This window comes from Nocardia sp. NPDC059240 (genome assembly GCF_042753865.1).
In the GTDB taxonomy this organism is placed as follows: Bacteria; Actinomycetota; Actinomycetes; order Mycobacteriales; family Mycobacteriaceae; genus Nocardia.
The window spans coordinates 55306-168991 of sequence record NZ_JBHZAC010000004.1; the positions used below are offsets into that span (position 1 = coordinate 55306).

Below are 113686 nucleotides of genomic sequence, written 5' to 3' on the forward strand. Positions count from 1 at the left end.
ATGACGAACGACGGTTGGCTTGCGCTGTGAGAGATCGTAAACCGTGTTCGGACGGCGCTCGCCACGGGTCCTACTCTGTGTCGTAATTGGGAGTCGCGAGGCACCGTTGTAGGCTGCCCGGCATGCCGGTGCGCGAGTCCGCTTCCACCCGAAACACGTTCGCCTCCACCTTTTCCTCTTTGCGCGGTTTGCGCAGTGTGGGATTGGTCTCGGTGGCGTTGCTGACGACGGTGGGCCTAGCCGCGGGATGCAGCAAGACCGATGACAACTCGGCGAATATCGTTCGCACCACCACGAATATCGCGGGTGCGGCCGTGGTCGGGATCGAACGCGACACCAGCAAGGCGTGCCCGCTGCCGTCGAGCCCCGACGCCGCCGCGGGAACGAAGTCGGTCACGCACGCGTCGGGCACCTCCGAGGTTCCGGCCGATCCCAAGCGCATCGTGGTGTTGTCTACCGCCGCGCTGGACGCCACCTGCGCACTGGGCCTGTGGGAGCGCGTGGTCGGCACGACCACGCTCGCCGGGACCACACCGCAGCCCGCCTACCTGGGCACCGGCGTCCTCACGATTCCCGCGGTCGGCCTGGCCGACAGCCCCGATCCCGCGAAAATCGCTGAGCTGAAACCGGATCTGATCATCGGCCCCGCCGCCGACGGCAACCAGTACGACGTGTTGAAGGGCATCGCCCCGACCGTCCTGGTGGGTGACGAGAACGGCTGGCAGGCGACCTTCAGCGGTTTCGCCGAGGCGATGGACCGCAAGACTGCGGGCACCCAGGCCCTGGCCGACTACCGCACCGCCGCCAAGGACGCGGGCACCGCCGCGAACGCCGCCCTCACCCAGGCCTCGGTAATCCGCTTCGACGCCAACGACATTGCGGTCCAGGGCGGCAACACCTTCGCCGCCCAGGTCCTCGGCGACGCGGGCGTCCAACGCCCCGCCCCCCAGCGCGGCGACTCCTTCACCGTGACCACCCTCGCCACCGAGTCCGACCGCAACAAGCTGGAGGGCGATCTCATCTTCCTCATGTTCAACGGCCCCGACGGTCTGAAGTACGGCAAGTCCGTCATGCAGAGCGACGACTGGAAGAAGCTCGCCGCAGTCAGCGACCGCCGCGAATTCGCCGTCGAGGACTCCGTCTGGCACGGCAGCGGCATCACCGCCGCCCGCGCCCTCCTCGACGACATGCGCTCCAACCTCAACGGCTTCGTCACCGACTGACGAGAGCTCGAAAAGACTGACGAAGGCCCGAAAAGCAAACGGCCCCGCGCGAATTCGCCCGGGGCCGTTCGTCTGTCAGGAGCTCAGAACTCCCAGTCCTCGTCTTCGGTGTTGACGGCCTTGCCGATCACGTAGCTCGAGCCGGAGCCGGAGAAGAAGTCGTGGTTCTCGTCGGCGTTCGGGGAGAGGGCCGAGAGGATGGCGGGGTTGACATCGCACTCGTCCTTGGGGAACAGGCCCTCGTAGCCGAGGTTCATCAGGGCCTTGTTCGCGTTGTAGCGCAAGAACTTCTTGACGTCCTCGGTCAGGCCGACCTCGTCGTAGAGGTCCTGGGTGTATTCGACCTCGTTCTCGTAGAGCTCGAAGAGCAACTCGAAGGTGTAGGCCTTGAGTTCTTCGCGCTCGGCCTCGGAGACGAGTTCGAGGCCCTTCTGGTACTTGTAGCCGATGTAGTAGCCGTGCACGGCCTCGTCGCGGATGATCAGGCGGATCATGTCGGCGGTGTTGGTGAGCTTGGCCCGCGAGGACCAGTGCATGGGCAGGTAGAAGCCGGAGTAGAAGAGGAACGACTCCAGCAGGGTGGAGGCCACCTTGCGCTTGAGCGGGTCCTCGCCGTTGTAGTACTCGAGCACGATCTCGGCCTTGCGCTGCAGGTTCCGGTTCTCCTCGGACCAGCGGAAGGCTTCGTCGATCTCGCGGGTGGAGCACAGCGTGGAGAAGATGGAGCTGTAGCTCTTGGCGTGCACCGACTCCATGAAGGCGATGTTGGTCATCACCGCTTCTTCGTGCGGGGTGATCGCGTCCGGGATCAGGCTGACCGCGCCGACCGTGCCCTGGATGGTGTCGAGCAGGGTGAGGCCGGTGAAGACTCGCATGGTGAGTTGCTTCTCATTGGCGGTCAACGTGTTCCAGGATGGGATGTCATTGGAGACCGGCACCTTTTCCGGCAACCAGAAGTTGCCGGTGAGCCGATCCCAGACCTCGGCGTCCTTCTCGTCCTGTACGCGGTTCCAATTGATCGCGGTTACTCGATCGATCAGCTTCACACCCGCTCACACACCCTTCTCAGCTCGCCTGGCCCTGCGGAGTCTTCCTGCCCTGAACACTACTACTGGTGGACGACAACCCCGCGCAGCACAACACCTTGTGTCTTCAAGGTGTCCTGCGAGAATGCGAAAAGGCTCTGGGCACGTACGCCACCGACTGCAGAAAATTACAGCCGTGCAATCCGTCACAGCGAGCCGGGGTGGGCGAGCCGCGCACCGGACCAGGTTTGCCGATCAGATGCCGACGCTCGCCGAAAAGTCCTCGACCGGGAGGGTGGTTCCGTGAGAAGGTCGGGAGGCGCTGGCGGCGAAGGGGATTGCCGCTCGATCATTTTTCGATCATTTTCCGCAAAGGCCATCTCCGGAACCGTTGGGCAGCCGTCCGGTATGCCCTACTCTCTGCCTCTGTGCGTGTTTTGGTGCTAGAGGACGACTACCAGCTCTGCCGCGAGGTAACCGATGGGTTGCGCTCGGCCGGGTTCGCGGTGGACCTCGCCCAGAGCATCGCCGACGCGGATTTCAAGATCTCCATCAATCGCTACGACTGCCTGGTGGTGGATCGCGGCCTGCCCGATGGTGACGGCCTGGACCTGGTCGCCGGGGTGCGCGGCTCCGGCCACACGGTGCCCGCGCTCATGCTCACCGGCCGCGACGGCCTGCACGACCGGCTGGCCGGATTCGAGTCCGGCGCCGACGACTATCTGACCAAACCCTTCGCGCTCCCGGAGCTGGTGATGCGGGTGCGGGCACTGTGCCGTCGCCGCGAGCAGCCGACCAGTTCCCGGATCGCGGTGGCGGACATCGATATCGACCTGATGCGACGGCGGGTCACCCGCGGCGGCATCATGCTGGCGTTGACGCCCAAGGAGTTCGCGGTCCTGGAACTCATGGCCACCCGCCGCGGCAGCGTGGTCACCCGCACCGATCTCATCGAATGCTGCTGGGACGAAATGGCCGAGCCCGCCTCGAATGTGGTGGACGCGGTGGTCGCCAAGCTGCGCCGCAAGCTGGGCGAGCCCAGCGTGATCGAGACCGTGCGCGGTACCGGGTTCCTCATCGCCGGGGTGCTGTCGTGAGCTCGCACCGCTCCCCCGTGGTGGCCCGGATGAATCGGGCCCGCTGGTTGATGACCGCGCTGGCAACCGTCATCACCGCGGCGGCCGTGCTGATCTTCGGCTATGTCGCCGCCTCCGTCGACGCGCATGCGCGCGAGACCCGCGCCAACGATCAGGTCGAGCGGGTGTCGGGCGGACTGGCCCGCGCCATCCAGCACGACGACAAGCAGACCCTGGACCTGTCCACCGTCATCGACGACGAACTGGCCAAGGGGTCCACGGCCGTGGTGGTGGAGGTCCGCAAGCCGGGCGAGTCCTGGAAGCAGGCACACACCTACCAGCGTTCCTACATGCCCGATGATGCCCAGATCGCCACGCTCGCAACACAAATCGAGGACGGCGCGGACGGGATCCTCTATCAGGGCCACCGTTACGGCGGGACCGATATCACCGGCCGCTCGGTGACGGTGTCGGGCACCCCGGTGTTCTGGAGCGATTGGGACACCATCGTCGTCATCCTGGCCGGCACCGAATCCATGGCCGATCCGGGCGCGCATCGAACCCTGGTGTGGGAGTTGACGATCGGCGGCGCGCTGCTGGTGCTGCTGTCGGCCGCCGCCACCTTCCTACTGTCGGGCCGCACCCAGCGGCAGGCCTTACGCCTGCTCGACGAGCACGAGCAGTTCCTGGGCGATGCCGCACACGAATTGCGTACGCCGCTCACCACTTTGAAGCTGCTCACCGAATCCCGGCCCAAGCCCGACGAGGTGCAGCAGACGCTCGCGGAGGCCCGCCGCCTGGCGGATCGCATGGCACGCTTGGTGACCGGGCTGCTGGCGCGCGCCCGCATGCAGTCCGGCATCGCCGAACCCGAGCGCACGCTGCTGCGCCTGGATCAGCTCGCCGAGGCGGTGGCCGAGGAGGCCGGGGATCCACGCCTGGTGGTGACCGCGCATCCGAGCGTGGTGGTGGGCGATCCGCAACTGCTGAGCCTGGCGATCCGGAACATGCTGGAGAACGGGCTGACCCACGGTGCCGTCAATCGCGCGGCACCCGTGGAGGTGCATGTCGCGGAGGGCCGCGTCAGCATTCGAGACCACGGGCCCGGCGTGGACCCGGTGATGTCGGCCAGTCCGTTCAATCGCGGGGCGGCCGGGCGCACCGGACGTAACGGCATCGGGCTGGCGCTGGTGGCGTGGGTGGCGGAGGCGCACGGCGGCAATGCCTCCATCGAGCCCGCGGCCGGCGGCGGCACCATCGCCACGCTGTGGCTGCCGCCCGCCGACATCACGGTGGGCAATCCGGTCGACGCGCGACGCTGAGTCCCGCACGATGGGTCCATGGAGGCTGTCGGATCGGGACTGGAATCACTGACGCTGGTGCGGCACGGCGAGAGCGTCGTCAATGCCGCCCCGTACACCGGGAGCGACGAGTTCATCACGGGCATAAGTGATTCCGAGGTGCCGCTGACCGAGCGTGGTGCCGCGCAGGCGGCGGCCGTCGGTCCGCGCCTGGCCACCCTGGAGCCGGATTTCGACCTGGTGCTGTGTTCCCCCTACCTGCGCACGCGCGAGACCGCACGGCTGGCGCTGAGCGGCCTGGAAATGCCGGTGCCACGGTTCGACGAGCGGCTCCGTGATCGCGAGACCGGTGTCTTGTTCGGGCTCACCGCATTCGGCATCGAGCGCCGGCTTCCGGACGAGCACCTCCGGTTGCAGCGGGTCGGCCGTTTCTATCATCGGCCCGCCGGTGGCGAGTCCTGGCCGGATGTCGCCTTGCGCCTGCGTGCCGTGCTGCGGGAGCTACAGGGCCACGTCCTGATCTTCACCCATGACATCGCGATCGTGCTTACCCGCTACATCTTCGGCGAAATAGACGAGGCCGATATCCGGGCGCAGACCGGCGCAGAGGTTGGCAATGCGTCGATAAGCCGTTGGGAGCGTGGCGATTCCGGAATGGTGTCCTCCGTTTACAACGACACGAGTCACTTGCCCTGAACGAGCCACCAGCCCCCCAAAGTCGTCCGATGAATAACAATGCAACGTTTCGGACGTCGGCAACCGTCGGGGCGGAGCCGAATTAGAGCCATCGAGGGCGCCTCGAAGCGTCAAGCCCCCAGGACGAAACCCTCAATTCGAGGCCGTCATCAGCAACATTCACCACGATCCCTACCGGTCGCTCGACCTGTGACCTCATCGGACCGCGATTCGTTGCAGCACACTATGTTTACGCGCTGTTCACCTGGACTGCTTGACTATTGGCAGATTCGGACAGACTCGAGTTGACGGCGGAATTGCCGTGTGGGAGTTTGCATCGAACTCCCGTGTGCTCGGCTCGGCGTGGCCACGGTTCTCGGAGAAAGTAGTCGGCTTTGCGTCTTCGTCTGCGGCAGGAAAAGCCCGGGGACAGAATGGATTCGGATACCGCGCAGACGCGGCGGGGTGGCGTCGGCATGGGTGGAATCCTGCGCGCGCGAACCATCCGAGGGCAGCTGTCCCGAATCCTCGCGTTCGCCTTGACCTTGGTCATCGTTCTGCTCGCGGCCACCGTCGATCGCGCCTTCACCGACTATCGCGAGGCCGACAACACCACGCGCGCAGTGTCACTCGCGCTGAATGTGCAGGACCTGACCGACCAGCTGCAGCGCGAGCTCGGACTCAGCAACGGTCTGCTCGGCGGCGACGGCGCGCTGGCGCAGCCGTTGCTGGCGCAGCGTCACAGTGTCGATTCGACGCTCGGCACGGTCAAGGCCGCCGCCGACTCGAACGCGCCGGGCGCGGATCAGGTGCGCGCGGCGCTGGGGCAGCTGAACCTGCTGTCCAACACCCGGACCCAGATCGATACCCGCCGCATCAGCCGGCCGGTGGTGCTGCAGTTCTACAACGACGCCGTCGGCAAGCTCAACCGCTTGACCCTCGGCCTCGACCAGGCCAACGACCCGGAGCTGCAGCGCGGCCTGCAGGCCTTCTACGCGCTCGGCGCGGCCAAGGAACAGTTCGACAAGGAGCGCGGCTTCCTCAACGGTGTGTTCGTGATCGGCCACTTCTCCGGCGGCGAGTACGGGCAGTTCACCGAGATCCGCGCCGCCAAACAGGCCGCGCTGCAATCCTTCTCGCGCTACTCCGACAAGGACCGGCAGGCCGATCTGGACGAGGCGATGCGCGGCGACGCCGCCACCGCCGCCGACCAGGCCGAGAGTGTCGCACTCGCCTCCGGTGACGGCCCACTGGTGCGCCCGGTGGATCCGGCGAACTGGTGGCTGCGCATGACCGGCGTCATCGACGCGCAGCGCACCGTGCAGAAGGCGGTCGGCAATGCCATTCAGGCGCGCGCGGATTCGCTGCGCGGCAGCGCCGAGACCCAGCTGATCGCCTTCCTGGTGGGCGCGGCGATCGCCATCATCGCCATGATCGCGCTGGTGCTGGCCTCGGTGCGGGCGCTGGTGCGCCCGCTGGCCGCGCTGGCGAACGAGGCCGACGAGGTGGCCTCGCACCGGCTGCCCGAGGTCATCGACGCGTGGTCGCAGGCCGCCGACACCCACCCGGACGCCCCGCCACCGGTGCGGACGCCGGCGGGGGCGAGCACCGAGATCGCGGCCGTGGCAGACGCTTTGGACCGCGTGCAGACCACCGCCTTCGAACTCGCCTCGCAGCAGGCGCTGGTGCGGCACAACACCACCGAGTCCATGGGCAACCTGGCGCGGCGCAATCAGAACCTGGTGCACCGGCAGCTCGCGCTGATCAGCGAGTTCGAGCGCGAGGAGCTCGACCCGCAGGGCCTGGCCAACCTGTTCGAGCTCGATCATCTGGCGACCCGCATGCGCCGTAATGCCGAGAGCCTGCTGGTGCTGGTCGGTGAGAGCAGCCCGCGCCGGTTGTCGCGGCCGATCGCCCTGGTCAACGTGATTCGCGCGGGCATGTCCGAGGTGGACGACTACCGTCGCGTGGTGCTGCGCCGGGTCGAGGACGTGATGATCGCCGGGTCGGTGGCCAGCGAGCTGTCGCACATGATCGCCGAATTGATCGAGAACGGGCTGGCCTTCTCGCCGCCCGATCTGGAGGTCGAGGTGTACGGCCGCCGGGGACCGCAGGGGTATCTGCTGGCCGTGGTCGATCACGGCGTCGGCATGTCGGCCGAGCAGCTCGAACGCTCGAACGCCAAACTGCGCGGGGAAGAGGACTTCATCGTCGCGCCGACGCGCTACCTGGGGCACTACGTGGTCGGCCGCCTCGCGCAACGGCTCGGCGTCCAGGTGGAGCTGAACACCTCGCCGGTCAGCGGAATCGTCGCGCGGCTGACGCTGCCCGCGGAAATGCTTGCCGCGAACCAGGATCAGCATCCCGAGACGGTGCAGGCGCTGATCACCGGCACCATGGTGGCCCCGGTGTGGGGCGCGGATTCGGAGTCCACCCCGGCCGCCGCGGTGGAGCCGCCACGCGCGTCCGCCGCGCCGACTCCGGCGCTCACCACGAGCTACGCCTCCGCCGCGCCCGCGCTGCACGCTCCCCAACCGGAGATCGTGGCCCAGCCGCAGTACACCACCCAGTCGCACCCCGTGACCCAGCCGCAGTACACCACCCGGTCGCACCCGGTGACTCAGCCGGAGGTTGCGCCCCCGGCGCAATTCGCGCGCCCGGCGGAAGTGGCGGCCACGCCGACGGTCGCATCCCTGCCGCGGGTGCCGGCCGGATCGGACGCCGCGGGCCCCGCCACCGGCGCCGCGCCTGTCGTGCGCACTACCCGCAATGGACTTGTCAAGCGAGACAAGCGATCTCGCACCGAGACCCCCGGACCGCAGTCCTACCCCGAGACCGGGCGCACCCAGCGCCCGGAATCCGGCGCGGCGGCGGACCGGTCCCCCGAGGAAACCCGGACCATGCTGTCGTCCTTCCGCGCCGGTCACGAGCGCGGCGCCACGATCGCCCCGTCCGTGCCGAACGCAGAGGAGAACTGGTGAGCACCCAGCTGCCGAGCGCCACCCCGCACACCTTCAACTGGATGCTGGCGAATTTCGTGCGAGACACCGCGGGGGTGCGGGACACCGTCGCGGTGTCCTCGGACGGACTGCTCATCGCGATGTCCGACGGTCTGGATCGGGCGGGCGCGGATCGGCTCGCCGCCATGGTGTCCGGGCTCGCCAGCATTTCGCGCAGCGCCTCGCGCAGTTACTCCTTCGACGGCCTGAAGCTGATCATGATCGAGATGAAGCGCGGCTTCCTGCTCGTCTCGACCATGGGCACCGGCAGCTTCCTCGGCGTGATCGCCGACGGCAATTGCGATGTGGGCCTGGTCGGCTACGAGATCTCCGTGCTGGCCGAGCGCGCCGGTTCGCTGCTGGACCCGGCGTTGATCTCCCAGCTGCGAGAGAACATGCGCCGATGAGACCTTCCGACTTCACCGCCGGCGCGGATCCCGACGACGCGCACAACGATTTCGTGCGTCCGTTCGTCGTCACCGGTGGCCGCACCACGCCCGTGATCGACGGGCTGCGCATCGAAACCCTGGTGCAGGCACCGCCGTCGGCGCTGTCGGCCCCCTTGCAGCTCGAGCAGCGCGCGGTCGTGCAGCTGTGTCAGCGGCCCTGCTCGATCGCGGAAATCGGCGCCCTGCTGCATATTCCGGTCGGCCTGGCCAAGGTGATCGTGAGTGATCTCGCCGCCGCCGGGTTCCTCGCCGTGCGCGAGGCTCCCGAGTTGTCCTTCGCTGCGATCGAGAGGATCAGGGATCTTGTTCGGGCACTCTGACACCCGCGCCGTACCCGCTGCTCCGCAGTCCGCCCCGATCCTGCCGTCGTCGGTGAAGATCGTGGTCAGCGGCGGATTCGGCGTCGGCAAAACGACTTTCATCGGCGCCATCTCCGAGATCGAGCCGCTGGCGACCGAGGCCGCCATGACCGAGGCCTCGGTGAACATCGACGATCCCGGCCGTCGCGACCAGAAGACGCAGACCACGGTGGCGCTGGACTTCGGCCGCATCACCCTGGACCGCTCGCTGATCCTGTACCTGTTCGGCACCCCCGGTCAGGACCGGTTCGTCTTCCTGTGGGACGACCTGGTCGACGGCGCGCTCGGCGCGGTGCTGGTGGTCGACACCAGCCGGATCGACGACTGCTTCCCGGTGCTGGACTACTTCGAGGACCGCAACACCCCGTTCGTGGTGGTGGTCAACCGTTTCGAGAACGAGACGCAATTCGATCTCGACGAGGTGCGCGAGGCGCTGGAACTCGACGACGGCATTCCGCTGCTGGACTGCGATGCGCGAGACCGGGAATCGGTGAAGAACGTCCTCGTGGCACTGCTGGAGCAGGTGCTTTTCCACTTCGTCACGGTGTGAAGGAGACTCGCCCGTTGTTCACCACCCGTCCCACCCTGCAGGGCACCTTCGGCATGGTGTCGAGCACCCACTGGCTGGCCTCGGCGACCGCGATGGCGGTGCTCGAGAGCGGGGGCAATGCCTTCGACGCCGCCGTCGCGGCGGGCTTCGTGCTGCATGTGGTGGAGCCGCACCTCAACGGTCCCGCCGGTGAGGTGCCGATCATCCTCGCGCCGGCGGGCCGCGCGCCGCAGGTGCTGTGCGGTCAGGGGCCCGCGCCCGCGGGCGCGACGATCGAGCACTACCGGGGACTGGGACTGGAGCTGGTACCGGGCACCGGTCCGCTGGCCGCGGCGGTACCCGGTGCGTTCGACGCCTGGATGCTGCTGCTGCGTGATCACGGCACCAAGCGGCTGTCCGAGATCCTTTCCTACGCCATCGGTTACGCCGAGCACGGGCATCCCGTGGTCGAGAATGTCGGGCGGACCGTCGCGGAGGTCGCGGAGCTTTTCGAGTCCGAATGGACCTCCTCGGCGGCGCTGTACCTGACCGGTGGCCGCCCGCCCGCGCCGGGCACGCTGCTGCGTAATCCGGCGCTGGCCGCGACCTGGCGGCGCGTGCTCGCCGAGGCCGAGGCGGCCGGGGCGGACCGCGAGACGCAGATCGAGGCGGCGCGTCGGGTGTGGCGGGAAGGCTTCATCGCCGAGGCGCTGGCGGCTGCCGCCGCACGACCCGCCATGGACACCTCCGGCGCACGTCACGCGGGCACGCTCGACGGTGGCGATCTCGCGAAATTCGAGGCCACGTACGAGGATCCGGCGACCTACACCTGGAACGGGTGGACCATCGCCAAGCCCGGGCTGTGGAGTCAGGGACCGGCGTTCCTGCAGCAGCTGGCGCTGCTGTCGGAGCTACCGGAGTACGGCACCGCCGAGTACTACCACGTGCTCATCGAGGGCTCGAAGCTCGCCATGGCCGATCGCGAAGCCTGGTACGGCGACAATCCGCAGGTCTCGCTCGAGGCGCTGCTGTCGCCGGAGTACAACGCGCAACGCCGGACATTGATCGGGCCGCACGCGTCGGCGGAGCTGCGTCCGGGCAGCCCGCAGGGGCAGACGCCGCGACTGAGCGCGTACGCGTCGAATTCCGTTGCCGTGGTGCCGAGTTCGCTCGGCGCGGGCGAGCCGACCGTGGGCTCCAGCGGTGCGACCAAGGGCGACACCTGTCACCTCGATGTCGTGGACCGCTGGGGCAATATGGTCGCCGCCACGCCCAGCGGCGGCTGGTTGCAGTCCAATCCCGTGGTGCCGGAACTAGGATTCCCGCTCGGCACCCGATTGCAGATGGCCTGGCTGGAGCCGGATCTGCCGAATTCCCTGACCCCGGGCCGTCGTCCGCGCACCACCTTGAGCCCGTCGCTGGCGCTGCGGGACGGGGTCGCCGTCATGGCGTTCGGCACGCCCGGCGGCGATCAGCAGGATCAGTGGAGTCCGCACTTCCTGCTCGCGGTGGCCCTGCGCGAGCAGGTGCGTGGCGGCCTCGATCTGCAGGGTGCGATCGACGCGCCGAACTGGCATCAGGAGAGCTTCCCCGGCTCGTTCTATCCGCGAACCATGAATCCCGGTGCGGTGGTGGTGGAATCGCGGATCGGCACCGACGTGATCGGCGAGCTCGAACGCCGCGGACACCGGGTGACGGTCGGCGGGGCCTGGTCGGAAGGCCGGTTGTGCGCGGTGGCGCGCGATCCGGAGACCGGGCTGCTGTCGGCCGGTGCGAATCCGCGCGGCATGCAGGGTTACGCCGCCGGTCGATGATCGAACATCTCATGAGAATGACCTTCCCTTTTCGTCCTCGGATCTCGAAGTAGGTTGTCGCCCATGCTCGTTCGCCTCTCCAAGCTGCTGGGGCTCACCGCGGTGGCCGTCGTGCTGGCCTCCTGCGCGTCGCCCCATGAATCCACTCGAAACGGTACGCACGCCGACGATTTCGGCACCCCCGTGGGAACGCAATCGGTGAAGTCCGGTGGCGATCTCGTCATGGGCCTGTCGTCCGAACCCGACCGGCTGGACCCGACCACGTCCAGTTCGCTGTTCACCCGGTACGTGATGAGCTCGATCTGCGAGAAGCTCTACGACAACGATTCGGCCGGAAACCTGGTGCCACAGTTGGCGACCGCGCTGCCGACCGTCTCACCGGACGGACTGACGGTCACCATTCCGGTGCGCACGGGCATCAAGTTCGCCGACGGCACCGCCTTCGACGCCGCCGCCGTGCAGACCAGCCTGCAGCGGCACCTCACCGCGAAGACCTCGCAGCGCACCAGCGAGATGGGCCCGATCGCCGCGATCGACGCCAATGGCCCCGGTGAGGTGGTGCTGCACTTCAAGACGCCGTTCGCGCCCATCACCGCCGCGCTCGCCGACCGGGCGGGCATGATCATGTCCCCGGCCGAACTCGCCAAGGCCGGAGACAATTTCGGCGACAGTCCGGTCTGCGTGGGTCCGTTCAAGTTCGCGAAGCGGGTGCCGCAGACCTCGATCGTGGTCGAGCGCGATCCGAACTACTACGACGCCGCGCACGTGCACTTCGACTCCATCACCTACCGGATCATGGTGGACGCCAATATCCGTGCGGCGAACCTGCGTTCGGGCGATATCCAGGTCGCGGACTACATCTCACCGCAGGACGTCGACGAGCTGTCCAAGAATGCGCAGTTGCGCCTGCTGCAGACGCGCTCGCTCGGCTACATGGGTCTCTACCTGAACGTCGGAAATGTGGACGGCGCGGGTAAGCCGGCCAAGCCGATCGACACCCCGCTGGCCAAGGATCCCCGTGTCCGCCAGGCGCTCTCGCTGAGCATCGACCGCAATGCGATGGTCAATACCGTGTTCAACGGCTGGTACGAGGGCACCTGCTCGCCGATCGTGCCGGGCAGCGCCTTCGCCACGCCCGCTGGAACCGACTGTGCCGCTTATGATCCGGCGCGCTCCAAGCAGTTGCTCACCGAAGCGGGTGTGCAGATGCCGTACCACGTGAAGTTGCAGGTGCAGAACAGCCAGGACCGCATGCGGTACGCGCAGGCGCTGCAGGCCGAGATTGCCGAGGGCGGTTTCGCACTCGATATCGTCCCGACCGAGTACGCCACGCTGCTCGACGCGCAGAAGAGCGGTGCCTACGAGGCGATCCTGCTGGGCTGGTCGGGTCGCCTGGACCCGGACGGCACCATCTCGCGGTTCGTGACCACCGGATCCAGCGGTAACTACAGCGGTTACAGCTCGCCGCAGGTGGATGACCTGCTCGGGCAGGCTGCCCGCACAGGCGACACCGCCAAGCGCGCGGACCTGTATGCGCAAGCGGTGCAAATCATCCAGAAGGACAACCCCTACCTCTACACCTACCGTGAGCGGCTGCTGACCATGCACACCACCAAGGTGACCGGCATCGAGATGTACCCGGACGGTGTGGTGCGCCTGGGCAAGGCCGCGTTCCTCGCAGGCAACGGCTGAGATGCGTCACCGTCTGCTCCGCTTCCTCACGCTCGGCGTCGTAGCCCTCGCGGTGGCCTCCTGCTCGCACGCGCAGCAGGCGGCCGAGATCACCACGCACGCCGATGATTACGGCACGCCCGTGGGTGATCAGAAGATCCGCGAGGGCGGTGACCTGGTGATGGGCCTGTCCAACGATCCCGACAAGCTGGACCCGACCACCTCCAGCTCGCTGTACATGCGCTACGTCATGAGCACCATCTGCGAGAAGCTCTACGACAACGACTCCTCCGGAAACCTGGTGCCGCAGCTGGCGACGGACCTGCCCAAGTTCTCCGAGGACGGTCTGACGGTGACGATTCCGGTGCGCACCGGCATCAAGTTCGCCGACGGCACCGCGTTCAACCCGGCCGCGGTGGAGACCAGCCTGAAACGGCACCTCACCATGGAGGGGTCGCAGCGCACCGGTGAGATGGGTCCGATCACCAGCATCGACACCGACGGCGACTCCCAGGTGGTGATCCACTACAGCACGCCGTTCGCGCCGATCACCGCCGCGCTCGCCGACCGCGCCGGAATGATCATGTCGCCCGCCGCCTTGAAGGAGCAGGGCAAGGACTTCGGTGATCATCCGGTGTGCGTGGGCCCGTTCAAGTTCGCGCAGCGGGTGGCGCAGACCTCCATCACCGTCGAGCGCGATCCGAACTACTACGACGCGCAGAACGTGCACTTCGACTCCATCACCTACCGCATCATGGCCGACGCCAAGTCGCGTGCGGCCGCGCTGCGCTCCGGTGACATCCAGGCCGCCGACACCATGTCGCCGACCGATGTCGACGTGCTGAACACGGATCCGCGTCTGCACCTGCTGGTTTCGGGGTCCTTCGGTTTCCAGGGCTTCTACCTCAACACCGGCAATGTGGACGGCGCGGGTAAGCCGGTGAAGCCGATCGATACTCCGCTGGCCAAGGATGCCCGTGTGCGGCAGGCCATTTCGCTGAGCATCGATCGACAGGGCCTGGTGGACAAGGTTTTCAAGGGCTGGTACGAGCCCGCGTGCACGCCGATCGCGCCGCGCACCTCGTATGCGACGCAGGCCGACACCTCCTGCCCGGTGTACGACCCGACGCGGGCGCGCAAACTGCTCGCCGACGCGGGCGTGCAGCTGCCGTATCCGATCACCATGCAGGTGATGAATGTCGCCGACCAACTCCAGTACGCGCAGGAACTGCAAACCCAGCTCGCCGCGGGCGGTTTCGATCTGCGGATCGTGCCGACCGAGTACTCGGCGATGCTGGCGGCGCAGAAGAACGGCAGCTACGAGGCGCTGCTGCTGGGCTGGTCGGGGCGACTCGACCCGGACGGCAATATCTCCCGCTTCCTCACCACCGGATCCAGCGGCAACTACAGCGGCTACAGCTCCCCCGCGCTGGACGACGTGCTGGCCTGGGCCGCGCACACCACCAGCCCGGGCCGCCGCGGCGCGCTCTACGAGCAGGCGACGCGCTTCATCCAGCGCGAGAACCCGTACATCTACACCTACCGATTGCGGAACCTGACCGTGCACTCCACCCGGGTGACCGGCATCGAGGTGTACGCCGACGGCACCGTGCGGCTCGGCAAGGCCGCGTTCGTGGCGGATCGGAACGGCTGAGAACCCATGGTGCGGTATGTATTCCAGCGGCTGTGGCAATCCGCCCTGACGCTGCTGCTGGTCTCGATGGTGGTGTTCGCGGGGGTGCGGGCGCTACCCGGCGATCCGGCCACCGTGATGGCCGGTGAACAGGCCGACCCGGCCGCCATCGCCGCGGTGCGCGCCGAGCTCGGGCTCGATCGCGCGCTGCCGGTGCAGTATCTGGAATTCGTGAAGCACGCGGCGACCGGCGACCTCGGGCGGTCCATCCGCACCGGCACCCCGGTACGGCACCTGATCGGCGCGACCCTGCCGGTCACCCTGCAATTGGCGTTGTACGCCATGGTGATCGCGGTGCTGCTCGGGGTGACCGGCGGCGTGATCGCGGCGGTGTACCGGGGGCGCTGGCCGGAGTGGCTGGTCAACGGAATCTCGCTGGTCGGGTTGTCGGTGCCCACCTTCTGGCTGGGGCTGCTCGCCGTGCTCTATCTCGCGGTGGGGCTGGGCTTGTTCCCGGCCTCGGGATACGTGTCGCCGTTCGAGCATCCGCTGCGCGGGCTCTACTACCTCACGCTGCCTGCGGTGATCCTGGGCGTCACTCACGCGGCCGCGTTGCAGCGGCAGACCAGATCCTCGATGGTCGAGACGCTGTCGGCCGACTTCGTGCGGACCGCAAGAGCCAAGGGCCTCGGTCCGGGCGCGGTGATCCTGCGATATGCGTTGCGCAACAGCCTGATCGTCGTCACCACGGTGATCGGGCTGCAGCTCGGGCTGCTGATCGCCGGCACGGTGGTCACCGAACGCATCTTCGGGCTGCCCGGCATCGGGAAGCTGACCCTGGACTCGGTCTTCACCCGTGACTACCCGGTGATCCAGGCGGTCGTGCTGGTGGTGGCCACGTCCTACATCGTGATCAACCTGCTGGTCGACGTGCTGTACACGGTGATCGACCCGCGGGTGCGAGTGTCCGGGAGGGCGCAGTGACGGTATCGGAGAACGAACCGCTCGCCCCGGACACCGCACCGCCGGGACCCACCGCCGCCGTCCGCGCTCGGGTACTGCGGCGGGTGTGGGCCAACCCGTTGGGCAAGGTCGGCGTGGTGCTGCTGCTGATCGTCATCACGGCAGGCGTTTTCGCGCCGGTGCTCGCCCCGCACCCGCCCGCCGAGGTGCACTTCTCCATGCCGTTCCAGAATCCCGGCACGGTCGGATTCGCCTTGGGCACCGACGATCTGGGCCGCGACATCCTCTCCCGCGTGCTCTACGGCACCCGGGCCTCGCTCGCGGTGGGCGCGCTGGCGGTGCTGTGCGCGGTGGGCGTCGGGGTGCCGATGGGCCTGCTGGCCGGGTACTGGCGGTGGCTGGACACGGTGCTGTCGCGGGTGACGGATGTGCTGTTGGCCTTCCCGTTCGTGATGATCGCGGTCGGGCTGACCGCGATCTACGGTGGCGGTCTCACCCAGGCCGCGATCGCGCTGGGCATCGCGCAGGTGCCGGTGATGATGCGGGTGGTGCGCGCGGAGACGTTGCGGCTCAAGGAAACCGACTTCGTGAGCGCGGCGCGTGCCATGCACGCCGGACCGGTGCGCATTCTCGGTGAGCACATCCTGCCCAACGCGCTCGCGCCGATCATCGTGCAGGCCACCGTGATCATGCCGACCGCGGTGCTCGGCGAGGCGATCCTGTCGTTCCTCGGGCTCGGCATCAAACCGCCCGCACCCAGCCTGGGCATCATGCTGTCGGACGCGCAACAGTATCTGATGCGCACGGCGTGGCCGGGCATCTTCCCGGGCGTCGCGCTGCTGCTGATCTGCCTGGGCTTCAACCTGTTCGGCGACGCGCTGCGCGACGCCCTCGATCCGAAGACGAGCCGCTGAAGGAGCTGCAATGACCGAATCGCTGGTGGAGATCAGCGATCTGCGGGTGGCCTTCGGCGAGGTGACCGCGCTGCACGGCGTGGACCTGGTGATCGCACCCGGGGAACGGATCGCACTGGTCGGGGCCTCGGGCTCCGGGAAATCGACACTCGCGCAGGCGATCATCGGACTGCTGCCCGGGGCCGGGCAGGTGCGCGGCGGCAGCATCCGTTGGCGCGGCGAGGATCTCGCGCACGCGTCGGAGAAGCGGTTGCGCGAGCTGCGCGGCCGCGAGATCGGTTTCGTGCCACAGGATCCGATGTCCAACCTGAACCCGGTCACCCGGGTCGGGCAGCAGGTCGCGGAAACCCTGGTGGCGCACGGCCTTTACCCGCGCCGGGCGGCCGCGACGCGGGCGATCGAGCTGCTGGAGGAGGCCGGACTGCCGGATCCGGCGCGGCGGGCACGGCAGTATCCGCACGAACTCTCCGGCGGTATGCGCCAGCGCGTGCTGATCGCCATCGGCCTGTCGTGCCGGCCCGACCTGCTGATCGCCGACGAGCCGACCTCCGCGCTGGATGTGACCGTGCAGCGCCAGATCCTCGATCACCTGGACAAACTCACCCGGGAACTGGGCACGACCCTGCTGCTGGTGACCCACGATCTGGGACTGGCCGCCGAGCGGGCCGACCGGGTGCTGGTGATGTCCGACGGCCGGATCGTCGAATCGGGGCCCGCCCAGGAGGTGCTGACCGACCCGCGAGAGGAGTACACGCGGCGACTGGTGGCCGCCGCGCCCGCGCGGATCGTGGCGCTGCCGACCCTGACCGAGACCGCCACTGTCATCAAGGATTCCGAGACGCAAGCCGCCGATCACGCTCCGGTGCTGGAGGTTTCGCATCTCGCCAAGGAGTACCGCGGCCGCGGCCGCGGCGGGAATCTGCGGGCCGTCGACGACGTGTCGTTCACCATCGGCCGCGGCCGGACCACCGCCATCGTCGGCGAATCCGGTTCGGGCAAAACCACTACGGCCCGCATGGTGCTGGGCCTGATCCCCGCCACCTCCGGCACCGTGCGATTGGACGGAGCCGAGGTGATGGGCCTGCGCGGTGCCCGGCTGCGGGTGGCGCGGCGGGCCATGCAGCCCGTGTTCCAGGACCCCTATTCCTCACTCGACCCGATGTGGACGGTCGAACGTCTCATCGCCGAACCGTTGCGCGCCTTCGGAACCCACGACCGGTCCGCCCGCCGGACCCGCGTCGCCGAACTCCTCGACCAGGTCGCGCTCCCCGCCACCGTGACCGACCGCTACCCCCACGAACTGTCCGGCGGCCAGCGCCAACGCGTCGCCATCGCCCGCGCCCTCGCCATCGAACCGCGCCTGGTGGTCTGCGACGAACCCGTCTCGGCCCTGGATGTCCTTGTCCAGAAACAGATCCTGACCCTCCTGTCCTCCCTGCAGGAACGCCTCGGCATCAGCTACCTGTTCATCTCCCACGACCTGGCGGTAGTCCACGCCCTGGCCCACGATGTGATCGTGATGCGCAACGGCAAGGTCGTCGAACAGGGCCCCGCCGCGCGGGTTCTCACCGCCCCGGCCGATCCCTACACCCAAGGCCTGTTGGATGCGATCCCCGGCACGGGCATCGACAGCGCTTCGGTGATCAGCTAGCCGACCTGCCACTCCGCGCCCTCGGGCCAGTCGGTACCGGCCGGTGGCTGCGGGTCGTACTGGATGCCACGGCGCACCCAGCGGGCCCGCTCGTCACCGGCGAGGCGTTGCACCAGGTACAGGGCCATGTCGGTACCGGCGGAGACCCCCGACGAGGTGATGATGTCCCCGGCATCGACATAACGGGCGTCGCGGCGGACCTCGATGCTCGGATCCAGGTCGGCCAGCACATCCAGCGAGCGCCAGTGGGTGGTGGCCGGGCGATCCTGCAACAGGCCGGCCGCGGCGAGCACCAGCGCGCCGGTGCAGACGCTGGTGATCAGCGGCACCCGATCGCGTTGCGCGCGAACCCAATCCAGGATCAGGTCATCCTTCACCATCGGGCGAGTGCCCTGTCCACCCGGGAATACAAGAACATCCATGGCGGGCGCGGAGTCGAACGAGTGGTCCGGTGTCACTTTCAGGCCCTTCGCGCACTCCACGATCGACCCGGTCGGCGAGAGGGTGAACACCTCCCAGCCGTCCTCGGGAAGCATGCGGGTCCAGAAGGCCAGTACCTCCCACGGGCCCGCGAAGTCGAGTTCCTCGACTCCGTCGAACAACAGCATCCCGATCCTGCGCACGGTTTCGGTCATGCTCCGATGATTCCACCCGGCAACGTTTCACTGTCATACCGGGCCCACCTGGCGCATGTGAGAAGTCACAAGTTCGCCGGAAGGGCATTACTGTGCTTCACAGGAGGAGATCAACCGGCCGCTCTAATTTGCGGCATGAGTTAGCGTTTCAGGTCCCGGACGGGGCACAACCCGGGGGTTGAAGGGAGTCACGGATGTCCGTGGAAATTCCGACCCGGACGGGACTCACGGTCTCGGGTAGCCCGATATCCTCACCACTCAAGGATGTGCGCGGGATCGCGCAGCACATGGTCGGGCACTTCGTCGAGACGGTCGCCCCGTGCGGGACGCTGCCCGGCGACGCGATTCACGGCGACGTCACCGCCATCACCCGCATGTGCCTGGAACTGGCCGTCGGCATGCTGGACGGGCGCGATATCCCGCAGCAGACCAAACGATTGGAGGAGGCCGCCGCGCAATGGGCGCGCGAGGGCATTCCCATCGACACCATTCATCACGCCATCCACGAGGGCTTCAAGATCGGGTCCGAACTGGTGATGGCCAATGCCATGTCGCGGCACATCCGCCACGAGGGCGAGGACGGCGACGCCACCCTGGTGATCGCCGCCGCCGATATGGACAACATCATGGGCGGGGCCAAGCTCGTGGTGGAACTGCTGGACCGGATGACCTCCGCGGTGGCCATGGCCTACGTGCGGGAACTCCGCGCCGTGGTGAGCGAACACCACACCGCCGTACACACCCTCACCTCCGCGCTGCTGGGCGGGCACAGCACCTCCACCATGGCCCGGGAATGCGGCATCGAGATCGCCGAGCGGTATCACGTACTGGCGCTGGCGATTCCGGACCATCCCGAGGAGCACTCCCCCACCGTGGACGGCGCGGTGGTGGCGCGACGCAAGCTGCGGCGGGTACAGGCCGAGCTGGCCACCCGGTATCCGGACGCGGTGCTGTCGCTGCTGAGCGTGGACGGCGGCACGCTGCTGGTGCCGTGCACCGCGCTGGACGACGAACAGCTCGACGAACTGGTCGAACAGCTCTCGCGGGCCGCCCGGGTGCCGATCACCGCGACCCTGGTCTCCGCTGTGCCGCAACAGATTCCGAACGCGTCCGAGCAGGCCCACGAACTCCTCGACATCGTGCACCGACTACGGCTGGTGCGCGGACTGTTCCGGTTCGACGAACTGGCACTGGAGTATCAGCTGACCCGGCCGGGTCCGGGACGCGATCACCTCGGGTCGCTGCTGGATCCGCTCGACGAGCACACCGAACTGCTCGAGACCCTGCAATCGCACATCAGCAACAACCTCAACCGGCAGCGCACGGCCCGAATGCTGCACGTGCACACCAATACCGTGGACTACCGGCTCAAGCGGATCGGACAGCTGACCGGCTTCGATCCCGCGCAGGCGTCGGGGCTGTGGTACCTGCGGTCCGCGCTGGTGGCGCGGACCTATCAGGCCGGGTGATCGAAAGTGGGACGCCGCCTCGGCAACTGGAGGGAATGACCCTCAGCAGTTGCTGGGCGCCGCCTCACCGCGCATGCGGGCGTCGAGCCAGGACAGCACCGACGGGAGACCGAGCACCGCGGCGGTGAGATGATCGGGCACCGGCTCCTTCTCGCTCCACACGGTCGCGCCCGCGGCGCAGTAGCGGTGAATGGTGTCGTTCACGGCGTCGATTGGGATCAGGCCGTCGATGGGCGAATGCCATTCGAAGACCGGCATATTCGGGACGCCGGAGTACAGCTCGAGGCTGTTCTCCTCCACCACCTGGCGGGCCGTCGGGTCATCGGTCATCACCGTCGTCCTGGCCACGTCCTGCGCGCCCTGACCCGCGCCGGCGGCCAGAATGTCGTTGGTGCAGCTGTTGACCAGCTTGTCGCGCATGGCCAGACCACGATCGTTGAGCTGGTCGGTGAGCGGGAAACGGTCCGGGTATTCACGTTCCAGACCCAACCCGGCGGCCAGCGCCAGCCCGAAGGCCGGATGCCGGTTCATGCCCAGCGCCTCCAGCATGCTGATCAGGTTCATCGGCACACCGCCCATGGCCGCGCCCGCGATGTGCAGGTCCGGGGCGTAGGACTGCGCCAGCGCGGCAGCCCACGCGGTGGCCATGCCGCCGCCGGAGTAGCCGGCCATGGCGACCGGGCTGTGCTCGATCTTCAGATCGGCGACATGCTGCACGGCGCGAATACCGTCGAGGGTGATCTGGCCGCCGAGTTTGGCCGCACCATAGGCGAATCGGGGTCCGAGATGATCGGGCAGGGTGAGGCTCCAGCCGCGCTGCAACAGCACGTTCCAGGCCGGGGCCTCACGGACCATGAGGTTGGGGTCGGTGGTGTAGAGCACCCGCGAGACCGCGCACTGCGCGCCCAGGCCGTTGATGATCTGCTGCAGCGACAGCAGCGGGGCGTCCGGGCGGCGGTTGTGCGGGGACAGCACCGTGGTGGTGGCCGCGATGGGCTGCCCCTCGGAACTGGTGGAGCGGAACTTGATCAGCGTGACATCGGTGTCGGGGAAGCTCGCGAGCGCGGGCATGGCACGCGTCGCGAGGACGTCGCCGGGTTGCCGGTCGGCGAGATCGGCGGGCGCCGCATAGAAGGGGTCCGGGTCGGGCGAGGGCATTTGTGGCTGTGCGGCAGCCGATCCCGTCGCGGCGGCCAGCAAGAGAGCGCCGATCACCGCCAGGGGCACGCGAATCCTCATGCGGGGCAGCGTAGGAAGTCGGCTCCGGCCAGGCCAGGGGGTTGGGCGAACCTTCCGAATAGTCACAATCGAGGCCTTGATCGTTTGTGAGGACATGATCGATTCGAGATGCGAATGTTTCTGTTCCGACGGGTAACAACAAAACTCGCGCGGCGCTTGTGACATATCCAAGCCGGAACCGGAACACGTTCCCATACAGGGTGTTCCGGTTAGTTTCGGACTCAGAGTCGCGCGGCCGCCACAGGCGTCGGTTGCGCGCCTCTCCGGACTACTCGAGGAGCAGCACATGGCCGGCGGCACCGAAGGCAAGGTCTTGTTCGACAGCCTGGGGGAGGCGCTCACTCACCGGGTCACCGTCTACCTCGGCGGACCGGACGACGGAGCCGAACTCACCATGGAGTACGCGGCCACTTGGAAGGAGGCATCCGCCTTCACCGTCGCCGCGGTCCACGCCGGACTCGCCGTGACGGTCGACGGGCGCATCCGGCCAGGACTGCGCCGACTACCGCGCTACGGGTTCCGGCACTGAGACAGCTCCGGCACTGAAAGAAGCTTTACCGCAATGACTTCCGGGCAGTGAATCACTGCCCGAAGGCGGTGGCGAGAGTATCCCAGGCCGGGCCCAGCTGGGACGAGAAGTCCTCCCAGGCATGAATGCCGGTGGGCTCGTAATGCACGGTGGCGGGAATTCCCAAGTCGCTCAGACGTTTCGCGAAATGCTCGGTGCAGATCCGGGCTCCGGCCTCCAAAACCACACCGCCACCCGCGGATTGCATGGCGGCGATCAGATCCGAGGCCCGCATCACCTCGGCCAGATCGGGACCACCGGGAATACCGGAGGCAGCCGAGAGGTAGATGACGGTGCCGCGCAAGGCTTCCGCGCCCACCGTGCTGTCGTGCGAGATCCATTCCAGGGTGCCCGGCGGGCCCCACATCCGCACCACGTTCCCGCCGCGCGAGGCCACCGTCAGGGCGGTCACCGCGCTCCCGGGACCGTCGATGGTGGAATAGCAACCGCTCAAACCCGCGACGGCCCGATAGAAGCCCGGGTGCCGGTGGGCGAGCATCATCGCGCCCTGCGCACCCATCGAGACGCCCGCGACCGCGCGCTGACCGTCCGAGTGCAGATACGGTTCGATGATGCCGGGCAATTCGCCGGTCAGAAAGGTCTCCCAGCGGTTCCAGCCCAGGGCGGCGTCCGGGTGATCCCAGTCGGTGTACATGCTGCCGGTAGCCCCGGCGGGCAGCACCACATCGACCGGCTTGTCGGCGAAGAAGTCGGCGGCGTGCCCCTTGGTCAGCCAGTCCGAGACGCCCTCGGCGTCCACACCGTCCAGCAGATACAGCGTCGGCCGGGGGCCGGAGCCGGAACCGTGCAGCACATCCAGGCCGACGGTGCGGCCCATGGCGGCCGAATCGACCTGCACCCGCTCCCAATGCGGGCCGACGTGCTCGGAATCCACGACTCCGCTGTGCGCCGGGGCCGCGGCCGCCTGCCCCGGCAGGCCCGCGAGGAGGATCAGCGCGGCCGCGACCACCACGGTCCGCCAGATTCCGCTGTCCGACAAGGTAACTCCTCACGCGAGCCGGATATCCGAAGAACCCGCCGAGCGGTTGCGAGGTATCGCTCGACGGGTCTTCATCCGATGGGAGTGCAGGTTCGTCTGCACCGGCAGTTACATGAATCAAGCGGGAGTCCTCGACGTGCGGGGGCAGGAGAGGACTCGGACACACCTCCAAAGCGTTTGTCCCAGTGCGGTTTTCCGGTTTCGGCATCGTCCGCGCAATTCCCTGGATCCGATATCCGAACCACCGCGAGCGTAACCAGGCCCGGGGGTCGATCGGCAGGGTGCGAAGCAGCTTCTGGAGAGTTCACAATCCTGGGCGGCCGGTGCGTGGGACCCGCCACAGCAGCGTATTCCCCCGGCCGGTTGCCCTGCCGTCAATCCCCCGAAACGCCAAGTCAACCAGCCGTTTTCATTTCGAAATCACGTTGACCAGCACATTGCCGGGCCGCTAGGTTCATATTGAAAAGTTTGGTCTAGACCATAAAGGTGGAGTCGCGTGCAGTCGATGGGGTATGTCGTCCTGGCCATCTCGGTCTTCATGCACGCGGGCTGGAACGTCGCCCTCGGCCGGCTCCGCCGCAGCGACCGCCCCCTCTCCTCCACCGCCGACATGCTCATCGCCGGCGCCCTGCTCTTCCTCCCCCTTGCCCTCGCCACCTGGCACTTCGAGCTCTACGCTCTCCCTTTCGCCGCCGCCTCGATCTGCTTCTCCACCCTCTATTTCGCCCTCCTCGAACGCGCCTACGCCACCGCCCCGGTCGGCGAGGTCTACCCCGTAGTCCGCGGCAGCTCCCCCGTCCTGGTCGTCACCGCCACCGCCATCCTCGGCACCACCATCGGCTGGACCCGCTGGCTCGGCGTCGCCTTCATCGCCCTCGGCGTAGCCATGATCGCCCTCTCCCGCACCCACCACGCGACCCCCGGCATTACCGGCGGCCGACGCTCAGTTTTGTGGGGCCTCACAATCGGCTGCTGCGTAGCCTCCTACACACTCTTCGACGGCATAGCCATCCACCACGCCTCCCCCATGCCCTACCTCGTCACCGTCATGGGCGGCGCCGGCCTAGCCCTCAAAGCCCGAGACCTCACCCGCCCCACCCCCTCTCCCGCCCTAACCCTCCGAGCCCTCCCCCTCACCCTCGCAGGCGGCACCGCCATGCTCGGAGCCTTCGGCCTAACCCTCATAGCCATGACCCAACTCCCCCTCGCGGTAGTAGCCAGCGTCCGAGAATCCAGCATCGTGGTCGGCGCCCTCCTCAGCCGATTCCTCCTCTCCGAACGCATCTCCCCCCAAGGCGCCCTCGGCATAGCCAGCGTCCTCACCGGCACAGTAGTAATAGGCCTCCCCGCCTGACGCCCGCCCACCCCACACCGTCGCCTTCCAGCCCGGGACCAACACTTCGTCGTAGGCACCGGATCGCGACCTGGCCATCAGCCGCTCCAGCGCCGCGTCACGCCGGTCCTGTTCCGACATCGCCACCTCCGAAGGGACATAGCTGTTGGCTGAAATATGCTCCAGCCGCGTCGGATAGGCAACGAAGCTAGCGCTCGATCCAGTCGAGGGTTTGGCCGTGGGGGCCGGTGTAGGCGACGGGAGTGCCGTCGGAGGCGAGGACGAATTGGCCTGGGCGGGGCGGTGCAGGTACCGGGCCGTAGTTCAGGGCACCGGCTGCCTCGTTGGTGATCCAGTGGCAAGGCAGGGCGGTGATGGTGTCGCGGAAGGTGTTTCGATCCTCGCGGGTCAGGTAGCCGAGGACAGCGCTGCCGAAGACTATGACCGGGATGTCGCGCGGGGCGGCGTGGACCAGGTCGGTGAGTGCCGTGTTGAGGTCGCCGGTGATGAGGGTGGGTGGGTCGTGGCGGGCGATGGCGGCTGCGTTGCGTAAGCGGGACAGGCGATCTCGTTGCTCGGGCCAGACCAGGGACTCGAGCCAGCGCATGTCCTCGGGGTTGCGCACATCCAGTGGATTCAGGTCGACGCCGGCGCGGTGCACCACCCAGGGCAGTTCGTCGGGGAGCGGTGGGGTGCCGGTGGTGGCGCAGGGCAGGACGACCTCGGAGCGGCCGTCCTTCGGGTCGAGGATGGGGCCGTCGTTATAGCGGTAGCTGTAGCGGTCGGGGTAGAGGCACAGTCCGGCGGAAGCGCCGAATTCGATGAGCGCCACCGGATGTCCGGGGTATTGCGCGAGCAATGGCAGCAGCGTCGCAGCCCGTCCGGCCTCGTTGGTCTGGGTGCGGTGGGTCATGGCGACATCGCGGATCTCGGGCCAGTTGCGGATCAGGAAGTCCTTGAACTCCGCGAATTCCGACACCGCCGCACCCAGGTAGCGGGCCGCGCCCAGGATCAGGTTGGGTTGGCGCTTGGGCGAAGGCAGCGTATCTATCAGTGCGAGAAGTTCGGTGTCCCCGGCGATTCCGAGACACCAGCGTTCGTAGCAGGGTGAGTAGCCGTGGACCTCGGTCTCGGCGAAGCCTCGGTAGCGATCGGCAGTTGTCATGGCGCCTCCCCGCATTCACGAAAAAGGGCGTCCGCGGCGAAAGCCGGGGACGCCCTTATCGTTACCACTCGCTACAGCATGCAGCTCACGCAGCCCTCGACTTCGGTGCCTTCCAAAGCCATTTGGCGGATGCGGATGTAGTAGAGGGTTTTGATGCCCTTGCGCCAGGCGTAGATCTGGGCGCGGTTGACGTCGCGGGTGGTGGCGCTGTCCTTGAAGAACAACGTCAGCGACAAACCCTGGTCTACGTGCTGGGTGGCGGCGGCGTAGGTGTCGATGACCTTCTCGTAGCCGATGTCGTAGGCGTCCTCGAAGTATTCGAGATTCTCGTTGGTGAGGTAAGGGGCCGGGTAGTAGACGCGGCCGATCTTGCCTTCCTTGCGGATCTCGATCTTGGAGGCGATCGGGTGGATCGAGCTGGTGGAGTGGTTGATGTAGGAGATCGAGCCGGTCGGCGGGACGGCCTGCAGGTTCTGGTTGTAGATACCGTGCTGCATGACCAGGGCCTTGAGCTCGCGCCAATCGTCCTGGGTGGGGATGTGCACCTCGGCGTCGGCGAAGATCTGCCGCACCCGCTCGGTGGCGGGCTCCCACACCTGCTCGGTGTACTTGTCGAAGAACTCACCCGACGCGTACTTCGACTCGGGGAAGCCGCCGAAGTACGAACCCCGCTCCTGCGCAATCAGATTCGAGGCGCGGATCGCGTGGTAGGCGATCGTGTAGAAGTAGATGTTGGTGAAGTCCACGCCCTCTTCGGAGCCGTAGTGGACGTGCTCACGCGCCAGGTAACCGTGCAGGTTCATCTGCCCCAGGCCGATGGCGTGAGACTCGTTGTTGCCCTGCTCGATCGACGGCACCGAGTAGATGTGGGTCTGATCCGACACCGCGGTCAGCGCCCGGATCGAGGTCTCCACCGTCTTGGCCAGATCCGGCGAATCCATGGTCTTCGCGATGTTCAGCGAACCCAGGTTGCACGAAATGTCCTTGCCCACCTTGGCATAGGACAGGTCGTCGTTGAACACCGAGGCGGTCGAGACCTGCAGGATCTCCGAGCACAGGTTGGAGTGGGTGATCTTGCCCGCGATCGGGTTGGCCCGGTTCACGGTGTCCTCGTACATGATGTACGGGTAGCCCGACTCGAACTGCAGCTCGGCGAGCGTCTGGAAGAACTCGCGAGCCTTGATCTTGGACTTGCGAATCCGCTTGTCGTCGACCATCTCGTAGTACTTCTCGGTCACATTGATGTCGGCGAACGGCACGCCGTAGATGCGCTCCACGTCGTACGGCGAGAAGAGGTACATGTCCTCGTTCTTGCGCGCCAGCTCGAAGGTGATGTCCGGGATCACCACACCCAGCGACAGCGTCTTGATGCGGATCTTCTCGTCCGCGTTCTCCCGCTTGGTGTCGAGGAAGCGATAGATGTCGGGGTGATGTGCCTGCAGGTAGACAGCGCCCGCACCCTGACGCGCGCCCAGCTGGTTGGCGTAGGAGAACGAGTCCTCCAGCAGCTTCATGATCGGGATGACACCCGAGGACTGGTTCTCGATCTTCTTGATCGGCGCGCCGTGCTCACGAATATTGCTGAGCAGCAAGGCCACACCACCGCCGCGCTTGGACAACTGCAGCGCGGAGTTGATGGAGCGCCCGATGGACTCCATATTGTCCTCGATGCGCAGCAGGAAGCACGACACCGGCTCACCGCGCTGCTTCTTGCCCGAGTTGAGGAAGGTCGGGGTGGCGGGCTGGAAACGCCCGTCCATGATCTCGTCGACCAGCTCGCTCGCCAGCGTCTCGTCACCGGCGGCCAGCGTCATGGCGACCAGGCACACCCGGTCCTCGAAACGCTCCAGGTAGCGCTTGCCGTCGAAGGTCTTGAGCGTGTAGCTCGTGTAGTACTTGAACGCGCCGAGGAAGGTCGGGAAGCGGAACTTCTTCGCGTACGCCTGCTTGAACAGCTTCTTGGTGAAGTCGAAGCTGTACTGGTCGAGCACGTCTGTCTCGTAATAGTTTTCCTTGACCAGGTAGTCGAGCTTCTCCCGCAGGTTGTGGAAGAAGACCGTGTTCTGGTTGACGTGCTGCAGGAAGTACTGGTTCGCGGCCTCGCGATCCTTGTCGAACTGGATCTCGCCATTGGGGCCGTACAGATTCAGCATCGCATTGAGGGCGTGATAGTCCATGCCCTCGGTCCCGGAGTCGCCGCTGACGGGGCGCTCTACGCGGGCAGTCTTTCCGACCGGTGCTGTTGTCGTTGCCAAAACAAGTCCAATCCCTCTCGGACGCGCTCGACGTCCTCGGCAGTTCCCATGAGTTCGAAGCGATACAGGTACGGGACCCCTGCCTTACGCGAGATCACCTCTCCCGCATAGCAGAACGTATCGCCGAAGTTCGTGTTGCCACTCGCGATCACGCCGCGCAGCAGTGCGCGGTTGTGCGGATCGTTGAGGAATTTGGCCACCTGACGGGGGACGAATTCCTTGTCGGATCGCTGTCCACCCAAAACGTGCCGACCTCCCCCGTAGGTGGGGACGATCAGCACGTAGGGATTGTCGACGCGAAGCGAGTCGGCGGTATGAAGCGGTATGCGAACGGCGGGGACATCCAGCCGCTGCACGAAGCGGTGCGTGTTCTCCGAAGCGCTCGAGAAGTAGACCAGATCAGGTGTCGCACTCGACATCTCGGTCATCTCCCCTCCTTTCGATTCGGACGAACCTGCAGGAGGCCGCCGGTTCACACCGACGGCTTCGGGCCGCTAGGCGACGGCGACGACGTCGGCGAGAGCCTTGATCCGGTCGGGACGGAAGCCCGACCAGTGATCGTCACCGGCGACAACGACGGGGGCCTGCAGGTAGCCCAGGGCCATGACGTAATCGCGGGCTTCGGGGTTCTCGGAGATGTCGATGACGCTGTAGTCGACACCGGCCTTGTCGAGGGCGCGGTAGGTCGCGTTGCACTGGACACAAGCGGGCTTGGTGTAAACGGTGATGGTCATTGAATCCCCTTCTCCTTGCCTTCGGTCCGTCGGCAGTGCACGGCTCAAACAAGATCCACGTAGTAAGTGCGCAAACCCCTGGAAGCGGAGCCGAAGCCCCTGGTCACTAGGTGAACTTCGAGGTGTTCTCCTAGTGCCCTTCCAGCTCCCAAGACACTACACCTAGTGGGCGACAAGTTCATACAACACGACATGTTGCGACTCACAAAGGTGAAATTCCGGTGCCGTAAGTACCTGGACACTCGATTCGCAACTCGACACGACTGCGACTCACGTCACAATTTCGGCATACAGTTCATTTCCAGCAAACACACCATCACCGCTGATCAACACGCTTCTCACGAGTCACAGCAGACTCGAGCGACCACCCGGTTTGCCGGCCCGCGACGCCGTGCCCCCAATTCCCGGGGCCCGCTCCGCCCGGCGTGTCGCGGTGTGTGGCAGCGATTTACCCGATCGTGAACGACGCGCCGTCCACCGGACCGGGCGCCAGCAATCGATTGGTGGCCGGAATGCCGTAGACCTGAGCGTCGTAATCCGACAACGGCCGGCCGTCGATGCTGATCTCGGTGAAGGTGATCGGCGTGAAACCCGGCAGCGCGGCGTCCAGATGACCCTCGACCACGATCTCGGCGGTATGGGCGGCGACCGTGGAGGCCGCGACCGTGGTGCGAGCCCAGTGCGCGGTGCGGTTCTCCAGCGTCATGACATAGCGGCCGCCATCCCAGCTCACTACCGAATGCATGATGTCGCCCGCACGCACGTCGACATCGTCGTAGCTCACCGGCGGATCGGGATAGCCCTCCCACCAGCCGTCGACCTGCTTGTCCGGCGCGCAGAAGCCGTTGAAGAGACCGATCGCGCACAGACCGTTCGCGGCCGCGCCCAGCGCGTCGGAGAGCTTGGCCCCGGCGTTCATCACCGTCCCCGCGAAACGCGGATCGGCGTAGGCCACCCCCGCGGCGAGGTTCTCCACCTGCAGGCCGGGCAGCGCCGCGTACACGGCCGCGTCACTGGCGCACAGAGATTCGACGCCGGTCTGCATGAGCGGCAGCGCGACCCGGCCGTCGATGCCCTGCGCCCCGTTCAACCCCACCCACGGCACCACCCGTTGCAGGATGCCGGGATCACTGCAGTCGATCTCCGGCTGCACCCAGGTGGCGCTGACCTCGTGAACGTCGCCGCGCACCACGTATCCGGCCCAGTTGCCCAGATAGAGGCGGACATTCGACACGTTCGCCTCGGCCACCGCGTCGGCCGCGTTCACCACTGCCGCCGCGGCGGACGCGGCCAGGGTGAGCGCCATGAAACAACGGCCCCACGCAGAGTTGCCCGTTGATAGCTTCATGAACTGACGGTAGCCCGAACAACCCCGGAAAAGCGGCAGGCCACGGCTGAAAAGCCGTGGCCTTGTGCTGAATTCAGCGAGTGATCGAGGTGCCGATCAGGCGTTTGCCTTGACGTTCGCAGCCGTCGCGAGCAGGTGCACGGTGGCGGCCAGCTGGGTGAGCGCCTCGGCATCGTCGGCCGGGTGCGTCTCGACGAAGCGCTGACCGATGCCGCCGAAGTTCAGCGAGGCCTCCTTGACCACGGTCGCGCCCGCCACACCCAGCGCCTTGACGGCGTCGTCGTGCGACCACTTGGCGGCGTTCGCGCTGATCGAGGCCGAGATGACGGCGGTCGGACGATCCTTGAGCGCGCCCGCGCCGTAGGGACGCGAGGCCCAGTCGATGGCGTTCTTGAGCACGGCCGGCAGGGTGCCGTTGTATTCGGGGGTTACCAGCAGCACGGCGTCGGACGCGGCGACCGCGTCGCGCAGCGCCTGCGCGGTGGCGGGAACCTGGCCCGCGACGTCGATATCCTCGTTGTAGAACGGGATCTCACCGAGGCCCTCGTAGAGCGCGAGCTCGACACCCTCGGCGGCCGTCTTGGCAGCGGCCTCGGCGAGGCGGCGGTTGATCGACGCGGCGCGGAGGCTACCGACCAGGACGAGAATGCGGGTCTGCGACATGATGGTCACTCCAGACGGTTAGTGATTCAGCGGCGGAACTTTCGATACACTCTAACCGGACCACAGTCCGCTTCCATTCCCCGGGCAGGAGCCGACCAGCTGTGACACGCGACACCCCCGCCGACGACCCGGTCACGCTGCACAATATTTCGCTGCCGATCGAAGCCATCAGCACCCAGCGGCCGCCCGCGCATTCGGTGCCGCTGCTCATGCCCGGCAGCAGCCACGAACGCAGCGACGCCGCACGCAACCGGCAGCTGCTGCTCGACGCCGCCGAGACACTGGTGCGCGAACAGGGCGCGGACGCGGTCACCATGGACGCGGTCGCCAAGCTGGCCGGCGTCGGCAAGGGCACGGTGTTTCGGCGCTTCGGCAATCGGGCCGGGCTCATGCTGGCGCTGCTGGACCAGTCCGATCAGAAGCTGCAGTGGGCCTACATGTTCGGGCCGCCGCCGCTCGGGCCCGGCGCGCCGCCGGTGGAACGGCTCATCGCCTTCGGGCGCGCCCGGCTGGCCCTGGTCGAGGTCGAGGGCGATGTGCGCAAGAACGCCGACATCGGCGGGCAGTACGGCGGGCCGCCCTACAACATCGCGAAAACCCATGTGTCCCTGCTGCTCCGGCAGGCGGGCGCGCCCGGCGACATCGCGCTGACCGCCGACACGCTGCTGGCCACCTTGGACGCCGGGCTGGTGCTGTTCCAGATCCGGGCCCTGCGCTACACGCCCGAACAGGTCGGTGATCACTGGGCGAATCTCGTCCGGCAGGTGACCGCTACAGTGTGATCGCATGGGGAACCTGCGCGAAGAGATCATCGCCGAACTGGGCGTGCTGCCGGCCATCGAACCGAAACTCGAAGTGCGACGGCGCATCGACTTCCTCAAGGACTACCTGCGCTCCACGCCCGCGACCGGGTTCGTGCTCGGCATCAGCGGCGGCCAGGACTCCACCCTCACCGGCCGGCTGTGCCAGCTCGCCGCCGAGGAGCTGCGTGCCGAGGGGCTCGACGCCACCTTCGTGGCCGTCCGCCTCCCCTACGGTGTGCAGGCCGACGAGGAAGACGCTCAGATCGCCCTGCGGTTCATTCAGCCCGACCGGTCGGTCGCGGTGAATGTGAAGCCCAGCGCCGACGCGGCGGCCACGGAGGCCGCGCTCGGCATCCAGGAACTGCACGAGCAGCCGCAACTGCGCGACTTCGTGCGCGGCAACATCAAGGCCCGCGAACGCATGGTGCTGCAGTACGCCATTGCCGGTCAGCTCAACCTGCTGGTCGTCGGCACCGACCACGCCGCCGAAGCCGTCACCGGCTTCTTCACCAAGTTCGGTGACGGCGGCGTCGACATCACCCCGCTCACAGGGCTCACCAAGCGCCAGGGCGCGGCCCTGCTGCAGGAACTCGGCGCACCCCCCAGCGTCTGGCAGAAGGTCCCCACCGCCGACCTCGAAGACGACCGCCCCGCTCTCCCGGACGAAGAAGCGTTGGGCCTGAAGTACTCCCAGATCGACGACTACCTCGAGGGCAAGCCCGTCGGCCCCGAAGTTTCGGACCGCTTGGAGACCATCTTCCGCAACACCCGCCACAAGCGCGCCGTCCCGGTAACCCCGCTGGACACCTGGTGGAGGTAGCCCGCTAACGCCCGATCCGGAACTTGCCCTTCTCCGCAATGGGGAGCAAGGGCGAGTTGGTGCGCTGCGTCTTCTCGGGGGCGAAGGGGTACCCGGTGGACAGAGCACGGCCACCGATGACGAGGGCTTCGCCGAGCAGACTGACGCCGATGGAGAGCTGGACCGGTCGCAAATCCTGGTGGGCGCCAAGGTAACTGCCGATCATGCCCGCGACCGTACTGGTGCCGAGCGAGAGCAACCAGACGCCGACGGTCCAGACGGTGTAGCGCTGCCACAGCACGCCGTCGCGCGTCAGCAGCGTGATCGTCGTGCCGCGCAGCGCGCCCAGGGCGAGGCCGATCAGCCCACTGACCACGATCCAGGTCAGGTCCAGGGCGCTGAAATGCTCCTTCGTCATGGTCAGCACGCCGATCCCGAGCAGCACCACCGGCGGCACGAAAAGGTCACGGGCATTGAGGGGTTCACCCGTGAACCGCCTGACGATCACCACAACCAGGACGACGGCAATCGCCGCGATGATCAGCACCTGATTCATGCGCCGACCTCGTCCCGAAATCTATTTAGCACAGTCATGCCATTTAAATTAGCCAGACTGTGCTACAAAAGGCAAGGCGATGGCCGCCGATCCACCCGGAAGGGAGCAGGACGCACTCGTGCCCAAGGTTGTCGATCCGATAGAACGCCGGAAAGCCGTGGCGGACGCCGTCTTTCGCGTGGCGGCCCGCGACGGGGTGGAGAACGCCTCACTGCGCCGGGTCGCCGAGGAGGCAGGGCTCGCGGTCGGATCCGTCCGCCACTACTTCACCGACCACGCCGAGCTGCTGAGCTTCACCCTGAGCGAGTTGAACACCCGCGTCACCGCACGAATCCAGGACCAGCTCGCAACCCTGTTCCCCGACGGCGACCCCGGCACCACCCCACCCCCACCCGGTCACGTGCCCGGCAGTCACGCCGAACGAATCCTCGTCGAACTACTCCCCTTGGATGAGGCCAGATTCGAGGAGGCCGCAGTCTGGCTGGCTTTCACCACGACTGCGCGATCCCGCCCGGAACTGGCACCGCTGGCCGCCCAGCCACTCGCCGGGGTGCGATCACTGGTACACCGAGTGCTGTCCGCGATGGTCACAGCAGGCTCCCTGCAAGCAGTCGACGTCGACCTGGAGGCCGACCGCCTGGCCGCAATCCTCGACGGCCTGACTCTCGCCGCACTCGCAGACCCGTCCCGCCGCGACCCGGTCGCCATGCGCGCGATCCTGCATCGTCACCTGGCAAGCCTGTGCGAGAACGCCGGCGGATAGCACGCCGAATCCCGTTGCCGGGCACTGCGCCACGGCTCATCGCAGGCCCGGGAGGACCTCCGCCAGCGCATCGAGTTGGCGGTCCGCATCGAGCGAACCGATCCGCAGAATGAGATGATCGGCCCCCGCGTCGACATAGCGACCGAGCCAGTCGACACACTGTTCAGCGGAACCACCACAAAAGGCTTGCACCGTAGACATTTCGGCAAGTGATCGCCGATAGTACTGACGGACATAGCCGTCGATCTCCGCACGCGCCTTCGCGGCATCCGGGTCGATATTGATCGTCGCGTACATGGCGGCAGTCACCGGCCGCTCGGTCTGATCGCGGATCGCCGCCCACCCCCGCGCATAGGCGTCCGCATCGGGCAGGAACGGCAGCCAACCGTCGTAAAGCCGAGCCACTCGACTCAGGACCCGGGGAGTATCGCTGCCCGCCAGCCAAATCGGCGGCCCCGCCACGCTCGCCGCAGGCAAGGTCCCCGACAGATCCTCGAAATTCCAATACCGCCCGTCGAATCGTCCACCCCCGGCCCAACTCCGCCGCCAAATCCCCACCGTCTCGTCCAACCGCCCCACCCGCTCATCAAACGACACACCAAGCGCCGCAAATTCATCCCGACTCTCCGGAATCGGAAACCCGGCCCCAACCCCCAACACCAATCGCCCCGTACTGAGCGCATCCACGGTCGCCGCAGTATGCGCACCAAGCAGCGGCTGCCGCAGCGTCGCGGTAAAAGCCGCCGTCCCCAACTGCACCCGCGTCGTCGTCGCCGCGACCGCAGCCAGCAACGGCAACGGATCAACCCGCGTCCGTGCCAACGGCGAATCCCCAACCCACACCGAATCGAAACCCGCACTCTCCGCCGCGCTCGCGAACCGCACCAGCCCCACCGCATCATGGCTGCCGGTCATCGCAATTTCGCGGCTGGGCAGCATCACCCCAACTTGAGTCATACCAACGATCCTCGCCACCCCGGAACCACGCGGCAATTACCTCACAGGTAATTGCCGCGCCACCCGGCTACTGCCGATACACAGGCTGCGTGTGCCCGGTCCACTGCAGACCATCCCACCAGCGCAGAAAACGGGCATCGTACTGGTCCGGATACCAGCCGGGCTGAACGGCGGTCACCTGCACGGGTCCAGCGGAGCCCATCGACGCAGAATCAGCTCCCATGAACCCGTGCTGCATCACATCGAGCGCGGGCGCATCGAGCACCCGGCCACGCCGAGCGACTTCGGCCACAAGCCACAAGCCGAAGATGGCAGACATCATCAATTGCCCTGCAGCCGTTCTATATTCGGCCTGTCCGAGATACAACACAGCCGAGAAGCCGAACAGCACGGTCCCCGCGATAGCGGTACCGAAGCGGCGCCGCCATCGGGTCAATGGCACCGGGTGAGTGTAGAAGCGCACTACTAGGGGGAAAAGCTTGACAGCGATCAGGATCGGAACAGCCAATAGCAGCAGGGGAAACAAAAATAGAACCGCTATTCCGCTGAGGCTCGATCCGCCCCCACGGGACCGATGCCCGCCACCACTCCAGCGAGGCCCGCCACGCCAGGACGTCCCCGCTGACACCGGACCGAACCCTGCCCCGATGCCTCGTGTAGAAATACCGGCTCGAACTCCAAAGACTTTGCCGCCCACCCCAAGTCGCACGACGTGCATGGTAGTCGACATGGCTTCGCTCCGACGCGGGTTCGACAGGGTCATGTCTTCCGGCGGAACAAAATACGATGCCGTTCACTACACGTCCCCGAGCCGTCAGTTGGGGCGAATGGCGATCAACGCCTCGATAGTGTGCGGTTCGGTTACTACTCCAGTTGGGTACTGGCTGACCAGTGCTGCGCGCAGTTCGGCTGCAAACGCTGCGCGACGCTCCTCGGAGCCGAATTGGGCTGGGCTGGAATAGGAGTAAGAGAACTGCAAGCCCACGATCGCGTCGATATCCCGTTCGATGTTCCACTTCCATCCGAGGGTTTCGACGTTGCGGAACGGTGAACGAGCCAGTACCTCGAAGTGAGGTTCCTCAGCACGTCGATAGGTGCCGGACCCAGCGCGGCGCCGTGGGCCGAGGTACTTGGCACGGACGGTCGCGACCACGTCACTCCATGGTGCGTCTGTGGCAGCGTCGTGCAGTTCTCCAGTGACAACTACGACGGCTCCATGTGGCCGAATCACCGTGTCGAGGTCCGATAGCAATGCGGCGCGGTCGGTCCAATGGAACGACTTGCCCATCATGACCGCATCTAGCGGGGGCAAATTCAACGAGTTCAGATGGTGGGAGTCGCCGTGTAGCCATTCGATGTTGCGGGCGTCTGATGCGCTGTGTCTCCCCTCTGCCAGCATGTCGAGGTCGGGGTCGACTGCGAAAACCGTGGCAACGGAAGGGGCGAGAGGTATCGCGATCTGTCCGGTGCCGCAGCCGAGGTCGAGGACTTGTTGAGTGCCGTTCAGTCCGAGCCGCTTTCGAATTTCGGCGAAGAACTGCGGTGGGTATCCAGGCCGGTATCGGCCGTAGTAGGGCGCGGCACCGCGGAACAAATCGTCAGGCTTGTACTGCATCAGTCCGCGACACCTGCCGAGTTCGCGAGCGACCGGAGGGTGTCGCTGGCGCGGCGTTGCTGATCGGCGACCGCTCGAACCGTCGCTTTCACGGTCGGGTTGGAGCGGAAATGCTCCGGTGCGACCGCACGCGATTCCAGCAGCGCGTCGATGGCGGCGTCGGGATTACCGGCCAGCAGGTGCGCTCGGGCGGTGTCGAGCCAGAAGTAGGTTTGCCGCTCAGCGCCGACAGCGGACTTGGTGTTGGGCAGGTGTGTGTCCGTTGCGATTTCGATTGCGCGGCCCGCGTCGCCGAGATCTACCTCGGCACCGACCCGGTAGAACCTCACGTTGGTTGTGCCAGCCACCGTGTCGTAGACGACGCCTTCAGGGAACTTCTCGGCGAGTCGTGCAGCTTCGGCGAAGTGCATTCGGGAGGTGTCGGCGTCGGTCACCGTCGCCGCGATCGCTCCGGCCTTCATATGCAGCGTGCTGTAAACCGCCATCGCGATCGGATCGGATCCGATCATCGGCTCGATCTCGGCCATGGATCTGGTCAGCAATCGCATGGCCTGCCGGGTCGCGCCGATCCGCGCGAGCGTAGAGGCTTTCACGAAATGTGCGCTGGCCAAGCGTAGCGGGTCGCCGGATTGGGTTGCCGCCCACTCCATCCGCTCGGTGGCGGTCATCGAGAGGTCGTTGTAGCCCAGCTTGTGCGACAGCGAGTTCGCCGCCCGGTAAGCATCGGTGAGCATCGCGTACGCGGGCTCGCCTTCTTCGCGGGCAGTGACGAGCAGCCGGTCGACCAAATCGGGGAGCACCTCGGCGACCTTGCGGTACTGGGCACCTCGACGCCACTTCGCAACCTGGGTCACCAACGGGCGCAAGCGGTCCAGTGGTTCGGGTTCGAGGCTGTCGTCCATGAGGTCGACCGCTGCCAGCGTGCGGCGGATGATCGGCAGAATATCGAGGGTTTGCTCGTTTTCTTCTTCGCCGTACAGCCTGGATGGATCGATCCGCAAGGCGTGCGCGATCAGTCCGACCATCGCCGCACTGGGCGTTGCGTGACCGGACTCGACCTTGCTGATCATGCTGTAGCTGGCACCGGTCAAGGCCACAAGTTGATGCTGCGAGAGTCCGCGCATCTTCCGATACGAAGCGATGCGAGCACCTACCGAATCGCTGTCCTTCACCACTTCACCGTAGCACCTTCATTTTGAAGAAAATTTGAAGATCAGATGAAGATCCGCAGCTTAACGTCATGCAAAGCCCTGCAAACGTCGCCGAGCATCCGGCCTGACCGTCGCCGACATTCAGGCACGGATCGCCGCCGAACGGCGAGACAACTACGTACCGATAAGCAAGGGGTGGTAGCCGATGGCACTGACCGAATCCGAGGCGAAAGTGCTTGGTGCGCTGTCCGACTTGGATACCGCACAAACGCTCACCGTGCGGGAGTTGCACCTCGCCGTCGGACTCAGTGAGCAGTCAGTACGACGTGCGCTGGCGAGACTGCTTCGTACCGGGCTCGCAGCCAGCACCCGTCAGAGCCCGGCGAACTGGTGGCCGACCGCCCGCGGACGGCTCACCGCGGGCAGCACCGGGTACCGCGAGTACGCGATGAGAGCCGCTCGATGAGCGGCCGACCGTCTGCCGCAATCGGATTCGTCCTGCGTGCCGAATCCGGTGAACGTGTGCGTCAACACGAGGACGAGATGGAACACGCGGCTAAGCAACTCGGCTTTGCCTGGCTCGCAACGTTCTTCGCCGATACCCACCGAGAAGGCAATTACGTACGCCTGGTGAACCAGATCCTCCGAGACGACATCGACGCGCTATTTCTGCCTGGAACAGGGCATTTGGATCCAGAGGACATCGCGGTTCTCACCACTCACTGCGACGTCTACTGCCTCACAGAGAGGCAACGCCACACCAGGACGCCCCCGATGACACTGGATCGAGCCCAGCCCAGTCCGTGAGTTGTTTCTCGGTTGCAGGGCAATCTGTCCGAGCAGTAGCTTCAGCCGCGTGATCGAGATCTTGGATGATTTGGGCGTTCTCACGCGAGCTGATCTCGATCTGTCGGTCCTGAGCCTCGCTGGCGTTCCCTATGACTCGATCGCTGACCAGTACGTCGAGTACGACCGGATTACCGAGGTCACCTTCTCGCCGATCGTTCGGATGAGCAGATCCTCTGGTGGGACTTGGCTTGACCACTATGACGCGGACGGCAAATTGCTCAACCGGGCGCAGGTGATCGACAGCATCATCCACACCACCGGCATGCTCCATTTCGCTGATCACACAAGTTGTCTGGTCAAGGACGGGAAGATCGCTGGATTTGCTCTGACCGGTGGCCGTCAGGGGCATCTCGCGCACTTCTCGCACCTGAACTCCTACGAGGAGTTCCTGGCCGCCTTCGGTTCACCTGATCAGGTACAGGAGGGCTGGGCGATGGGCGACCTCATGACCTACAGCAACCACTACCGGGCGAGTTTCAAGATGGCCCGCTGGGACTGCTGGAACGAGCGGCTGTCGCTCGTGAATCTGGGCCAGTACGAGGACAATCTCCGCAGCGCCCAGGGCGTGTTGGACTGAATCGCGCCTCGCGGCTTCTGGCGGGGGATGGCGTGGGTGACTTCGCTCTCCGTTGCCGGTCGCGGGATTCCTTGTGCGCCATGGGAAATCTAGGATCGAGGTAGAGATCGAGGGAGGGTCGACGATGACCGGATCGGTAGGTTTTACGGGGACGACGGGGCGGCCTTTGGTGGTGTTCGATGGTGACTGTGCGTTTTGTACGGCCAGTGTCGAGCGCATTCGGGAGCGGATTCGGCCGGAGGTGGAATTCGTTGCCTGGCAACGGCTCGATCTGGCCGCGCTGGGGCTGACGGAACAACAGGTCGAGAGTGCCGTGCAGTGGATCGACGGGGACGGCGGGCGGGCGGCGGGGGCTCGCGCGGGGGCGCTGTTGTTGCGGCGGGCCGCGCTGCCTTGGCGGGTGGTCGGGACGGTCATGTTGATTCCGCCGGTCAGTTGGGTTGCTGCCGGGGTTTATCGGCTGGTCGCGAAGAACCGGCATCGGCTGCCGGGTGGGACCGCTGCCTGCGCCTTTCCCGGTCCGAAGCAGGGTTGAGGCCGTGGTTCGGCCGATCGGGAAACGGGTTGCGAGAGGCGCTGCTCGGTTTCTACGGTCGGGGCGTGAACTTCGACGGAGAGAACGGGTGGGACAGTTCGGCCACGTTGGTGGATGAGCGTTGGGTGGAGCGGCGGCCGCGGCGGGCGGAGGTGGAGGCACAGTTGCTGCGGGAGACCCGGTTGCTGCCTTGGCTCGCGCCGAGATTGCCACTGCCGGTACCGATTCCAGTAGTGGTCAGCGAATCGCCGTTGGTTGTGCGGCATCCGCTGATTCCCGGCGAGCCGATCGAGGATTACACGCCGGACAATGGCGACGCGATCGGGCGTTTTCTGCGCGCACTGCACGACACTCCCCCGGCGGCGGCCCTGGAGCTCGGTCTGCCGGACGCCGACCACACCCGCCGGGAGCGAACCTGGGCCGTCGATCGTTGCCGCCGGGAAGTTCTTCCGCTGCTTCCGGATTCGCTGGCCGCGGCTGCTGCTGAGCTGCTCGAACGGATTCTGCAGGCCCCCGCCGACACCGTGGTTCACGCGGATCTCGGTCCCGAGCATGTGCTCGCCGAGTCCGGGCGGGTGAGCGGGATCATCGATTTCGGCGACGCTCAGCTCGGTGACCCTGCGATCGACTTCGCCTGGGTGTTGTTCGGTGCGCCATCGGAATTCGGGGAGGCGGTGGCCCGCGCCTACGGCGGCGTCACACCTGACGTGCGGGCGCGCGCCGAGAGCTGGCATCGGCTCGGTCCCTGGTACGAGGTGCTGCGCGGGCACGACGTCGACGATCCAGCGATGTCAAGCGACGGCGTCACCGCAGTGATCGAACGGCTGCGACCGACCTGAGCGAGCCGCTCAGCTCTTCTTCTGATCCGGGTCGTCGATGAGGCGGCGGTGGAGTTCTTCCGTCATCGCGTGAATGGCCCGGGTCAGCTCGGTGTTGGTTTTGAGTTCGAGTTCCTGTTCACGGAAGTCGTGGTCGGCCTTGGCCTGCTGGAAGTCGGCTTGGCGGTTCTGGCCGATCATGACGAAGGTGGACAGGAAGATGGCTTCCAGGGAGACCACCAGGGTGAGGGTGGGCCAGGGGCTCTTCTCGATCCAGATCATCCAGACGGCGAAGACCACCGCGTGGATGTAGACGAAGAGCATGGAGCCCGCGAACTTGGTGATCCAGTCGGCGATCCGCAGCTGGAGGCTGGCGGCGCGCTGCTCCCGGACCTTCGTGAGCGCGGGGTGTAGCGGCTTGGGGGCGTGTGTCACCGGCGAATGCTAGCGCCCGTCAGCGATGTTCGCGGTTAACCGCCCGCGAAGGGTGGAAGCACATCTACGCGCGGGGTCAGCGTCGCGCCGGTGTCGCGGGTCAGTTCGTCACCGATGAGGTAGGCGCAGACCTTCAGCATCGGTTCGAGTTTCGGGCCGTACGTGGCGGTGAGAGTGGTGCGCAGGTCGGCGACGGTGGCACCGGACGGCAGGTCCAGGGTCTCGCGTTCCTTGCCGACCGCATCGGCGATCGCGGCGAAATAGCGAACCTCAACCACCGATGGCTCCCATCGTTCGTTCGGGCGGGACGAAACCGGCCATATCGATGCCGTGGCCGGCCGATTTATTCCACATGGCACCGCGCCACAGCTGCGCGATATCGGCGTCGGTCGCGCCGGACCGCAGGGCGGCGCGAATGTCGTACTCCTGATCGCTGAACAGGCAGGAGCGGATCCGGCCGTCGGCGGTCAGGCGGGTGCGGTCGCAGTCGCCGCAGAACTTGCGGGTCACCGAGGCGATGATGCCGACCGTGGCCGGACCGCCGTCGACCTTCCAGCGTTCGGCGGGCGCGGACGGATCCTCGCGGCCGTCCTCGGTGAGGGTGAAGCGCTCGCCGAGCACTTCCAGGAGTTCGGCGGCCGTGATCATATTGGCGCGCGCCCACTCGTGGTCGGCGTCCAGCGGCATCTCCTCGATGAACCGCAGTTCGGCACCGTGATCCAGACACCACTGCAGTAAATCCGTTGCACCCGCAAGGGTTTCACGCATGAGCACCGCATTGACCTTGATCGGCGTGAGCCCGGCCGCCGCGGCGGCACGAATCCCGGCCAGCACCGAATCCAGGCGATTACGCCGGGTGAGCTTGTAGAAGCCGTCCCGATCCACGGTGTCGAGCGAGACATTGATGCGGCCGAGCCCGGCCTCGGCCAGCGCCCGCGCCCGATGCTCGAGCCCGACGCCGTTGGTGGTCATGGCCAGTGGCGTATCCGGCAGCGCGGCATGGCAACCGGCGATGATCTGTTCCAGATCGCGGCGCATGAGCGGTTCGCCGCCGGTGAATCGCACCTCGTGGACGCCGAGTTCACGCACCGCGAGCACCACCAGCCGGATGATCTCGTCGGTGCTGAGCAGCTCGTCCGCCGGAATCGCGGGCAGTCCCTCTTCGGGCATGCAGTACGTGCAGCGCAGCGAGCATTTCTCGGTGATGGACACCCGCAGATCCCGCGCGACCCGGCCGAAGCGGTCCAGCAGGAACGGCGTCTCCGGGCGTCCGTCCATCGCGGGCTGCCCGGTACGCACAGCGGGCATGCCCATCGCGACCACGGTCATTCGACCATTATTGCCCGTTGCACAAGCGTTCGTAGATTCGCACGAGCCGGACCGGCCGATCGGCCGGTCACCAATCGGAGGAATCACCCGCGTATAGGCTCACGGACATGAGTTCCCGGCACGCGCTGATCCCGGCCCGGCCCGTCGACGACCACCGTCGGCGCATCGAGGATGCGCTGCGGCCGCTCGCCGACCGGGTCGCCGAAACCGTCCCCATGACCTCGGCGCTGGGCCGACGGCTGGCCGTCGACGTGTATTCGCCCCTCGACCTGCCGGTCTTCCGGAATTCGGCGATGGACGGGTATGCGGTGCAGGCCGAGTCGGTCGCCATCGTGCCCGCCACCCTGCCGCTACTGGGCGTGGTCGCGGCCGGCAACACCGAATCGGTGACGCTGGCTCCCGGCACCGCGCTGAAGGTGATGACCGGCGCACCGGTGCCGCCCGGCGCGGACTGCGTGGTCCCGGTCGAGCACACCGAATCCGACGGCGTCACCGTGACGGTTCGCACCAGTCGCGCCACCGGCGACTTCGTGCGCGAACCCGGCACCGATGTGCGCGCCGGACAACTGTTGGCGGCCGCGGGCACACTGTTGCGGCCCCGGCACATCGCGGCGCTGGCCGCGGTCGGCCTGGCCGAGCTGTCGGTGTTGCGCCGGGTGCGGGCCGCGGTCCTCACCACCGGCGACGAGCTGCGGCCCGCGGGCGCGCTGCTGCTGCCCGGTCAGATCTTCAATTCCAATGGCATCGCGCTGGCCGCGGCGCTGGCCGACAACGGAGTCGAGGTGGTGTCGGTCGCGCATTCGACCGATGAGCACGCGGAATTCCGGCAGCGGCTGGCCGAGGCCGTCGCGGCGGCCGATGTGGTGTTCACCTCCGGCGGCGTCTCCATGGGCGACTTCGAGGTCGTGAAGGAAGTGCTCGGCACGCAGGGCGGCGAATTCGGTCCGGTGGCAATGCAACCCGGCGGCCCGCAAGGACTGACCATCGTGGACGGGGTGCCGGTGCTGAGCTTCCCCGGCAATCCGGTCAGCACCATGGTGTCCTTCGAGGTCTTCGCCCGGCCGCTGCTGCGCGAACTGGCCGGACTGCCCGCGCTCCCGATCTCCGAACTGCCGCTGCTGGAATCGGTCCGCTCCCCCGCCGGGAAGCGGCAGTTCCTGCGCGGCAAGCTGGCCGAGGGCGGGGTGACGCTGGTGTCGGGTCAAGGCTCGCATCTGATCGCGGCCATGGCCCACGCCGAGGTGCTGGTCGATATTCCGGCCGCCGCGACCGAGTTGCCCGCGGGCACGATCGTCGAGGTCCGGCCGCTGTGACAAGGTGGTTTTCATGAGTGAGTTGTCGCATCTGGACGGCGAGGGCCGCGCCCGCATGGTCGATGTGAGCGCGAAGGCCGACACCGCGCGCATCGCGGTCGCCGAGGGCGCACTGCACACCACCGCCGAGGTGATCGCGCTGGTCCGGGCCGACGATATGCCCAAGGCGGATGTGCTCAGCACCGCGCGCATCGCCGGGATCAACGGCGCGAAGAAGACCTCCGAGCTGATTCCGCTGTGCCATCAGCTGGCGTTGTCGTCGGTGAACGTGTCGTTCGGATTCACCGACACCACCATCACCATCGAGGCGACCGCGAAGACCAAGGGGCCCACCGGAGTCGAGATGGAGGCGCTGACCGCCGTTGCCGTCGCCGGGCTGACGCTGCACGACATGGTGAAGGCGGTGGATCCGGCGGCGACCCTGAACGGGGTGCGGCTGGTCACCAAAGAGGGTGGCAAGCACGGACATTGGGTACGGCCGGAGACCGAGCAGCAGCACAAGCACGAGACCGCGACTGCCGCAACGACTTCCCTCGCAGGCGCGGGCCGGTCGGCTGCGGTCGTGGTCGCGTCCACCGGTGCCGCCGCCGGCACCCGCACCGACACCACCGGCCCAGCCCTCGCGAAATGGCTTGCCGAGCAGGGCTTCTCGGTGCGCGGGCCGCTGGTCTTCGCCGACTCCGATATCGCCTACGCGCTCTCGGAGACCCTGGCCGCCGAGCCCGACCTGATCATCACCACCGGCGGTACCGGAGCCTCCCCCACCGACGCCACCCCCGAGGCGACCCGCGCCGTGATCGACCGCGAACTGCCCGGTGTCGCCGACGCCATCCGCCAGGCGGGCACCGCCAAGTTCCCGCTCGCGGCGCTGAGCCGGGGTGTGGCCGGCCTGTCCGGGCGCACCGTGCTCATCAATCTGCCCGGTTCGCCGGGCGGGGTGAAGGACGGCATCGCCGTACTCACCCCGATTCTCGAACATCTGCTGGCCCAGGTGGCCGGAGGAGGCAACCATGAGTGAGCTGCTGGCCCGGATCAGCGATCAGCCGCTCGACCCGACCGAGGTGGAGAAGGCCGTCAGCGGCCCCGAACACGGCGGCATCGTGGTCTTCACCGGCAAGGTCCGCGATCACGATGGCGGCCAATCGGTTTCGGCCCTGGAATACTCGGCCCACCCGCAAGCCGAACAGTTCCTGCGCAAGGTGTGCGAAGAGGTCGCCCAATCCTCCGGCCTCCCGGTAGCCGCCGTCCACCGCATCGGCTCCCTCACCATCGGCGACCTCGCCATCGTCGTCGCCGTAGCGGCCCCCCACCGCGGCGAAGCCTTCACCACCTGCGCCCTCCTGGTCGACCGCATCAAACACGAAGTCCCCATCTGGAAGCGCCAACTCTTCGCCGACGGCCTCTCCGAATGGGTCAACGCCTGCGGCTGACCCTCCCCGAACGCCGCGTCCCGTGACCGGTTGATGCGACGCGCTTGCATGGCGGTCGTTGATCGGGGAGTTGCCGGAAGTATGTTCGGGGGATGCATTGGGATCAGATGACGGCTACGCCCGGGGCGCTGCGGACGGCGGCTGCGCGGTTGCGGCGCGGGGTAGGGCAGTTGGAGATTCTGGCGGCGATCATCGAGGCTGCGGAGGGGCCGTGGTTGGGGGCGATGGATTCGGATGGGCGGGGGACCGCCGAGTTGCGGATGCATTTGGCGGGGAAGTATCGGTTCACGGCGGTGGTGACCAGTATGGGGAAACTGTCGATGGCGGAGATGAATTCGCCGGGGCGGGGGAAGCGGTCGGAGCTGGTGTTGTCGACCAAGGCGGCGCAGCGCAAGGGGTTCGACAATCCCAAGGATGTGCCCAAGCCGCAGGAGTGGGTCGACTATGTGGTCGGGTGGGTGAAGTACGCGAGTGCCGAGGTGGGGCGGCGCGATGTGGTGGAGTGGCAGTTGAAGGGGGCTGACCAACGGCTGGCCGCGATGAACGACAGCGTCGAGACCATGCGGGCGGCATTGGTCGAGCGCGAGCAGATGCGCGATGAGCTGGCCGCCGAGGTCGCCGAGCTACGCGCCGAATTCGAGGCCGAATCAGCCCTCGCCGACAAGCGCGTCGTCGGCCGGGACGTAGCGCCAGACGGGGAGCAGGGCGTGGTCGTCGAGGGGGTCGTCGGCGCGGTGGACGGTGGCGTCGAGGCGGGCGAGGAGGTCGCGCTCGTCGAGGCCGGAACCGATCAGGACCAGGCTGCTGACCCGGGGTTCGTGGCGGGCCCAGGCGGTGGGTTCGAGGGTGATGTGGCGGCCGACCATGTGCAGCACGAACTTTCGCCGGTCCTCGGGCACGGCGAAACCCAGCACGCCCTTGGCGCGGAACAGTCCTGACGGCGGATCCTCCAGCAGCGCAATCAGTTCACGCGGATTGAGCTCCGTCTCGGAAGTGAAGGAGACGCTGTCGTAGGCGTCGTGCAGGTGCCGGTGATCGCAGGCCCCGTCGTGGCAGTGCGCACCGTGCTCGTGCGGCTCGTGCTCGTCGTGCAGTAGTTCGTCGAAGCTGAGCTGTTCACCGACGCGCGGCTGCTGCGGGTCGCGGGTGGGCACGTCGAACAGCAGTCCCGGATCGATGCGTCCGTGACTGGTCGGATACACCGGCACCTGGCCGACCAGTTCGGTGATCTCCGCGCGCAGTCGCTCCAGCGCGGCCGGTTCGACCCGGTCGGCCTTGTTGAGCACCACCAGATCCGCCATCCGCAGATGAGTCACGAGTTCCGGGTGCTGAGCACTGCTTTCGGCGAAATGCTCGGCGTCGACGAGCTCGACCAGCCCGCCGTAGCGGATGCGCGGATTGTCGCTGTTGACCACCATGCGAATGAGATTGCGCGGCTCGGCAAGCCCGCTGGCCTCCACCACGATGACATCGATCTTCTGCCGGGGATGCGCCAACCGGTCGAACAGCTCGTCCAGTTCGCTCACATCGACCGCGCAACACACGCACCCGTTGCCCAGCGACACCATGGCATCGACCTGTCCGGCCACCAGCATGGCATCGATATTGACCGCGCCGAAGTCGTTGACCACCACGCCGATCCGCGTGTGCCGGGTCCGCAGCAGCCGGTTGAGCAGCGTCGTCTTTCCGGCACCGAGGAATCCGGCCACGATCAGGACAGGGATGCGCCGGCTCACGTGGCCACCTTACTCATCAGAAACCATTCGGAAATAACCGCGGCCTAGCGTGACTGCCTATTCGGACCGACCACGGGAGGTGCGCCGTGCGCGTGCGCGACATTCTCGATGCACCGCAACTGCGTATGCGGTTGCTGTACGGGGACGAGGCGATATTGGAACGTCCGGTCGCCCGGGTCTGTGCCACCGATATGCCGGATCCGCGGCCGTTCGTGACCGCGGGCGCGCTGGTCTGCACCGGCCTGGTGTGGCGGCACGAAGCCGCCGACTCCGACCGCTACGTGGGCCTGCTCGCCGGGGCCGGGGTCGCCGGGGTGGTGGCCGGGCAGGCGCTGCACGGGCATGTGCCCGAGGACGTGGTCGCCGCCTGCGAGCGGCACGGCCTGCCGCTGCTGTCCGCCCCGCAGAGCGTCCCGTTCAGCCGGATCATCGAATATCTGGCCGAGCAGGCGGCCGAGGTGCGCTGGCGGCGAGTGCAATCGCGCGCCGACCGGCAGCGCAAACTGCTCGCCGCGGTCGCGGCGGGCGCCTCTATCGAGACCCTGGTCGCGGAATTCGCGGCGGAACAGCATGTCTCGGCATGGCTGCTGACCTCGACGGGAACGATCGTCACCGGCACCGCGGAATTGGGGGACGACGATATCGACCGCATTGTCGCCACCGCCCTGACCGCGCCCCGCCTGCCCGCGGTCACCACGGGTGCGGTCCGGGTGCTGCAGGTCGGCGCGGGCGATCGAATCACCGCCTGGTACCTGGCGATCCGCCCGTCCGCCCCCGAACTCGACCCGTTCGGCGCGGACCTGGCCGCCGTGGCGGAACTGTATCGGCAGCGTCGCGCCGACCGGCAGCATCTGGATTGGGAACTGGCCGACCGCTTCCCGGTGCCGTTCACCGAGCGGGCGGACGTATCCGAGGTCGCGCTGGTCTGTGAAGTTCATGCCGCCGAGGGCGCAACCCGTTCCTCCGGCGCGCTGTCGGCCGGAATCCAGCGCGGCGGGGTGGCGGGCGCGATCGAACGTGAGGGCGCGCCGACTGCTGGGCCCGACTCCGGTGCCGCACAGCGGGTTTCGGTCTGGTCGGATTCGGCCGCCGGGCTGATGGCCGTGCGGTCGGCGCTGCACGACGCGCTGCCGGGGATCACGACCTCCATCGACCACGAGGGGAGGCTGGTCGGGGTGACGACCGGGACGCAGGATCAGATCGCCGCCGTGGTGGGTCGGCGTTTCGGGCGAATCGCTCCGGCGCTGCGGGAGATTCGACTGGCCATCGGGATCGGTGCTCGGCAGCCGGAGGAGACCCTGGCGAGTGCGATCGGAGCCGCCGCGGCGGCGTCCACCGCGGCGCGGGACGACACGGCACCGGTCAGTCTGCGAGTGGCCGATATCGATTCGGCGGTCGGCCTGCTGACCGCGGTGCCCGGCGGGCTGCAACGCCGGTTCGCCGAGCGGGTACTGGGTCCGGTGCTCGATTACGACCGCCGGCACGGTGCCGGGCTGCTGGACACGCTGGCGGTCTTCCTCGGCTGCGAGGGTTCGTGGCGGCAGGCGGCCGATCGAATGCATCTGCACCTCAATACCGTTCGCTACCGGATCGGGCGGATCGAGGAGCTCACTGGACGCGATCTCGGGCGCATCGACGACCGGCTGGACCTGTATCTCGCGGTGCGGACGCTGGCGGGTCAGACCGCGCCGGTGTAGCCGTCCCAGGCGATTCCGGCGTCGGGGGCCCCTTCCCGCAGCACGCTCGCCTGGATCAGTCCGTACGGGCGATCATCGGCGTGGAAGACCTCGCCCTTGTTCGGGACGCCGAATCGCTCCGTGTCATAGGCGAAGTGGTGCTTGTTCGGTGCCGAGAAGCGGATCTCCGCCAGACACGGGTACGCCTCCAGCGCGGCCCGTCCCATCTCGAACAACGTCTGCTGCAACGCTTTCGAGTGCAGGGTCGCGAACGTCTCGACCAGTGCGGCACGGATCCCGTCGTAGGCGGCATCCCAGTCCGCGGGCGGAGTGGCGAAGCGCCAGTGCGCGATCAGGCTGGTGGCCAGGATCCGGTCGTAGGCCGGTTCGAGCACGGTGAACTCGTCGGTGAGGAATCCGGCGAACTCCGAACCGGTGGATTTGAGAATCACCAGATCCTTGACCCCGCCGATCACCCACTCCCGGCGCTCGGCACCGACGCCCTCGACGGTCACGGCCGCGATCCGCACCTCCGGCCCGACCCGCGTCCAGGTGTGGTCATGGTCGCGGCCGCCGACCGGAACCCGTTGCCACGCATACTCTTCGATCTCTATGCGCGCCGACTCCACCGGCTCGATATCGTCGACGAAGTGCCGGGCCAGCGCCAGCCCGTAATCTTCGATACCGCCGTCGCCGTGACTCTTGGCGTAGGTGAAGATGGTCTGCTTCTGCGAATCCGTCGGCAGCACCGCGCCCTGATCGCCGACCGTGTGCGCGTCGTCGAACGCGCCACGCAGACACGAGGAGACGTTCAGGTCCCGGATCTCGTGCCGGGCGGTGTCGCGGTAGATGCGCACCACCCGGTTCTCGGCCTTCCCGTACCGGTGCGGGCCGAGCACGATCCGGCCGGTGGATTCAGTCATGGCATCACTGTGGCGCATCGGGCACGGCACGCAGGCTGGTTCCGGAGACAAAACGCCGAGGGTGAAATGCCCGACGTTTGGGCAAACTGGACAAACGCCCGAGGAGCGGCGCTTGCCTAGGGTACGAGAATGACCTCGCCTCATCCCGTCGACACCCGGCCACCGTGGCAGCGACTGCTGGCCTTCGGCATCCAGCACGTGCTGATCATGTACACCGGATGCGTCACCGTGCCTTTGGTTTTCGGTGCGGCCGCGGGACTCGACAAGGCCACCGTCGCCCTGCTGATCAGCGCCGACCTGCTGGTCGCGGGCATCATCACCATGGTGCAGAGCCTCGGGCTGGGGAAGTTCGCCGGTGCGCGGCTGCCGATCGTCACCGGTGCGACCTTCGTGGCCATGAGCCCGATGATCCTGATCACCAAGGATTACGGGCTGCAGGCGATGTACGGGTCCATGCTGCTGGGCGGCGTGATCGGCATCGCGCTGGCGTGGCCGTTCGCCTCGATCGTGCGGTTCTTCCCGCCGCTGGTGAGCGGGACCGTGCTGACCGTGGTCGGCATCTCGCTGATCGGGGTGGCGGGCGGGCTGATCGTCGGCCCCGACCCGAAGGCGTCGACCTTCGCCGCGCCCTCCCACATCGCACTCGCGGCAGCGGTATTGGTGGTCGCCCTGGTGTGCACGGTGCTCGGGCGGGGTGTGTGGTCGCAACTGGGCGTGCTGATCGCGCTCGTGGTCGGCATCCTCATCGCCGTCCCGATGGGCCTGATCAAGCTCGACGGAGTATCGAAGGCCGCCTGGTTCGGCACACCCCACCCCTTCCAATTCGGCGCACCGCATTTCCCGGTGACCGCCGTGGTGGCCATGACCATCGTGATGCTGGTCGTCTTCGCCGAATCCACCGCCAGTATGCTCGCCATCGGCGAGATCACCGGAAAGCCCTTGACCCGAGCCGATCTGGCGCGCGGCCTGGCCGGCGACGGACTGTCCGCGGTACTGGCCGGGGTCCTGAACTCATTCGTGGACACCATCTTCAACCAGAATGTCGGCGCGGTCGCCAACACCCGTGTGTACAGCCGCTACGTGACGGCGGTGAGCGGCGCGATCCTGGTGGTCCTGGGCCTGGTGCCGCGCTTCGGTGCGCTGGTCGCCGCGGTCCCGCAGCCCGTGATCGGCGGTGTCGGCCTGGTGTTGTTCGCGACCATCACGGTGATCGGCGTAGATACGCTGCGCAAGGCCGACCTGACCGACCGCGTGAACCTCACCCTGATCGCCGTCTCGATCGGCATCGGCCTGGTTCCGGTCCTCACCAAGGGCATGTTCGACAAGTTCCCGTCCTCCGCGCAGATCCTGCTCAACAGCGGCATCAGCCTCGCCGCCGCAACGGCTTTCACCCTGAACCTGCTGTTCAACCACACGCGACTCGGCGAAATCGCCCGTGGTGCAGGCAAACCCACTGCGGCGACCCCGGAACCCGACATCACCGACGCGGTACCCGCCGCCTGAGCCCCTCTCCTCATCGGGGAGATCGAAGCCGTGGATTCCGTCCGAATCCACGGCTTCGGTTTGTTGATCGGCGCTATCGAAGGGTTTGCATCCCGTTGAGGATGAGGTCGATGCCCGCGAGGAATTGATCGCGGTCGTCGTGGGTGGGGAGAACCGCTGCCATGCGTCGCACGAACGGATACTTTTCGGGGTCCAGGGTGGTCCATCGGGTGGCGATGGTCGCGAGGAATGCCGAGCGGTCGAGGTCTGGGGTCACCAGACGGGCACCTGCCGCGTATTGGCCTGCGAGGCCGAGGATGTAGTTCACCAGGGCTGAGGCGCAATCGAATTGGGCCGGTTCGGGAACGCCGAGCGCATCGAGTTGGCCGCCCATGCCCTCGAGGATCTCGATCACGGCGGGCTGCCAGGGTTTTCGCGAGAGCTGAGCGCCGATCCACGGGTGGGCGTCGATGGCGTCGAAGATGCCGAGCGCGATCGCACGAACGGTGGCGCGGGGCGATTCGCCGGCGGCGACCTCGGTCATGACTCGGGCGATCACCTCGTCGGTGGCCGCCGCGAGCAGGTCGTCCTTGTCGGCGACGTGGTGGTAGATCGCCCCGCTGCCGGTCGCCAGCCGAGCCGCGAGGGCGCGGAAGGTCAGGGCCTGCTCGCCGCCGGTGTCGAGGATCTCGATTGCCGCTTCGACGATCAACCGCTTGGACAAGGCGTCGCCGCGCCGTGCGGTCCGCCGGGTACCGGTCGTCATGCACCCCATCTTGACAGGTTTGGAACGATGTTCCAAACTCGATTATGGAACGCCGTTCCAATCAGCCTTCGAAGGGAGAACGACCATGACAACCCCCATCACCATCGTCGGAGCGGGCCTGGGTGGCCTCACCCTCGCGCGGGTCCTGCACGTGCACGGCATCCCGGCCACCGTCTACGAGGCCGACTCCTCGCCCGAGTCCCGGGTACAGGGCGGCCAACTCGACATTCACGAACACGACGGCCAATTCGCCCTGGCGGCAGCGGGTCTCACCGCCGAATTCCGGGCGATCATCCACGCGGGTGGCGCGGCCGCCCGCATCCTCGACCCGCAGGGCACCGTGCTGCTCGACGAGCCCGACGACGGCACGGACACCCGGCCGGAGGTATTGCGCGGTGATCTGCGCCGCATCCTGCTCGATTCCCTGCCCGCGGGGACCGTGCGCTGGGGACACAAAGTCGCCGACGTGCGCTCCCTCGCCGACGGCCGCCACGAACTGACCTTCACCGACGGGTCGACGGTGACCACCGGCCTGCTCGTCGGGGCCGACGGGGCCTGGTCGAAGATCCGGCCGCTGCTGTCGGACGCCCGCCCCGAGTACGTGGGCGCGACCTTCGTCGAGACATATCTCCGAGACGCCGACGCGCGGCATCCCGCCACGGCCGCGCTGGTCGGCGCCGGCGCGATGTACGCGCTCACCCCGGGCCAGGGCATCACCACCCACCGCGAGGCGGGCGCCACCCTGCACACCTACGTCCAGTTGCGGCGCTCCGCCGAATGGATCGCGGGCATCGACTTCACCGATCCGGCCACCGCCACCGCCACCATCGCAGCCGAATTCGAGGGCTGGGCACCGGAACTCACCGCCCTGATCACCGACTCCGACACCCCACCGGTCGCCCGCATGATCCACACCCTCCCGCGCGGACACCGCTGGGACCGGGTCCCCGGGGTGACGCTGCTCGGCGACGCCGCGCACCTGATGCCGCCCTCCGGCGACGGCGCGAACCTGGCCATGCTCGATGCCGCGGAACTGGGCCGAGCCATCGCCGCACACCCCGACGACACCGAAGCGGCGCTACGCGCCTACGAGGCGAAACTGTTCCCGCGCAGCGCGGCCGCCAACGCCGACGCCGACGAGGTGTTCGACCTCTGCCTCGGGGAGCACGCCCCGTCCGGCCTGATCGAACTGTTCTCGGGAGTGGCGGCAGCCTGAGCGGCACGGGTTGCAGCGGAACTACGACTGCTACCTCACCAACTTCTGACCGGTTCGTGATTCTTGCCATAGCCTGGCGGCGTGCGAGTTGTGGTGGCGAATCGTGGTGAGGTCGCGGTCCGGGTGGTGCGGACGGCGCGGGAGCTCGGGTACGAGACGGTGGTGTTGCATACCGCCGAGGACTCCGGGAGCTTGGCGGTACGGCTGGCCGATACGCCGATCGTGATGGCGGGCAGCGGGGTGGCCGGATATCTCGACATCGAGTCGGTGGTCCGGGCCGCGGCAGCCTGCGGGACCGGGGCGCTGGTGCATCCGGGGTACGGGTTCCTCAGTGAGAGTGCGGAGTTCGCGGCCGCATGCGCCGCGGCGGGGCTGGTGTACATCGGGCCGTCGCCGGAAGTGCTGCGGGTCTTCGGAGACAAGGTCGCGGCGCGGGAGGCGGCCGCACAGGCGGGGGCGACACTGCTGCCGGCCACCAAATCGGGGGTTTCGGCCGATGAGGTGGCGGCGTTCCTGGCCGATCATCCCGGCGGGGTGATGGTGAAGGCCGCGGCGGGCGGCGGCGGGCGCGGGATGCGGCCGGTCGTGGACGCGACACTGGTGGCCGAGGCCGTCGAGCGGTGCCGGGCCGAGGCGCTGGCCGGATTCGGCGACGACCGGGTGTACGCCGAAGCGCTGGTCACCCGGGCACGGCACATCGAGGTGCAGGTGGTGGCCGACGGGGTCGCGGCGGTGGCGCTGGGCGATCGCGACTGCAGCGTGCAGCGGCGGCGGCAGAAGCTCGTCGAGGTCGCGCCCGCACCGGAACTGCCGGTGGGAGTGCGTGATCGGGTGCAGCGGGAGGCGGTGCTGATCGCGGAGGCGGTCGGGTGCCGCGGCGTGATCACCGTGGAATTCCTGGTCGAGGGCCCGAATGTGTGGTTCCTGGAAGTGAATCCGCGACTGCAGGTGGAGCACACCGTCACCGAGGCGGTGATGGGGGTGGATCTGGTTGCGCTGCAACTGGACCTGGCACGCGGCAAGACCCTGAGCGAACTGGATCTGCCCAAACACGAGCCGCGCGGCTGGGCGGTGCAGGCACGGGTGAACGCCGAACTGCTGGCGGCGGACGGGGCGATTCTGCCGAGCGCCGGGGTGATCACGCGGTTCGACGCGCCCACCGGTTTCGGGGTCCGGGTCGATACGGCCGCGCAGGTGGGCATGCGGCAGGGCGTGCGGTTCGACTCGCTGCTGGCGAAGATCATCGCGCACGCCTCGTCGTATCCGGCTGTGCTGCAACGCTGTTCGGACGCACTGGCCGAGACTGTGATCGGCGGGGTGGACACCAATCTGCCGCTGCTGCGCGCGGTGCTGGCCGAACTGAGCGCGGGCGGGACGGTGACCACGGACTGGTTCGAAGACAATCTCGACGAATTGCGCACGCGGGCAGAGAGTTACGAGGATCCCGCTGCGTCGCTCCCGCACGAGCAGTCGAGCGCCACGGCGTTCGAGCTCATCGGTGACGAACAGGCCCTGCGTTCCCCGATGGGGGCCACCGTCGTCTCGCTGGCCGAGCCCGGCACCGTCCTCGCCACCGGTGCGGAGGTCGCGGTCCTGGAAGCGATGAAGATGCAGCACGTGCTGCGCGCCACCGAACCCCTCCGCGTGCTGCGGCATGCGGTCGAACCCGGCGATGTGGTCGATCCGCACGCCGTACTGACGACCTGGGTGGCGGCCGATCACGACGGCCCGGCGATGGAATCGACCGTGGTGGACCTGGATTCGGTGCGCGCCGACCTCGCCGAGGTGCTCGCCCGGCATCGGACGACCCTGGACGCCGAGCGCCCGACGGCCGTCGCCAAGCGGCATCGGCTCGGACGCCGCACCGCGCGGGAGAACATCACCGACCTGGTCGATCCGGACAGCTTCGTCGAGTACGGCGCTTTGGCGGTCGCCGCGCAGCGCAGCCGCCGCAGCCTCGAGGACCTGATCGCGAACACACCCGCCGACGGCCTGATCGCCGGGGTCGCGACCATCGGTGCCGACCGTTTCGGCCCCGACCGGTCGCGGGCGCTGATCATGTCCTACGACTACACCGTGCTCGCCGGCACCCAGGGCATGCGCAATCACGTCAAGACCGACCGCATGCTGGAACTGGCTCGCGAGCAACGACTTCCGGTGGTGTTCTTCACCGAGGGCGGCGGCGGACGGCCAGGCGACACCGACCACGGCGGCATCTCCGGACTCGACGTCACCACCTTCCGCGCCATGGGGGCGCTGTCCGGCACGGTGCCGTTGATCGGCATCGTCTCGGGCCGCTGCTTCGCCGGAAACGCGGCCCTGCTGGGCATGTGCGATGTCGTGATCGCCACCCCGGACGCCAATATCGGCATGGGCGGACCGGCCATGATCGAGGGCGGCGGGCTGGGCGTGTACGCGCCGGAGGACATCGGGCCGGTGAGCGTGCAGCGTCGCAACGGCGTGATCCACGTGGTGGCCGCCGACGAGGCCGAAGCGGTGGCGGTTGCCCGCCGCTACCTGTCGTATTTCCAAGGGGCCCTGGAGGATTGGGAGGCCCCCGATCCGCGACTGGCCCGACATGTGGTGCCGGAGAATCGGCTGCACGCCTTCGACATCCGCGCCGCCATCGAATCGTTGGTGGATGTCGGCTCCGTCCAGGAGCTGCGTCGGGACTGGGGTGTCGGCATCGTGACCGCACTCGTCCGCGTCGAAGGCCGCCCGTTCGGGCTGATCGCCAATGACTGTCACCACCTCGGCGGCGCGATCGACGCCCCGGCCGCCGACAAGCTCAGCGCCTTCCTGCAACTCTGCGGCGCACACGGCCTCCCCATCGTCTCCCTGTGCGACACACCGGGTTTCATGGTCGGCCCGGAAGCCGAGGAACACGCCACCGTCACCAAGTTCAGCCGACTGTTCATCGACGCGGCCGCCCTCGACGTCCCCTTCGGCACCGTCATCCTCCGCAAGGGCTACGGTCTCGGGGCACAGGCCATGGCGGCGGGCTCCTTCCGCGCACCCCGCTTCGTGATCGCCTGGCCCACCGGCGAAATCGGCGGCATGGGCCTGGAAGGCGCGGTCCGGCTGGGCTTCGCGAAAGAACTCGCCGCTCTCGAAGACCCGGTACAACGGCAGGCAGCCTTCGACGCCCTGGTCAAGGCCGCCTACGACGCGGGCAAGGCCCTCACTGCCGCAACGGTTCTCGAACTCGACGACGTCATCGACCCCGCCGATACCCGCCGCTGGCTGCGGACCTTACGCTGACCGGCCTCGATACTTCCGGTACATGGCATAGGCCATGGTGAGCGCCGCTACCCCACCCAGGGATTGGCGGGCGCTCACGTAGCGGCGGCGGCGTGCACCCTTGGCGCGGACCCGCAATCGTTCCTCGGTGAGGTCGGCGTAGCGGCCGGGCAGCAGGGTGTCGAAGTATTCGGAGATGAAGTTGTCGGTGCGGCGGACCGGCAGGCCCATATCGCGCATCAACTCGTCGATGTGGTGGGTGAGGTAGGGGCCGAGGTAGTAGCCCTCCGGGCGGGCGGGCATGACCTCGGCCAGCCAGCGGTCCACCCGCGATATCTCGCTGTGCATGTCGTCGACCTCGGGGGTCGCCAGCTCGCCCAGGAAATGCTGGGACAGCCAGTGCGCGGAGACCTCCGCGGTCAACTGGCAGGCGTCGGAGGAGCCGTAACCGACGAAACCCAGGCGCGGCAGCGTGGGCGGCAGGATGTGGCGGTAGAGCCGGAAGCGGCCCTCCTCGCGGACGACCTTCTCCAGTTCGGGGGCAAGGAATTCCAGTTCCTGCCGCCAACCGGTGGCGAAGACGACGATATCGGCGTCCAGCCGGTCTCCCCCGGCGAGTTCGACCGCGGTGCCGCCGGGGAACGCGGCAATGGTGTCGCGGCGCATGGTGATCCGCCCGCGACGCGCCATGCGGAAGAACTCGTCGCTGATGCCGAGATTCTCGATCCCGGCCGGCAGGGGCGCGTCGGGAATCATGGCCTTCGGACAGCGCAGCGCCAGCCGGGTGAACGCCGACACTCCCCGCCAGTACCGCTCGGTCAGCCCCTTACCGGGCCCGTGCAGGAACCGTTCGATCCGGTTCTGCCGGTGGTAGCGGAAGAACGCTTCGGCGAAGCGGTTCAACACGATTCGATCCGACGGCGTGCCACCGGGCAGGAACCGTGGCAGCATCGGATGCGCCTTGCGGAACACCAGTGTGGTCTCGCGCGCATGCTCCCCCGCCCAGGCGGCACAGTCCAGCGCCGACTTTCCCGCCCCGACGACCAGCACCCGTTTGCCCGCCACCAGCGCCGGGTCGGTGGCCCGGCTGGAGTGCAGCAGCAGACCACCGAACTCGTTGCCGCCCTCGATGACCGGGAGCTGCGGGGTGGAGAACACGCCCGCGCACACCACCACGAAATCGAAGCGCAGATCCTCCACCCCGTCGGGCCCGCACACCTTCAGCTCGAACCCGTCGTCGGCCTCCGACACCCGGATCACCTCGGTGGACAGCCGCAGCAGCGGCGTCAGCCCGAACCGCTCCACGTAGGACGCGAGATAGTCGCGCACCTGGGGCGCGGTCGGGAACACATCGGCCGATGCCGGATACGGATGCTCGGAGTAGGCGTAGGTGTCCCGGGAGTTGTTGGTGCGCAACCCCGGATACGTGCGCGCCTCGATCCAGACGCCGCCCGCCGCGTCCTCCTTGTCGAAGACGACGACCTCGAACCCGTCGTCCCGCATCACCTTCGCGGTCACCAGCCCCGCAATGCCCGCGCCGATGATCCCGACACGTTTACCGCCCGCACTCGCCACGTCCGCTGTCCCCTCTGGACCTGCACGCCCGCTGGACCCATGATCACAGCCCGGGCACACGCTACGGCAGCGCGGAGCCCGGTGGGCACGCGTCGAGGCGACTCGCCAACTGATGGCGCGGATCGGCGTGTCGTAATCTTTCGCCGAAATCGCCTGAACGGGACGAATTTACGAGATCGGGAGCTCCGGGATACGGGTCGCGCGGGCGAAGACCGTCTCGCCCTCGGCCAGGTGCAACGCCTCGGCGTCGCCGCGGGTGACCTGGGCGGTGAACAGGTCACCGGTGGCCGCGTTGCGCAGCTCGACGCGCACCTCGAAGCCCAGGTGCACGACCCGCTCGACGGTCGCCCGGGTGACGCCCGCGGACTGCGCGGTGCCCTCGTGGGCGGCGAGCGCCATGCTGGGATCGCGGCCGACGCGAATATCGTGCGGCCGCACCAGGTGTCCGTTGAGCTTGGCCACGGCGCCCAGGAAGGACATGACGAATTCGTTGGCGGGACGGTCGTACACGTCCTCGGGGCTGCCGACCTGTTCGATGCGGCCCTTGTTCATGACCGCGATCCGGTCGGCCACATCCAGGGCCTCCTCCTGGTCGTGGGTGACCAGGACGGTGGTGACGTGGACTTCCTCGTGCAGGCGGCGCAGCCAGGTGCGCAGGTCCGCACGGACTTTCGCGTCCAGCGCGCCGAACGGCTCGTCGAGCAGCAGCACCTGCGGGTCCACCGCGAGCGCGCGGGCCAGGGCCATGCGCTGGCGCTGGCCGCCCGAGAGTTGCGCCGGATAGCGGTGCTGGAAGCCGTCCAGGCCGACGATCTCGAGGAGGTCGTCGACCTTCTTCTTGATCTCGGCCTTGGGCCGCTTGCGGATCTTGAGCCCGAAGGCGACATTGTCGCGCACGGTCATGTGCTTGAACGCCGCGTAATGCTGGAACACGAAACCGATGTCGCGTTTCTGCGGGGACACATTGGTGACGTCCTTGCCCGCGATGGTGACGACACCGTTGTCCAGATTCTCGAGCCCGGCGATCGACCGCAGCAGCGTCGACTTACCGGAACCGGACGGGCCGAGCAGTGCGGTCAGCTCACCGGAGGGGATGTCGATGCTCACGTCGTTCAACGCGGCGAAGGTGCCGTAGCGCTTGTTCGCATTGGTCACGGTGATCATTTGGCAGTGCCCCGCTTGCGTTCTAGGAGGGTCATGAGCAGAAGGACAACGAGGGCGATGCCCATCAGCAGGGTCGCCGCGCAGTACGCGCCGAAGGTGTTGTGGTCGTTCACGTATCGCCCGTTCACCAGCAGGGTGAGCGTCTGCGATTTACCGGGCAGACCGGTGGACACCATGATCACCGCGCCGAATTCGCCCAGCGCACGGGCCACGGTCAGCACGATGCCGTAGGTCAGACCCCACCGGATCGCGGGCAGCGTGATGCGCCAGAACGTCTGCCAGCCCGACGCGCCCAGGGTGGCCGCGGCCTGCTCCTGATCGTCGCCGATCTCGTGCAGCACCGGCTCCACCTCGCGCACCACGAACGGCAGCGTCACGAAGATGGTGGCGATGACCATGCCCGGCAGATTGAAGATGATCTTCAACCCGTGCTGGTCCAGCCCGCCGAACCAGCCGTTGGCACCCCACAGCAGGATCAGCGAAACACCCACCACCACCGGCGAAGTCGCCATCGGCAGGTCGACGATGGCCTGCAGCAGATTGCGGCCCGGGAACTTCCCGCGCACCAGCGCGAGCGCGATGATCACACCGAAGATCACGTTCACCGGCACCGTGATGGCGACGATCGTGAGGGTCAGATTGAACGCCGAGATCGCCGCCGGGGTGGAGATCGAGTCGTAGAACGCGCCGAGCCCGTCCCCGAAGGTCCGCCACAGGATGATGCCCAGCGGCACCACCAGCAGCACGAACAGATACGCCAGTGCGACCGTGCGCAGCGAGATCTTGGTCCAGAAGCCGAGTCTCATCTACGCCGCCTCCCTTTCCTTGCGCGCCAGCCGATCCGAGGTCACCCGCAGGACGAACAGCGTGACCAGCGAGATCGCCAGCAGCGCCACCGAGACGGCGGCCGCGTTCACCGGCCTGTCCACCTCGATCTGCTGCTGGATGTACTGCGAGGCCATCTGCGTCTTCTTCGGGATGCCACCACCGATCAGCACCACCGAGCCGTACTCGCCGATAGCGCGAGCGAAGGCCAGCCCCGAACCGCTCACGATCGCGGGAGCCAGCGTCGGCAGCACGATGGTCCGGAAGGTGGTCCAGTTGTCCGCGCCCAGCGACGCGGCCGCCTGCTCCACATCCCGGTCCGCCTCGATGAGCACCGGCTGCACCGAACGCACCACGAACGGCAGCGTCACGAACGCCAGCGCCACCACCAGACCCGGCTGGGTGGCATTGAGATGAATGTCGAACGGCGACTGCGGCCCATACAGCGCCAGCAGCACGATGCTGGCCACGATGGTGGGCAGCGCGAACGGCAGGTCGATGAGACCGTTCACGATCGCCTTGCCCGGGAACTCGTCGCGGACCAGCACCCACGCGATGAGCGTGCCCATCACCACATTGATCAACGTCACGATGACCGACACGAAGACGGTCACCTTCAGGGCATCCAGCGCACCGGGCGCGGTGACCGCGTCCCAGAACCCGGACCAGCCGTTCTCGAAGGACTTGACGGTCAATGCGGCCAGCGGCAGCAGCACGATGATGCTGAGCCACAGCACGGAGGTGCCGATGCCGAGCGGACCCACGGATCCGCTCACCCGCAGCCAGGAACGGACCCGATTCGGGCGCGTCGGGCGCGGCTTGTCGTCTACCGAAACGCCGGAACCGAGGTCGGCTCCGGCGCTCGAACTGCTGTCACTCACGGTGTCGAGTATCGCTTGTGTCGCAGGTCACCCGGTTACTTGGTCGCCTTGTCGTACAACTGGGCCACCGAACCGGTGTTCGGCGTGAACAGGTCCTTGTCCACGGCCTTCCAGCCACCCAGGTCGTCGATGGTGTACAGCTTGGCCGGGGTCGGGAAGTCCTTGGCGTGGTCGGCGCGCACCTGCGGATCGACCGGACGGAAGCCCGCTTCGGCGAACGCCTGCTGGGCGTCCTTGGTGTAGAGGAAATCGCGGAAGGCGGTGGCCTGCTTCAGGTTCTTGGCGTTCTTGAGCACCGCGACCGGGTTGTCGATGCGGAAGGTGGTGTCGGGCACGAAGTGCTCGATCGGGTCACCCTTGCTCTCGGAGAAGATGGCCTCGTTCTCGTAGCTGATCAGCACATCGCCGGTGCCCTGCAGGAAGGCGTCGGTGGCCTCACGACCCGACTTCGGCTGCACGTGCACGTGTCCCAGCAGCTGACCCAGGTAGTCCAGACCGGCCTGCGGGTTCTTGCCGCCCTCGCTCTTGGCGGCGTAGGGGGCCAGCAGGTTCCACTTGGCCGAGCCCGAGCTGAACGGGTTGGGGGTGACGACCTCGATGCCCGGCTTGAGCAGGTCGTCCCAGGTGTGGATGCCCTTCGGGTTGCCCTTGCGCACCGCGATGGCCACCACCGAACCGAACGGGACGCCCTTGTTGGCGTCGGCGTTCCAGCTCGGGTCGATCTGACCGGAGTCCACCAGGCGGGTGATGTCGGGCTCGACGGAGAAGCTCACCACATCGGCGTCGGCCCCGTCCTTGACCTTGCGGGACTGATCGCCGGAGGGACCGTAGGAGGCCTGGAACTGAGTGCCCTTGCCGGCGTCGGTCTTGTTGAAGACCGGAGTCACCTTGTCGTAGGCGGCCTTCGCCACCGAGTAGGCGTACAGGTTGATATTGCCGCCGCCTCCGGCCTGCTGGCCGCTGTCCTTGGAGTCGCTCGCGCCGCCGCTGCACGCGGTGAGCACGGTGGCCGCGACCGCGGTGAGAGCGACGGCGAAGGTAGATCGGCGGGAGAGACGAATATTGCGGGACATCGGCGTGGACCTTTCGAGCGATCCGCCGGGGGGACCTGGCCGGCGGAGATGACGTTGCCGTAGACCCGTCAGGAACACAGTCGTGACGGTGGCGCTCGGCCCGAAGGCCGCCGGGGACGGAACACGAACTGCGAAAAGAATGCGCGCCAAGTCTACTCAGACGTGCAGCAGTGCCCGATCGGTTGATCAGCGACAGTGAATGTCGGCAACCGCGAGGCAGCCCACCGCGATCAACGCCAATTCATGGCGGACCTGGGGCAGAACACTCGAAGACACGCCGCGACTTTAGCAGAGCTCCACGTCAGGCGGCCAATCCCGGACGGGGGTTGAAATCGCCTCGAGCGCAACCCTGGCCGAAATCTCGGGCGCACCCCCGGCGAGAATTCGGCAGACTGGTGCGTGCGGACTCGCCGCGCCCAACCACACGGGGGAATCCATGACCACACCCGCTCGCCTCCGCCGGGAGTTTCCCGGCATCTCGACCCGCGCCTGGGAACATCCCGCCGACCGCACCGCCCTGGTCGGACTGCGTCAGCTCAGCGGATTCGACACCTTGCTGCGCACGCTGTCGGGGCTGTTGCAGGAGCGGCAGCATCGGCTCATGTACCTGGCGACCGCGGTCCGGGTCGACGAGCGGCAGTTCAAGAACATTCATCAGCTGCGCGAGGACGCCGTCAGGATCCTGGACGCGTCCCGCACGCCGGAGATGTTCGTGCTGCAGCACCCGTCGGCGAATTCGTTCACCATCGGCATGGACCGGCCCTTCATCGTGCTGACCACCGGGCTGCTGGATCTGCTGGATGCCGAGGAGCTGCGCTTCGTGGTCGGCCACGAACTCGGGCATGCCCTCTCAGGCCACGCGGTCTACCGGACCATGCTCATGCACCTGATGCGGCTGGCGGGCAGCATCGGCTGGATGCCGGTGGGCGGCTGGGCATTGCGCGCCATCGTGGCCGCGCTGATGGAGTGGAGCCGCAAATCCGAGCTGTCCGGCGACCGGGCCGGGCTGCTGGTCGGCCAGGACGTCGAGGCGTCGGTGCGGGTGCATATGAAGCTGGCGGGCGGGTCACGGGTCGACGAGATGAGCCACGCGGCCTTCCTGGCGCAGGCCGACGACTACGACCGCGCGGGCGACCTGCGCGACGGCGTGCTCAAACTGCTGAACCTGGAACTGCAATCGCACCCGTTCTCGGTGCTGCGGGCGGCGGAGCTGCGGCGCTGGATCGCCAGCGGCGACTACGACCGGATCCTCGACGGCCAGTACCCGCGCCGTGATCAGGACAAGGACGCCCGCATCAGCGAGGAGATCAAACACGCTGCGCGGGCGTACCGGGAAAACTTCGAACAGTCCGAGGACCCCCTGATCCGCACCGTGCGCAACCTCGGCCGGGATGTGGGCGAGACGGTGAGCACGGTGGGTCAGGAAGTCGGAGAGACGCTTTCGAAGCTGGGGAAGCGAATCCGAGGGTCGGACTAATCCTCCGCGTCGACGACCGGCGGGGTTTCGAAGATGTCGAGCAGCCACTCCTCGGTGGCACTCTCGGCATCTTCCTCGTCCGGGCGGATGCGGTTGCTCAGGCGAACGCCCAGACCCAGCGTTTGGGCGGCCTTCACCATTTCGAGAGCCTCTTCGGGCCCGGTGTAGTGGGTGGCGATCAGACGGGGCTCGTCGTCGAAGTCCTCTTCGGACAGCACGAGTTCCAGACCTTCATCGGTTGTCGACATGGGTCAGCACAGTACGCCGAGAATTCGCCCCGGCGGTACCGAAACTCGCTCAGCGAGTGAACAACCAGGCGACTACCACAAGAACAAGAAGTGCGATCAGGGCAAGCTGGACACGAGAACGCGGCATCTCAGGCGGCTTCCTTCCGAATGCGACGCGGCTGCGCGGTGGCGGGGACCGCGGCCTCGCGGGCGGCGATCCGATCGCGGCCGAGCACACGCAGCGCCACCCGCAGCGTTCGGTCCAGCAGGTAGGCAATGGCCAGGCAGACCGGCACCATGGCGGCCAGCACCACCGCGAACTGGGGAACGAAGGGCAGACCGGCTACCCACAGTTCGACGCTGTCCCACCAACTTGCCATCGCATGCACGACCCCAGCCTAGGCCCGCAACGCAATGGTGGACGATTCGGGGCAAACGGGCCGATCATGTCTGTTATGGAGTCGTACGACGAACCCGAGTCCTCGGACCGCCCGCTCGGCAGTGAGATCGGCATCGATCCCGTCCCGGATTTCGACGATCCTGCCTCGGTAGACGCCCCCCGCGAGGGCATCGACCGCAACGATCCGGCCCTGTCGGACAACTATCTGCCCTCGGCTACGGGTGGTATGCATCACTCCGTGTTTCCCCCCATCGACGACTACGCCTTCCTGTCGGACTGCGAGACCAACTGCCTCATCGCCCGCAACGGCTCGGTGGAGTGGATGTGCGTGCCGCGGCCGGACTCCCCCAGCATCTTCGGGGCCATGCTGGACCGCAGCGCCGGGCATTTCCGCCTCGGGCCCTACGGCCGCAATGTGCCCGCCGCACGGCGCTATCTGCCGGGCGGGCTGATCGTGGAAACCACCTGGCAGACCGAGACCGGCTGGCTCATCGTGCGCGACGCGCTGGTGCTGGGCCCCTGGCACAACAATCGGTCGCGCAGCCGCACCCACAAGCGCACGCCCATGGACTGGGATGCCGAGCACATGCTGTTGCGCACCGTGAAATGCGTGAACGGCATCGTCGAGCTGGAGATGAGCTGCGAGCCCGCCTTCGACTATCACAACGGCCCGGCCAGCTGGGAGTACAGCGGCACCGTGTACGAACAAGCCACCGCCAGCTCCCAGATCGAGGGCTGCCCGCCCTTGACGCTCACCACCGATCTGCGGCTGGGCATCGAGGGCCGGGAGGCACGGGCCCGCACCCGCATGAAGGAGGGCGACGAGGTCTTCGTCGCCCTGTCCTGGTCGGATCTGGAGCCGCCGCACACCTTCGCCGAAGCGGCCGAGAAGATGTGGCAGACCACCGAATACTGGCGACAGTGGATCACGCAGGGCCGCTTCCCCGATCATCCGTGGCGCGGATTCCTGCAACGCAGTGCGCTGACCCTCAAGGGCCTCACCTACGCGCCGACCGGCGCGCTGCTGGCCGCCGCGACCACCTCGCTGCCGGAAACCCCTGGCGGCGAACGTAACTGGGACTACCGCTACACGTGGGTGCGGGATTCCTCGTTCGCCCTGTGGGGTCTGTACACGCTCGGGCTGGATCGCGAGGCCGACGACTTCTTCGCCTTCCTGCACGACGTGACCACCGACGACAATGGGAAACCCACTCCGCTGCAGGTGCTCTACGGGATCGGCGGCGAACGTGAGATCACCGAGACCGAGGTTCCCCAGCTGTCCGGCTACGACGGCGCGCGGCCGGTGCGCATCGGCAATGGCGCCTACAACCAGGACCAGCACGATATCTGGGGCACCATCCTGGATTCCGTTTACCTGCACGTGAAATCGCGTCAGCAGGTGCCGGAGACGTTGTGGCCCATGCTGGAACGTCAGGTGCAGGCGGCAATCGAGAACTGGCGCAACCCCGATCGCGGCATCTGGGAGGTGCGTGGCGAGCCGCAGCACTTCACCTCGTCCAAGGTCATGTGCTGGGTGGCGCTCGACCGCGGCGCGAAACTGGCCGAGCTGCACGGGGAAATGGACTACGCCAAGAAGTGGCACGATATCGCCGACGAGATCCGCGCGGACATCCTCGACAACGGCGTCAACGCCGCGGGCGTGTTCACCCAGAGCTACGGCAGCGACAGCCTGGATGCCTCACTGTTGCTGGTGGTACTGACCCGCTTCCTGCCGCCCACCGATCACCGGGTGCGGGCCACCGTGCTGGCCATCGCCGACGAACTCACCGAGAACGGTCTCGTCCTGCGCTATCGCACCGAGACCACCGACGACGGACTGTCCGGCGCGGAGGGCTCGTTCACCATCTGCTCGTTCTGGCTGGTGTCGGCGCTGGTGGAGATCGGTGAACTGGCCCGGGCCCGGCACCTGTGCGAGCGGCTGCTCGGCTACGCCAGCCCGCTCAAGCTGTACGCGGAGGAGATCGACTCGCGCAATGGGCGGCACCTGGGCAACTTCCCGCAGGCCTTCACCCACCTGGCGTTGATCAATGCCGTCATGCACGTGATCCGGGCGGAGGACTCCCGCACCGCGAGCACCTTCAACCCGGCGCATCCGGGACGCTGAGAAACCTACGGAGAAAACGAAATCGGCCGCTTTCGCGGCCGATTTCGTTGAGGCTGAATTCATTCAGGCTGAATTCATTCAGTACGCGGAGCTCTCGCCGATCGTGTCGGCGCTCTCGCGGATCTCACGCAACTGCACCAGCGAGCGTTCGATCTCGGTGAGCCGCGCCTCCCGGCCCGCGCCCGAGCCGACCGTGGCCGCCTCCTCGGCGGCCCGCAGCGAGGCGTCCACCGAACGCAGTGTCGCCGAGGCGATCTCGGTGAAGTGATCGCGCAGGCTGCGCTGCACCGAGCGCAGCCGGTAGCGGGATTCCTTGCTCACCTGGAAGATCACATCGTCCATCAGCCGGGCCACCGCCACCTTGGCCTCGGCCTGGCGGCGCTGGCGGCGGGCCTTGCGGTCGTCCCACAGCGCGTTCACGCCCAGCAGTACGGCCGCACCGCCGGAGTACCAGTTCACCAGCGACATGTGCAGCAGGCTGGTGATCAGGCCGACCATCAGCAGGCCGCCGTAGGAACCCCGCAGGGCGGTCAGAATCTGCTGCGTGACACCGTGTTTGGCGCTGTCGAGCTTGTCCAGCGCGGCCACCGGCTCCAGCACCGCGCCGACATCGCCCGGGTTGTCGAGCTTGAGATCGGGCGTGGGGATGCCGCTCTCGGGGAACTTGGCCGCCACCTGCTCGGCCAGCTCCACCGAGCGGTAGTGGGCGATGACGAAGTTCTCCTCCACCGCCTCGCAGATCTTGGCGTCCAGGTCCGCGCCGAAGTCGGCCCAGCCCTTGGCCGGATTGCCCTTCATGATGTCGGCCTCGGCATCACGGATCAGGCTGCGCAGCCGGTGCCGCAGATCGTGTTCGGTGTCGGCCATCAGCTCGCCGGCGCCGTCGGCCAGGGTCACCTGCCAGTTGGCGGTGCGCTGGCGCAGTTGCTCGGCCTCCTCGCGGGTGCGGCGCAACTGCTCGGTGACGACGGTCAGCCGGCGCGGATCCCGCAGCGTCTCGGCCTCACTGCGCAACGCCAGCGCCAGATGGTCGGTGATGAGCGCGATATCGCGCACCGCGGCCTGCACCGCCACCACGTCCGCCCGGCCCAGCACATAGGAGCGCAGGTGGTCGAGTAGTTGCGGCACACCGGATTCCAGATCCAGCTGCTCGTCACCGGCGGCCGCGGCGTGCTCGTGCAGCCGTGCCGAGGCCGGGGCGACGGCGAAGGCCAGCCCGGCGGCGTCGAGCAGCTGCCGGTCGTGCTGCTGCACCTGCGGCCACTGCGGCGACTGGTCGATCTTGTTGAGCACGCAGACGACCGTCGGGCACACCTGCTGGATGCGCTTCAACTGCTCGATCTGGGCCGGAGTGAACGGCTTTCCCGCGTCCGCGACGTAGAGCACCGCGTCCGCGGCGGCGATGAGCGACCAGGTGGCCGGCGAGTCACCAGGCGAACCGGGCGCGTCCAGAACCACGAAGCCCTCCGCCAACAGCGGACTGGGCTGGGTGAATTCGGCCCGGATCACGTCACCCGAGGCCACCTCCGCCAGTGCCGCACGCGGATCCACCGCGGTCCGCTGCGCGCTGCCGCCCGGACCCATGGTCACCAGGGTGGCGGCGGACTGCTGCCCGTACTCGGCGATCACCGGCACACTGGGCTGTCCTTCGGTGGCGCTGACCTGCGCCCCGACCAGGCTGTTGACCAGTGTGCTCATGCCGCTGGCGGATTCGCCCACCACGACCAGGCGCACCCGCGGGTCCGACAGGCGGGCACGAGCGATGCCGAGCCGACTGGTGAGGTCCATCCGGCCGGAGGCGTGGGTCAGCGCGAGGAGCCGGTCGACCAGTTCGACCAGCGGACCCAGCGTGTCGGGATTCTTCACCGCGATTCGACGATCGGCGCGGCTCACAGCAGCAGCATGTGATGGTCACCCGGACCCACGACCGGCGAATGAGCATCGACGAAGGTGGCATCCGGCAACAGCGGCGTGAACAGCCCGCCGTCGTGTGTCAGCAGACCGGCATCGTGGTAGCCCAGCAGGTGGTCGCCCGAATCGTAGTGGTCGGCAATGGGTTTCACCGGTTGCGGGGCATCGACGTGCGGCGGCGTGGTGATCGGCTGCGGCATGGTCGGGACCGGCGCGACCGTCGGCGCGGGCGCGACCGACACGGTCGGCTGATGCGTCGGCACCTCCGGCTGGGTCGGCGCGACCGTCGGGACGGGAACATCCGGGGTCGGGTGCACCGGCACGGTGGCGGACGGCTGATGCGAGGGCACCGGGACGTCGGTCGGCACGGTCGGCGTCCCGGCGTCCGGCTTGGTGGCGTCCGGGTCCGGGAGCTTGGTCGTCGGCACCGTGGGTGCGGGCGTGGTCACCGGATTGCCGCCCGGCTTGGTGACATCCGGATCGATGGTCGGGATCTTGGCGGCCGGCAGCGTGGGCAGGGTGAGCACCGGCGCGGGATCGATCTTGGCCGGGGTGCTCACCTGCGGCGCGGGCACCGGCACGGGGGCCGGGGTCGCGGGCTGGTTCGCCAGCGTGACCGGGTGGCCGGGCGCGGACGGGTCACCGGTCGCCAAGGCGGGCAGCTTGCCGTGATCGAAGAGCGCGGGCGCGACGGCGGCGGGCGCGGTCAGCGGCGACGGGCCACCGTGGGTCGACAGCAGGTTCGCGATCGGCTGATTGGCGGCGTCGGGCTGAATGGTGGTCTGCAACGGCGTCACCGCGACCGGCTGGGCGACCGCCACCGGTGCGACGGCGACCGGCGCGGCCACGGGGACCACCGGCGTGGCGGCCGGGGTCGCGACCGGAGTGAAGGGCACGGGCGCGGCCGGAGCCGTCGGGGCCAGGAACGGATTCGTGCCGATCGAGGCCGGACCCGGTTGTGCGGCAACGGGACCCGATGCTCCGGCGACCGGACTCGGGGCGCCGGCGAGCGGACTCGCGGCACCCGGCGCACTCGGCAGACCGGTGCCCGGCGCGACACCGGAGGCGCCCTGACCGGGCAGGCCGGAGGTGCCCTGGCCGGGAAGCGGCGAGTTGCCCTGCCCCGGGAGCTGGGATGCGCCCTGGCCGGCGACCGGCGAGGTCGACTGTCCCGGAACGGCATTCGAGGCGGCCGGGGTCGCGGACGCGGGGGTGCCGGTCGGCTGGCCCGCGCCGGGCGCGACATTGCTCAGGTCCGCACCCGCCGGATGCGAAAGCCCTTGGCTCACATGCTGAGTGAACTGGTTGTACTGGTCCATGACATGACCGACACCCAGATCGACCTTCAGATCGGAGTGGAACCACACGCCGTCCGGGCCGACGTGCGCGTCCACCGTCCACTGCGTACCGAGGAACGCGCCGACACCCTGGCCGTCGGTCGCGCCGACGCCGTCGAAGGGATTGGTTCCCCCGGCGAGATCCGGCAGGTGCGCGCCATCGGTGCCGGGCAGGTGCATGCCCGGGGTGCCGGGCAGCGCGAAGCCGGGCAGGCTCTGCAGGAAGTTGGGCTGCAGCGGATCGAGCGTGGGCGTCACCGGCTGCGTGGGCGTGGACACCAGGTCGGTCGCCGGATTCTCCAGCGGCACACCCCAGTGCGGGGTGGACGCGGGCAGACCGGTCTCGCCGTCGGGGAGGCCGAGTCCGTGGAAACCGGAGAGCGAGAGGTCGGGCTGCAGCGAGTCGAACGAGGCCGGGAACAGGCCGGCGTCGGTGCCGTGGTGGTAGTCGTCGAGCGGGCCGAAGGGCGTGCTCACCGGCGAGGCGGTCGAGGGCCCGAGATGCTGGGCGGGGACCTGATCGGCGGTCAGATCCGGGAAGGTGACCGTCGGGCTGGGCACGTTCGGCTGCGGATCGTTGACGCCCGACCAGCCCGTGGACTTGCTGTCGTGGGTGATGGCCGCATTACTGCCACGGCTACCGCTGGCAGCCACGAGCGCACCGCCGGTCACGTACGCGCCTGCCCTGGCCACGCGCGCCACGCCGGTGGCAATGCGATAGGCGGCGTCGCCACCGTTGTCATCGGCGGCGTCATCGTCGGAGAAGGGCAGATCACGTGTCATACAGGCTCCGCTCTCAGGGCTCCGGCGGGCCGTCGCGCGGCCTGCCGGACCAAACTCATTTCACACCCTATTTCCGGATAACCGGTCTGTCACATCCACCAGGTAGGCGGCGGTGTGCCCATAGGGGTGTCACACAGCTTGTCACCCTGCATATCAGTACGGAAGACCCATTTTCAGGGTGCATACCGGACCTTGCGGACAAAACACTGTCCGATTTGCACTGTGCCCCGCTCCCGAGGGGGAGCGGGGCACGAAGTTCTACCGAACCTACTTCTTCTTCTCGGTCGCGGAGTCCGTGCTCAGCGCCGCCACGAAGGCTTCCTGCGGCACCTCGACGCGGCCGATGGTCTTCATCCGCTTCTTGCCTTCCTTCTGCTTCTCGAGCAGCTTGCGCTTACGGCTGATGTCACCGCCGTAGCACTTGGCCAGCACGTCCTTGCGGATCGCCCGAATGTTCTCGCGCGCAATGACTCTGGAGCCGATGGCGGCCTGGATCGGCACCTCGAACTGCTGCCGCGGGATGAGTTCGCGCAGCTTGACGGTCATCTTGTTGCCGTAGGCCTGGGCGGCATCCTTGTGCACGATGGCCGAGAATGCGTCGACGGCCTCGCCCTGCAGCAGGATGTCGACCTTCACCAGCGCGGCGGACTGCTCGCCGACCTCCTCGTAGTCGAGCGAGGCGTAGCCGCGAGTGCGCGACTTCAGTGAGTCGAAGAAGTCGAAGATGATCTCCGCCATCGGCAGCGTGTACCGCATCTCGACGCGGGTCTCCGACAGGTAGTCCATGCCGAGCAGTTCACCGCGGCGGGCCTGGCACAGCTCCATGATGGTGCCGATGAATTCGCTGGGCGCGATCACGGTGCAGCGGGTGATCGGCTCGTAGATGTCGCGCACCTTGCCCTCGGGCCAGTACGACGGGTTGGTGACGACGTGCTCGGCACCGTCCTCCATGACCACGCGGTAGATCACGTTGGGCGCGGTGGAGATCAGGTCGAGGCCGAATTCGCGCTCGAGCCGCTCGCGGGTGATCTCCATGTGCAGCAGACCCAGGAAGCCGCAGCGGAAGCCGAAGCCCAGGGCCACGGAGGTTTCCGGCACGTAGGTCAGCGCGGCATCGTTGAGCTGCAGCTTGTCCAGGGCGTCACGCAGGTTCGGGTAGTCCGAGCCGTCGACCGGGTAGAGACCGGAGTAGACCATCGGCCGCGGCTCGCGGTAGCCGGTCAGCGCCTCGGTCGCGCCGTCGCGCTGCGAGGTGATGGTGTCACCGACCTTGGACTGGCGGACGTCCTTCACACCGGTGATGAGGTAGCCGACCTCGCCGACGCCCAGACCCTGGGTGGGCTTGGGTTCGGGTGAGACGACGCCGATTTCGAGCAGTTCGTGCGTCGCGCCGGTCGACATCATCTTGATCTTCTGGCGCGGGGTGAGCTTGCCGTCCACCACACGCACGTAGGTGACGACACCGCGGTAGGTGTCGTAGACCGAGTCGAAGATCATGGCGCGGGCCGGGGCGTCGGCCTCGCCGACCGGCGGCGGCACCACGCGCACGGCCTCGTTGAGCAGTTCGGCCACACCGACACCGGTCTTGCCGGAGACGCGCAGCACATCCTCGGGCTCGCAGCCCACGATGTGGGCGAGCTCGGCGGCGTAGCGGTCCGGGTCGGCCGCCGGGAGGTCGATCTTGTTGAGGACCGGGATGATCGTCAGGTCCTTGTCCATGGCCAGGTACAGGTTGGCCAGGGTCTGCGCCTCGATGCCCTGCGCGGCGTCGACCAGCAGGATCGCGCCCTCACACGCTTCGAGCGCACGCGACACCTCGTAGGTGAAGTCGACGTGGCCCGGGGTGTCGATCAGGTGCAGGACGAAGTCCTCACCGTCGACCTGCCACGGCAGCCGCACGTTCTGGGCCTTGATGGTGATGCCGCGCTCACGCTCGATATCCATGCGGTCCAGGTACTGGGCGCGCATGGCGCGCTCCTCGACCACACCGGTGAGTTGCAGCATTCGATCGGCCAGGGTCGATTTCCCGTGGTCGATGTGCGCAATGATGCAGAAGTTCCTGATCTTGGAAGGATCGGTGAACGTCTTGTCGGCGAAGCTGCTAATCGGAGTCACTCCTCGGCATGGCGAAACAGCGGCATGTCAACCCCGAAGTCTACGGTGCTGGACCGGGTGTCCTCGCCCCGGCGTTCCGCAGCACCGAACTGGCCGTTCCCGCAGGCGAATCCGGCCCGGATGAGAATCCCGTCCCTCGCGGTTAGGCTGCCGTTCATGGCGGGTAGGTGGAATGCTCTGGGCAAGCAGTTGGGGATCGTTGCCAAGGAGCAGGGGTCTCACCTGGTCACGGAGCAAGCTCCGAAGTTGATCGGGCGCGTACGGCAGTCGACGATGTGGGATCGCGCATTGCGTGCGATCGGGACGCCGCGGCAGGGGCCTGGGGTCTCGGTGCGGCCGACATCCTCGGCGGGCGTGCCCGCGAAGGAACGCGCACGGCAGATCGTCTACAGCCCGCAGTTGGACGGGCGGGCCGATCCGGGTGAGATCGTCTGGACCTGGGTGCCCTACGAGGAGGATCCGGACAACGGCAAGGACCGGCCGGTCCTGGTGGTGGGCCGCGAGGGCAAGACCCTGCTCGGGCTGATGCTGTCCTCGAACGAGGAACACGCCCACCACAACAACTGGGTGGGCATCGGTGCCGGCGCGTGGGATCACGCGGGCCGCGACAGCTGGGTGCGGTTGGACCGCGTCCTCGATGTGCCCGAGATGGGCATCCGCCGGGAGGGCGCGATCCTGCCGCGCAAGATCTTCGACCGGGTGGCGCACCGGCTGTGCGCCGAATACCACTGGTACTGAGGGTTTTCAGCTCACCATGTTGCGCGAGCGGCCGTAGATCATCCCGTACACGAGGGCACCCAGCACGCCGCCGATCAGCGGGAAGACGATGAACACCCACAGCTGCGCGGGCGCGCCGTCCTGGAAGAACGCGACCGCGATGCTGCGGGCCGGGTTCACCGAGGTGTTGTCGACCGGGATCGAGATCAGGTGGACCACCGTGTAGGTGAAGCCGATCGACAGGCCCGCGAGCGGGATGTCGGAGAGCTGATCGGTGGAGGCCAGGACCACGAACACCAGCAGGGCGGTCAGGATGACCTCGACGGCGATGGCCGCCGCCAAGCCGTACCCGTTGGTGGTGACCTCACCGAGCACCACCTTGGACGGGCTGTGCTCGCCCCAGCCGTTCGCTCCCAGACCGTCTTTGGCACGGTCGTAGGAGGGCAGGTTCTTGGCGATGGCGTAGATGACCGCACCCGCCGCCAGACCACCGATCACCTGGGCGACCCAATAGGCCGCGGCGACCACGATATTCACGCGGCCGAGCAGCAACTGGCCGAGGGTGACCGCGGGATTGACGTGGCAGCCGGAGATCGGGCCGATGGAATACACCAGGAACAGCACGGTGAGACCGAAGGCCAGGGCCACGCCGAGGGCACCGACGCGTTCGCCCGCCAGCACGGCGGTGCCGACACCGGCCAGCACCAGGACGAAGGTGCCCAGGCCCTCGGCGAACAGCTTGCGCCCCAGCGTGGGTGGTTGCAGGTCGGTGAGATCCTCGGCGACTTCCTGAGCTGTGGGGGACATCGGCTACCTTCCGCTGGCAGGGAGTCGTGCGCGCTTCGAGACTGCGTCAGGCCAGGCGGGTTATCTCCACCACGACCTCGAGATCGGTCGAGCCGCTCCCGCTGAAGATACCTTTGAGGGGCGGCACATCCGCGTAATCACGTCCGACTCCGACGGATACGTGTTGCTCGGTGATCGGGATGTTGTTGGTCGGGTCGTAGCCCCACCACTCCCCCGTCCACGCCTCCACCCAGGCGTGCATCTGACCGGCGACGGTGTCGCCGACCTCGGCCGCGGGATCGGGGTGCAGATAGCCGGAGACGTACCGGCAGGGAATCCCCATCGCGCGCAACAGCAGCAGCGTGAGGTGCGCGTAATCCTGGCAGACGCCGCGGCGTTCGGCGAACGCCTGGACGGCCGAGGTGTGCACCGAGGTGGTCCCGGCCAGGTATTCCATCTCGCGGTGCACCCATTCCGCCGCGCCGACAACCGCTTTCGCGGGCGGGACGCCGCGCGCGAGCTGACGCACCACCGAGGCCAGCCGTTTCTCGCGCGGGACGTAGTCGGTGGCCTGCAGCAGTTCGTCGAAGCGGTCGGCGATGCCGTCGGCACGCAACTCCTCCCAGGACAGCTCCTCGGCGGGCACGGTGAACGGTTCGGTCTCCACCACCGAGGCGCTGGTGACCTCCAGTTCGGTGTGCGGGGCATGCAGGTCGAAGGAGGTGACCGCGGTGCCCCAGTAGTCGGTGTAGCGGAAGGACCGGGTGGAGGGCACGGTGTCGACCCGGCTCAGGATGACGTTCTGCCTGCTGTCGGCGCGCGGGGTGAGCCGGGCCTCGTTGAACGACCGGGTGACCGGCGCGTCGTAGACATATCCGGTGGTGTGCACCACCCGCATGCGCCAGCTCATGCCAGTTCCTCCACCCGCTCCGAGATGCGACCGTGCAGCCCGGTCCAGGCCACCCACGATTCGGCGTGGAAGTACTGCAGCGCCACCGCCTCTCCCACCTCGCGGCAGGTCTGCTGCAGCCACAGCAAGCGGCTGGGCAGGTCCTCCAGCAAGACCGAGGACGGGATGAACTCGAGTTCGCTGCGTGCCCGCCCGAGCAGCCGGTGCGCCTCGTGCCGGGCCGCGAATCTGCTGTTGGGTCTTTGATCCAATTCCTGCAGGCAGGCCTCCGCCACCCGCAGCGAATGGAACACCGAACGCGGAAACAGCCGGTCCAGCAGAATGAATTCGGCGATCTGATTGGCGTCCAGGACGCCGCGATGGGTGCGCAGATACGGGTCGTGCGCACCGGCCGACCGCAATACCGTGACCCAGGCGGGCGAGGAAGTGCGGTCACCGGCACGTGAATGCAACAGGCGCACGGTCATATCCACCCGTTCGATGCTGCGGCCCAACAGCAGGAATCGATAACCGTCGTCGCGGCTCAATGTCGAATCCGAGAGTCCGACGAACATGGCGGCCCGATCGGTGATGTAGTGGCAGAACTCGTGCGGCCCCAGCGCTCGCGCCGCCCGCTCGGCCGCGGCCAGACCGTTGTAGGTGGAATTGAGGCACTCCCACATTTCCGTGGAGGTGACTTCCCTTGCGCCCCGGGCGTTCTCGCGGGCCCGGCTGATCGAGTCGACGATGGAGCCGCCGTCGCGGCCGAAGGCCACCAGTTCGGTCACCGACCAGACATCCAATTCGCGGTCCTCTTCGGGCGAGTCGATACCCAGGACCCGTAGTAACACCCGTGACGTTCGGTCCGGATCGACGGTGGCGTCCTCGAGGAGTTGATGGACGGCGACATCGAGAATGCGGGCCGTATATTCGGCACGCTCCACGTAGCGCCCGATCCAGAAGAGGGATTCGGCATTGCGCGCCAACATGATCCGACCACCTAACGCTGTAACCACCTGCCGAGCGCCATTGCTGCTGATGTTCTCGAATTGGAACTGTTGTCGTACTTCTACTGTTGCTGCTGATTGGTGCGCGCGGCAGAGGGTTCGCGCGCCTGATCGCGTTCGGGTGCCAGATGTAGTTCGCTGACCAACTGCGAACCCGCCAATTCCCGTTGCGCCACAGAAGTTCTGGGTGCCAGCACCCAGGTGTCCTTGCTGCCGCCGCCCTGACTGGAATTCACCACCAGTGAGTTCTCCGGCAGCGCGACCCTCGTCAATCCGCCCGGCAGCACCCAGATGTCGTCGCCGTCATTGACCGCGAAGGGCCGCAGGTCGACATGCCGGGGCGCGAGCAGGCCCTCGATCTTGCTGGGCACCGTGGACAACTGCACCACCGGTTGCGCGATCCAGCCGCGCGGATTGGCCCGCACCTTGCGCCGGGTCGCCTCCAGTTCCCGGGCGCTGGCCGCCGGGCCGATCACGATGCCGTACCCGCCGGAACCCTCCACCGGCTTGATCACCAGTTCGGCGATCCGGTCGAGCACCTCGTCGCGCTCGACCGTTTCCCAGCACCGGTAGGAGTCCACATTGGGCAGGATCGGCTTCTCGTTCAGGTAGTACTCGATGAACGCGGGCACATAGGTATAGATGAGCTTGTCGTCGCCGACCCCGTTGCCGACCGCGTTGGCCAGCACCACCGTGCCCGCGCGGGCCGCGTTCAGCAGTCCGGCCACGCCCAGCATGGAATCCGGGCGGAACTGCATGGGATCGAGGAAGGTGTCGTCGATGCGCCGGTAGATGACGTCCACCTGGCGCTCGCCGGCGGTGGTGCGCATATAGACGACATTGTCGCGGCAGAACAGGTCGCGGCCCTCGACCAGCTCCACACCCATCTGCCGGGCCAGCAGCGAATGCTCGAAGTAGGCGGAGTTGTAGACGCCGGGGGTGAGCACGACGACGGTCGGATCGGCCTCGTTGGGGGCGGCGGCCGCGCGCAGGGCGCGCAGCAGATGGGTCGGATAGTCGCCGACCGCCCGCACCCGATGCGAGGCGAACAGGTCCGGGAACACCCGTGCCATGGTGCGGCGGTTCTCCATGACGTAGGACACACCGGACGGCGAGCGCAGATTGTCTTCCAGCACACGGAAATCCCCGTGCTCGTCACGCACCAGGTCGATTCCGGCCACGTGGATGCGCACGCCGTTGGGCGGGACCAGGCCGGTGGCCTCGCGATGGAAGTGGTCGCAGGAGGTGACGAGCCGTTTCGGGATCACCCGGTCGCGCAGGATGGTCTGCTCGCCGTAGACATCGGCCAGGAACGCCTCCAGGGCGCGCACCCGCTGCTTGATGCCGCGTTCGAGTTTGGTCCATTCGGTGGCGGCGATCACCCGTGGCACCAGGTCGAGCGGAAAGGGGCGTTCCTGCCCCGAGAGCGAGAAGGTGATGCCCTGATCGACGAATGCGCGGTCGAGGGCCTCGGCGCGGGCGGCCAGATCTTCGGCGTCGATCGTGGCCAGCGCGTTGAATATGCCCCGGTAGGGGGCACGCGGGCGACCGGCGGAATCGAACATTTCGTCATAGGCGCGGTCATAGCGGCCGGGACGATACCCAGCGAAAACGCCTGATTTCTCCCGTTTCTCACGCTCGACACCGGCAGGAGTGGGGGCGATCGTGGCGGGCACGGCAGATCTGTTGGTCTTCGAAAGACCCGGTGCGGACGCGGCGGGGGTCATGCAAGAATCGTCCATCACGCAGGGGCAACACGCAGTTGGACGAGGATAAATTTCTGGTTTCAGCCACGTAGCGGACAGGGCCGATTTCATACCTGGCCGCGTCGCCTGGTAATCTCGACGATCGGTGCTGCGACTACCCCTCTCGTAGTGCGCGCACGAAGACTTTGCATCCCGCATACCAACCAAACGAAGGAACACGAGGAAAAACGCGTGGCCAACATCAAGTCCCAGATGAAGCGGATCCGCACCAACGAGCTTGCGCGTCAGCGTAACCAGTCGGTGAAGTCCGCGCTGCGCACCTCGATCCGCAAGTTCCGCGAGGCCGCTGCGGCGGGCGAGAAGGACAAGGCGCTCGAGCTGATGCAGACCGCGAGCAAGAGCCTGGACAAGGCCGCCTCCAAGGGCGTCATCCACTCCAACCAGGCCGCCAACAAGAAGTCGGCCCTGTCGCTGGCTTTCAACAAGCTCGGCTGATTTTCCCGGTACCCAAACCGGAAACATGCTTCTACACAGCCGCCGTGGCCACGATGACCACGGCGGCTTTTGTCGTGCCCAGGAAACTGCTGACTTGCCGAAGCGGGCGGTTGGCAGCAGGATGGCTGCGAAAACGTCGGGGGCTACCGAAGAACCGCACTGGGAGAGATCTCTTGGCAACGCTGCGTCGTGACAACCGTTCGTCCGTGACCCGGGGCACGCTGGCCATCAGCGTGGCCGCGGTCGCGCTCACCGCCGGAATGGGGGTGGCAGCGGCACGTCCCATCGGCCCGTTCGATGTGGGCGGGGCGATCGAGGTGGAGTACGACGCGGCCGGTGGGCCGGACTTCTTCGGCGATCCGGCCGGGCCCGAGGTCGACGCGGCCGGTGGGGGCCGCAAGCAGGACTTCGTCAACAATGTCTCGGTCTACTGGACCGCGGCGACCAACGCGCACGCCATCGGCGGGTCGATCCGCGACAAGTGGCGCGGCACCGGCTCGGAGTCGGGCACGCTGAAGTACCCGGTCACCGATGAGGGGGCCACCGGCAAACCCGGTCGCTTCCAGCACTTCCAGGGCGGATCGATCTACTGGTCGGTGGGCGCGGGCACGCATGTGCTCAGCGGCGTCGTGCGCGACAAGTACTCCGCGGTGGGCTGGGAGATGAGCCCGCTGGGCTTCCCCATCGCCGATGAGAACAAGACCGGCAGCACCACCACTCACGAGCAGCTGTTCGAGGGCGGGGCCATCTACTCCACGCAGAAGACCGGCACGCACGTGGTGTGGGGCTGGATTCGCGACGAGTGGGTGCGCAACGGCGCGGAGAACGGGCGCTACGGCTACCCGAGCGGCGACGAGTACGACTACCAGGGCGGTAAGGCCCAGGACTTCCAGGGCGGCAAGATCGTCTGGAAGCCGTCCGACTCCTAGTCCTCGGCGGTCACGTAGTCCTCGGCGGTCACGCCGGTTTCAGCGGTTACGAGGCACTCTCGCGCAGGTCCAGAATGCGTGAGAGTGCGTGCTCGAGAGCGTAATTGGCGTCGGCGGCCTGACCCTTGACCTCACCGTTGAGCGTGGCCACCACCTGCAGGGCCGCCCCGATGGTGGCGCCGGTCCAGCCGCGCACCTGGCCTTGGGCCTTCTTCACCTTCCACGGCGGCATGCCGAGATCACCGGCCATCTTGAACGGGTCGCCGCGTCCGGCCGAGCCGACGCGGGCGATGGTGTGCACCGAATCCGCGAGGGCGTCGGCGAGCAGCACCGCCGGGACGCCGCGATCGATGGCCCAGCGCAGCGCCTCCATGGCGGCCGGGCGATCCCCCGATACGGCCAGGTCGGCGACCTCGAAGCCGGTCACCTCGGCCTTGCCCGAGTAGTACTGCCGCACTGCCGCGAGATCGACCTTGCCGCCGGTGTCGGCCGCCAATTGTGAACTGGCGGCGGCCAATTCCCGCAGGTCCGAGCCGATGGCCTCCAGCAGCGCCTGCACCACGTCGGCGGACACCTTCACGTTCGCGGCGCGGAACTCGTTGCGCACGAACTCGACCCGCTCGCCCGCCTTGGTCAGTTTCGCGGCGTTGTGCACGACCGCGCCCATCTTCTGCAAGGCCGGGGCGAGCGCCTTGGCCCGGCCGCCCCCGGTGTGCAGGATGACCAGCACCACGCCCTCCGGCGGGGAGGACGCGGCATCCTGAATCACCGCGACGGCATCCTTGCCGGCCTCGGCGGCCGACTCCAGCACGATCACCCGATCCTCCGCGAACAGCGAAGGACTCAGCAGCTCGGCCAGTTCCGCCGTGGTGGCGTCACCGGCGCGCCGCCGATCCACCGGCAGCGCCGACGGATCCGGCGTATTGGACCGGGCTTGCGCGGTAATCTCCGCCACCGCCCGCTCGATCAGCAATTCCTCTTCACCGAGCACGAGATGCAGGGGCGCGGGTCGCTGGTTCACGCCCCGATCCTACGAGTCCGCCCCGACAGCCCCACCGCGCGGGCGTAGCGCGACGAGGACGAGGGTGCAGGCGACGGCCGCCACCAGACCCGAACGCGGGCCGGTAGGCACCACGACCGACGCCCCGAGCGCGGCAGCGCGGTCCGAGACCGTGAGCAGCCACCACATCGGCGGGGCCGCGCAATACATGAGCGGCGTCGCGAGCGGCGACCACAGGCAGGCCAGCAGGGCACCGATCGCGCCGATGATCGTGATCGGCGCGATCACCGGCTCCACGAGCATGTTCACCAGGATCGCCACGAGGCTGAGGTGGCCGCTCATGGAAATCACCAGCGGCGTGGTCACCACGAAGGCAGCAGCGGCCACGGCGAAGGAATCGGCGGGGATGCGCCACCATCCGTGTGCGCGAAGCCAATCCGACCAGCCCGGGGCGATCACGATCAACCCGGCCGTGGCCAGCACCGAGAGGGCGAACCCGGCATCCAACGCGAGACCGGGTGACCAGGCCAGCAATCCGATGATCGCGGTGCACAGCGCCGGTAGCGCCTGCTTGCGTCGTCCCGTACACAACGCCAGCAGGGCAACCGCACCCATCACGGCGGCCCGCAGCACGCTGGGCGAAGGGCGGGCCAGGATCACGAACATCACCAGCGCGACCGCCGCCGCCAGCGCGCCGATGCGCGGATCCACCGTGAGCGTGCGCATCGAAACCAGCACCGCACCCAACAAAATAGTGACGTTCGCACCGCTGACGGCAGTTAAATGCGTGAGGTCCGTCTCCCGGAAGTTCTCCTGTACATGCTCGGTGAGGGTGGAGATGTCACCGATCACCAAGCCCGGCAGCAGACCTGCCGCATCGGCCGACAGTGCCCGGTGCGCAGCGGTGGTGAAATCTCCGCGCACCCGCCCCGCCGTCCGCTGCCACCAGGGCGGATCACTCGCCGACAGCGGCGGCGCATCAGCACGCAATACTGCTACCGTCAGATCGGTCCGCCACGGTCGAGCCACGCGCGCACGGAATTCCACCCGCTGCCCCGGCAACAGTCCCTTCCACCCCGCCGCCGGTGCCAGCACCACGACGCTCCCGCCCGAGCGAACGATCCGCCCGCCCAACCGATATTCGATCAGGCTCGCCCGCATCATCACCTTGGGCCCACCGAACGGCTTCCCCGCCACCCGCTTCGGATCATCCGTAGGCTCCACCACCGCCACCAACCGCTGCCCCACCCGCACCGCCCGCAACGGATGCGCCTCCACCCGATGCGCATGCCACGCCCCCGCCACCCCGAACCCGCCCCCGATCAGCAACGCCCCCAACACAACCCAAGCCACCCCACCGCGCCGCCCCCTCCGCGCCCCCCGAACCACCCACGCCCCCACCAACAAAGCCGCCACCAAGCACCCCGCCGCAACCGCCACCCCCACCCGCCACCCCACCAGCACTGCCGCAATAGTGGCCCCCCAGCAGCACACCGTCGCCGGCACCAACCGCGCATCCAACACCTCCGCCACCTCGACCGACCCCCGCTCCCGGTCGACCTCCGCTGCCGGAGCCGAAGCGCCGGAGCCCGATTCGGCCGCGGCGCTCATACCGTCACCCGGTCGCGGAGGCGGTTGAGGCGGGAGTGGCCTATGCCTGCTATTTCGGCGAGTTGGTCTATGGAGGTGAAGCGGCCGTGGCGGGTGCGCCAGGTGAGGATGGCTTTGGCGGTGACGGGGCCTACGCCGGGGAGGGTGTCGAGTTCGGATTCGGTGGCGGTGTTGAGGTTGACCTTGGCGGGGGCGCCGGGCGGGCGGGGGGAAGCGGAGGACGGGGGCGAATTCGCGGCCGGGTGGGCGGAATTCACGATGGTGGTGCCGACTGCCGGGGTGGTGGGGCGGACCGCGGAACGGGCGACGATGATCTGGTCGCCGTCGGTGAGGAGCTGGGCGAGGTTGAGGGTGGACAGGTCGGCTTCGGGGCGGGGGGCGGCGACACGCAGCGCGTCGGCGACGCGGGCTCCGGGCGGGAAGCGGCGCAGGCCACCGTGTTCGACGAGTCCGACGACGCTGACCACCAGTTCGCCGGGCACGGTCGAGGCGCTCGGTGCTCCGGCGGCGTTGGGCGCGAGCGGGTTTCGCCCCGGCTGGGCCACCGCGGGATTCGAGGTAGGCGGCTGTGCAGCCCCAGCGGCGGGCACCGGGGTCGAGCCGGCAGCGGGCAATGGGACAGCTCCGGCAGCAGGCAATGGGAACGCTCCGGCAGCAGGCGCCGGTGTGGCGGGCGCACCGGCGGTGTCGGGGGCTGGGGCATCCTGGTCGACGGGGACGACTTCGCCGACGGTGGCGAGGGGTGGGACCGGTTGGGTGACGGGCTCTTCGCGCAGCGCGACGTACCCGGCGATCAGGATGGCGAGCAGGCCGAGGGCCGCGATGACGAGTACGCCGCGCGGGCCCGGATCCCAGCGGGTGCCGCGGAAGCGTTCGGGGACAAGGCGTTCGTGCCAGAGCGAGACGCTGCCGCACGGCTCGGACAACCAGCCGGGGGCGGCGAGCGGCGCAAGCTCACCAGGCGTTGCGGGTGGCGAGGTCGACGGTGGTGTGGAGGCCGGCCCGGGCGGCGGGGAACCGACTGTGGCTTCGAGGGATTCCTCGTCCCAGCGGGCGGGGTGCGCTTCGGATTTGGCGCGGGCGGCGAGCCGTTGCAGTGGGGTGCGTTCGTCGAGTTGTGGCATGGGTTCGACGGTAGGAGCGGGGTGGGCCGGAGCCGTTCGCGCGAGCTGGGGTTTTCGCCGCGCTGTGGATAGCGATTCAACTTGTGAACAAATATGTTTCCGCTGGTTGAGCGCATGGAAAACGGCTGGACGCGGTCCGGACCGCCGGGTCTATAGTGCGAATCAGGCACGGAGAGACGGGGGCTGGGATGTCACGGGTGCGCTGGATACTCATACTGTGGGCGCTGCCACCGGTGATGGTCGGGCTGTATTGGCTGTTCTGGGACCTCGTCGCCCCGGGCTTCGGCATCCAGAACGGCGTCCGCGCCTGGTATTTCGATGTCTTTCAGCACGGCGGCGGTCTGTGGTGGCTGCTGTCCTACGACTTCGTCATCGCCTTGATTTTCGTATCCCGCTGGCGGAAGCTGGATTTCCGCGGGGTGTGGCTGACGATCCTGGCGCTACTACTGGTCGCGTCGCTGGCGATGATCGGCCGGTTCGCCATCAATCTGGACAAGAACGTCGGCCGCTTCTACGCGGGCGCGACCACGCTGTATGTCCATGACCCGAAACAGGTTCCGGCCTCACTGCACCTGATCGCGGACGGCGGCCACCACGACACCGACGGCTGCGCCATCAAGGGCAACCACGACGTGACCGGCTGCATCAAGCAGGGCGATCTGGCCACCACCGGATGGGAGCCGCGCGTCGGCTCGCTGGACGGCGCACAGATTGCCCTCACCCGCGCGTCCGGAGCCCAGCAGGGGGTGAGCCTGGACGCCGACACCATCACCTATCTCAACGGCAAGGGCGACGCGCCCGGCTCCTGGAGCGGCGTCCTCGACGGCAGCGGCATCAACGTCCCGCTGGGCGGGGTGGCGGAATGGTCCGGCCAGGGCACCGCCACGCAGTGCACCTTCACCGGCGACTACGGCATCGACCGCGCCTTCGGCGGCTCCCGCAAGAACAGCCTGAACAACCTGCTGCGGGAACGCTTTCCGCTGATCGGTTTCGATCCCAGCGATGTCTGGGGCTATTGCGACGGCAAGGAACCGATCGTGGTCATCCCGGTCACCACGCCGATGCCCTGGACGCACGGCACCGTGACCGCCCCGGCGGGCGTGATCCTGGTGCGCGGCGATCATGGGCATACCCGCCTCGACTACCGACGCGAGGTGGAGGCGGGCGCCCTGCCCGGCCCGGTGTACCCGAAGTCGCTGAGCAGATTCCAGCGCGACGAGACCAAGTGGGTGGCGGGCCGGGAGAACATGAACCGCAATCATTTCGGCTTCGACACCACCTCGGCCGCAGAGCAGAGCGGCCACACTTCCGGGTATCTGCTGCGCAACAAGGCCACCGGCCGCCTGGAATGGGTGACCCCGATGACCTTGCGCGGCAGCACATCCCAGCTGATCGTCGCCTATTCGGTGATCCCGGCCGACGCCGTGCACCGGGGCAATCTCAACCCGCAGGCCGTGTACGCGTTCGACGACAACGACCCGCGCCGCATCAATATCGACAACCTGGATGCCGATGCCCGGTCCTGGCTGGCGAGCAATGCGGGCACCGTCATGTCCAATGGCGGCAAGCTGGTCGACTTCACGCCCGTCGACGGCGATACCTGGCGCGGCTTCGTGGAATTCAACGGGCGGGTGGCCTACCGGCTGGATATCAGCGCCAGCCGCACGGTGCCCACCCAGTTGGTGAAGCTGGACGATCTCGCCCCCGGCGCGAACGCACCGGCCGGACCGGCCAATGCCGACTGCGGCAAGGACATCGCGGGCCTGACGGCAGCCCAATTGGCCCAGTGCGCCAAGGTTTTCGTGGACGAACTGGCCAATCGGCAGGCCCAGCAGGGTCCGCGCTAGTCGTAGCGGGTGCTACCCGCAGCCGCCGGGCACCACCAGCGCGCCGACGGCTCCCATGCCGAGGTGCACGCCCAGGGTGGGTCCGAACTCGGCGATGATGACCTCGCGAATGCCGGGGATCAGATCGCGTAGTTGACCGGCGATGGTCTGCGCCGCGTCCGCTGCCCCGAGGTGCTGGACGGCGACCGCCGCCCCGTCCTCACCGGCCGCGTCCACCGCTGCCGCAACGAGTTTGGTGAAGGCCTTGGAGCGGGTCCGGGCCTTCTCACGCAGTTCCAGCCGCCCGTCGACGATCTGCAGGATCGGCTTGGTGACCAGTTCGGTGCCGAAAAAGGCGGCGGCCGTGCTCAATCGGCCGCCGCGACGGAGTTGCTCGGTGCGGTTGACCACGATGAAGGCGCGGCCCCGACTGGCCGCGGCGACGGCGGAGTCGTACACGACGTCGAGCGGTTCCCCGGAGCGGGCGCGCCGGGCGGCGGCCAGCACCGGCAGTCCGGTGCCCAGGCCCGCGCTCAGCGAATCCACCAGCCGGATGCGGTCGGCGGCGTCCATATCGCGCACGGCTTGGCGACCGGCTTCCCAGGTGCCGGAGAGCTGGCGGGAAATGTGCACGGCGACAACGCCGTCGCCGTCACTGAGTTCGAGCGCGCGTTCGTAGGCCGCGCGCAGGTCGCCCGGGGAGGCGGCCGAGGTGGTGACCTGGGAGTTGCCGTAGTCGATATCGCATTCGTCGATACCTTCGCGGATCTCCCGGTCGTCGACCAGCACGTGCAGGGGCACGGCCAGCACACCAAGATCAGTTACCAGCTCGGCCGACACGCTGGCCGACGAATCGGTCACCACCACCACGGTCATGCAGTGTGAACCTCATCGGGCGATGCGGTAGGAACTTCGGAAGTCACCTCGGTCAGCACCTTCACCATGGCCCGCGCGACCGCGGTGTGGCCCTCCCAGCCCCAGTGGATGCCGTCCGGGTTGGCGGGGCCGTTGAACACGTTGTCGCGCACGGCCTCTCCGAGATCCACCAGTGGCACCCGATGCTCGGCGGCCCAGGCCGTCACGGCCCGCACCATGGGCTCGCGACCGGTGTGCACCTCGGCATACGCCTCGCACTTGTGCACCGACGGCAGCACCGCCACGATCGGCAGCTCCGGACGCAACTGCACCAGCGAATTCCGCGACTGCTCGAGGTAGTCGACGCTGACCGCGGGCGGGAGCGCCACCGGCCAGCCCAGCGGCGACAGGCGCGGCTGCAACCAGCCGTAGGCGTCACGCACCCGGCGGCGCACGGCGGCCGGGCGGACGTAACGGATCAGCTCGCGCAACGCGGTCGGCAGCGGCGACGGCAGCGAATCCATGCCGCCGGTCGCGAACACCACCGCGCCCGCGCGCGGCACCGCCGCCCAGATGCGCGGGTCACCGATCAGCGCCCAGTAGGCGTCACGGCAGGTCCAGCCGATCCGCGCGACCAGTTCGACGTCCCAGTCCAGTTCCGCGGCAACCAGATTGGGCCAGATGCGCGGATGGTCGGCGGGCAGCCCGCCCTTGGGTCCGAAGTAGGACAGCGAATCGGCGACCACGACGAGCACCTTGCGCGGCGGGTTCTCCTGCGCCGCTTCGGTGTTCGGATCCACCGCTTCGTTGTTCGGAACCTCAGAGGACATCGGGGGCTACCTTCGCCAGCGCGTTCCACACATCGAGTCGCCAGCCGGGCTTCTCGGCGCTGGGACCATGACTGGTCAGCTGCACCCAGCTGGTGTTGGCCAGCCCACCGAGGACCGGCCAGTTCGCCTCGGGGAGTTCGAGCAGCGCCGCGGTCAGCGCCGCGATCAGCCCGCCGTGCGCGACCAGCACGATGGTACGGCCGGGCCAGTCCTCGCGCGCGGCGTACAGTTCGCGCACCACCGGCAGCGCCCGCGCGCCGACCTCGAGCTTGGATTCGCCGCCGGGCGGGGCGAAGGTGGGGTCCAACCGCCAGCCCTTGCGCGCGCCGGGGAATTGCGCGTCCACCTCGCGGTGGTCCATGCCTTCCCACTGGCCGAGGTTGGTCTCGCGCAGCCGCGGGTCGAGGGCGACCGGCATGGCGGCGCATTCGGCGACGGCGAGCGCGGTGTCGTGCGCGCGCTTGAGGTCCGAGGAGACGATGGCGATCAGGTCGCTGCACGCCATATCGGGCGCGCAGTCCTTGGCCTGGCGTCTGCCGACGTCACTGAGTTCGGTGTCGATCTGGCCCTGCATGCGGTCGGTGGCATTCCATTCGGTCTGCCCGTGCCGCAACAGAATCAACCGGCGGACGCCGGCCATCTTGCTCACTCGTCGTCCCCAGCCTTGTCTTCACCGTCGGTCTCGCCTTCGGCCGTCTTGGCCCGCGGATCGCCCAGTCCGTCGATCTGCACCTGCGGGCAGTCCTTCCACAGCCGCTCGAGGCCGTAGAAGTCGCGCTCGTCCTCGTGCTGGACGTGCACCACGATCTCGACGTAGTCGAGCAGCGCCCAGCGGCCCTCGCGGGTGCCCTCACGACGGACCGGCTTGTGGCCCGCCTCGCGCAGCTTGTCCTCGATGTTGTCGACGATCGCGTTGACCTGGCGCTCGTTGGGCGCGGACGCGATGACGAAGCAGTCGGTGATGACCAGCTGCTCGGAGACATCCAGCACGACCACGTCGACGGCGAGCTTCTCGTCCGCCGCCAGTGCCGCCACCGTCGACATCTTCAGTGCTTCTGCCGATGCTGTCACCCTGCTACCTCTTCTTCCCTGCGCACTTTCACCATGCACTGTCGTTCGGCACATACAGGTGCCGTTTCGATATGTATTGGACGACCCCGTCCGGGACGAGGTACCAGACCGGCCGGCCCTCCCCCGCCCGTCGCCGGCATTCGCTCGACGAGATGGCCAGGGCCGGGATTTCGACCATCGTGACCGTGCCCTCCGGATAACCGCGGAGGAAGTCGGCGAGGTGGTCGATATTCAATTCGTATCCCGGACGGGTTACGCCGACGAATTTCGCCAGCTCGAACAGTTCGGACCAATCCTGCCACGTCAGGATGCTGGCCAGCGCGTCCGCACCGGTGATGAAGTACAGATCCGCGTCCGGATGCAGTTCGGCCAGGTCACGCAGGGTGTCGACGGTGTAGGTCTCCTTGCCGCGGTCCACGTCGACCCGGCTGACCGAGAAGCGCGGGTTGGAGGCGGTGGCGATGACCGTCATGAGATACCGGTCCTCGGCGGCGCTGACCGCCCGGTCACCCTTCTGCCAGGGCTGACCCGTCGGGACGAAGATCACTTCGTCCAGATCGAACCGGTTGGCGACCTCGCTGGCCGCGACCAGGTGCCCGTGGTGGATGGGGTCGAAGGTGCCGCCCATCACGCCCAGCTTGCGGCGGCCGTTCGTATGCACGAAAAGCGAGCTTACCGGGGGCAATTGCGGGTGCCGCGCACCGGCGGGCCGAGCGGCGGAGGCCGCGTTCCGATCAGGCTGACCGCAACTCGGGACTTTCCCCGGAACTCGAGTTGCCATGGGTGTGCTGCCGACGCATTGCCGCACCTCAGCATTCCAATCAACCAAGGGAACCCGTCATGGGACGAAATTCTTATCGGTTTGCCGCAACCGCCGCCGCGATCGGCGTTTCCGTGCTCGGACCGGCGACCTTCGGTGGGCTCGCCACGCCGCATGCGACGGCCGAACCGGCCGCTCTGAACGGGCTTTTCGGCCTCGCCCCGGGCGTGTGCGCGAACGGGGTGGTGACCGGGAGCTTCTTCCGGATGATCCTGCCCACCGGTGATGCGGGCGGGCCGTTCCTGCAGAACAGCGATTCAGGCTGCAGCGATCAGACGGTGACGCCGCTCTCGGCCGGGACCGACGGCGGGCTGGTGAGCGGGAGCTATCAGCCGCAACCCGCGGCGGCGTTCGACGGGGCGGGCAACGCCCAATCGGGCCGGGTCACCACGCCGGTGCGGTTCTACGGCGTCGATTTCGCCACCGCCACCAATCCGACCGATCCGCAGACCGGCTCGGGAACGGGTCTGCCGCAGTTGTTCAGCGATGGCGGACGGTTGTCGGGCGATCTGAGCAGCCTGGGTGTCACCTGGAACAACCAGGTGTTCAACCAAGGTTCGCCGAAGCCGGGCGGCGGACTGCCCGGCAAGACCAGTCAGATCAGCGGAAGTATCGATGCCTCGGGCAATTTCGTCATCGAGTGGACGAGTCAGATCGTGGGCGGGCCGTTCAACAATTTCACCGGGCTGTGGCATCTGGCCGGGCAGTATCGCGGCAGCCTGCCGCAGGCCGCGCCTGCGGCCGCTCCGCTCGCAGCGCCGCCGGGCGCTGAAACACCGGCGGCACCTGGCTCCCCCGCGCAGCCGGGTACCGCTGCTCAGCCAGACGCGGTAGCAGCCGCAGCTCCGGCTGCCGCGCCGCAGGTGCAGGCCGCACCCGTGCTGGCGACCAAGACCGTGGAAATCCCACGCGGGCAGCGGTATCCGTGGCTGGTACCGGTGCTGATCATCGTCGCGGTGGCCGGGACCGCGGTATTCTTCGGTGCCGACCGTTTAGTCCGGATTCGGCGATGACCACCGTGCCGGCCTTCTCGGAACTGCCCGCGTATTCCGAATTCGTCTCGCAGATCGAACGCGCACCCGATCGGGTGGTGGCGCGGTGGCCGTTCGCGGTGCTCGCGGCGCTCGGCGTCCTGCTGGTGGCCGCGCCCATCGTGACCGGAATGTTCCCTCGTTCCGTGCAGAGCGAGGCCATGATCGACAACTTCGCACCGTATGTGACCGGTCAGAGCATCGACGGCTACCGTTCGGATCTGCGGGTCCTCGATGCTGCCCACGCGAATATCGTTGCGGTGCAGAGCACTTCACCGCCACCCGGCGAGTATCCCCGAGTGGACCAGTTCGTTCGCGACTACCCGGGCATCCGGTCCGACATCTCCGGCATGCTCGACGCGATCGACAACAATCGGGGTAACTACCAGAAGCTCTCCAGCACAGCCCCTTTCGGAACCCTCCCCTGGCTGCTCGCGCTACCCGGCCTGGTGTTGATCGGAGCGGGCGTGTTCGGTTTCCGCGCTGCCGGAAGGGGCTCCCGGGCCACGGCTTGGCGTGCGGTCGGGGCGCTGGCGGGCCTCGCGCTGGTGGTGACCCCGTTCGCGGCCGGATTGTTCGCGGCGGGTCCGGCGGCGCAACCGGTCCTCGACGGGTTCGCGCCGATCCTCACCACCGAGCACGTGCGCCGGGTTCAGGGCTATTTCGTCACCCTGGTCGCGGCGGACGGTGAGCTCAACAGCCGCTACGCCGGTGCGGCCCGCGCGGCCCGGCCCGACGCCGACCTGTCCGGCATCACCGCGCTGGAGAATCGCTGGCAGCCTATGACTTCCCGGTTCGCTGCGCTGGTCGGCACCATGAACGACAATGTCGGCAATTTCCACGCCGTGGAGGCGTTGAACGATGTCACCCGCCCACTCGGATTCACCGCCTTCCGCGGATTGGCCTGGGGCTTCCTGATTCCCGGCGCACTCGTCACCGGCTTGGCCCTGATCGGCCTACGCCCATCCCGAACCGGCTCCGGCCGAAGCGATTCCACCGGAGGCACGGCATGAGAAAGTCACTTCCCCGCGCCCGCGCGACAGCGGTCGTGCTGGCCGCCGCCACACTGCTCGCAGCCGGCTGCAGCAGCTCCGATTCACCGAAGGCTGCCACCGGCCCGGAACAACTCGTCGGCCTACTCAAATTTGCGCCGGGCACGGTGGACGGAAACACCGTGCGCGGCACCTGGTTCCGCATGGTGCAGCCCGGCGGCACACCCGAGAACGGCCCTTACATGCCCAATGGCGATTCCCCCGCCCAGGGCGGCTCCACCACCCTCCTGGAGCCCGGTACCGCAGGCGGACTCAGGGTGGGCGGCTACCAAAGCGAGCCCAAACCCGGTTTCGCGCAGGGCAATTCCCTGTCCGCATCGGTCACCAAGCCGACGAAGTTCTTCGCCGTCGAATTCGGCGTCTCCACCAACCCGGTCGACCCCCAAACCCAGCGCGAAGTACCGCCCCCGACCATCGTGAACAACGACGGCAAGCTCACCGCCGACCTCTCCGCCTGGGCCGCGTCCTGGAACGACCAGGAGTTCAACCAGGGCGCACCCAAACCGCCCGAGAAACAAGGTGCCCAGGTAGCAGGTTCCGAACAGGTCCAAAAGGTCTGGGACTGGGTCGCCCACCAATGGTTCAACCGCCCGAAACCCGATGCCGCCCAAGGCCCCTCCGCTACGGGCACCTACGACCCCAATACCCACGCCGTCACCCTGCAATGGACCAGCCTCATAGTCGGCGGCCCCTTCAACGGCTTCACCGGCGTCTGGCACCTCGAAGGCACCTTCGAACCCGACGCCACCACACCACAGCCGAAATAGCTTCGCGCCCGGCAATACTCGATCAGGAGTCGCTCTCATGTCCACTGCCGATCCGACCCGGCGACCTGCCGTGGTCAACGCTATTCGCGCGATCGCCGCGCTCACCGTGGTGGGTAGTGCCGCCGCTGCCACCACGTTGACGGTGCGCGCCGACGAGCGGGTGCCGACCATTGTGGTGACGGGCGAGCAGGCTTCCGCCGCAGCGCAATCCACGTCCGGGGGCAGTGCCGTCGCTTCCGGTGGGGCCGCCCCTTCGCCGGGCAGCGTGACGGTGGCACCCGCTCCGATCCCGGCCGGATCGGTGACAGCTCCCGGCCCCGGCGCACCTGCGGCGGCGGTGCCCGCTGCCGTGCCGTTGGGTGGGGCACCGGCAGCCGCGACGCCACTCGGTACCGCTCCGGGTAGCACTGTGGCCTTGGGCCCCAACGCGAATCCGAATGCCCAGCCACCCGCGAGCAGTGTGCCGCTCGGTCCCGGCGCGAGCGCCGATAGCGCCGTGCCGCTCGGGGCTGCTAGTCCGTTCGCGACGCCTGCGGTGAATACGCAGCCTGCCTGCCCGCTGGGCTGGCCCGCGCCGAAACAGCAAGGAGGTCTCGCTTCGCTGATCGGGTTGGCCCCACTGGCGGGGCCGTTCTCGTCGGAGGCGTTCGCACTCGGGTCGGTGTATCAGCCGATCCTGCAGTTGGTGGGGCCGGTGCTGGCGCAGATCGCTCCGGTGATCACGCAGTATCAGCCGCTGATCGATCCGATCATCACGCAGGTGCAGGGGGTGGAAGCGGTTGTGTTGCAGGCGATTCTGCCGTACTACGGACCGTATCGGGGCCAGCTGATCGCGGCCGAGGGGGACTTCGCCAAGGCCATCGCACCGGTGCTGAACAGTGTGTACAACAGTGAGGTCGCGTCGTGCTTCGTTGCCTGGCAGGGGCAGATCATCGATCAGGCGCAGGGCGGGCGGATCACGGTTGCCTCGCTGGCGCATCCGGGCAGGGTCGTCGAGTTGGGACCGGAGAGCTGATCAGCCCTGCGGCCGTTTCGATTTGGGCAGCTTCGCCACGATGGCGTCGTAGGAGATGTCGATGAGTTCGCGGAGTTCGTCATCGGGGACTTTGCCGCCGACCCGCACCCGGTTCCAGCCGAATCGGCCGATGTAGGAGGAGGCTTCGACGTCGTCGGGGTAGACGCGGACGAGTTCGTCGGCTTCGGCGCGGTCGCGGCCGCATTTGAGGCCGACGGACTCGCCGCTGCCGATGAAGGCGAAGATCTTGTCGCCGACCTTGGCGACGACATCGCCCTCCCACGGTTCGTCCTCCCGCGCACCGGGTTTGGACAGGCAGTAGGCGAGCACGTCCATCGGGTCTCCTAGACCGGAAGCAGTCGGCCGACGATGGTGGTGAGCTGGCGGGCCGAACGACATTCGTGCATCTCGATGATGTCGGCGTAGCGGTCGGCGGCGGAATCGCCGGTGCCCCACATCTTCTCGGCCTCGGGGTTGAGCCAGTAGGCGTGCTTGGCGGTGCCGACCAGTTGACGCAGGGTGTCGAGCGCCGGGTCACGGTAGTTGGTGCGGGCGTCGCCGAGGATGAGCAGGGAGGTGCGGCTGGTGACGGCGTCGGGGAACTTCTCGGCCAGACCCTCCAGGGCCGAACCGTAGTCGGAGTGGCCCTCGATGCCGACCACTTTGGACTCGGTGAAGATGCGCCGGGTCAGCTGATCCAGCGGCGTCTTCGAGTCGAAAAGCTGGGTGACCTCGTCGGTCTGATCCACGAAGGCGAAGATGCGCACCCGGGAGAACTGTTCGCGCAAGGCGTTCACCATCAGCATGGTGAAGCTGGAGAACCCCGCCACCGACCCCGAGATGTCGCACAGCAGTACGAGATCCGGGCGGCCGGGCCGGGGCTTGCGGGTGACCAGGTTGACCGGGACGCCGCCGGTGGACATGGACTTGCGCATGGTTTTGCGCAGGTCGATCTCGCCGCGCCGGGAGCGGCGGCGGCGCGCGGCCAGCCGGGAGGCCAGTACGCGGGCCAAACGCTGACTGCTGCGGCGCAATTCGTCGAGTTCGGTTTGCGAGATGCGCAGGAAGTCGGCGTCCTCGGCTTGCCGGGCGACACCGTAGGTGGCGACCCGGTCGCGGCCGATGCGTTCGGCGACGCGGCGGCGCGTCTCGGCCTCGACGGTGCTGCGAAAGTCTTTGATGCGCTGGCGTGCGGTGCGCCGCGCCACCTCGGCGTCGAAGCCGTCGCGGTCGAAGTCGGAGTTGTCCATGCCCTGGGCCAAACCCGCGAGGATCTTGCTGACCAGCAGTTCGGGCTGCACGTCCTTGAGCGTCTGATACGCGGAGAACGACGGCCCGCCCGCGGCCTGATACTGGCCCATCTGCTCGACCATCTGGGCTGCGAGGGCCTGCAACTGCTGCGCCTGTTCCCCGGACGGGTCCTGGATCAGCAACTCCGCCAGCATCTTCCGCAGTTCGAGGATGTCGATCGAGCCGTCCGGCTTGACCGGCAGCACGACCTCCTCGGCCCCGACCCGCTCGCCCAGCGCGGCCGGGAACCACAGGTCGAACATGCCGTCGAAGGTGTTGCGCTGGGTGGTGCGGCGCAGCAGCGCGCAGGCCAGGCCCTCGCGCAGGGCCTCGCGGTCCATCAGGTCCAGGACGGTGAGAACCTGTCCGGCGTCGACGGTTTCGGACGGCCCGACCGGAATTCCCCGGCCGCGCAACGCTTCCACGAACCCGACGAGATGTCCTTCGATCCCGTGCTCGGCCGTCGGCCCCGGCACCTGCACCGGCTTGGCGGGGGTGCCGCCGCCCGAGATCGCCCGCATGGCAGCGGAAACCAGTCCGCGCTGCCGGTTCTCGGTCATGTCAGGCCAGCTTCAGCTCGGACTGCGCGCGCACGTGGTCGGCCTGGTGCTTGAGCACCACCCCGAGCGTGGCCCGCACCGTCTTGTCGTCGAGATCCTTCGCGCCGAGCGCCAGCAGGGTGCGCGCCCAGTCGATGGATTCGGCGACCGACGGCAGCTTCTTGAGTTGCATGCCACGCAGCACGTGCACGATCCGCACCAGCTGGGCCGCCACCGCGGGCTTGAGCTCGGGCACCCGGCTGGCCAGGATGCGTCGCTCGAGGTCCTCGTCGGGGAAGTCGATGTGCAGGTAGAGGCAGCGCCGCTTCAACGCCTCGGACAGTTCGCGGGTGGCGTTGGAGGTCAGCACCACGAACGGCTTGCGGGTGGCGGCGATGGTGCCCAATTCCGGCACGGTGACCGTGAAGTCGCTGAGCACCTCGAGCAGCAGGCCCTCGATCTCGACGTCGGCCTTGTCGGTCTCGTCGATGAGCAGCACGGTCGGCTCGTTGCGCCGGATGGCGGTCAGCAGCGGGCGTTCCAGCAGGAATTCCTCGGTGAAGACGTCGGCCTTGGTTTCGGCCCAGTCGTTCTCCGAGGAGGCCTGGATGCGCAGGATCTGCTTGGCGTGGTTCCACTCGTAGAGGGCGCGTGCCTCGTCGACGCCCTCGTAGCACTGCAGTCGCACCAGTTCCGCGCCCGCGACCTGCGCGACGGCCTTGGACAGCTCGGTCTTGCCGACGCCGGCGGGGCCCTCGATGAGCAGCGGCTTGCCCAGCCGGTCGGCGAGGAAAACCGAGGTGGCGGTGGCCTTGTCGGCCAGGTAGCCGGTATGGGCCAGCCGCTCGATCACATCGTCGACCGACGAGAAGATCGGCTCCTGGGTGGGTGCGGTGGTGGGAGCCACGGGCTGTCCTCTCAACTAGACGGGCCGAATCTGCCCGTCACCCCACACTATCCACTTGGTCGAGGTCAGTTCCGGCAGGCCCATGGGTCCGCGCGCGTGCAGCTTCTGGGTGGAGATGCCGATCTCCGCGCCGAAGCCGAACTGCTCGCCGTCGGTGAAGGCGGTGGAGGCGTTGACCATGACGGCGGCGGCGTCCACCCGGGCGGTGAACTCGCGCGCGGCCTTCAGGTCGGCGGTCACGATGGCCTCGGTGTGGCCGGTGCCCCACTCGTTGATGTGCTCGACGGCCGCGTCCAGGTCGTCGACGACCTTCAAAGCGATGTCGAGGGAGAGGTATTCGTCGGCCCAGTCGGTATCGGTGGCGGGCACCAGGCCCGGCAGGTCACCGTGGATGGTGACGCCGTTGTCCTCGAGGGCCTTGATCAGGCGCGGCACCGCGACATCGGCGACGGCCCGGTCGATCAGCACGGTCTCGGCGGTGTTGCACACCGACGGCCGCCGGGTCTTGGCATTGATCAGGATGGACTCGGCCATGTCCAGATCCGCGTTCTTGTGCACGAAGACGTGGCAGTTGCCGGTGCCGGTCTCGATGGTCGGCACCAGGGCGTCGCGCACCACGGCATTAATCAGGCCCGCGCCGCCGCGCGGAATCACCACGTCCACCAGACCGCGCGCTTGGATCAGATGGGTGACGCTGGAACGGTCCTCCGACGGCAGCAGTTGCACCGCGTCGGCCGGAATCTCCTGCGTCTCGAGTGCTTCCCGAAGCACCTGCACCAGCGCGGCATTGGAGTGCGCGGCCGAGGACGAACCGCGCAGCAGCGCCGCGTTGCCCGACTTCAGCGCCAGCCCGAAGGCGTCGACGGTGACGTTCGGCCGGGCCTCGTACACCATTCCCACGACCCCGAGCGGGACCCGCACCTGGCGGATTTCCAGGCCGTTCGGCAGGGTCGACCCGCGCACCACGTCACCGACCGGATCCGGCAGCCCGGCCACCTGCCGCAGCCCGGAGGCGATGCCGTCGATGCGGGCCTCGGTCAGCCGCAGCCGATCCAGCTGGGCATCGGCGGTGCCGCCGGCCTTGGCGATCTCGATGTCGCGCGCATTGGCGGCGAGGACGGCGGCCTTGGCCGCGAGCAGGGCGTCGGCCGCGGCGTGCAGCGCGGCGTCCTTGCGCGCGGTGGTGAGCTGGGCCAGCGTCCGCGACGCCACCCGAGCCCGGCGCGCCGAGTCGTGCACTACATCGCGGACGGCGTCCCGGTCGGTGGTCGTGGGAGCAGTCATGGGAACAGATTACTGACTAGCTTCCGCTGCCGGTCGGGGGCAGGTTGTCGTCGCGGTCGTGGTGGTCCTCCCACCAGTCGCGGCAGCCCTCGCGCCAGTATTCGTGCTGCACATGGCAGTGCCACCAGTGCCAGTCGTCGGCGTCGACGAACTGGGCCTGCGGGGCGTCGACGGCCGGGCCGGAGGTCACCGGGTCCGCGCCAGCCAGGCCCGCCCCGGCCAGTGGTGCGGACAGGACCGCGAGGACCAGCAGGCCGCGCGTGGCGGTGCGTCGAATGACGGCTGTACTCATCGCAAAACTCACCTTCATCAGGGGGAATGCTCCGAAAGTCGTGGAGCGCGAACATGATTCAAGTCGACCGGCGGCCGGATCCCCAGCGTTGCGCGTTCTTCTTCAGGACAGCTTCAGATCCCCGGCGCACACCGCGAAACTTGCTACCGTGAGCCAATGACCGCGAGCATCCGGTTGTCCTCGGGCACCGGCAGATGGGTTCTCCTCGCGACCGTCCTCGGTTCGGGGATGGCCATGCTGGACGCCACCGTCGTGAATGTGGCCCTGCCGCGGATCGGTGACGAATTCGGCGCGTCCATGGCGGATCTGCAGTGGACGGTGAACGCCTACACGCTGACGCTGGCCGGGCTGATCCTGTTGGGCGGATCGCTGGGCGACCGGTACGGGCGCAAGCGCGTGTTCCTGATCGGGGTGGTGTGGTTCGCCATCGCCTCGGCGTTGTGCGGTGCGGCGCAGGATGTTCCGATGCTGATCGCGGCACGAGCGCTGCAGGGTGTGGGCGGTGCGCTGCTGACGCCCGGATCACTGGCCATCATTCAAGCCTCGTTCCGCCCCGACGAGCGGGCGAAAGCTGTCGGGGCCTGGTCCGGGCTGGGTGGCGTGGCGGGTGCCATCGGGCCGTTCCTGGGCGGCTGGCTGGTGGAGGCGGCCGGATGGCGGTGGGTGTTCCTGCTCAATATCCCGCTGGCCGCGGTGGTCGTGGCGGTGACGGCACGGCATGTGCCGGAGACCCGCGACGAATCCGCGCATGGCAAGTTCGATGTGCTGGGCGCGGTGCTGGCGGCCGGATGCCTGGCCGGGATCACCTACGCGCTGACCATGGCCCCCGCGCACGACGCGAATCGAATTCTGGTGTGGGGCAGCGCGATCGCCGGTATCGCGGCGGCGGTCGGATTCGTGGTCGTGGAACGGCGGCGCTCGCGCGGCGATACCGATCCGTCGGCCATGCTCCCCGTGGACGTCTTCGCCTCCAAGCAGTTCAGCGCCATCAATGTGGTCACCTTCGTCATGTACGGTGCGATGAGCGTGGTCTTCTTCCTGCTGGTCCTGACCCTGCAGGTGGTGGCCGGGTTCAGCCCGATCGCCGCGGGCACGGCCATGCTCCCCGTCACCGTCCTGATGCTGCTGTTCTCGGCCCGCTCCGGAGCCCTGGCGCAACGCATCGGCCCGCGCTGGCCGATCACCATCGGCGTCCTGCTGGCGGCGGCGGGCATGCTGCTGATGACCCGCATCGGTGTGCACACCTCGTATCTGCGCGATGTGCTGCCCGCCGCAATGGTTTTCGGACTCGGCCTGGTGCTCGCGGTGGCCCCGCTGACCGCCACCGTCCTGGCCACCGCCGACGAGCGTCACGCGGGCGTGGCCAGCGGCGTGAACAATGCCGTCGCCCGCGCCGCCGGTCTCCTCGCGGTGGCGGCCATCCCACCCCTGGCCGGTCTCACCGGCTCCGCCTACACCGACCCCTCAGCCTTCGACCACGGCTTCCGCCTGGCGATGATCACCTCGGTCATCCTCATGATCGCGGCCGCCGCCCTCGCCTTCTTCACCGTCCGCGACGACGCCCTCCGCCAGGCCCCACCGGACTGCGAACCCGAATGCAAGACCTTCTCCGCCGTCGCCAGCCCACCCCTGGAACCCCACCACGCCCCGAAGTCCGAGACCTAACCGATCGCGGTGCCCGGGGTGTGGCCGAGGGTGCGGCGGTAGACGTCGATGAAGGCGCTGGGGGACGCCCAGCCGCAGCGATGCGCGACCGCGGTGACGGGTTCACCGTCGGCCAGCAGGCGGATGGCGTGCTGCAGGCGGAGCTGGGTGCGCCACTGGGGGTAGGTCATGGCGAATTCGGTTCGGAACAAACGGGTCAGGGTGCGTTCACCGGCTCCCACCTCGCTGCCCAGATCGGCGAGCGGTCGGCTCACGGCCAGATCGCACTCGACCAGTTCGCAGGCGCGCCGGAGTCGATCGTCCCGGGCCGCGGGCAATCGCAGCGGCTGTTCGGGACTGCGGGCGATGCGGTCGAGCAGTACCCCGCGTAGCCGGTCCAGTTCGGCGGCGGGCAGGTCGCCGGGATCGGAGCAGGCGATGAGCAGTTCGCGCAGCAGCGGCTGTGCCGTGATCACGACCGGTGTGCGGTGCTGCGGCAGCGAACCGGAAGGGAATCCGACGCAATGGAATCGGGTCGGCCCGAAGAAGGTGTGCTCATGCCAGCAGCCGGCCGGAATCCAGATCGCGCGGTCGGCCGGGGCGATCCAGGACCCCGCGTCGGTGCGGACCTCGGCCGCACCGGAACTGGGATAGATGATCTGGTCGTCGGAATGCCGATGCCGTTCGATGCGTGAACCGCCGGACTGCTCTCGGAAAGCCGTCGGGTCGAGCCAATCCTGGCGGGTTTCCGACACAAACTGGCAGTTTATCGGAAGTTCGCCAGCCCTCCGATTTCTAGGCTCGACCCGGTGGGAGAGGAGTCAACGATGGTGAACACACTGGCGGGCCCGGCGGCCGGCACTCGGTCGGCGTGGAATCGGATGCGGCACTGGGTGATCGCGCATGCGGTCGATGATTTCTATCAGGGGCTGGTGCCGGCGAGTATTCCGTTCTTCGTGCTGGAGCGGCATTACAGCTATGTCGGGGCGTCGGGGTTGGCGTTGGCGGCGACGCTCGGAAGTTCGCTGCCGCAGCCGATTCTGGGGATGTTGGCGGATCGGCGGCGGCTGCCGTGGCTGGCTCCGGCCGGGCTCGCGGTGGCGGGGATCGGTGCCGGGGCGGCCGGACTCGCGCCGAGTTACGCACTCGTGTGGATGCTGTTGCTGCTGTCCGGATTCGGGGTCGCGGCCTTCCATCCGGCCGCCGGGCGCGACGCACGCCGCGATGCCGGGGGCAGCACGACGGCCATGAGCCTGTTCGCGGCGGGTGGCAGTGTGGGATTCTTCCTCGCTCCGGCGCTGGCCACACCGGCGTTGGACGCCTTCGGGGTAGGCGCGACCGCGATCTTCCTGCCGCCCGCCGTGCTGATGGGGTTCGTGCTGTGGCGGTTTCAGCGGCGGCGGAGTGCGGAGGCCACGGCCGCGACCGAGCACACCGGCCGTGATCGGTGGGTGCCGTTCGCGGTGCTGACCACCGTGGAGGTCGTGCGATCGACCGTGTTCTTCGGGATGAACACCTTCATCGCGCTGTACTGGATCAATCATCTGGGTGCGTCTCGGGCCTTGGGCGGTGCGGCGCTGACGGCGTTCCTGGTGGGCGGGGTGCTGGGTACCTTGTCGGGCGGTCGGCTGGCCGATCGGATCGGCCTGACCCGGACCATCCAGATCGGCAGCGTCGCAGTCATTCCCGCGCTCGTCGCGGTGCGGATGGCACCCGATCCCAAGCTAGGTCTGCCGCTGGTGGTGCTCGCCGGATTCGCCGCCAACATCCCGTTCGCGGTGCTGGTGAAGCTGGGCCAGGACTATCTGCCGAGCCGCCCGGGTACGGCCGCGGGCGTGACCCTGGGTCTCGCCGTGAGCGCCGGTGGCCTGTTCGTTCCCCTGCTGGGTTGGATCGCCGACGCGCACGGACCGCAGGCGGCAGTGACGGTGCTGTGTTTCGTCCCCGCTCTGGCGGTGGCACTGGGACTGTTGCTGCCCGAACCCGACTAGGGTCCGGGGCATGGCGCGAATCGCGGTGGTGGGCAGTATCAATATGGATCTGGTGACGACCGTGGGGAGGCGGCCGGAACCCGGGGAGACGGTGTCCGGGGAGGGGTTCGCGCTGGTGCCCGGCGGGAAAGGGTCGAATCAAGCGATCGCCGCGCAACGGGCCGGAGGAGACGTCGAGTTCGTCGGGGCGGTCGGTGACGATGTGTTCGCGGCGGCGCTGCGAGAGGTGCTCAGCAAGGCCGGGGTCGGGGTTTCCCGGTTGCGGGCGGTGGACGGGCCGAGTGGGATCGCGGCGATCGTGGTGGACGGGGGCGGCGAGAACAGCATCATCGTGGTGGCGGGAGCCAATGGGCGGATGACGGAATTGACCGTCGCCGACCGGGAGACGATCGCCGCCGCGGATGTGCTCATGTGCCAGTTGGAGATTCCGGTGGCGACGGTACTGGCCGCGGCCAGGCACGCGCGGGCCAACGGGACCGTGGTGATGCTGAATCCGTCACCGGTGCGGGAACTTCCGGCGGAGGTCTGGGCCGAAATCGATGTCGCGGTGGTGAACGAGGGTGAGGGCGAGCAGTTGGCGGCGGCGCTCTCCGGCGTCCCGCACGTGATCACGACACTCGGCGCGGCAGGAGCGTCCTATCGCGGACCGCGCGGAGAGATGTTGTCGCAGCCCGGTATTCCGGTGCGGGTGGTCGACACCACCGGCGCGGGCGACACTTTCACCGGCGCGCTGGCCGCGCACTGGCACCGGGGTCCACGAACCGCGCTGGCCTGGGCTTGTACCGCCGGTGCGCTGGCGACGACGAAACTGGGTGCCAGCGCTTCGATTCCGGAGCTGGCGGAGATCCGGCGGGCGCTCGCGGAGGCTGGGGCGCGATAGCCGGATGTGATGATGGGGGGGGCGGGTTCGAGGAAAGGGTGTGCGATGTCGCTGCGGCACGGGCTGTTGGGATTGCTGGCGGAGGGGCCCGCGAGCGGGTACGACCTGGCGCAGCGGTTCCAGGAGGCGCTCGGGCCGGTGTGGCCCGCGCGGCATCCGAAGATCTACGCCGAACTCGGGAAGCTGGCCGAGGCGGGCCTGATCGAGCTGGACAGCGAGGGCGCGCGGGGGCGGAAGGCGTACCGGATCACCGAGTCCGGGCTGGCGGAGGTGCGGCGCTGGTTGGTCGAGGAGGAGGTCGATCACACCCTGCGGCTCGAACCGCTGCTGCGGTCGTTCTTCTTCTGGCTGATGGAGCCGAAGGATCTGGACGAGCATCTCGAGCGTGAGGGCAAGTTCTTCGGCGATACCGCGGCCATGTATCGCGAGTTGACCTTGGCGAAGGATCGCGGGGACTACGGGTCCGATCCGCACAACAAATCCAAGCGCATCGCGGTCGAGGCGGGCATCCGGTTGTACGAGGCGCTGGCCGAATGGGCCGAATGGGCTCGTGACGAGATCGCCGAGGATCGGCAAAACAGCTAGCCCACACCGGGATTGGATTCATTCGGGGAGACTCGCAGGCGTTGACATGTCCCTTGGGACATGTACCCTTGTTCATGTACCCGGGTATGCGTATCAACCGCGATTCGATCCGAGGCTCCACATGACATCAGCCATCACACCCCGCGCCGTCCTGCTCACCGGTGCGAGCGGCGGCATCGGCCGTGCCTGCGCACTGGCCTTGGCCGCCAAGGGATTCCACGTCTACGCCGGCGTCCACACCGCGACTCCGGACCTCGATGCCACCGGCATCACCCAGCTCACCCTCGACGTCACCGATTCCGGCAGCGTCGCCGCGGCCGCCGAACAGGTGGCGAAACACCAAGACGGGCAAGGGATCCACGCCGTCGTCAACAATGCGGGCGTGCTCGTGCAGGGCCCGACCGAACTGGTGCCGATCAGCGAATGGCACCGGCAGTTCGAGGTGAACGTGCACGGACCGGTGCTCGTCATCCAGGCATTCACACCACTGCTGAGGGAGGGCGGCGGCCGCGTGGTCAATATCAGTGCGGCCAGCGCCCGGGTACCGTTCCCGTTCCTCGGCCCGATCGGCGCGAGCAAGGCCGCGCTGGAATCGTATTCGGAGTCACTGCGGGTGGAATTGGCACCGTGGCGGGTTCCGGTGTCGATCGTGCAGCTCGGAGCCATGCGCACCGAGATCTTCGCGAAGTCGGCCGCCGCCGCGGAAATGGCACTGACACAGGCGGATCCACGGACGGTCGCGCTCTACAACCGGCAGCTCGCCGCCTTCGATCAGGCCGCCGCCGGACAGCGCTACGCCCCGGTCGGGGTGGCGGTGTCGGCCATCGTCCGCGCGGTCGAGGCCCGGCGGCCGCGGGCCCGCTACGTGGCGGGCACGGATGCGCGACTGGCGGTCTGGCTCTCGCGCATTCCGGCGCGGTTGCGCGACCGCGTCTTCGAGCGCGCGCTGGGCCTGTCCGGGATCGAGCCCGCTCCCCTTCCGGCGGCTTGACGGCCACGGGAACAGATCACGGCACCGCACGACTTCCAACGACGTGGACATTCGACCAGGATTTGAACCGGTCGAATGTCCACCACGTTTGGCATCGAGTTACGAACAGTCAGGAGCTGGGCCAATGGATTTGGGACTCGACGGCAGAACCGCGGTCGTGACGGGCGCGTCGGCGGGCATCGGCGCGCAGATCGCGCGGACGCTCGCCGCGGAGGGCTGCCATCTGCATCTGGCCGCCCGCAGTAAGGAGCGGCTGGACGAGCTCGGCGAGCAGTTGCGCGACGAGCACGGGGTGCGGGTCGTCACCCATCCGGTCGACCTGCGCTCGAGCGCGGATCTCGAGCAGTTGGCGACGGCGGCCGGCGAGGCGGACATCCTGGTCAACAATGCCGGTGACATTCCGGCCGGGACCCTGGCCGCCGTCGACGCCGAGACCTGGCGGCACGCCTGGGATCTCAAGGTCTTCGGATACATCGATCTGAGCCGCCGGGTCTACGCGGCGATGAAAGAGCGCGGGCGCGGGGTCATCGTGAATGTGATCGGTTCGGCGGGCGAGCGGCCCGATGCCGAGTACATCGCGGGCAGCACCGGCAATGCCGCGCTCATGGCGTTCACCCGCGCATTGGGCAGCCGCAGCCCGCGCGACGGCATCCGGGTGGTCGGGATCAATCCGGGGCCGGTGGCCACCGCGCGCATCACCAAACTGATCGAGACCAATACCCGTTTCGCCGGGATGGCCGCGGACTTCCCGTTCGGCCGTCCGGCGCATCCGAGCGAAATCGCGGATATGGCAGCGTTTCTCGCCTCCGATCGGTCCGGGTACACCACCGGCACCATTGTCACGATCGATGGCGGGCTGAGCCTGATCTGAAGGTCACGCGGCCGAGGTCTTCTTGCCCGTGTACAGGGCGACCAGATCAGCGAGCTGCTTCCCGGCGCGTTCCAGCGGCGCGGTGGAGCGCGACGCCAGCGACATGACGACCGCGCCCTCGACGGCGGCCACGATGGTGGTGGCCAGCGAGTGCGCGGTCTCCGCGTCGACATTCTCGGCCTCGAGCCGCTGGGCGAGAATGCCCTCCCATTCGGTGAAGGTCTCCCCCGCCACGTCGGCGGCGGCCGGCGATTCCGAGCGCCCGAGGGCGGCGGCGGCGATCGGGCAGCCCGCGGCGAAATCGGTGGACGTGAGCGTCTCGCGCCACATTCCGGGGAAGGCGGCGATGGCGCTGGCCAGGTCGGTGCTCGCGAGGATCGTCCGGATGAGTGCGCTCGACGCCTGCCCGGCGGTGCGGGTGGCCTCGGCGACCAGTTCGGATTTGCCGCCGGGGAAGTTGAGGTAGATGGACCGGCGCGAAATGCCGCTGTGGTCGAGCAGCTGCGCGATGCCGGTTCCGGCGATGCCGTTGCAGCGCATCAGGGCGATGGCGCTGTCGATGAGGCGGTCGCGGGCACCCATGGACGGTTCCTCCTTGCTGTATACCGATCGGTGTACTACCGTTTTGATATACCGATTGGTCTACCCAGTGTAGTCCGCCGCTCACCCCTTCGACGAGGAATCGGGGCCCACTCCATGGCAGCACCAGCAAACCAGCCGACCCTGCACGATCCGCTGCCGCTGGCGAGCGGTCAGGTGCTCCCCAACCGGCTGATGAAGTCGGCCCTCAGCGAAGGACTCGCCAACCCCGACAATGCCCCCGACGCCCGCCTGGAGCGACTCTACGGCCGTTGGAGCGACGGTGGCTACGGATTGATCGTCACCGGCAATGTCATGGTCGACCGCCGGCACTGTGGCGAACCCGGCAATGTGGCGATGGAGGACGAACGTCACCTGGATGCGATGACCCGCTGGGCCAAGGTCGCCAAGGACGGCGGTTCGAAGGTCTGGGTGCAGCTGAATCATCCTGGGCGGCAGGCCAACCCGATCGTCACCCGCACCCGTGCGGTCGCGCCGTCGGCCATCGCCATGGGCATTCCGGGCGTGCCCGCGCCGCGTGCCCTGAGCGAGGACGAGATCGGCGACATCATCGCCCGTTTCGGCCGGGCCGCCCGGGTCGCCGAGGCCGCCGGGTTCGACGGCGTGCAGATCCACGGCGCGCACGGATATCTGGTGTCGCAGTTCCTTTCTCCGCTGTCGAATCAGCGCACCGACGCCTGGGGTGGTGACGCGGAGAAGCGGCGGCGCTTCGTCGTCGAGGTGGCGCGCAGCATCCGCGCCGCGGTGAGCCCGAGTTTCGGACTGGGTATCAAGCTCAACTCGGCCGACTTCCAGCGCGGCGGATTCACCGAGGACGAGTCGCGCGCGGTCATCGAGGAGCTGTCCGGCGAGGGCCTGGACCTGTTCGAGATCAGCGGCGGCAGTTACGAATCCCCCGCCATGATGGGGCGACCCCGCACCGCGTCCGAGAGCACCCGCGCCCGCGAGGCGTACTTCCTCGACTACGCCGAGACCGCCCGGAAAGCCGCGGGCAGCGTTCCGATCGCGGTGACCGGCGGCTTCCGTTCGCACGCCGCCATGTCCGAGGCGCTGGGCAGCGGCACCTGCGATGTGGTCGGCCTGGGCCGACCGACCGCCGTGATCCCCACCGCCGCAGCCGATCTGCTGACCGAGCGCACCGACACCCTGCGGCCCCCGCACATTTCCCTCGGCCTGCCCCCGCGGCTCGCGGCGAACGGCAGCCTGAAATCCTTCGACGGCGCGCTCGACCTGCAGTGGCACACCGATCAACTGCATCTCATCGGCGCGGGAAAGGAGCCGAATCCGGAGCGCTCGCCGTGGCTGACGGCGGCGGCCATGCTGCGCCGCAATGGGTTCGACGCCTTCCGCAGCAAGCGTTCCGCCACGCAGCACAAGAGCGGTGCGAGCAAGGGCGATGCGGCGAGTAAGGGCGATGCGGCGAGTAAGGGCGATGCGGCGAGCAAGGCCGCCCGCAAGTTCCGCACCGAGCGCGCGGTGGGTCGCTACGTCATGAACCCGACCGTCCGCGCCCTGGACAAGGTCGGCATCCGCACCGCCTTCGCCACCGAGCTCGAGACCGTCGGCCGCAAATCCGGTGAGCCGCGCCGCGTCCCGATCTCCGTGCTCTTCGACGACGAGGGCGCGTGGGCCATCTGCCAGCACGGGCTGCGCTCGGGCTGGGGCCTGAATCTTTCGGCCAACCCGAATATCCGTCTCCGCCAGGGTGATCGCTGGCGCACCGGCACCGCCGTCCTGCTCCCCGACGACGACGTGGTGGCCCGCAGTCGCGGCTTCGCCCCGCATCCGCTGCTGGCTCCGCTCGCGCGCGGCATGTTCGCCGTGCTGGAGAGCGATCCGGTCACCGTCCGAATCACCTTCACCGACAACTGATTCCGGCGGCCGATCTCCGGATCGGCCGCCGCATATCATCTCGCCCTGGCACACTCACCCCTCGTCAGCGCGCTCACTTGGCGTAATTGCTTGCACCCCACCAGTCCACGACCACGACGTCCTCGTCGCCGACCACCCAGGCGTCGTGGCCCGACGGCAGCGCGGTGACCATGCCGGGAACGGCGTCGAATTCGGTGCCGTCGGCCATCTGGATGTGCAGGGTGCCCGACACGTGGTACTGGAAGTGTGGCGCTTCGCAGTATTCGGTGCCCGCCATCGGTTTGACGTCCAGCGACCAGCGCCAGCCGGGCTTCAGCACCAGGCGGCCGATATCGGCACCTTGTACATGGAGCACTTCCATTTGCCCGTGCTCGAAGGCACGCACCTCGTCCGGGGCGGCGAAATCGCGGTGTTCGGCGCGCGCGCCCTGAATCGTGTTGTCGGTCATCGTGCTCACTCGTCCCAGACCTGGACGCCGACCTCACGGACGATGTGCCCGTCGGCGATATCGAGGGTGGCGGCGCACAGCACGCGGCTGCCGCCCGGGTATTCGCAGTCCTCGGTGAAGGCGACCCGGTCCCCCTCGGAGGTCAGGTGCTGGACCCGATGGGTCATATCGCGGCTGCAGATGTCGGTGAGGTACTCGCCGATCTGGCCGCGTCCGCGCAGGATCTGCGGATTGCTCGGCGGGTGCAGCCGGTCGACCAGCCGCATTTCCGCGTCCTCGGCGTACAGGTCGATCAGTTGGGCGGCGTCGCGTTCCTCGATGCCCCGCCGCAGCGCCGCGAGGTCGAACCGCGCGGTGGATTCCATGGTGCTCATATCGTGTCTCCGGATCGGGGCCGTCCGTCGCGGCCACTGATCCCAGCATCGGCGGCCCCCGTCATTTGATCGTCAACGCCGGGACAGACCCGCCCCCGAGGACTACCGTTCCACTCATCGGATGGTGGTTATGCTGCGGATTCACATCTTCGGTGCACTCGAGGTCGAACTGGACGGCGATCCCGTGCCACTCCCGCGCGGCCGCCTGATCCCCTCCCTCCTGGCCTGGCTGGCCCTGCATCCCGGCCCCCACCCCCGCACCCGCGTCTGCGCCCAGTTCTGGCCCGACGCCCCCGACCCCAAGGCCCGCGCCAGCCTCCGCAACGCGGTCTGGACACTGCGAACCGCTTTCGGCCCCAACGCCTCCGCGCTCCGAACCGACCGCGACACCGTCGAACTCCGCCGCGACGCGGTCTGGGTCGACGCCGTCGAGTTCGATCGTCTCCGCGCCGCCGGCCACGCCGAGCAGGCGATCACCCTCTGCCGCGGCGACCTGCTCACCGACCACGACGAGGAATGGGCCCGCCGCTCCCGCGACGATTACGCGCAGCGACTGGCCACCCTGCTCGCCGTCACCGCGCAGGCCGCCGAATCCGGCGGCAACTTCGCCCGCGCCCGAGTCCGAGCCCACCGCCGCGCAACTTTGCGCCCGTTGGACGAAGAGGCGACTCGCGAGCTGATCCGCCTGTCCGCAGCCGACGGTGATCTTCCGGCCGCGCTGACCGCATTCACCCGCCTCCGTGACGCACTGCGCTCCGAATTGGATGTCGAGCCCGCCGCCGCCACCCGGGCCTTGATCAACACGCTGCGCCCGCCACCCGGGACCCAGCACCCGACCCTGCCCGGAATCGGCAGTGACGCACCAACTCCGGCCACTGACACGACGGATCCGGCAACACCCGCACAGGCCGTCGGCGAGCCTGCGACAACATCGGCCACGCCGGGATTCGCGGGCACGTCCGCAGTCACGGCCATTGCCGAGGGAGTCGGCGGCACTGCGGGCATTGCCCAGGTTCGGGACATCGATGTGACCGGAACAGCCACGGCGGCAACGCTTTACGGCCGGACCGCAGAGTTGCACGCATTGACTTCCTACTGGCACCGGGCACGCGACGGAGCGGGGATGGTGGCGGCCCTGAGCGGCGACGGCGGAATCGGCAAGACCCGGCTCGCGGAGGAAATGCTCACCATCGCCCGCCGCGACGGAGCCCGCACCGCGATCGGCGCCCCCGGTGCGCTGGGCGGCGCACCCTACGAACTGTGGTCGGAACTGCTGGCCGAAGTGCTCGAGCCGGGCGATCGGCTGCCCGAGGGCACACTGTGGGCAGCGGACCTGGCGCGGCTGTTACCCGGAGTGGCAGCGCATTTGGGCCTGCCCTCCGCACCGGGGTCGGACGCCGGGTCTACGCCTTCGGCAACCACACCGGCTCAACCGCGCGACGCGCGTCGGACACCGCCTCCGGCGGGAACACCAAGGGCGGCAACGCAAGTGGACCTGGCCACCGCGCGGGAGTCGGTGACCACACCTGCCCGACCCGACGACCACGGTGCGCCGACACCTTTGGCGCGCGCCACCGCGCGCGGGAGGCAGACAAGCAGCGCGCTCGGGGTGGAGCATGATCGGATTCGGCTGTTCGAGTCTGTCGTCGAGCTGCTCGGGTTCCTGGCTGCGCGCCGGCCGCTCGCGGTTGCGCTGGAGGATTTACAGGCGGCTGATCTGTCCAGTCTCGAGCTGCTTCGGTATGTGGGGCGGCGGCTTTCGCGGGTGCCGGTGCTGGTCATCCTTACGCGGCGTCCGATGCCGCCCCGCCCGCAGGTGGACGGTGTGCTGGGCGCGCTGCGGGCCAAGGGGGCGTTGCGGCTGGAGTTGGCGCTGAAACCTTTGGCTCCGCAGGCGATTCGGTCGATTGTGAGAGAGGCGGCGCGGCTGCCCGCACCGGTGGAGAACCGGATTCTCGCGGTGGTCGACGGCAATCCGCTGCTGGCGACCGAGACGGCCCGGCATGTCGCGCGCGGCGCGGGAGACCCGGCCGACGGGCTGCGCGTTGCGACGGGGTCGGCCATGGCGCGGCTCAGCGAGTCCGCCAGGCTCTTCCTGGATCTGGCGGCCGCGGCGGGGCGGGATTTGACACGGGGCGAGGTGCTGGCGTTGCCGCTGCTGCCCGATCCGGCCGCAGCTGCTACGGAATCCCTTGGTGCGGGCCTGCTTCGGGTGCGCGAGGACGGAATCGGATATCGGCACGAATCGCTGCGGCAGGCGGTCTACGACGAGATTCCACAGCTGCGACGGGTCCGGTTGCACGATGCGCTGGCCGCGAGCCTGCACGAGCGCGGCACCGTGAGCGGCCAGCGCCGCGCCGTCGAGTTGGCCCGGCACCTGCGACTGGCCGGGCACCGGGGCCGCGCGGCCACGGAGTTGCGGCACGCCGCAACGGCGGCTCGGGCGGTAGCGGCGATGACAGAGGCGGCCGAATATCTGCGGCAGGCCGTCGAATTGGATCCCGAGAACAGTGGTCCGCTGCTCGAGCTCGCCGAGATCGAGGCGTGGCGCGGGTTGCCGGACGCTTCCGATACTGCTTTCGACCGGGCCTTGGGGCTGATCCCGACGGCCGATGCCGAGGCGCTGGTGGATGCCTGGTTGCGGCGGGGGCGGTGGCTGCGGGGCGGGGTGTGTCATCCGCGCGAGGCGCGACGTTCGTATCGGGCCGCGCTCGATGTGCTGGAGCGGGTATCCGAACCGGATCCCTTGATCCGGGTCGAGGCGCTGGCCGGAATGGCCTGGGCGGAAGCGGTTGCCGGAGATCCGGAGGTGGCCGCCGAATTACTGTGCGAGGTGGACGTTCTCGTGCACGGCCACCCCCTGGCCGAACTGCTCACCCACGACATCAGCTTCGCGCGGGCCCATGTGCTGCTGCGGGTCGGCAGATTCACCGACAGTTACGGCCCGCTGATCGCGGCCGCGCATGCGGCCGGGCGGGCGGGGCGGCCCGATATGGCGTACGCGTGTCTGGCCAATGCCGCCGGTGCGGCCGCCTGTGCCGGAGATTTCGAGCGGGCGCTGGACTTCGTGGAGCGCTGTTTGCCCCTGGTCGTGCCCACCGGACTGACCCGGCTGGCGGTCTACTCCTACACCGGGCAGGCCGCCGTCCTGCGCCGCCTGGGCCGGACGCGCGAGGCCGCCACTGCCTTGTCGGCGGCCGAGGACGCCGCCAATCGGCTCGGTATCGCGGCGCTGGAAGGGCTGGTGCACGCCGAGCGCGCGCAGCTGGCCCTGTGCCATGGTGAGTTCGACACGGCCGTCACGGAATTCCGGTCCGCGCTGGACGCCGAGGCACCGATCAGCCGCCCGCTGGCCCGGCTGTTCCTGGCCGAGGCGCTGGCCCGCGCCGGGCGGAGCGCCGAGGCCGAGGCCGAAATCGAGGCCGTCGCCCTGGAACCCATGTCCGACAGCGATTTCCCCGACACCCTGGTGGCCCGGATGAACCGGGTACAGGGTCTGCTGGCGGCCCGCGAGGGCGATGACGAACTCGCGATAGTCCGGCTGCGTGCGGCGGCCGCGGGTTGGCGGCGGCGGGCCGACGCGGCGGTGGTGGGTCGCCGATATGCCGCCAACATCATCGACCTGGGCCGTCCTCCGCTGTCGGGCCTGGTGGAGCCGGAACGCGAATACCGGGTTGTGACAGCGGAATTGGCCGCGCTCCTCGAGCCCGCGTCTTCCGGGCAGCGTCGAGCGCCCGAGAGGAGACCCGATGCCGGCATTCGATGACCGGGTGCATACTGCCGCGTCCCCGGCGGCGGTCTGGAAGCTGCTCTACGACCCGTCGCGCTTCACCGAATGGTGGGTCGGCATCGGCAGTGTCGAACCCGAGGCCGCGGCACCCGGCGCGGACGCGTCGGCGTACACGATGTACCCGGACGGCTATCCCGACTTCCCGATGCCGCAGACGCTGCGCACCGATCGCCACAATCAGCAGGTGACCATCTCCTGCCTGGTCTCGGATCTGCTGTTCGTCTGGCGGCTGACCCGGGCGGAGGACGGGAGCGGCACCGATATCGAGGTGCACGTCGACATTCCGGAGTCCGAGGCCGCCCGGCTCAGCGCCCAACGCGAGATCATCCACGGGTCACTGTTGCGACTGGCCGAGCTCGCCCACGCGCCACATTGATCACCGATCGCGCTGGTCGGGATTGGTGATGTTCCGCTGTTTCAACTCACCGAGCACACTCGAGACGGTGGCGAAGTCATTGTCGATGTGGAGCACGGTCAGGTCATGATGAACCGCAGTCGCGCATACCACCAGATCGACGACACCCGCCGACCTGTGCAGCCCACGCTGAGTGAGCTTGTACTGGGCCGAATCCACCCAGCGCCAAGCCGATTTGGGAACCGGAGCGGGACGGCAGAGTTCATCCAGGGCCTCGGCCATCTCATCGCGATGTGCCGAACTGGTTGCCGAGTAGAGAAGTTCGGTGCGGGTAGGTTCACACAGATAAAGTGCTCCGACTCGCGCAGGTTCCCGCCAGCGCTCAGCCTCATCAGGATTGCGGAAGATGTACCAGAGGGCGGATGTGTCGAGCAGGTATCCGGTCACTAGGGCGACTCCGGGTTTTCCGTTCGTTTCCGCGCGGCCTTCGCCGCCGCATGAGCCTCAGCGGCCTGATCGAAATCGCCGCGCCGACCCATGGCTAGGAGCTTGTCGAACGCCTCGAGCCTCCGGCGTTGCTGGACGTACTCGACCAGCGCACGGTTGACGGTCTCCTTCTTCGTCGTCGTCCCCATCAGCCGCATCGCTTCGTTCAGGGCGTCGTCGTCCAGATCGATCTGAGTGACCGTCATGACCAACCTCCGAATGTTGGCGATATACATGCTCCATGTACATCGCCATCATACCTCTGTTGTCGAGGGTATTCACCAGCCGGTTCACGCCGATTTCTCGCTGACCGCGACGGCCGAGCACGGCGAGCCGTTCTCGAGTTTCTCTCACCTGAAGCCGTGGCAGCCCTCCTGAACGCCCGCTGATTCGCAGTTGTGGAACATGTTTCGCAGCGCGACGACGCCCTACGCCCAGCCGGTTTCTGTCGGCTGGTGCGCGCTCACCACCGCGGGCGAGTCAGCCCCGGGCCCATTCGTGGCCCCAGTAGCTGTCGGCGGTCATCTCCTCGGCCACGTAGTCGTCGCCGACCAGCATGCCCTCGCAACCGAATTCGAGGTCCCAGTTGCCCGGGGTGCGGACGTAGAAGGAGATCATCTTGTCGTTGGTGTGGCGGCCGAGCGTGGAGGACAGGTGGTAGCCCGCCTTGTTCACCCGGTCCAGGGCGCGGCCCACATCGTCGAGTGAGTCGACCTCGACCATGACGTGCACGATGCCAGGGCCGTCGGGGCGCGAGCCCGGGATGAGCGCCAGGCTGTGGTGGCGCGGGTTGACGCCCATGAAGCGGATCCAGATCGGATGCTCCGGCGGGCCCACCCGGAAGGAGCCGCGCGAGGCGAATCCCAGGACCTCGGTGTAGAACTGGCGCGCTTCCTCGATATCGCGGACCGGGAGCACCACGTGCCCGAGCCCGAGATCGCCGGTGACGAAGCGGTTGCCGAACTTGCCGACGACCGGGCTGTGGTCGAGCAGCGGGCCGTGGAAGACCTCGATGGTGAAGCCGGACGGGTCGACGAAGGCGATGGCCTCCTCGACGTGCCGGTTGACGGCCTCGGTCACCGACAGCGTGGTGACGGCGATACCGGCCTTCTCCAGCGTCTCGCGGACGAGCTGCAGCGAGCGGCGGTCGGCGACCTGCCAGCCGACGGCGATGACGGCGTCACGGTCGCCGGGCACGAGTTCGAAACGGTAGGTGTGCTCGTCGACGCGCAGGTAGATGGACTCGGCATTGGGGCCCGACCCTTCGGCGAAACCGATGGTGTCGAAGGCGAATTTGCGCCAGGCGTCCACATCGGCGATGTGGGCGCGGACGTAGCCGAGGGAGGCGAACGCGGCCATGGGTTTACTCCTCGCGATATCTGTCGGCGTGATCAGTCGTAGGTGACGGTGACGTCGTCGGTGACCGGAACGGCTTGGCAGGCAAGCACGTAGCCGTCGGCGATGTCGGCTTCTTCGAGAATTTCATTGCGCCGCATGCTCACCTCACCGGTGACGACCCGGCACACGCAGGCGCTGCACGCGCCTTCCTTGCACGAGTAGGGGGCGTCGAGGCCCTTGGCGAGCATGGTGTCGAGCAGGGTCTGCTGTCGCGGCCAACGTAGTTCGTGGTTCTCGCCGTCGAGTTCGACCCGCGCGATGGCGGCATCACCGTCGTCGACGACTTCGGCCGCAACGGTGTCGGTCTCGAACGGATTGCCCGACAAGGACACGAACTTCTCGATGTGCACGCGCTTGCGGTCCGCGCCGAGTTCGGTCATGGCCGCCGCGACCGCGTCCATGAACGGGCCGGGACCACAGACGAAGACTTCCCGGCCCGCCCACGGCCGTGCCAGCGCGGCCAGTGCGGCCACGCTCGGCAGGCCCTGTACGGACTGCAACCAGTGCAGCACCAGCAGCCGATCCGGGTGCGCGGCCGCCAGTTCGGCGAGTTCCGCGGCGAAGATCACCGAATTCTCGTGCTGGTTGGCGTAGATCAGCGTGCAGTGCCCGCTGCCCTGCGCCAGTACGGATTTCAGGATGGACAGCACCGGGGTGATGCCGCTGCCGCCGGCGAACAGCAGCAGGTCGGTGTCGAGCGAGTCGGGGGTGAAGATCCCGGCGGGCGGCAGCACATCCAGGCTCAGCCCTTCCGCGGCGTTGTCGCACAACCAGTTCGAGCCGTACCCGTCGACGGTCCGCTTGACGGTGACCTTCAGCGGCCCACCCTCGTGCGGCGCGCTCGACAGCGAATAGCAGCGGCTCACCGATCCGGTCAGCTCGCTGGGGATGCGCAGGGTCAGGAACTGGCCCGGACGGTAGGTGAACCGTGCGGCGTGCGCGGCGTCGGGGGCGAACTCGAGTGACACCGCATCGGCGGTTTCGCGGACCACGCGCACAATGCGCGCGCTCGCGATGCCGCCGGCCGCTGCCGTCGCGGTGGCCTCGGCTTCCAGTGCGGCCGTGTCGGGCTCCATGTCCGTCACCGTCATTGCTCCACCAGTTCCATTCCTGTGCTTCGTATTTGCCCGGATTCACCGGCCGAATGTGACGTGTGACACAGCTGTTTCGGCGGGGTTTCCGTTTCGTTCACGGGCGGGCCGGGTAATCCCCTCTCAGGGCCGACCGCCGACGACGCCGGGAGGCCTCCCCTCGGGGGCAGTAGCCCCACGCCTAGGTCAAGGTTCGACCGCGGGTGCGCACGTCCACATCTCGGGTGCTGACGTGCACCGCGCCCTTGGCCACGGCCTCGTCGATGCTGGCGCGCAACGCCCCGCAGGTGTGCGAGCGCGGGCCGTTTCCGGCGAGCTCGGCGCAATCCGCCTTCGCGGTCTTGTTCCATTGCACGCTGGTGTGCTGGTCGCTGTACTTCTCCACCAGCACGCACGTCCCGCAGGACCTGCACGAAACCTTGTCCATGGCAGTGCCTCTCAGGCGTTGGCGGCTTCCCGCTTGGCGATATTGTCGGCGACCTCCGCCTCCCAGGCGGTGACCGCGCGGGTGGTGTCCACCTCGTACTCGAAGCGGTCGGTCATCTCGTCGGAGACCTCGGCCGCATCCACATAGAACTGCTCGTACCAGCGACGCAGCTGGTAGACCGGCCCATCCTCCTCGCACAGCAGCGGATTGTTGATGCGCGACTTGCGCTTCCAGATGGCCGCATCCTGCTCGAAGCCCTTGCCCAGGCCGCCGACGAACTTCTCGGCGATCTCCTGCGCCTGCTCGGCGGGCACGCCCGCGGGCTTCTTGGCGATCGCGCCGTACATGAGCACGAAGCGGTTCTCGTCGATCGGGTAGTGGCAGTTGATCAGGTAGCCCTCGACGACCAGCCCGTTCGGGCTCTCGCTCTTGAGGTAATCGATCATGTAGGACGGCCCGTAGTACGCGGCCTCCGACTGCAGCACGT

General features: G+C 67.9%; 110 protein-coding genes (1 of these 110 cut by a window edge). 50 read left to right on the forward strand and 60 right to left on the reverse strand.

Annotated features, from left to right (window positions below; translation table 11 throughout):
• The first annotated feature begins 122 nt into the window (after window positions 1–122).
• On the forward strand, window positions 123–1223 hold the full coding sequence (locus tag ACFXHA_RS14820; RefSeq protein WP_379356825.1) for an ABC transporter substrate-binding protein: 1101 nt from the start codon (window positions 123–125) through the stop codon (window positions 1221–1223).
• An 83-nt stretch (window positions 1224–1306) separates the two neighbouring features.
• On the opposite strand, the gene nrdF is transcribed toward ACFXHA_RS14820, so the two are convergent.
• Entirely contained in the window at window positions 1307–2269 is a 963-nt protein-coding gene (gene nrdF, locus ACFXHA_RS14825; protein ID WP_379356827.1) for a class 1b ribonucleoside-diphosphate reductase subunit beta, read from the reverse strand.
• Window positions 2270–2676: 407 nt separating this feature from the next.
• Between nrdF and ACFXHA_RS14830 the strand changes: the two genes are divergently transcribed.
• The 13 genes from ACFXHA_RS14830 (at window position 2677) to ACFXHA_RS14890 (ending at window position 18282) form a co-directional block, all read left to right on the forward strand.
• Complete coding sequence (locus tag ACFXHA_RS14830; protein ID WP_379356829.1) at window positions 2677–3345, forward strand: response regulator transcription factor; 669 nt, start codon at window positions 2677–2679, stop codon at window positions 3343–3345.
• On the forward strand, window positions 3342–4646 hold the full coding sequence (locus ACFXHA_RS14835; protein WP_379356831.1) for a sensor histidine kinase: 1305 nt from the start codon (window positions 3342–3344) through the stop codon (window positions 4644–4646). The genes ACFXHA_RS14830 and ACFXHA_RS14835 overlap by 4 nt, the downstream gene beginning before the upstream one ends.
• An 18-nt stretch (window positions 4647–4664) precedes the next feature.
• Window positions 4665–5321 (forward strand): histidine phosphatase family protein, encoded by a 657-nt coding sequence (locus ACFXHA_RS14840; RefSeq protein ID WP_379356833.1) that lies wholly within the window; start codon window positions 4665–4667, stop codon window positions 5319–5321.
• A gap of 413 nt (window positions 5322–5734) precedes the next feature.
• Window positions 5735–8281 carry a nitrate- and nitrite sensing domain-containing protein gene (locus ACFXHA_RS14845; RefSeq protein ID WP_379356835.1) on the forward strand — a complete coding sequence of 849 codons (2547 nt, stop codon included), beginning with the start codon at window positions 5735–5737 and terminating at the stop codon, window positions 8279–8281.
• Complete coding sequence (locus ACFXHA_RS14850) at window positions 8278–8706, forward strand: roadblock/LC7 domain-containing protein (RefSeq protein ID WP_379356837.1); 429 nt, start codon at window positions 8278–8280, stop codon at window positions 8704–8706. Before ACFXHA_RS14845 ends, ACFXHA_RS14850 begins: the two co-directional genes overlap by 4 nt.
• The gene (locus tag ACFXHA_RS14855; RefSeq protein ID WP_379356839.1) at window positions 8703–9068 is read left to right on the forward strand and encodes a DUF742 domain-containing protein; all 366 of its coding nucleotides are present in this window, start codon (window positions 8703–8705) and stop codon (window positions 9066–9068) included. The genes ACFXHA_RS14850 and ACFXHA_RS14855 overlap by 4 nt, the downstream gene beginning before the upstream one ends.
• A 61-nt stretch (window positions 9069–9129) precedes the next feature.
• Window positions 9130–9657 (forward strand): ATP/GTP-binding protein, encoded by a 528-nt coding sequence (locus ACFXHA_RS14860; protein WP_379358256.1) that lies wholly within the window; start codon window positions 9130–9132, stop codon window positions 9655–9657.
• A gap of 14 nt (window positions 9658–9671) precedes the next feature.
• Window positions 9672–11450, forward strand: coding sequence for a gamma-glutamyltransferase family protein (locus tag ACFXHA_RS14865; protein WP_379356841.1), 1779 nt, complete (start codon window positions 9672–9674; stop codon window positions 11448–11450).
• A gap of 63 nt (window positions 11451–11513) precedes the next feature.
• Window positions 11514–13142 (forward strand): ABC transporter substrate-binding protein, encoded by a 1629-nt coding sequence (locus tag ACFXHA_RS14870; RefSeq protein ID WP_379356843.1) that lies wholly within the window; start codon window positions 11514–11516, stop codon window positions 13140–13142.
• Between the two features lies 1 nt (window position 13143).
• Window positions 13144–14775: an ABC transporter substrate-binding protein gene (locus ACFXHA_RS14875; protein ID WP_379356845.1), complete on the forward strand. Its 1632-nt coding sequence runs from the start codon at window positions 13144–13146 to the stop codon at window positions 14773–14775.
• A 6-nt stretch (window positions 14776–14781) separates the two neighbouring features.
• Window positions 14782–15738, forward strand: a complete 957-nt coding sequence (locus tag ACFXHA_RS14880; protein WP_379356847.1) for an ABC transporter permease — start codon at window positions 14782–14784, stop codon at window positions 15736–15738.
• Entirely contained in the window at window positions 15735–16631 is an 897-nt protein-coding gene (locus tag ACFXHA_RS14885; RefSeq protein ID WP_379356849.1) for an ABC transporter permease, read from the forward strand. Before ACFXHA_RS14880 ends, ACFXHA_RS14885 begins: the two co-directional genes overlap by 4 nt.
• A 10-nt stretch (window positions 16632–16641) precedes the next feature.
• On the forward strand, window positions 16642–18282 hold the full coding sequence (locus tag ACFXHA_RS14890) for an ABC transporter ATP-binding protein (RefSeq protein ID WP_379356851.1): 1641 nt from the start codon (window positions 16642–16644) through the stop codon (window positions 18280–18282).
• Here the strand turns inward: ACFXHA_RS14890 and ACFXHA_RS14895 are convergent.
• A complete protein-coding gene (locus ACFXHA_RS14895; RefSeq protein ID WP_379356853.1) occupies window positions 18279–18917 on the reverse strand; it encodes a DJ-1/PfpI family protein in 639 nt (212 codons plus the stop codon). The two genes, ACFXHA_RS14890 and ACFXHA_RS14895, sit on opposite strands and share 4 nt — an antisense overlap.
• Window positions 18918–19111: 194 nt before the next feature.
• On the opposite strand from ACFXHA_RS14895, the gene ACFXHA_RS14900 reads away from it, so the two are divergent.
• Window positions 19112–20386: a PucR family transcriptional regulator gene (locus ACFXHA_RS14900; RefSeq protein ID WP_379356855.1), complete on the forward strand. Its 1275-nt coding sequence runs from the start codon at window positions 19112–19114 to the stop codon at window positions 20384–20386.
• A 42-nt stretch (window positions 20387–20428) separates the two neighbouring features.
• On the opposite strand, the gene ACFXHA_RS14905 is transcribed toward ACFXHA_RS14900, so the two are convergent.
• Window positions 20429–21625: a lipase family protein gene (locus ACFXHA_RS14905; protein ID WP_379356857.1), complete on the reverse strand. Its 1197-nt coding sequence runs from the start codon at window positions 21623–21625 to the stop codon at window positions 20429–20431.
• Window positions 21626–21911: 286 nt separating this feature from the next.
• On the opposite strand from ACFXHA_RS14905, the gene ACFXHA_RS14910 reads away from it, so the two are divergent.
• Entirely contained in the window at window positions 21912–22154 is a 243-nt protein-coding gene (locus ACFXHA_RS14910) for a hypothetical protein (protein WP_379356859.1), read from the forward strand.
• A 52-nt stretch (window positions 22155–22206) separates the two neighbouring features.
• Here ACFXHA_RS14910 and ACFXHA_RS14915 read toward each other — a convergent pair whose 3' ends face one another.
• Window positions 22207–23193: an alpha/beta hydrolase gene (locus tag ACFXHA_RS14915; protein WP_379356861.1), complete on the reverse strand. Its 987-nt coding sequence runs from the start codon at window positions 23191–23193 to the stop codon at window positions 22207–22209.
• Window positions 23194–23698: 505 nt separating this feature from the next.
• Between ACFXHA_RS14915 and ACFXHA_RS14920 the strand changes: the two genes are divergently transcribed.
• Window positions 23699–24547 carry an EamA family transporter gene (locus tag ACFXHA_RS14920; protein ID WP_379358258.1) on the forward strand — a complete coding sequence of 283 codons (849 nt, stop codon included), beginning with the start codon at window positions 23699–23701 and terminating at the stop codon, window positions 24545–24547.
• Window positions 24548–24734: 187 nt separating this feature from the next.
• Here ACFXHA_RS14920 and ACFXHA_RS14925 read toward each other — a convergent pair whose 3' ends face one another.
• The 6 genes from ACFXHA_RS14925 to ACFXHA_RS14950 all read right to left on the reverse strand — a co-directional run bounded on the left by ACFXHA_RS14925 (window position 24735) and on the right by ACFXHA_RS14950 (window position 30691).
• The gene (locus ACFXHA_RS14925) at window positions 24735–25691 is read right to left on the reverse strand and encodes a DUF2332 domain-containing protein (RefSeq protein ID WP_379356863.1); all 957 of its coding nucleotides are present in this window, start codon (window positions 25689–25691) and stop codon (window positions 24735–24737) included.
• Between the two features lie 71 nt (window positions 25692–25762).
• A complete protein-coding gene (gene nrdE / locus ACFXHA_RS14930; protein WP_379356865.1) occupies window positions 25763–27868 on the reverse strand; it encodes a class 1b ribonucleoside-diphosphate reductase subunit alpha in 2106 nt (701 codons plus the stop codon).
• Between the two features lie 35 nt (window positions 27869–27903).
• The gene (gene nrdI / locus ACFXHA_RS14935; RefSeq protein ID WP_379356867.1) at window positions 27904–28374 is read right to left on the reverse strand and encodes a class Ib ribonucleoside-diphosphate reductase assembly flavoprotein NrdI; all 471 of its coding nucleotides are present in this window, start codon (window positions 28372–28374) and stop codon (window positions 27904–27906) included.
• A gap of 66 nt (window positions 28375–28440) precedes the next feature.
• Complete coding sequence (locus ACFXHA_RS14940; RefSeq protein WP_379356869.1) at window positions 28441–28680, reverse strand: redoxin NrdH; 240 nt, start codon at window positions 28678–28680, stop codon at window positions 28441–28443.
• Window positions 28681–29128: 448 nt separating this feature from the next.
• A complete protein-coding gene (locus ACFXHA_RS14945; protein WP_379356871.1) occupies window positions 29129–30028 on the reverse strand; it encodes a G1 family glutamic endopeptidase in 900 nt (299 codons plus the stop codon).
• A gap of 96 nt (window positions 30029–30124) precedes the next feature.
• Window positions 30125–30691 (reverse strand): NAD(P)H-dependent oxidoreductase, encoded by a 567-nt coding sequence (locus ACFXHA_RS14950; RefSeq protein ID WP_379356873.1) that lies wholly within the window; start codon window positions 30689–30691, stop codon window positions 30125–30127.
• A 209-nt stretch (window positions 30692–30900) separates the two neighbouring features.
• On the opposite strand from ACFXHA_RS14950, the gene ACFXHA_RS14955 reads away from it, so the two are divergent.
• Together ACFXHA_RS14955 and nadE are read left to right on the forward strand one after the other, a co-directional pair.
• Window positions 30901–31473, forward strand: coding sequence for a TetR/AcrR family transcriptional regulator (locus ACFXHA_RS14955; protein ID WP_379358260.1), 573 nt, complete (start codon window positions 30901–30903; stop codon window positions 31471–31473).
• A gap of 4 nt (window positions 31474–31477) precedes the next feature.
• Entirely contained in the window at window positions 31478–32314 is an 837-nt protein-coding gene (gene nadE / locus ACFXHA_RS14960; RefSeq protein ID WP_379356875.1) for an ammonia-dependent NAD(+) synthetase, read from the forward strand.
• 4 nt (window positions 32315–32318) lie between these two features.
• Here the strand turns inward: nadE and ACFXHA_RS14965 are convergent, their stop codons facing one another.
• Window positions 32319–32849, reverse strand: coding sequence for a hypothetical protein (locus ACFXHA_RS14965; RefSeq protein WP_379356877.1), 531 nt, complete (start codon window positions 32847–32849; stop codon window positions 32319–32321).
• A 118-nt stretch (window positions 32850–32967) separates the two neighbouring features.
• Between ACFXHA_RS14965 and ACFXHA_RS14970 the strand changes: the two genes are divergently transcribed.
• Window positions 32968–33612 carry a TetR/AcrR family transcriptional regulator gene (locus tag ACFXHA_RS14970; RefSeq protein ID WP_379356879.1) on the forward strand — a complete coding sequence of 215 codons (645 nt, stop codon included), beginning with the start codon at window positions 32968–32970 and terminating at the stop codon, window positions 33610–33612.
• Between the two features lie 36 nt (window positions 33613–33648).
• On the opposite strand, the gene ACFXHA_RS14975 is transcribed toward ACFXHA_RS14970, so the two are convergent.
• The 4 genes from ACFXHA_RS14975 to ACFXHA_RS14990 all read right to left on the reverse strand — a co-directional run bounded on the left by ACFXHA_RS14975 (window position 33649) and on the right by ACFXHA_RS14990 (window position 37356).
• On the reverse strand, window positions 33649–34569 hold the full coding sequence (locus ACFXHA_RS14975; protein ID WP_379356881.1) for an LLM class flavin-dependent oxidoreductase: 921 nt from the start codon (window positions 34567–34569) through the stop codon (window positions 33649–33651).
• Between the two features lie 67 nt (window positions 34570–34636).
• The gene (locus tag ACFXHA_RS14980) at window positions 34637–35011 is read right to left on the reverse strand and encodes a DUF2510 domain-containing protein (RefSeq protein ID WP_379356883.1); all 375 of its coding nucleotides are present in this window, start codon (window positions 35009–35011) and stop codon (window positions 34637–34639) included.
• Window positions 35012–35383: 372 nt separating this feature from the next.
• Window positions 35384–36184, reverse strand: a complete 801-nt coding sequence (locus ACFXHA_RS14985; protein ID WP_379356885.1) for a class I SAM-dependent methyltransferase — start codon at window positions 36182–36184, stop codon at window positions 35384–35386.
• On the reverse strand, window positions 36184–37356 hold the full coding sequence (locus tag ACFXHA_RS14990) for a helix-turn-helix domain-containing protein (protein ID WP_379356887.1): 1173 nt from the start codon (window positions 37354–37356) through the stop codon (window positions 36184–36186). The genes ACFXHA_RS14985 and ACFXHA_RS14990 overlap by 1 nt, the downstream gene beginning before the upstream one ends.
• Before the next feature lie 184 nt (window positions 37357–37540).
• Here ACFXHA_RS14990 and ACFXHA_RS14995 point away from each other — a divergent pair, with 184 nt between their 5' ends.
• The 4 genes from ACFXHA_RS14995 to ACFXHA_RS15010 all read left to right on the forward strand — a co-directional run bounded on the left by ACFXHA_RS14995 (window position 37541) and on the right by ACFXHA_RS15010 (window position 40135).
• Window positions 37541–37801: a hypothetical protein gene (locus tag ACFXHA_RS14995; protein ID WP_379356889.1), complete on the forward strand. Its 261-nt coding sequence runs from the start codon at window positions 37541–37543 to the stop codon at window positions 37799–37801.
• A 390-nt stretch (window positions 37802–38191) separates the two neighbouring features.
• Window positions 38192–38761: a hypothetical protein gene (locus ACFXHA_RS15000; RefSeq protein ID WP_379356891.1), complete on the forward strand. Its 570-nt coding sequence runs from the start codon at window positions 38192–38194 to the stop codon at window positions 38759–38761.
• A 124-nt stretch (window positions 38762–38885) separates the two neighbouring features.
• Window positions 38886–39296, forward strand: a complete 411-nt coding sequence (locus ACFXHA_RS15005; protein ID WP_379356893.1) for a thiol-disulfide oxidoreductase DCC family protein — start codon at window positions 38886–38888, stop codon at window positions 39294–39296.
• 65 nt (window positions 39297–39361) lie between these two features.
• Window positions 39362–40135, forward strand: a complete 774-nt coding sequence (locus tag ACFXHA_RS15010) for a phosphotransferase (protein WP_379356895.1) — start codon at window positions 39362–39364, stop codon at window positions 40133–40135.
• 9 nt (window positions 40136–40144) lie between these two features.
• Here the strand turns inward: ACFXHA_RS15010 and ACFXHA_RS15015 are convergent, their stop codons facing one another.
• From ACFXHA_RS15015 to moaA, 3 genes are read right to left on the reverse strand one after another with little or no spacing between them, the layout of a single operon-like run.
• Window positions 40145–40549 (reverse strand): DUF1003 domain-containing protein, encoded by a 405-nt coding sequence (locus ACFXHA_RS15015; protein WP_379356897.1) that lies wholly within the window; start codon window positions 40547–40549, stop codon window positions 40145–40147.
• Window positions 40550–40584: 35 nt separating this feature from the next.
• A complete protein-coding gene (locus ACFXHA_RS15020; protein WP_379356899.1) occupies window positions 40585–40827 on the reverse strand; it encodes a MoaD/ThiS family protein in 243 nt (80 codons plus the stop codon).
• Entirely contained in the window at window positions 40820–41878 is a 1059-nt protein-coding gene (gene moaA / locus ACFXHA_RS15025) for a GTP 3',8-cyclase MoaA (protein WP_379356901.1), read from the reverse strand. The genes ACFXHA_RS15020 and moaA overlap by 8 nt, the downstream gene beginning before the upstream one ends.
• A gap of 107 nt (window positions 41879–41985) precedes the next feature.
• Here moaA and glp point away from each other — a divergent pair, with 107 nt between their 5' ends.
• The 3 genes from glp to ACFXHA_RS15040 are packed head-to-tail and all read left to right on the forward strand — an operon-like array spanning window position 41986 to window position 44621.
• Window positions 41986–43191: a gephyrin-like molybdotransferase Glp gene (glp, locus tag ACFXHA_RS15030; RefSeq protein WP_379356903.1), complete on the forward strand. Its 1206-nt coding sequence runs from the start codon at window positions 41986–41988 to the stop codon at window positions 43189–43191.
• A 13-nt stretch (window positions 43192–43204) separates the two neighbouring features.
• Window positions 43205–44209: a bifunctional molybdenum cofactor biosynthesis protein MoaC/MoaB gene (moaCB, locus tag ACFXHA_RS15035; protein ID WP_379356905.1), complete on the forward strand. Its 1005-nt coding sequence runs from the start codon at window positions 43205–43207 to the stop codon at window positions 44207–44209.
• Window positions 44202–44621, forward strand: coding sequence for a molybdenum cofactor biosynthesis protein MoaE (locus tag ACFXHA_RS15040; protein ID WP_379356907.1), 420 nt, complete (start codon window positions 44202–44204; stop codon window positions 44619–44621). The genes moaCB and ACFXHA_RS15040 overlap by 8 nt, the downstream gene beginning before the upstream one ends.
• A 103-nt stretch (window positions 44622–44724) precedes the next feature.
• Here ACFXHA_RS15040 and ACFXHA_RS15045 read toward each other — a convergent pair whose 3' ends face one another.
• Together ACFXHA_RS15045 and ACFXHA_RS15050 are read right to left on the reverse strand one after the other, a co-directional pair.
• Complete coding sequence (locus tag ACFXHA_RS15045; protein ID WP_379356909.1) at window positions 44725–45045, reverse strand: hypothetical protein; 321 nt, start codon at window positions 45043–45045, stop codon at window positions 44725–44727.
• A gap of 223 nt (window positions 45046–45268) precedes the next feature.
• A complete protein-coding gene (locus tag ACFXHA_RS15050) occupies window positions 45269–46357 on the reverse strand; it encodes a CobW family GTP-binding protein (RefSeq protein WP_379356911.1) in 1089 nt (362 codons plus the stop codon).
• Between the two features lie 92 nt (window positions 46358–46449).
• Here ACFXHA_RS15050 and ACFXHA_RS15055 point away from each other — a divergent pair, with 92 nt between their 5' ends.
• Window positions 46450–48054 (forward strand): helix-turn-helix domain-containing protein, encoded by a 1605-nt coding sequence (locus ACFXHA_RS15055; protein ID WP_379356913.1) that lies wholly within the window; start codon window positions 46450–46452, stop codon window positions 48052–48054.
• Here ACFXHA_RS15055 and pucL read toward each other — a convergent pair.
• The gene (gene pucL / locus ACFXHA_RS15060) at window positions 48036–48956 is read right to left on the reverse strand and encodes a factor-independent urate hydroxylase (protein WP_379356915.1); all 921 of its coding nucleotides are present in this window, start codon (window positions 48954–48956) and stop codon (window positions 48036–48038) included. The genes ACFXHA_RS15055 and pucL overlap by 19 nt on opposite strands.
• A 129-nt stretch (window positions 48957–49085) precedes the next feature.
• Between pucL and ACFXHA_RS15065 the strand changes: the two genes are divergently transcribed.
• The gene (locus ACFXHA_RS15065) at window positions 49086–50459 is read left to right on the forward strand and encodes a uracil-xanthine permease family protein (protein ID WP_379356917.1); all 1374 of its coding nucleotides are present in this window, start codon (window positions 49086–49088) and stop codon (window positions 50457–50459) included.
• Window positions 50460–50532: 73 nt separating this feature from the next.
• On the opposite strand, the gene ACFXHA_RS15070 is transcribed toward ACFXHA_RS15065, so the two are convergent.
• Window positions 50533–51204: a TetR/AcrR family transcriptional regulator gene (locus ACFXHA_RS15070; RefSeq protein WP_379356919.1), complete on the reverse strand. Its 672-nt coding sequence runs from the start codon at window positions 51202–51204 to the stop codon at window positions 50533–50535.
• 85 nt (window positions 51205–51289) lie between these two features.
• On the opposite strand from ACFXHA_RS15070, the gene ACFXHA_RS15075 reads away from it, so the two are divergent.
• On the forward strand, window positions 51290–52420 hold the full coding sequence (locus tag ACFXHA_RS15075; RefSeq protein WP_379356921.1) for an FAD-dependent oxidoreductase: 1131 nt from the start codon (window positions 51290–51292) through the stop codon (window positions 52418–52420).
• Window positions 52421–52501: 81 nt separating this feature from the next.
• Window positions 52502–55681, forward strand: coding sequence for a carboxyl transferase domain-containing protein (locus tag ACFXHA_RS15080; RefSeq protein WP_379356923.1), 3180 nt, complete (start codon window positions 52502–52504; stop codon window positions 55679–55681).
• Here the strand turns inward: ACFXHA_RS15080 and ACFXHA_RS15085 are convergent.
• From ACFXHA_RS15085 to ACFXHA_RS15110, 6 genes are all read right to left on the reverse strand, one after another.
• Entirely contained in the window at window positions 55673–57235 is a 1563-nt protein-coding gene (locus ACFXHA_RS15085) for a flavin-containing monooxygenase (RefSeq protein ID WP_379356925.1), read from the reverse strand. The genes ACFXHA_RS15080 and ACFXHA_RS15085 overlap by 9 nt on opposite strands.
• A gap of 168 nt (window positions 57236–57403) precedes the next feature.
• Window positions 57404–58399 (reverse strand): sulfate/molybdate ABC transporter ATP-binding protein, encoded by a 996-nt coding sequence (locus ACFXHA_RS15090; RefSeq protein ID WP_379356927.1) that lies wholly within the window; start codon window positions 58397–58399, stop codon window positions 57404–57406.
• Complete coding sequence (gene cysW, locus ACFXHA_RS15095; RefSeq protein WP_379356928.1) at window positions 58396–59205, reverse strand: sulfate ABC transporter permease subunit CysW; 810 nt, start codon at window positions 59203–59205, stop codon at window positions 58396–58398. The genes ACFXHA_RS15090 and cysW overlap by 4 nt, the downstream gene beginning before the upstream one ends.
• Window positions 59206–60105 carry a sulfate ABC transporter permease subunit CysT gene (gene cysT / locus ACFXHA_RS15100; protein ID WP_379356930.1) on the reverse strand — a complete coding sequence of 300 codons (900 nt, stop codon included), beginning with the start codon at window positions 60103–60105 and terminating at the stop codon, window positions 59206–59208.
• 35 nt (window positions 60106–60140) lie between these two features.
• Window positions 60141–61178: a sulfate ABC transporter substrate-binding protein gene (locus ACFXHA_RS15105; protein ID WP_379356932.1), complete on the reverse strand. Its 1038-nt coding sequence runs from the start codon at window positions 61176–61178 to the stop codon at window positions 60141–60143.
• A gap of 186 nt (window positions 61179–61364) precedes the next feature.
• Window positions 61365–61454: an Ms4533A family Cys-rich leader peptide gene (locus ACFXHA_RS15110; RefSeq protein WP_379356934.1), complete on the reverse strand. Its 90-nt coding sequence runs from the start codon at window positions 61452–61454 to the stop codon at window positions 61365–61367.
• A 160-nt stretch (window positions 61455–61614) separates the two neighbouring features.
• Here ACFXHA_RS15110 and ACFXHA_RS15115 point away from each other — a divergent pair, with 160 nt between their 5' ends.
• Window positions 61615–62655, forward strand: a complete 1041-nt coding sequence (locus ACFXHA_RS15115; RefSeq protein WP_379356936.1) for a M48 family metallopeptidase — start codon at window positions 61615–61617, stop codon at window positions 62653–62655.
• Here the strand turns inward: ACFXHA_RS15115 and ACFXHA_RS15120 are convergent.
• Together ACFXHA_RS15120 and ACFXHA_RS15125 are read right to left on the reverse strand one after the other, a co-directional pair.
• Complete coding sequence (locus ACFXHA_RS15120) at window positions 62652–62903, reverse strand: hypothetical protein (RefSeq protein ID WP_379356938.1); 252 nt, start codon at window positions 62901–62903, stop codon at window positions 62652–62654. The two genes, ACFXHA_RS15115 and ACFXHA_RS15120, sit on opposite strands and share 4 nt — an antisense overlap.
• Window positions 62904–63031: 128 nt before the next feature.
• Window positions 63032–63262: a hypothetical protein gene (locus ACFXHA_RS15125; protein ID WP_379358262.1), complete on the reverse strand. Its 231-nt coding sequence runs from the start codon at window positions 63260–63262 to the stop codon at window positions 63032–63034.
• Between the two features lie 246 nt (window positions 63263–63508).
• On the opposite strand from ACFXHA_RS15125, the gene ACFXHA_RS15130 reads away from it, so the two are divergent.
• Window positions 63509–65407: a glycoside hydrolase family 15 protein gene (locus ACFXHA_RS15130; RefSeq protein ID WP_379358264.1), complete on the forward strand. Its 1899-nt coding sequence runs from the start codon at window positions 63509–63511 to the stop codon at window positions 65405–65407.
• A gap of 78 nt (window positions 65408–65485) precedes the next feature.
• On the opposite strand, the gene ACFXHA_RS15135 is transcribed toward ACFXHA_RS15130, so the two are convergent.
• The 3 genes from ACFXHA_RS15135 to lepA form a co-directional block, all read right to left on the reverse strand.
• Window positions 65486–67300: a hypothetical protein gene (locus ACFXHA_RS15135; RefSeq protein ID WP_379356940.1), complete on the reverse strand. Its 1815-nt coding sequence runs from the start codon at window positions 67298–67300 to the stop codon at window positions 65486–65488.
• Window positions 67297–69438, reverse strand: coding sequence for a hypothetical protein (locus ACFXHA_RS15140; RefSeq protein WP_379356942.1), 2142 nt, complete (start codon window positions 69436–69438; stop codon window positions 67297–67299). The genes ACFXHA_RS15135 and ACFXHA_RS15140 overlap by 4 nt, the downstream gene beginning before the upstream one ends.
• Window positions 69439–69705: 267 nt before the next feature.
• Window positions 69706–71553 (reverse strand): translation elongation factor 4, encoded by a 1848-nt coding sequence (lepA, locus tag ACFXHA_RS15145; protein ID WP_379356944.1) that lies wholly within the window; start codon window positions 71551–71553, stop codon window positions 69706–69708.
• A gap of 156 nt (window positions 71554–71709) precedes the next feature.
• On the opposite strand from lepA, the gene ACFXHA_RS15150 reads away from it, so the two are divergent.
• The gene (locus tag ACFXHA_RS15150) at window positions 71710–72291 is read left to right on the forward strand and encodes a type II toxin-antitoxin system PemK/MazF family toxin (RefSeq protein WP_379356946.1); all 582 of its coding nucleotides are present in this window, start codon (window positions 71710–71712) and stop codon (window positions 72289–72291) included.
• 6 nt (window positions 72292–72297) lie between these two features.
• On the opposite strand, the gene ACFXHA_RS15155 is transcribed toward ACFXHA_RS15150, so the two are convergent.
• The 4 genes from ACFXHA_RS15155 to ACFXHA_RS15170 all read right to left on the reverse strand — a co-directional run bounded on the left by ACFXHA_RS15155 (window position 72298) and on the right by ACFXHA_RS15170 (window position 76679).
• The gene (locus ACFXHA_RS15155) at window positions 72298–73077 is read right to left on the reverse strand and encodes an aquaporin (RefSeq protein WP_379356948.1); all 780 of its coding nucleotides are present in this window, start codon (window positions 73075–73077) and stop codon (window positions 72298–72300) included.
• Between the two features lie 46 nt (window positions 73078–73123).
• Window positions 73124–73966, reverse strand: a complete 843-nt coding sequence (locus ACFXHA_RS15160) for a transglutaminase domain-containing protein (RefSeq protein WP_379356950.1) — start codon at window positions 73964–73966, stop codon at window positions 73124–73126.
• Window positions 73963–74934 (reverse strand): alpha-E domain-containing protein, encoded by a 972-nt coding sequence (locus ACFXHA_RS15165; protein WP_379356952.1) that lies wholly within the window; start codon window positions 74932–74934, stop codon window positions 73963–73965. The genes ACFXHA_RS15160 and ACFXHA_RS15165 overlap by 4 nt, the downstream gene beginning before the upstream one ends.
• Before the next feature lie 80 nt (window positions 74935–75014).
• The gene (locus ACFXHA_RS15170) at window positions 75015–76679 is read right to left on the reverse strand and encodes a circularly permuted type 2 ATP-grasp protein (protein ID WP_379356954.1); all 1665 of its coding nucleotides are present in this window, start codon (window positions 76677–76679) and stop codon (window positions 75015–75017) included.
• Window positions 76680–76889: 210 nt separating this feature from the next.
• Here ACFXHA_RS15170 and rpsT point away from each other — a divergent pair, with 210 nt between their 5' ends.
• Together rpsT and ACFXHA_RS15180 are read left to right on the forward strand one after the other, a co-directional pair.
• A complete protein-coding gene (rpsT, locus tag ACFXHA_RS15175) occupies window positions 76890–77153 on the forward strand; it encodes a 30S ribosomal protein S20 (protein ID WP_379356956.1) in 264 nt (87 codons plus the stop codon).
• Window positions 77154–77359: 206 nt separating this feature from the next.
• Complete coding sequence (locus ACFXHA_RS15180; RefSeq protein WP_379356958.1) at window positions 77360–78082, forward strand: LGFP repeat-containing protein; 723 nt, start codon at window positions 77360–77362, stop codon at window positions 78080–78082.
• Window positions 78083–78128: 46 nt separating this feature from the next.
• On the opposite strand, the gene holA is transcribed toward ACFXHA_RS15180, so the two are convergent.
• The 3 genes from holA to ACFXHA_RS15195 form a co-directional block, all read right to left on the reverse strand.
• The gene (gene holA, locus ACFXHA_RS15185; protein WP_379356960.1) at window positions 78129–79103 is read right to left on the reverse strand and encodes a DNA polymerase III subunit delta; all 975 of its coding nucleotides are present in this window, start codon (window positions 79101–79103) and stop codon (window positions 78129–78131) included.
• A gap of 9 nt (window positions 79104–79112) precedes the next feature.
• The gene (locus ACFXHA_RS15190; RefSeq protein WP_379356962.1) at window positions 79113–80435 is read right to left on the reverse strand and encodes a ComEC/Rec2 family competence protein; all 1323 of its coding nucleotides are present in this window, start codon (window positions 80433–80435) and stop codon (window positions 79113–79115) included.
• 254 nt (window positions 80436–80689) lie between these two features.
• Entirely contained in the window at window positions 80690–81817 is a 1128-nt protein-coding gene (locus ACFXHA_RS15195) for a ComEA family DNA-binding protein (RefSeq protein WP_379356964.1), read from the reverse strand.
• A gap of 197 nt (window positions 81818–82014) precedes the next feature.
• Here ACFXHA_RS15195 and ACFXHA_RS15200 point away from each other — a divergent pair, with 197 nt between their 5' ends.
• Window positions 82015–83664, forward strand: coding sequence for a hypothetical protein (locus ACFXHA_RS15200; protein ID WP_379356966.1), 1650 nt, complete (start codon window positions 82015–82017; stop codon window positions 83662–83664).
• Window positions 83665–83676: 12 nt separating this feature from the next.
• On the opposite strand, the gene ACFXHA_RS15205 is transcribed toward ACFXHA_RS15200, so the two are convergent.
• The 5 genes from ACFXHA_RS15205 to nadD are packed head-to-tail and all read right to left on the reverse strand — an operon-like array spanning window position 83677 to window position 87060.
• Window positions 83677–84519, reverse strand: coding sequence for a DegV family protein (locus tag ACFXHA_RS15205; protein ID WP_379356968.1), 843 nt, complete (start codon window positions 84517–84519; stop codon window positions 83677–83679).
• Window positions 84516–85328, reverse strand: a complete 813-nt coding sequence (octT, locus tag ACFXHA_RS15210; protein WP_379356970.1) for a diglucosylglycerate octanoyltransferase — start codon at window positions 85326–85328, stop codon at window positions 84516–84518. The genes ACFXHA_RS15205 and octT overlap by 4 nt, the downstream gene beginning before the upstream one ends.
• Window positions 85318–85968 carry a histidine phosphatase family protein gene (locus tag ACFXHA_RS15215; protein WP_379358266.1) on the reverse strand — a complete coding sequence of 217 codons (651 nt, stop codon included), beginning with the start codon at window positions 85966–85968 and terminating at the stop codon, window positions 85318–85320. The genes octT and ACFXHA_RS15215 overlap by 11 nt, the downstream gene beginning before the upstream one ends.
• Window positions 85969–85973: 5 nt before the next feature.
• Window positions 85974–86399 carry a ribosome silencing factor gene (rsfS, locus tag ACFXHA_RS15220; RefSeq protein ID WP_379356972.1) on the reverse strand — a complete coding sequence of 142 codons (426 nt, stop codon included), beginning with the start codon at window positions 86397–86399 and terminating at the stop codon, window positions 85974–85976.
• Between the two features lie 28 nt (window positions 86400–86427).
• On the reverse strand, window positions 86428–87060 hold the full coding sequence (gene nadD / locus ACFXHA_RS15225) for a nicotinate-nucleotide adenylyltransferase (protein WP_379356974.1): 633 nt from the start codon (window positions 87058–87060) through the stop codon (window positions 86428–86430).
• Window positions 87061–87239: 179 nt separating this feature from the next.
• On the opposite strand from nadD, the gene ACFXHA_RS15230 reads away from it, so the two are divergent.
• The 4 genes from ACFXHA_RS15230 to ACFXHA_RS15245 are packed head-to-tail and all read left to right on the forward strand — an operon-like array spanning window position 87240 to window position 91084.
• A complete protein-coding gene (locus ACFXHA_RS15230) occupies window positions 87240–88232 on the forward strand; it encodes a hypothetical protein (RefSeq protein WP_379356976.1) in 993 nt (330 codons plus the stop codon).
• Window positions 88229–89263, forward strand: a complete 1035-nt coding sequence (locus ACFXHA_RS15235; protein WP_379356978.1) for a hypothetical protein — start codon at window positions 88229–88231, stop codon at window positions 89261–89263. The genes ACFXHA_RS15230 and ACFXHA_RS15235 overlap by 4 nt, the downstream gene beginning before the upstream one ends.
• Entirely contained in the window at window positions 89260–90069 is an 810-nt protein-coding gene (locus tag ACFXHA_RS15240) for a hypothetical protein (RefSeq protein WP_379356979.1), read from the forward strand. Before ACFXHA_RS15235 ends, ACFXHA_RS15240 begins: the two co-directional genes overlap by 4 nt.
• A gap of 37 nt (window positions 90070–90106) precedes the next feature.
• Entirely contained in the window at window positions 90107–91084 is a 978-nt protein-coding gene (locus ACFXHA_RS15245; RefSeq protein ID WP_379356981.1) for a hypothetical protein, read from the forward strand.
• Here ACFXHA_RS15245 and ACFXHA_RS15250 read toward each other — a convergent pair whose 3' ends face one another.
• Genes ACFXHA_RS15250 through ACFXHA_RS15270 form a run of 5 tightly spaced genes read right to left on the reverse strand, consistent with a single transcriptional unit; the run spans window position 91085 to window position 95396 of the window.
• Window positions 91085–91420 carry an MmcQ/YjbR family DNA-binding protein gene (locus tag ACFXHA_RS15250; protein WP_379356983.1) on the reverse strand — a complete coding sequence of 112 codons (336 nt, stop codon included), beginning with the start codon at window positions 91418–91420 and terminating at the stop codon, window positions 91085–91087.
• An 8-nt stretch (window positions 91421–91428) separates the two neighbouring features.
• Window positions 91429–92895 carry a VWA domain-containing protein gene (locus ACFXHA_RS15255; RefSeq protein ID WP_379358268.1) on the reverse strand — a complete coding sequence of 489 codons (1467 nt, stop codon included), beginning with the start codon at window positions 92893–92895 and terminating at the stop codon, window positions 91429–91431.
• Between the two features lie 40 nt (window positions 92896–92935).
• Complete coding sequence (locus tag ACFXHA_RS15260) at window positions 92936–93820, reverse strand: AAA family ATPase (protein ID WP_379356985.1); 885 nt, start codon at window positions 93818–93820, stop codon at window positions 92936–92938.
• 15 nt (window positions 93821–93835) lie between these two features.
• Window positions 93836–95104: a glutamate-5-semialdehyde dehydrogenase gene (locus tag ACFXHA_RS15265; RefSeq protein ID WP_379356987.1), complete on the reverse strand. Its 1269-nt coding sequence runs from the start codon at window positions 95102–95104 to the stop codon at window positions 93836–93838.
• A 16-nt stretch (window positions 95105–95120) separates the two neighbouring features.
• Window positions 95121–95396, reverse strand: coding sequence for a hypothetical protein (locus ACFXHA_RS15270; RefSeq protein ID WP_379356989.1), 276 nt, complete (start codon window positions 95394–95396; stop codon window positions 95121–95123).
• Between the two features lie 156 nt (window positions 95397–95552).
• Here ACFXHA_RS15270 and ACFXHA_RS15275 point away from each other — a divergent pair, with 156 nt between their 5' ends.
• Entirely contained in the window at window positions 95553–97061 is a 1509-nt protein-coding gene (locus ACFXHA_RS15275) for an MFS transporter (RefSeq protein WP_379356991.1), read from the forward strand.
• On the opposite strand, the gene ACFXHA_RS15280 is transcribed toward ACFXHA_RS15275, so the two are convergent.
• Entirely contained in the window at window positions 97058–97795 is a 738-nt protein-coding gene (locus ACFXHA_RS15280) for an AraC family transcriptional regulator (RefSeq protein WP_379356993.1), read from the reverse strand. The genes ACFXHA_RS15275 and ACFXHA_RS15280 overlap by 4 nt on opposite strands.
• Before the next feature lie 72 nt (window positions 97796–97867).
• Here ACFXHA_RS15280 and ACFXHA_RS15285 point away from each other — a divergent pair, with 72 nt between their 5' ends.
• The 5 genes from ACFXHA_RS15285 to ACFXHA_RS15305 all read left to right on the forward strand — a co-directional run bounded on the left by ACFXHA_RS15285 (window position 97868) and on the right by ACFXHA_RS15305 (window position 102358).
• Entirely contained in the window at window positions 97868–99031 is a 1164-nt protein-coding gene (locus tag ACFXHA_RS15285; RefSeq protein ID WP_379356995.1) for an MFS transporter, read from the forward strand.
• Window positions 99032–99041: 10 nt separating this feature from the next.
• Window positions 99042–99911, forward strand: coding sequence for a ribokinase (locus tag ACFXHA_RS15290; protein ID WP_379356997.1), 870 nt, complete (start codon window positions 99042–99044; stop codon window positions 99909–99911).
• A 45-nt stretch (window positions 99912–99956) separates the two neighbouring features.
• Window positions 99957–100496, forward strand: coding sequence for a PadR family transcriptional regulator (locus ACFXHA_RS15295; RefSeq protein ID WP_379356999.1), 540 nt, complete (start codon window positions 99957–99959; stop codon window positions 100494–100496).
• 121 nt (window positions 100497–100617) lie between these two features.
• Window positions 100618–101487 (forward strand): SDR family NAD(P)-dependent oxidoreductase, encoded by an 870-nt coding sequence (locus ACFXHA_RS15300; RefSeq protein ID WP_379357001.1) that lies wholly within the window; start codon window positions 100618–100620, stop codon window positions 101485–101487.
• Window positions 101488–101611: 124 nt separating this feature from the next.
• The gene (locus ACFXHA_RS15305) at window positions 101612–102358 is read left to right on the forward strand and encodes a short-chain dehydrogenase/reductase (RefSeq protein ID WP_379357003.1); all 747 of its coding nucleotides are present in this window, start codon (window positions 101612–101614) and stop codon (window positions 102356–102358) included.
• A gap of 3 nt (window positions 102359–102361) precedes the next feature.
• On the opposite strand, the gene ACFXHA_RS15310 is transcribed toward ACFXHA_RS15305, so the two are convergent.
• Window positions 102362–102940, reverse strand: a complete 579-nt coding sequence (locus ACFXHA_RS15310) for a TetR/AcrR family transcriptional regulator (RefSeq protein ID WP_379357005.1) — start codon at window positions 102938–102940, stop codon at window positions 102362–102364.
• Window positions 102941–103054: 114 nt separating this feature from the next.
• Here ACFXHA_RS15310 and ACFXHA_RS15315 point away from each other — a divergent pair, with 114 nt between their 5' ends.
• A complete protein-coding gene (locus ACFXHA_RS15315) occupies window positions 103055–104830 on the forward strand; it encodes a nitroreductase family deazaflavin-dependent oxidoreductase (RefSeq protein WP_379357007.1) in 1776 nt (591 codons plus the stop codon).
• A gap of 73 nt (window positions 104831–104903) precedes the next feature.
• On the opposite strand, the gene ACFXHA_RS15320 is transcribed toward ACFXHA_RS15315, so the two are convergent.
• Window positions 104904–105278 carry a cupin domain-containing protein gene (locus ACFXHA_RS15320; protein ID WP_379357009.1) on the reverse strand — a complete coding sequence of 125 codons (375 nt, stop codon included), beginning with the start codon at window positions 105276–105278 and terminating at the stop codon, window positions 104904–104906.
• A 5-nt stretch (window positions 105279–105283) separates the two neighbouring features.
• Entirely contained in the window at window positions 105284–105652 is a 369-nt protein-coding gene (locus ACFXHA_RS15325) for a nuclear transport factor 2 family protein (protein ID WP_379357011.1), read from the reverse strand.
• 121 nt (window positions 105653–105773) lie between these two features.
• Between ACFXHA_RS15325 and ACFXHA_RS15330 the strand changes: the two genes are divergently transcribed.
• Window positions 105774–109418: an AAA family ATPase gene (locus ACFXHA_RS15330; protein WP_379357013.1), complete on the forward strand. Its 3645-nt coding sequence runs from the start codon at window positions 105774–105776 to the stop codon at window positions 109416–109418.
• Window positions 109402–109818 carry an SRPBCC family protein gene (locus tag ACFXHA_RS15335; RefSeq protein WP_379357015.1) on the forward strand — a complete coding sequence of 139 codons (417 nt, stop codon included), beginning with the start codon at window positions 109402–109404 and terminating at the stop codon, window positions 109816–109818. Before ACFXHA_RS15330 ends, ACFXHA_RS15335 begins: the two co-directional genes overlap by 17 nt.
• Here the strand turns inward: ACFXHA_RS15335 and ACFXHA_RS15340 are convergent, their stop codons facing one another.
• The 6 genes from ACFXHA_RS15340 to ACFXHA_RS15365 all read right to left on the reverse strand — a co-directional run.
• Window positions 109819–110244, reverse strand: a complete 426-nt coding sequence (locus ACFXHA_RS15340; protein ID WP_379357017.1) for a PIN domain-containing protein — start codon at window positions 110242–110244, stop codon at window positions 109819–109821. It abuts the gene before it with no gap.
• The gene (locus tag ACFXHA_RS15345; RefSeq protein ID WP_379357019.1) at window positions 110244–110489 is read right to left on the reverse strand and encodes a type II toxin-antitoxin system VapB family antitoxin; all 246 of its coding nucleotides are present in this window, start codon (window positions 110487–110489) and stop codon (window positions 110244–110246) included. Before ACFXHA_RS15345 ends, ACFXHA_RS15340 begins: the two co-directional genes overlap by 1 nt.
• A 274-nt stretch (window positions 110490–110763) precedes the next feature.
• Entirely contained in the window at window positions 110764–111642 is an 879-nt protein-coding gene (locus ACFXHA_RS15350) for a VOC family protein (RefSeq protein ID WP_379357021.1), read from the reverse strand.
• A 32-nt stretch (window positions 111643–111674) separates the two neighbouring features.
• Complete coding sequence (locus tag ACFXHA_RS15355) at window positions 111675–112757, reverse strand: 2Fe-2S iron-sulfur cluster-binding protein (protein WP_379358270.1); 1083 nt, start codon at window positions 112755–112757, stop codon at window positions 111675–111677.
• 196 nt (window positions 112758–112953) lie between these two features.
• Entirely contained in the window at window positions 112954–113199 is a 246-nt protein-coding gene (locus ACFXHA_RS15360; protein ID WP_379357023.1) for a hypothetical protein, read from the reverse strand.
• Window positions 113200–113210: 11 nt separating this feature from the next.
• A protein-coding gene (locus tag ACFXHA_RS15365) for a Rieske 2Fe-2S domain-containing protein (RefSeq protein WP_379357025.1) crosses the window boundary here: on the reverse strand, window positions 113211–113686 show its 3' end. It continues 667 nt past the right edge of the window; only the last 476 of its 1143 coding nucleotides appear in the window; the start codon falls outside the window, past its right edge — the gene reads right to left on this strand; the stop codon is at window positions 113211–113213.

Coding starts and splice junctions, on each gene's coding strand:
- ACFXHA_RS14910 (WP_379356859.1), top strand. CDS start 21,912: ATGGCCGGCGGCACCGAAGGCAAGGTCTTGTTCGACAGCCTGGGGGAG.
- ACFXHA_RS14900 (WP_379356855.1), top strand. CDS start 19,112: ATGTCCGTGGAAATTCCGACCCGGACGGGACTCACGGTCTCGGGTAGC.
- ACFXHA_RS14905 (WP_379356857.1), bottom strand. CDS start 21,625: ATGAGGATTCGCGTGCCCCTGGCGGTGATCGGCGCTCTCTTGCTGGCC.
- ACFXHA_RS14895 (WP_379356853.1), bottom strand. CDS start 18,917: ATGACCGAAACCGTGCGCAGGATCGGGATGCTGTTGTTCGACGGAGTC.
- ACFXHA_RS15270 (WP_379356989.1), bottom strand. CDS start 95,396: ATGAGTACAGCCGTCATTCGACGCACCGCCACGCGCGGCCTGCTGGTC.
- ACFXHA_RS15345 (WP_379357019.1), bottom strand. CDS start 110,489: ATGACGGTCACTCAGATCGATCTGGACGACGACGCCCTGAACGAAGCG.
- ACFXHA_RS15295 (WP_379356999.1), top strand. CDS start 99,957: ATGTCGCTGCGGCACGGGCTGTTGGGATTGCTGGCGGAGGGGCCCGCG.
- ACFXHA_RS15090 (WP_379356927.1), bottom strand. CDS start 58,399: ATGATCACCGTGACCAATGCGAACAAGCGCTACGGCACCTTCGCCGCG.
- ACFXHA_RS15250 (WP_379356983.1), bottom strand. CDS start 91,420: ATGGACGTGCTCGCCTACTGCCTGTCCAAACCCGGTGCGCGGGAGGAC.
- ACFXHA_RS15290 (WP_379356997.1), top strand. CDS start 99,042: ATGGCGCGAATCGCGGTGGTGGGCAGTATCAATATGGATCTGGTGACG.
- ACFXHA_RS15265 (WP_379356987.1), bottom strand. CDS start 95,104: ATGACTGCTCCCACGACCACCGACCGGGACGCCGTCCGCGATGTAGTG.
- ACFXHA_RS15315 (WP_379357007.1), top strand. CDS start 103,055: ATGGCAGCACCAGCAAACCAGCCGACCCTGCACGATCCGCTGCCGCTG.
- ACFXHA_RS14920 (WP_379358258.1), top strand. CDS start 23,699: ATGGGGTATGTCGTCCTGGCCATCTCGGTCTTCATGCACGCGGGCTGG.
- ACFXHA_RS14975 (WP_379356881.1), bottom strand. CDS start 34,569: ATGACTCAAGTTGGGGTGATGCTGCCCAGCCGCGAAATTGCGATGACC.
- ACFXHA_RS15335 (WP_379357015.1), top strand. CDS start 109,402: ATGCCGGCATTCGATGACCGGGTGCATACTGCCGCGTCCCCGGCGGCG.
- ACFXHA_RS15300 (WP_379357001.1), top strand. CDS start 100,618: ATGACATCAGCCATCACACCCCGCGCCGTCCTGCTCACCGGTGCGAGC.
- ACFXHA_RS15355 (WP_379358270.1), bottom strand. CDS start 112,757: ATGGAGCCCGACACGGCCGCACTGGAAGCCGAGGCCACCGCGACGGCA.
- ACFXHA_RS15070 (WP_379356919.1), bottom strand. CDS start 51,204: ATGACGACCGGTACCCGGCGGACCGCACGGCGCGGCGACGCCTTGTCC.
- ACFXHA_RS15320 (WP_379357009.1), bottom strand. CDS start 105,278: ATGACCGACAACACGATTCAGGGCGCGCGCGCCGAACACCGCGATTTC.
- octT (WP_379356970.1), bottom strand. CDS start 85,328: ATGTCCTCTGAGGTTCCGAACAACGAAGCGGTGGATCCGAACACCGAA.
- ACFXHA_RS14995 (WP_379356889.1), top strand. CDS start 37,541: ATGGCACTGACCGAATCCGAGGCGAAAGTGCTTGGTGCGCTGTCCGAC.
- ACFXHA_RS15005 (WP_379356893.1), top strand. CDS start 38,886: ATGACCGGATCGGTAGGTTTTACGGGGACGACGGGGCGGCCTTTGGTG.
- ACFXHA_RS14840 (WP_379356833.1), top strand. CDS start 4,665: ATGGAGGCTGTCGGATCGGGACTGGAATCACTGACGCTGGTGCGGCAC.
- nrdI (WP_379356867.1), bottom strand. CDS start 28,374: ATGACCGAGATGTCGAGTGCGACACCTGATCTGGTCTACTTCTCGAGC.
- ACFXHA_RS15170 (WP_379356954.1), bottom strand. CDS start 76,679: ATGACCCCCGCCGCGTCCGCACCGGGTCTTTCGAAGACCAACAGATCT.
- ACFXHA_RS15245 (WP_379356981.1), top strand. CDS start 90,107: ATGTCCACTGCCGATCCGACCCGGCGACCTGCCGTGGTCAACGCTATT.
- ACFXHA_RS15350 (WP_379357021.1), bottom strand. CDS start 111,642: ATGGCCGCGTTCGCCTCCCTCGGCTACGTCCGCGCCCACATCGCCGAT.
- ACFXHA_RS15255 (WP_379358268.1), bottom strand. CDS start 92,895: ATGCGGGCGATCTCGGGCGGCGGCACCCCCGCCAAGCCGGTGCAGGTG.
- ACFXHA_RS14945 (WP_379356871.1), bottom strand. CDS start 30,028: ATGAAGCTATCAACGGGCAACTCTGCGTGGGGCCGTTGTTTCATGGCG.
- ACFXHA_RS15235 (WP_379356978.1), top strand. CDS start 88,229: ATGACCACCGTGCCGGCCTTCTCGGAACTGCCCGCGTATTCCGAATTC.
- ACFXHA_RS15155 (WP_379356948.1), bottom strand. CDS start 73,077: ATGTCCCCCACAGCTCAGGAAGTCGCCGAGGATCTCACCGACCTGCAA.
- ACFXHA_RS15195 (WP_379356964.1), bottom strand. CDS start 81,817: ATGCCACAACTCGACGAACGCACCCCACTGCAACGGCTCGCCGCCCGC.
- ACFXHA_RS15310 (WP_379357005.1), bottom strand. CDS start 102,940: ATGGGTGCCCGCGACCGCCTCATCGACAGCGCCATCGCCCTGATGCGC.
- ACFXHA_RS15165 (WP_379356952.1), bottom strand. CDS start 74,934: ATGTTGGCGCGCAATGCCGAATCCCTCTTCTGGATCGGGCGCTACGTG.
- ACFXHA_RS15230 (WP_379356976.1), top strand. CDS start 87,240: ATGGGACGAAATTCTTATCGGTTTGCCGCAACCGCCGCCGCGATCGGC.
- ACFXHA_RS15240 (WP_379356979.1), top strand. CDS start 89,260: ATGAGAAAGTCACTTCCCCGCGCCCGCGCGACAGCGGTCGTGCTGGCC.
- ACFXHA_RS14875 (WP_379356845.1), top strand. CDS start 13,144: ATGCGTCACCGTCTGCTCCGCTTCCTCACGCTCGGCGTCGTAGCCCTC.
- ACFXHA_RS14985 (WP_379356885.1), bottom strand. CDS start 36,184: ATGCAGTACAAGCCTGACGATTTGTTCCGCGGTGCCGCGCCCTACTAC.
- ACFXHA_RS14890 (WP_379356851.1), top strand. CDS start 16,642: ATGACCGAATCGCTGGTGGAGATCAGCGATCTGCGGGTGGCCTTCGGC.
- ACFXHA_RS14955 (WP_379358260.1), top strand. CDS start 30,901: ATGCCCGGCAGCAGCCACGAACGCAGCGACGCCGCACGCAACCGGCAG.
- ACFXHA_RS14965 (WP_379356877.1), bottom strand. CDS start 32,849: ATGAATCAGGTGCTGATCATCGCGGCGATTGCCGTCGTCCTGGTTGTG.
- ACFXHA_RS15305 (WP_379357003.1), top strand. CDS start 101,612: ATGGATTTGGGACTCGACGGCAGAACCGCGGTCGTGACGGGCGCGTCG.
- ACFXHA_RS15150 (WP_379356946.1), top strand. CDS start 71,710: ATGGCGGGTAGGTGGAATGCTCTGGGCAAGCAGTTGGGGATCGTTGCC.
- ACFXHA_RS14940 (WP_379356869.1), bottom strand. CDS start 28,680: ATGACCATCACCGTTTACACCAAGCCCGCTTGTGTCCAGTGCAACGCG.
- moaA (WP_379356901.1), bottom strand. CDS start 41,878: ATGACCGTGGTCGCGATGGGCATGCCCGCTGTGCGTACCGGGCAGCCC.
- ACFXHA_RS15215 (WP_379358266.1), bottom strand. CDS start 85,968: ATGGCCGGCGTCCGCCGGTTGATTCTGTTGCGGCACGGGCAGACCGAA.
- ACFXHA_RS15115 (WP_379356936.1), top strand. CDS start 61,615: ATGACCACACCCGCTCGCCTCCGCCGGGAGTTTCCCGGCATCTCGACC.
- nrdE (WP_379356865.1), bottom strand. CDS start 27,868: ATGGACTATCACGCCCTCAATGCGATGCTGAATCTGTACGGCCCCAAT.
- ACFXHA_RS15205 (WP_379356968.1), bottom strand. CDS start 84,519: ATGACCGTGGTGGTGGTGACCGATTCGTCGGCCAGCGTGTCGGCCGAG.
- ACFXHA_RS15360 (WP_379357023.1), bottom strand. CDS start 113,199: ATGGACAAGGTTTCGTGCAGGTCCTGCGGGACGTGCGTGCTGGTGGAG.
- ACFXHA_RS14855 (WP_379356839.1), top strand. CDS start 8,703: ATGAGACCTTCCGACTTCACCGCCGGCGCGGATCCCGACGACGCGCAC.
- ACFXHA_RS15275 (WP_379356991.1), top strand. CDS start 95,553: ATGACCGCGAGCATCCGGTTGTCCTCGGGCACCGGCAGATGGGTTCTC.
- ACFXHA_RS15130 (WP_379358264.1), top strand. CDS start 63,509: ATGCATCACTCCGTGTTTCCCCCCATCGACGACTACGCCTTCCTGTCG.
- ACFXHA_RS15285 (WP_379356995.1), top strand. CDS start 97,868: ATGGTGAACACACTGGCGGGCCCGGCGGCCGGCACTCGGTCGGCGTGG.
- glp (WP_379356903.1), top strand. CDS start 41,986: ATGAGTTCCCGGCACGCGCTGATCCCGGCCCGGCCCGTCGACGACCAC.
- ACFXHA_RS15160 (WP_379356950.1), bottom strand. CDS start 73,966: ATGAGCTGGCGCATGCGGGTGGTGCACACCACCGGATATGTCTACGAC.
- ACFXHA_RS15120 (WP_379356938.1), bottom strand. CDS start 62,903: ATGTCGACAACCGATGAAGGTCTGGAACTCGTGCTGTCCGAAGAGGAC.
- moaCB (WP_379356905.1), top strand. CDS start 43,205: ATGAGTGAGTTGTCGCATCTGGACGGCGAGGGCCGCGCCCGCATGGTC.
- ACFXHA_RS14880 (WP_379356847.1), top strand. CDS start 14,782: ATGGTGCGGTATGTATTCCAGCGGCTGTGGCAATCCGCCCTGACGCTG.
- ACFXHA_RS15105 (WP_379356932.1), bottom strand. CDS start 61,178: ATGTCCCGCAATATTCGTCTCTCCCGCCGATCTACCTTCGCCGTCGCT.
- ACFXHA_RS15040 (WP_379356907.1), top strand. CDS start 44,202: ATGAGTGAGCTGCTGGCCCGGATCAGCGATCAGCCGCTCGACCCGACC.
- ACFXHA_RS15325 (WP_379357011.1), bottom strand. CDS start 105,652: ATGAGCACCATGGAATCCACCGCGCGGTTCGACCTCGCGGCGCTGCGG.
- ACFXHA_RS14870 (WP_379356843.1), top strand. CDS start 11,514: ATGCTCGTTCGCCTCTCCAAGCTGCTGGGGCTCACCGCGGTGGCCGTC.
- cysW (WP_379356928.1), bottom strand. CDS start 59,205: ATGAGACTCGGCTTCTGGACCAAGATCTCGCTGCGCACGGTCGCACTG.
- ACFXHA_RS14950 (WP_379356873.1), bottom strand. CDS start 30,691: ATGTCGCAGACCCGCATTCTCGTCCTGGTCGGTAGCCTCCGCGCCGCG.
- ACFXHA_RS15330 (WP_379357013.1), top strand. CDS start 105,774: ATGGTGGTTATGCTGCGGATTCACATCTTCGGTGCACTCGAGGTCGAA.
- ACFXHA_RS14845 (WP_379356835.1), top strand. CDS start 5,735: ATGGATTCGGATACCGCGCAGACGCGGCGGGGTGGCGTCGGCATGGGT.
- ACFXHA_RS14820 (WP_379356825.1), top strand. CDS start 123: ATGCCGGTGCGCGAGTCCGCTTCCACCCGAAACACGTTCGCCTCCACC.
- nadE (WP_379356875.1), top strand. CDS start 31,478: ATGGGGAACCTGCGCGAAGAGATCATCGCCGAACTGGGCGTGCTGCCG.
- ACFXHA_RS15075 (WP_379356921.1), top strand. CDS start 51,290: ATGACAACCCCCATCACCATCGTCGGAGCGGGCCTGGGTGGCCTCACC.
- ACFXHA_RS14925 (WP_379356863.1), bottom strand. CDS start 25,691: ATGACAACTGCCGATCGCTACCGAGGCTTCGCCGAGACCGAGGTCCAC.
- ACFXHA_RS15140 (WP_379356942.1), bottom strand. CDS start 69,438: ATGACACGTGATCTGCCCTTCTCCGACGATGACGCCGCCGATGACAAC.
- ACFXHA_RS15065 (WP_379356917.1), top strand. CDS start 49,086: ATGACCTCGCCTCATCCCGTCGACACCCGGCCACCGTGGCAGCGACTG.
- ACFXHA_RS15125 (WP_379358262.1), bottom strand. CDS start 63,262: ATGGCAAGTTGGTGGGACAGCGTCGAACTGTGGGTAGCCGGTCTGCCC.
- pucL (WP_379356915.1), bottom strand. CDS start 48,956: ATGACTGAATCCACCGGCCGGATCGTGCTCGGCCCGCACCGGTACGGG.